General features: G+C 62.7%; 112 protein-coding genes, 1 tRNA gene, 3 pseudogenes and 2 riboswitches (2 of these 118 only partly in view). Of the genes and pseudogenes, 56 read left to right on the forward strand and 60 right to left on the reverse strand.

The window, feature by feature from the left end:
- From BC363_RS27825 to ispG, 4 genes are all read left to right on the forward strand, one after another.
- On the forward strand, positions 1 to 322 hold the 3' end of the coding sequence (locus tag BC363_RS27825) for a DeoR/GlpR family DNA-binding transcription regulator (protein WP_065784509.1). 461 nt of this gene lie to the left of the window's left edge; only the last 322 of its 783 coding nucleotides appear in the window; the start codon falls outside the window, past its left edge; the stop codon is at positions 320 to 322.
- Positions 319 to 705, forward strand: a complete 387-nt coding sequence (locus tag BC363_RS27830) for a VOC family protein (protein ID WP_065784501.1) — start codon at positions 319 to 321, stop codon at positions 703 to 705. The genes BC363_RS27825 and BC363_RS27830 overlap by 4 nt, the downstream gene beginning before the upstream one ends.
- 30 nt (positions 706 to 735) lie before the next feature.
- Positions 736 to 1,920 carry an MFS transporter gene (locus BC363_RS27835; RefSeq protein WP_065784500.1) on the forward strand — a complete coding sequence of 395 codons (1,185 nt, stop codon included), beginning with the start codon at positions 736 to 738 and terminating at the stop codon, positions 1,918 to 1,920.
- 190 nt (positions 1,921 to 2,110) lie between these two features.
- Positions 2,111 to 3,364 (forward strand): flavodoxin-dependent (E)-4-hydroxy-3-methylbut-2-enyl-diphosphate synthase, encoded by a 1,254-nt coding sequence (gene ispG / locus BC363_RS27840; protein ID WP_065784498.1) that lies wholly within the window; start codon positions 2,111 to 2,113, stop codon positions 3,362 to 3,364.
- A gap of 193 nt (positions 3,365 to 3,557) precedes the next feature.
- Here ispG and BC363_RS36405 read toward each other — a convergent pair.
- From BC363_RS36405 to BC363_RS27850, 3 genes and pseudogenes are all read right to left on the reverse strand, one after another.
- Positions 3,558 to 3,671, reverse strand: a pseudogene (locus tag BC363_RS36405) (LysE family translocator); the annotation flags it as partial.
- A gap of 187 nt (positions 3,672 to 3,858) precedes the next feature.
- Positions 3,859 to 4,914, reverse strand: coding sequence for a histidinol-phosphate transaminase (hisC, locus tag BC363_RS27845; protein ID WP_065780380.1), 1,056 nt, complete (start codon positions 4,912 to 4,914; stop codon positions 3,859 to 3,861).
- 3 nt (positions 4,915 to 4,917) lie between these two features.
- The gene (locus BC363_RS27850) at positions 4,918 to 5,832 is read right to left on the reverse strand and encodes a polyprenyl synthetase family protein (protein WP_065780804.1); all 915 of its coding nucleotides are present in this window, start codon (positions 5,830 to 5,832) and stop codon (positions 4,918 to 4,920) included.
- Between the two features lie 209 nt (positions 5,833 to 6,041).
- Here BC363_RS27850 and mtgA point away from each other — a divergent pair, with 209 nt between their 5' ends.
- From mtgA to BC363_RS27870, 4 genes are all read left to right on the forward strand, one after another.
- Entirely contained in the window at positions 6,042 to 6,752 is a 711-nt protein-coding gene (gene mtgA, locus BC363_RS27855) for a monofunctional biosynthetic peptidoglycan transglycosylase (protein ID WP_244519970.1), read from the forward strand.
- A gap of 75 nt (positions 6,753 to 6,827) precedes the next feature.
- Positions 6,828 to 7,475: a glutathione S-transferase family protein gene (locus BC363_RS27860; protein ID WP_065780382.1), complete on the forward strand. Its 648-nt coding sequence runs from the start codon at positions 6,828 to 6,830 to the stop codon at positions 7,473 to 7,475.
- 159 nt (positions 7,476 to 7,634) lie between these two features.
- Positions 7,635 to 7,820: a 50S ribosomal protein L32 gene (rpmF, locus tag BC363_RS27865; protein WP_025425225.1), complete on the forward strand. Its 186-nt coding sequence runs from the start codon at positions 7,635 to 7,637 to the stop codon at positions 7,818 to 7,820.
- Between the two features lie 286 nt (positions 7,821 to 8,106).
- Entirely contained in the window at positions 8,107 to 8,508 is a 402-nt protein-coding gene (locus BC363_RS27870) for a hypothetical protein (protein WP_025425224.1), read from the forward strand.
- Positions 8,509 to 8,571: 63 nt separating this feature from the next.
- Here the strand turns inward: BC363_RS27870 and phaR are convergent, their stop codons facing one another.
- On the reverse strand, positions 8,572 to 9,150 hold the full coding sequence (gene phaR / locus BC363_RS27875) for a polyhydroxyalkanoate synthesis repressor PhaR (protein WP_053251673.1): 579 nt from the start codon (positions 9,148 to 9,150) through the stop codon (positions 8,572 to 8,574).
- 222 nt (positions 9,151 to 9,372) lie between these two features.
- Here phaR and BC363_RS27880 point away from each other — a divergent pair, with 222 nt between their 5' ends.
- The 9 genes from BC363_RS27880 to BC363_RS27915 all read left to right on the forward strand — a co-directional run bounded on the left by BC363_RS27880 (position 9,373) and on the right by BC363_RS27915 (position 18,534).
- Positions 9,373 to 10,554: an acetyl-CoA C-acetyltransferase gene (locus tag BC363_RS27880; protein WP_065780384.1), complete on the forward strand. Its 1,182-nt coding sequence runs from the start codon at positions 9,373 to 9,375 to the stop codon at positions 10,552 to 10,554.
- A 121-nt stretch (positions 10,555 to 10,675) separates the two neighbouring features.
- Positions 10,676 to 10,927: a hypothetical protein gene (locus BC363_RS27885; RefSeq protein ID WP_141690459.1), complete on the forward strand. Its 252-nt coding sequence runs from the start codon at positions 10,676 to 10,678 to the stop codon at positions 10,925 to 10,927.
- 17 nt (positions 10,928 to 10,944) lie between these two features.
- Positions 10,945 to 11,670 (forward strand): beta-ketoacyl-ACP reductase, encoded by a 726-nt coding sequence (locus BC363_RS27890; protein WP_065780387.1) that lies wholly within the window; start codon positions 10,945 to 10,947, stop codon positions 11,668 to 11,670.
- Positions 11,671 to 11,717: 47 nt separating this feature from the next.
- Positions 11,718 to 11,939: a hypothetical protein gene (locus BC363_RS34855; RefSeq protein ID WP_141690460.1), complete on the forward strand. Its 222-nt coding sequence runs from the start codon at positions 11,718 to 11,720 to the stop codon at positions 11,937 to 11,939.
- A gap of 434 nt (positions 11,940 to 12,373) precedes the next feature.
- Positions 12,374 to 15,364: a DEAD/DEAH box helicase gene (locus BC363_RS27895; RefSeq protein WP_065780390.1), complete on the forward strand. Its 2,991-nt coding sequence runs from the start codon at positions 12,374 to 12,376 to the stop codon at positions 15,362 to 15,364.
- 7 nt (positions 15,365 to 15,371) lie between these two features.
- A complete protein-coding gene (locus BC363_RS27900) occupies positions 15,372 to 15,785 on the forward strand; it encodes an RNA-binding S4 domain-containing protein (RefSeq protein ID WP_065780393.1) in 414 nt (137 codons plus the stop codon).
- A gap of 201 nt (positions 15,786 to 15,986) precedes the next feature.
- Positions 15,987 to 16,325 (forward strand): ferredoxin FdxA, encoded by a 339-nt coding sequence (gene fdxA, locus BC363_RS27905; protein ID WP_025425217.1) that lies wholly within the window; start codon positions 15,987 to 15,989, stop codon positions 16,323 to 16,325.
- Between the two features lie 412 nt (positions 16,326 to 16,737).
- Positions 16,738 to 17,307 (forward strand): CarD family transcriptional regulator, encoded by a 570-nt coding sequence (locus tag BC363_RS27910; protein ID WP_025425216.1) that lies wholly within the window; start codon positions 16,738 to 16,740, stop codon positions 17,305 to 17,307.
- 360 nt (positions 17,308 to 17,667) lie between these two features.
- Positions 17,668 to 18,534, forward strand: coding sequence for an RNA polymerase factor sigma-32 (locus BC363_RS27915; RefSeq protein ID WP_053251667.1), 867 nt, complete (start codon positions 17,668 to 17,670; stop codon positions 18,532 to 18,534).
- A gap of 292 nt (positions 18,535 to 18,826) precedes the next feature.
- Here BC363_RS27915 and BC363_RS27920 read toward each other — a convergent pair whose 3' ends face one another.
- The 4 genes from BC363_RS27920 to thiB form a co-directional block, all read right to left on the reverse strand.
- A complete protein-coding gene (locus tag BC363_RS27920; RefSeq protein WP_065780396.1) occupies positions 18,827 to 20,338 on the reverse strand; it encodes a M48 family metalloprotease in 1,512 nt (503 codons plus the stop codon).
- A 295-nt stretch (positions 20,339 to 20,633) separates the two neighbouring features.
- Entirely contained in the window at positions 20,634 to 21,350 is a 717-nt protein-coding gene (locus BC363_RS27925; protein ID WP_065780400.1) for an ATP-binding cassette domain-containing protein, read from the reverse strand.
- Positions 21,347 to 22,951 carry a thiamine/thiamine pyrophosphate ABC transporter permease ThiP gene (gene thiP / locus BC363_RS27930; protein WP_065780806.1) on the reverse strand — a complete coding sequence of 535 codons (1,605 nt, stop codon included), beginning with the start codon at positions 22,949 to 22,951 and terminating at the stop codon, positions 21,347 to 21,349. The genes BC363_RS27925 and thiP overlap by 4 nt, the downstream gene beginning before the upstream one ends.
- Before the next feature lie 31 nt (positions 22,952 to 22,982).
- Entirely contained in the window at positions 22,983 to 24,011 is a 1,029-nt protein-coding gene (thiB, locus tag BC363_RS27935) for a thiamine ABC transporter substrate binding subunit (RefSeq protein WP_065780403.1), read from the reverse strand.
- A 49-nt stretch (positions 24,012 to 24,060) separates the two neighbouring features.
- Positions 24,061 to 24,178, reverse strand: a riboswitch (TPP riboswitch).
- A 141-nt stretch (positions 24,179 to 24,319) separates the two neighbouring features.
- On the opposite strand from thiB, the pseudogene BC363_RS27940 reads away from it, so the two are divergent.
- From BC363_RS27940 to BC363_RS27960, 6 genes and pseudogenes are all read left to right on the forward strand, one after another.
- A pseudogene (locus BC363_RS27940) lies at positions 24,320 to 24,682 on the forward strand (GNAT family N-acetyltransferase); the annotation flags it as partial.
- 77 nt (positions 24,683 to 24,759) lie between these two features.
- A pseudogene (locus tag BC363_RS36130) lies at positions 24,760 to 24,909 on the forward strand (GNAT family N-acetyltransferase); the annotation flags it as partial.
- A gap of 106 nt (positions 24,910 to 25,015) precedes the next feature.
- Positions 25,016 to 25,666, forward strand: coding sequence for a thiamine diphosphokinase (locus tag BC363_RS27945; RefSeq protein WP_065780807.1), 651 nt, complete (start codon positions 25,016 to 25,018; stop codon positions 25,664 to 25,666).
- A gap of 3 nt (positions 25,667 to 25,669) precedes the next feature.
- Positions 25,670 to 27,496, forward strand: coding sequence for an ABC-F family ATP-binding cassette domain-containing protein (locus BC363_RS27950; protein WP_065780406.1), 1,827 nt, complete (start codon positions 25,670 to 25,672; stop codon positions 27,494 to 27,496).
- A gap of 78 nt (positions 27,497 to 27,574) precedes the next feature.
- Positions 27,575 to 28,054, forward strand: a complete 480-nt coding sequence (locus BC363_RS27955; RefSeq protein WP_065780409.1) for a MarR family transcriptional regulator — start codon at positions 27,575 to 27,577, stop codon at positions 28,052 to 28,054.
- Positions 28,051 to 29,289 (forward strand): multidrug effflux MFS transporter, encoded by a 1,239-nt coding sequence (locus BC363_RS27960; protein WP_065780411.1) that lies wholly within the window; start codon positions 28,051 to 28,053, stop codon positions 29,287 to 29,289. Before BC363_RS27955 ends, BC363_RS27960 begins: the two co-directional genes overlap by 4 nt.
- Positions 29,290 to 29,351: 62 nt before the next feature.
- Here BC363_RS27960 and BC363_RS27965 read toward each other — a convergent pair whose 3' ends face one another.
- Positions 29,352 to 30,569 (reverse strand): argininosuccinate synthase, encoded by a 1,218-nt coding sequence (locus BC363_RS27965; RefSeq protein ID WP_065780415.1) that lies wholly within the window; start codon positions 30,567 to 30,569, stop codon positions 29,352 to 29,354.
- Between the two features lie 171 nt (positions 30,570 to 30,740).
- On the opposite strand from BC363_RS27965, the gene BC363_RS27970 reads away from it, so the two are divergent.
- Positions 30,741 to 31,382 carry a LysE family translocator gene (locus BC363_RS27970; protein ID WP_065780420.1) on the forward strand — a complete coding sequence of 214 codons (642 nt, stop codon included), beginning with the start codon at positions 30,741 to 30,743 and terminating at the stop codon, positions 31,380 to 31,382.
- Between the two features lie 229 nt (positions 31,383 to 31,611).
- Here the strand turns inward: BC363_RS27970 and BC363_RS27975 are convergent, their stop codons facing one another.
- The 7 genes from BC363_RS27975 to BC363_RS28005 form a co-directional block, all read right to left on the reverse strand.
- Positions 31,612 to 32,406, reverse strand: a complete 795-nt coding sequence (locus BC363_RS27975; RefSeq protein ID WP_065780424.1) for an ABC transporter ATP-binding protein — start codon at positions 32,404 to 32,406, stop codon at positions 31,612 to 31,614.
- The gene (locus BC363_RS27980) at positions 32,403 to 33,281 is read right to left on the reverse strand and encodes an ABC transporter permease (RefSeq protein WP_065780428.1); all 879 of its coding nucleotides are present in this window, start codon (positions 33,279 to 33,281) and stop codon (positions 32,403 to 32,405) included. Before BC363_RS27980 ends, BC363_RS27975 begins: the two co-directional genes overlap by 4 nt.
- A 226-nt stretch (positions 33,282 to 33,507) precedes the next feature.
- On the reverse strand, positions 33,508 to 34,461 hold the full coding sequence (locus BC363_RS27985; RefSeq protein ID WP_065780437.1) for an ABC transporter substrate-binding protein: 954 nt from the start codon (positions 34,459 to 34,461) through the stop codon (positions 33,508 to 33,510).
- A 218-nt stretch (positions 34,462 to 34,679) separates the two neighbouring features.
- Positions 34,680 to 35,915 (reverse strand): 23S rRNA (adenine(2503)-C(2))-methyltransferase RlmN, encoded by a 1,236-nt coding sequence (rlmN, locus tag BC363_RS27990; RefSeq protein WP_065780808.1) that lies wholly within the window; start codon positions 35,913 to 35,915, stop codon positions 34,680 to 34,682.
- Positions 35,916 to 36,148: 233 nt separating this feature from the next.
- Complete coding sequence (locus tag BC363_RS27995; RefSeq protein WP_065780809.1) at positions 36,149 to 36,652, reverse strand: invasion associated locus B family protein; 504 nt, start codon at positions 36,650 to 36,652, stop codon at positions 36,149 to 36,151.
- Between the two features lie 405 nt (positions 36,653 to 37,057).
- Complete coding sequence (locus BC363_RS28000) at positions 37,058 to 37,435, reverse strand: YkvA family protein (RefSeq protein WP_065780441.1); 378 nt, start codon at positions 37,433 to 37,435, stop codon at positions 37,058 to 37,060.
- Positions 37,436 to 37,483: 48 nt separating this feature from the next.
- Positions 37,484 to 37,801: a 4a-hydroxytetrahydrobiopterin dehydratase gene (locus tag BC363_RS28005; protein ID WP_065780444.1), complete on the reverse strand. Its 318-nt coding sequence runs from the start codon at positions 37,799 to 37,801 to the stop codon at positions 37,484 to 37,486.
- A gap of 85 nt (positions 37,802 to 37,886) precedes the next feature.
- Here BC363_RS28005 and BC363_RS28010 point away from each other — a divergent pair, with 85 nt between their 5' ends.
- Positions 37,887 to 38,363: a low molecular weight protein-tyrosine-phosphatase gene (locus tag BC363_RS28010; RefSeq protein ID WP_065780449.1), complete on the forward strand. Its 477-nt coding sequence runs from the start codon at positions 37,887 to 37,889 to the stop codon at positions 38,361 to 38,363.
- On the opposite strand, the gene thpR is transcribed toward BC363_RS28010, so the two are convergent.
- Complete coding sequence (gene thpR / locus BC363_RS28015; RefSeq protein WP_065780452.1) at positions 38,300 to 38,890, reverse strand: RNA 2',3'-cyclic phosphodiesterase; 591 nt, start codon at positions 38,888 to 38,890, stop codon at positions 38,300 to 38,302. The two genes, BC363_RS28010 and thpR, sit on opposite strands and share 64 nt — an antisense overlap.
- A gap of 114 nt (positions 38,891 to 39,004) precedes the next feature.
- The gene (locus BC363_RS28020) at positions 39,005 to 39,646 is read right to left on the reverse strand and encodes an arylesterase (protein ID WP_065780454.1); all 642 of its coding nucleotides are present in this window, start codon (positions 39,644 to 39,646) and stop codon (positions 39,005 to 39,007) included.
- Positions 39,647 to 39,713: 67 nt separating this feature from the next.
- Here BC363_RS28020 and BC363_RS28025 point away from each other — a divergent pair, with 67 nt between their 5' ends.
- From BC363_RS28025 to BC363_RS28040, 4 genes are all read left to right on the forward strand, one after another.
- Positions 39,714 to 40,439 (forward strand): ABC transporter ATP-binding protein, encoded by a 726-nt coding sequence (locus BC363_RS28025; RefSeq protein ID WP_065780458.1) that lies wholly within the window; start codon positions 39,714 to 39,716, stop codon positions 40,437 to 40,439.
- Positions 40,436 to 42,988 carry an ABC transporter permease gene (locus BC363_RS28030; RefSeq protein WP_065780463.1) on the forward strand — a complete coding sequence of 851 codons (2,553 nt, stop codon included), beginning with the start codon at positions 40,436 to 40,438 and terminating at the stop codon, positions 42,986 to 42,988. Before BC363_RS28025 ends, BC363_RS28030 begins: the two co-directional genes overlap by 4 nt.
- 221 nt (positions 42,989 to 43,209) lie before the next feature.
- Complete coding sequence (locus tag BC363_RS28035; RefSeq protein ID WP_065780467.1) at positions 43,210 to 43,947, forward strand: Bax inhibitor-1/YccA family protein; 738 nt, start codon at positions 43,210 to 43,212, stop codon at positions 43,945 to 43,947.
- A gap of 123 nt (positions 43,948 to 44,070) precedes the next feature.
- On the forward strand, positions 44,071 to 44,628 hold the full coding sequence (locus BC363_RS28040; RefSeq protein WP_065780810.1) for a GNAT family N-acetyltransferase: 558 nt from the start codon (positions 44,071 to 44,073) through the stop codon (positions 44,626 to 44,628).
- A 72-nt stretch (positions 44,629 to 44,700) separates the two neighbouring features.
- Here BC363_RS28040 and BC363_RS28045 read toward each other — a convergent pair whose 3' ends face one another.
- The 3 genes from BC363_RS28045 to acnA all read right to left on the reverse strand — a co-directional run bounded on the left by BC363_RS28045 (position 44,701) and on the right by acnA (position 49,184).
- Positions 44,701 to 45,105, reverse strand: coding sequence for a DUF2794 domain-containing protein (locus tag BC363_RS28045; RefSeq protein WP_065780811.1), 405 nt, complete (start codon positions 45,103 to 45,105; stop codon positions 44,701 to 44,703).
- 430 nt (positions 45,106 to 45,535) lie between these two features.
- A complete protein-coding gene (locus BC363_RS28050) occupies positions 45,536 to 46,309 on the reverse strand; it encodes a thioredoxin family protein (protein WP_065780475.1) in 774 nt (257 codons plus the stop codon).
- Positions 46,310 to 46,493: 184 nt separating this feature from the next.
- Complete coding sequence (acnA, locus tag BC363_RS28055) at positions 46,494 to 49,184, reverse strand: aconitate hydratase AcnA (RefSeq protein WP_065780478.1); 2,691 nt, start codon at positions 49,182 to 49,184, stop codon at positions 46,494 to 46,496.
- Between the two features lie 270 nt (positions 49,185 to 49,454).
- On the opposite strand from acnA, the gene ccmA reads away from it, so the two are divergent.
- The 5 genes from ccmA to BC363_RS28080 all read left to right on the forward strand — a co-directional run bounded on the left by ccmA (position 49,455) and on the right by BC363_RS28080 (position 52,529).
- Positions 49,455 to 50,105: a heme ABC exporter ATP-binding protein CcmA gene (gene ccmA, locus BC363_RS28060; protein ID WP_065780480.1), complete on the forward strand. Its 651-nt coding sequence runs from the start codon at positions 49,455 to 49,457 to the stop codon at positions 50,103 to 50,105.
- Positions 50,106 to 50,144: 39 nt separating this feature from the next.
- Positions 50,145 to 50,804 carry a heme exporter protein CcmB gene (ccmB, locus tag BC363_RS28065; protein ID WP_065780482.1) on the forward strand — a complete coding sequence of 220 codons (660 nt, stop codon included), beginning with the start codon at positions 50,145 to 50,147 and terminating at the stop codon, positions 50,802 to 50,804.
- A 177-nt stretch (positions 50,805 to 50,981) separates the two neighbouring features.
- The gene (locus BC363_RS28070; protein WP_065780486.1) at positions 50,982 to 51,743 is read left to right on the forward strand and encodes a heme ABC transporter permease; all 762 of its coding nucleotides are present in this window, start codon (positions 50,982 to 50,984) and stop codon (positions 51,741 to 51,743) included.
- A gap of 4 nt (positions 51,744 to 51,747) precedes the next feature.
- Positions 51,748 to 51,924 carry a heme exporter protein CcmD gene (gene ccmD, locus BC363_RS28075; protein WP_202618630.1) on the forward strand — a complete coding sequence of 59 codons (177 nt, stop codon included), beginning with the start codon at positions 51,748 to 51,750 and terminating at the stop codon, positions 51,922 to 51,924.
- Positions 51,921 to 52,529: a DsbE family thiol:disulfide interchange protein gene (locus tag BC363_RS28080; RefSeq protein WP_065780488.1), complete on the forward strand. Its 609-nt coding sequence runs from the start codon at positions 51,921 to 51,923 to the stop codon at positions 52,527 to 52,529. Before ccmD ends, BC363_RS28080 begins: the two co-directional genes overlap by 4 nt.
- A gap of 154 nt (positions 52,530 to 52,683) precedes the next feature.
- Here the strand turns inward: BC363_RS28080 and BC363_RS28085 are convergent, their stop codons facing one another.
- The 6 genes from BC363_RS28085 to BC363_RS28110 form a co-directional block, all read right to left on the reverse strand.
- Entirely contained in the window at positions 52,684 to 53,277 is a 594-nt protein-coding gene (locus BC363_RS28085; protein ID WP_065780490.1) for a DUF2585 domain-containing protein, read from the reverse strand.
- Complete coding sequence (locus BC363_RS28090) at positions 53,274 to 53,906, reverse strand: septation protein A (RefSeq protein WP_139109943.1); 633 nt, start codon at positions 53,904 to 53,906, stop codon at positions 53,274 to 53,276. The genes BC363_RS28085 and BC363_RS28090 overlap by 4 nt, the downstream gene beginning before the upstream one ends.
- A 197-nt stretch (positions 53,907 to 54,103) precedes the next feature.
- The gene (gene ftsY / locus BC363_RS28095; protein ID WP_065780493.1) at positions 54,104 to 55,765 is read right to left on the reverse strand and encodes a signal recognition particle-docking protein FtsY; all 1,662 of its coding nucleotides are present in this window, start codon (positions 55,763 to 55,765) and stop codon (positions 54,104 to 54,106) included.
- Positions 55,766 to 55,783: 18 nt separating this feature from the next.
- Positions 55,784 to 57,058: a tRNA (N(6)-L-threonylcarbamoyladenosine(37)-C(2))-methylthiotransferase MtaB gene (mtaB, locus tag BC363_RS28100; RefSeq protein WP_065780496.1), complete on the reverse strand. Its 1,275-nt coding sequence runs from the start codon at positions 57,056 to 57,058 to the stop codon at positions 55,784 to 55,786.
- Entirely contained in the window at positions 57,055 to 57,960 is a 906-nt protein-coding gene (dapF, locus tag BC363_RS28105) for a diaminopimelate epimerase (RefSeq protein WP_202618631.1), read from the reverse strand. The genes mtaB and dapF overlap by 4 nt, the downstream gene beginning before the upstream one ends.
- Positions 57,961 to 58,052: 92 nt before the next feature.
- The gene (locus BC363_RS28110; protein WP_065780498.1) at positions 58,053 to 59,066 is read right to left on the reverse strand and encodes an MBL fold metallo-hydrolase; all 1,014 of its coding nucleotides are present in this window, start codon (positions 59,064 to 59,066) and stop codon (positions 58,053 to 58,055) included.
- A gap of 114 nt (positions 59,067 to 59,180) precedes the next feature.
- Between BC363_RS28110 and BC363_RS28115 the strand changes: the two genes are divergently transcribed.
- From BC363_RS28115 to trmD, 6 genes are all read left to right on the forward strand, one after another.
- Entirely contained in the window at positions 59,181 to 59,678 is a 498-nt protein-coding gene (locus tag BC363_RS28115) for a MarR family transcriptional regulator (RefSeq protein ID WP_244519968.1), read from the forward strand.
- A 313-nt stretch (positions 59,679 to 59,991) separates the two neighbouring features.
- Entirely contained in the window at positions 59,992 to 61,557 is a 1,566-nt protein-coding gene (ffh, locus tag BC363_RS28120; protein WP_065780502.1) for a signal recognition particle protein, read from the forward strand.
- A 13-nt stretch (positions 61,558 to 61,570) separates the two neighbouring features.
- Positions 61,571 to 61,906, forward strand: coding sequence for a chorismate mutase (locus BC363_RS28125; RefSeq protein ID WP_065780504.1), 336 nt, complete (start codon positions 61,571 to 61,573; stop codon positions 61,904 to 61,906).
- Between the two features lie 37 nt (positions 61,907 to 61,943).
- Positions 61,944 to 62,318, forward strand: coding sequence for a 30S ribosomal protein S16 (gene rpsP / locus BC363_RS28130; RefSeq protein WP_065780506.1), 375 nt, complete (start codon positions 61,944 to 61,946; stop codon positions 62,316 to 62,318).
- A gap of 92 nt (positions 62,319 to 62,410) precedes the next feature.
- The gene (gene rimM / locus BC363_RS28135) at positions 62,411 to 62,971 is read left to right on the forward strand and encodes a ribosome maturation factor RimM (protein WP_065780815.1); all 561 of its coding nucleotides are present in this window, start codon (positions 62,411 to 62,413) and stop codon (positions 62,969 to 62,971) included.
- Between the two features lie 11 nt (positions 62,972 to 62,982).
- Positions 62,983 to 63,675: a tRNA (guanosine(37)-N1)-methyltransferase TrmD gene (trmD, locus tag BC363_RS28140; protein WP_065780508.1), complete on the forward strand. Its 693-nt coding sequence runs from the start codon at positions 62,983 to 62,985 to the stop codon at positions 63,673 to 63,675.
- Here trmD and BC363_RS28145 read toward each other — a convergent pair.
- Positions 63,657 to 64,403 (reverse strand): sulfite exporter TauE/SafE family protein, encoded by a 747-nt coding sequence (locus BC363_RS28145; protein WP_065780511.1) that lies wholly within the window; start codon positions 64,401 to 64,403, stop codon positions 63,657 to 63,659. The two genes, trmD and BC363_RS28145, sit on opposite strands and share 19 nt — an antisense overlap.
- Before the next feature lie 338 nt (positions 64,404 to 64,741).
- Here BC363_RS28145 and rplS point away from each other — a divergent pair, with 338 nt between their 5' ends.
- The 5 genes from rplS (at position 64,742) to BC363_RS28170 (ending at position 69,483) form a co-directional block, all read left to right on the forward strand.
- Entirely contained in the window at positions 64,742 to 65,260 is a 519-nt protein-coding gene (gene rplS, locus BC363_RS28150; protein ID WP_065780514.1) for a 50S ribosomal protein L19, read from the forward strand.
- Positions 65,261 to 65,387: 127 nt separating this feature from the next.
- Entirely contained in the window at positions 65,388 to 66,197 is an 810-nt protein-coding gene (locus BC363_RS28155; RefSeq protein WP_065780517.1) for a basic amino acid ABC transporter substrate-binding protein, read from the forward strand.
- Positions 66,198 to 66,206: 9 nt separating this feature from the next.
- Complete coding sequence (locus tag BC363_RS28160) at positions 66,207 to 67,028, forward strand: amino acid ABC transporter permease (RefSeq protein WP_065780519.1); 822 nt, start codon at positions 66,207 to 66,209, stop codon at positions 67,026 to 67,028.
- Between the two features lie 241 nt (positions 67,029 to 67,269).
- Positions 67,270 to 68,679, forward strand: a complete 1,410-nt coding sequence (gene leuC, locus BC363_RS28165) for a 3-isopropylmalate dehydratase large subunit (protein ID WP_065780521.1) — start codon at positions 67,270 to 67,272, stop codon at positions 68,677 to 68,679.
- A 267-nt stretch (positions 68,680 to 68,946) separates the two neighbouring features.
- Positions 68,947 to 69,483 carry a histidine phosphatase family protein gene (locus BC363_RS28170; RefSeq protein ID WP_065793347.1) on the forward strand — a complete coding sequence of 179 codons (537 nt, stop codon included), beginning with the start codon at positions 68,947 to 68,949 and terminating at the stop codon, positions 69,481 to 69,483.
- A 5-nt stretch (positions 69,484 to 69,488) separates the two neighbouring features.
- Here BC363_RS28170 and BC363_RS28175 read toward each other — a convergent pair whose 3' ends face one another.
- From BC363_RS28175 to BC363_RS28185, 3 genes are all read right to left on the reverse strand, one after another.
- The gene (locus tag BC363_RS28175; RefSeq protein WP_065780525.1) at positions 69,489 to 70,676 is read right to left on the reverse strand and encodes a GNAT family N-acetyltransferase; all 1,188 of its coding nucleotides are present in this window, start codon (positions 70,674 to 70,676) and stop codon (positions 69,489 to 69,491) included.
- 3 nt (positions 70,677 to 70,679) lie between these two features.
- A complete protein-coding gene (locus tag BC363_RS28180) occupies positions 70,680 to 71,330 on the reverse strand; it encodes a DUF6875 domain-containing protein (RefSeq protein WP_065780527.1) in 651 nt (216 codons plus the stop codon).
- Between the two features lie 163 nt (positions 71,331 to 71,493).
- A complete protein-coding gene (locus BC363_RS28185) occupies positions 71,494 to 72,042 on the reverse strand; it encodes a L,D-transpeptidase family protein (protein ID WP_065780530.1) in 549 nt (182 codons plus the stop codon).
- 143 nt (positions 72,043 to 72,185) lie between these two features.
- Between BC363_RS28185 and BC363_RS28190 the strand changes: the two genes are divergently transcribed.
- Positions 72,186 to 72,869 (forward strand): response regulator transcription factor, encoded by a 684-nt coding sequence (locus tag BC363_RS28190; protein ID WP_053249170.1) that lies wholly within the window; start codon positions 72,186 to 72,188, stop codon positions 72,867 to 72,869.
- Positions 72,870 to 72,983: 114 nt separating this feature from the next.
- Positions 72,984 to 73,439, forward strand: coding sequence for a cyclic nucleotide-binding domain-containing protein (locus BC363_RS28195; protein WP_053249171.1), 456 nt, complete (start codon positions 72,984 to 72,986; stop codon positions 73,437 to 73,439).
- Positions 73,440 to 73,623: 184 nt separating this feature from the next.
- On the opposite strand, the gene BC363_RS28200 is transcribed toward BC363_RS28195, so the two are convergent.
- The 6 genes from BC363_RS28200 to tesB form a co-directional block, all read right to left on the reverse strand.
- A complete protein-coding gene (locus tag BC363_RS28200; RefSeq protein ID WP_065780531.1) occupies positions 73,624 to 74,430 on the reverse strand; it encodes an exodeoxyribonuclease III in 807 nt (268 codons plus the stop codon).
- Positions 74,431 to 74,670: 240 nt separating this feature from the next.
- Positions 74,671 to 75,330, reverse strand: a complete 660-nt coding sequence (locus BC363_RS28205; RefSeq protein WP_065780816.1) for an outer membrane lipoprotein carrier protein LolA — start codon at positions 75,328 to 75,330, stop codon at positions 74,671 to 74,673.
- A 136-nt stretch (positions 75,331 to 75,466) separates the two neighbouring features.
- Positions 75,467 to 78,142, reverse strand: coding sequence for a DNA translocase FtsK (locus BC363_RS28210; protein WP_065780533.1), 2,676 nt, complete (start codon positions 78,140 to 78,142; stop codon positions 75,467 to 75,469).
- Positions 78,143 to 78,385: 243 nt separating this feature from the next.
- Positions 78,386 to 79,750: an ammonium transporter gene (locus tag BC363_RS28215; RefSeq protein WP_065780536.1), complete on the reverse strand. Its 1,365-nt coding sequence runs from the start codon at positions 79,748 to 79,750 to the stop codon at positions 78,386 to 78,388.
- Between the two features lie 27 nt (positions 79,751 to 79,777).
- A complete protein-coding gene (locus tag BC363_RS28220; protein WP_065780538.1) occupies positions 79,778 to 80,116 on the reverse strand; it encodes a P-II family nitrogen regulator in 339 nt (112 codons plus the stop codon).
- A gap of 230 nt (positions 80,117 to 80,346) precedes the next feature.
- Entirely contained in the window at positions 80,347 to 81,237 is an 891-nt protein-coding gene (gene tesB / locus BC363_RS28225; protein ID WP_065780541.1) for an acyl-CoA thioesterase II, read from the reverse strand.
- Between the two features lie 85 nt (positions 81,238 to 81,322).
- Here tesB and BC363_RS28230 point away from each other — a divergent pair, with 85 nt between their 5' ends.
- Positions 81,323 to 82,537 (forward strand): ubiquinone biosynthesis hydroxylase, encoded by a 1,215-nt coding sequence (locus BC363_RS28230; protein WP_065780543.1) that lies wholly within the window; start codon positions 81,323 to 81,325, stop codon positions 82,535 to 82,537.
- Positions 82,538 to 82,727: 190 nt separating this feature from the next.
- Here the strand turns inward: BC363_RS28230 and BC363_RS28235 are convergent, their stop codons facing one another.
- The 4 genes from BC363_RS28235 to BC363_RS28250 all read right to left on the reverse strand — a co-directional run bounded on the left by BC363_RS28235 (position 82,728) and on the right by BC363_RS28250 (position 85,277).
- Positions 82,728 to 82,916 carry a Trm112 family protein gene (locus BC363_RS28235; protein ID WP_053249178.1) on the reverse strand — a complete coding sequence of 63 codons (189 nt, stop codon included), beginning with the start codon at positions 82,914 to 82,916 and terminating at the stop codon, positions 82,728 to 82,730.
- Between the two features lie 10 nt (positions 82,917 to 82,926).
- Entirely contained in the window at positions 82,927 to 83,607 is a 681-nt protein-coding gene (locus tag BC363_RS28240; RefSeq protein WP_065780545.1) for an LON peptidase substrate-binding domain-containing protein, read from the reverse strand.
- A 124-nt stretch (positions 83,608 to 83,731) separates the two neighbouring features.
- Entirely contained in the window at positions 83,732 to 84,709 is a 978-nt protein-coding gene (gene trxA, locus BC363_RS28245) for a thioredoxin (protein ID WP_065780548.1), read from the reverse strand.
- A 58-nt stretch (positions 84,710 to 84,767) separates the two neighbouring features.
- Positions 84,768 to 85,277 (reverse strand): prolyl-tRNA synthetase associated domain-containing protein, encoded by a 510-nt coding sequence (locus tag BC363_RS28250; protein ID WP_065780551.1) that lies wholly within the window; start codon positions 85,275 to 85,277, stop codon positions 84,768 to 84,770.
- A 254-nt stretch (positions 85,278 to 85,531) separates the two neighbouring features.
- Between BC363_RS28250 and BC363_RS28255 the strand changes: the two genes are divergently transcribed.
- A tRNA-Gly gene (locus BC363_RS28255) sits at positions 85,532 to 85,606 on the forward strand.
- Positions 85,607 to 85,719: 113 nt separating this feature from the next.
- Here the strand turns inward: BC363_RS28255 and BC363_RS28260 are convergent.
- The 9 genes from BC363_RS28260 to BC363_RS28300 form a co-directional block, all read right to left on the reverse strand.
- Entirely contained in the window at positions 85,720 to 86,742 is a 1,023-nt protein-coding gene (locus BC363_RS28260) for an aldose epimerase family protein (protein WP_065780554.1), read from the reverse strand.
- Between the two features lie 187 nt (positions 86,743 to 86,929).
- Positions 86,930 to 88,114 carry a VWA domain-containing protein gene (locus tag BC363_RS28265; protein WP_065780557.1) on the reverse strand — a complete coding sequence of 395 codons (1,185 nt, stop codon included), beginning with the start codon at positions 88,112 to 88,114 and terminating at the stop codon, positions 86,930 to 86,932.
- A 15-nt stretch (positions 88,115 to 88,129) separates the two neighbouring features.
- Entirely contained in the window at positions 88,130 to 89,056 is a 927-nt protein-coding gene (gene metA / locus BC363_RS28270; protein ID WP_065780559.1) for a homoserine O-succinyltransferase, read from the reverse strand.
- Positions 89,057 to 89,119: 63 nt separating this feature from the next.
- Positions 89,120 to 89,197: riboswitch (SAM riboswitch) on the reverse strand.
- A 155-nt stretch (positions 89,198 to 89,352) separates the two neighbouring features.
- Positions 89,353 to 89,826 (reverse strand): NUDIX domain-containing protein, encoded by a 474-nt coding sequence (locus tag BC363_RS28275; protein WP_065780562.1) that lies wholly within the window; start codon positions 89,824 to 89,826, stop codon positions 89,353 to 89,355.
- Entirely contained in the window at positions 89,823 to 90,662 is an 840-nt protein-coding gene (locus tag BC363_RS28280; RefSeq protein WP_065780564.1) for a MoxR family ATPase, read from the reverse strand. The genes BC363_RS28275 and BC363_RS28280 overlap by 4 nt, the downstream gene beginning before the upstream one ends.
- A gap of 121 nt (positions 90,663 to 90,783) precedes the next feature.
- Positions 90,784 to 91,164: a RidA family protein gene (locus BC363_RS28285; protein WP_065780565.1), complete on the reverse strand. Its 381-nt coding sequence runs from the start codon at positions 91,162 to 91,164 to the stop codon at positions 90,784 to 90,786.
- 8 nt (positions 91,165 to 91,172) lie between these two features.
- Positions 91,173 to 91,778 (reverse strand): 3-isopropylmalate dehydratase small subunit, encoded by a 606-nt coding sequence (gene leuD, locus BC363_RS28290; RefSeq protein WP_065780567.1) that lies wholly within the window; start codon positions 91,776 to 91,778, stop codon positions 91,173 to 91,175.
- A 215-nt stretch (positions 91,779 to 91,993) separates the two neighbouring features.
- Positions 91,994 to 92,425, reverse strand: coding sequence for a glyoxalase/bleomycin resistance/extradiol dioxygenase family protein (locus tag BC363_RS28295; RefSeq protein ID WP_065780569.1), 432 nt, complete (start codon positions 92,423 to 92,425; stop codon positions 91,994 to 91,996).
- A gap of 130 nt (positions 92,426 to 92,555) precedes the next feature.
- A complete protein-coding gene (locus BC363_RS28300) occupies positions 92,556 to 92,801 on the reverse strand; it encodes a hypothetical protein (protein WP_065780817.1) in 246 nt (81 codons plus the stop codon).
- A gap of 110 nt (positions 92,802 to 92,911) precedes the next feature.
- Here BC363_RS28300 and BC363_RS28305 point away from each other — a divergent pair, with 110 nt between their 5' ends.
- The gene (locus tag BC363_RS28305) at positions 92,912 to 93,817 is read left to right on the forward strand and encodes a CoA ester lyase (RefSeq protein ID WP_065780572.1); all 906 of its coding nucleotides are present in this window, start codon (positions 92,912 to 92,914) and stop codon (positions 93,815 to 93,817) included.
- Positions 93,814 to 94,020 (forward strand): DUF1737 domain-containing protein, encoded by a 207-nt coding sequence (locus tag BC363_RS28310; RefSeq protein WP_025425138.1) that lies wholly within the window; start codon positions 93,814 to 93,816, stop codon positions 94,018 to 94,020. The genes BC363_RS28305 and BC363_RS28310 overlap by 4 nt, the downstream gene beginning before the upstream one ends.
- 220 nt (positions 94,021 to 94,240) lie before the next feature.
- On the opposite strand, the gene BC363_RS28315 is transcribed toward BC363_RS28310, so the two are convergent.
- Positions 94,241 to 94,675, reverse strand: coding sequence for a metallopeptidase family protein (locus BC363_RS28315; RefSeq protein WP_065780575.1), 435 nt, complete (start codon positions 94,673 to 94,675; stop codon positions 94,241 to 94,243).
- A gap of 154 nt (positions 94,676 to 94,829) precedes the next feature.
- Between BC363_RS28315 and BC363_RS36135 the strand changes: the two genes are divergently transcribed.
- From BC363_RS36135 to bfr, 5 genes are all read left to right on the forward strand, one after another.
- Positions 94,830 to 95,804: a hypothetical protein gene (locus BC363_RS36135; protein ID WP_244512677.1), complete on the forward strand. Its 975-nt coding sequence runs from the start codon at positions 94,830 to 94,832 to the stop codon at positions 95,802 to 95,804.
- Positions 95,755 to 97,272 (forward strand): DNA polymerase Y family protein, encoded by a 1,518-nt coding sequence (locus tag BC363_RS28325; protein WP_244519971.1) that lies wholly within the window; start codon positions 95,755 to 95,757, stop codon positions 97,270 to 97,272. The genes BC363_RS36135 and BC363_RS28325 overlap by 50 nt, the downstream gene beginning before the upstream one ends.
- Entirely contained in the window at positions 97,269 to 100,625 is a 3,357-nt protein-coding gene (locus BC363_RS28330) for an error-prone DNA polymerase (RefSeq protein ID WP_065780580.1), read from the forward strand. The genes BC363_RS28325 and BC363_RS28330 overlap by 4 nt, the downstream gene beginning before the upstream one ends.
- Before the next feature lie 371 nt (positions 100,626 to 100,996).
- Positions 100,997 to 101,308, forward strand: a complete 312-nt coding sequence (locus BC363_RS28335) for a (2Fe-2S)-binding protein (RefSeq protein WP_053249341.1) — start codon at positions 100,997 to 100,999, stop codon at positions 101,306 to 101,308.
- Positions 101,274 to 101,765 carry a bacterioferritin gene (gene bfr / locus BC363_RS28340; protein WP_065780584.1) on the forward strand — a complete coding sequence of 164 codons (492 nt, stop codon included), beginning with the start codon at positions 101,274 to 101,276 and terminating at the stop codon, positions 101,763 to 101,765. The genes BC363_RS28335 and bfr overlap by 35 nt, the downstream gene beginning before the upstream one ends.
- Before the next feature lie 324 nt (positions 101,766 to 102,089).
- On the opposite strand, the gene BC363_RS28345 is transcribed toward bfr, so the two are convergent.
- The 9 genes from BC363_RS28345 to proB all read right to left on the reverse strand — a co-directional run.
- Positions 102,090 to 102,617: an RNA pyrophosphohydrolase gene (locus BC363_RS28345; protein ID WP_065780588.1), complete on the reverse strand. Its 528-nt coding sequence runs from the start codon at positions 102,615 to 102,617 to the stop codon at positions 102,090 to 102,092.
- A 168-nt stretch (positions 102,618 to 102,785) separates the two neighbouring features.
- Complete coding sequence (locus BC363_RS28350; RefSeq protein ID WP_065780591.1) at positions 102,786 to 104,003, reverse strand: divergent polysaccharide deacetylase family protein; 1,218 nt, start codon at positions 104,001 to 104,003, stop codon at positions 102,786 to 102,788.
- A 137-nt stretch (positions 104,004 to 104,140) separates the two neighbouring features.
- Complete coding sequence (locus tag BC363_RS28355) at positions 104,141 to 105,463, reverse strand: S41 family peptidase (RefSeq protein WP_065780593.1); 1,323 nt, start codon at positions 105,461 to 105,463, stop codon at positions 104,141 to 104,143.
- Positions 105,453 to 106,868, reverse strand: a complete 1,416-nt coding sequence (locus BC363_RS28360) for a murein hydrolase activator EnvC (RefSeq protein WP_141690465.1) — start codon at positions 106,866 to 106,868, stop codon at positions 105,453 to 105,455. The genes BC363_RS28355 and BC363_RS28360 overlap by 11 nt, the downstream gene beginning before the upstream one ends.
- A gap of 228 nt (positions 106,869 to 107,096) precedes the next feature.
- On the reverse strand, positions 107,097 to 107,579 hold the full coding sequence (gene rlmH / locus BC363_RS28365) for a 23S rRNA (pseudouridine(1915)-N(3))-methyltransferase RlmH (RefSeq protein WP_065780595.1): 483 nt from the start codon (positions 107,577 to 107,579) through the stop codon (positions 107,097 to 107,099).
- 268 nt (positions 107,580 to 107,847) lie between these two features.
- Positions 107,848 to 108,339, reverse strand: coding sequence for a ribosome silencing factor (rsfS, locus tag BC363_RS28370; RefSeq protein WP_083222446.1), 492 nt, complete (start codon positions 108,337 to 108,339; stop codon positions 107,848 to 107,850).
- 44 nt (positions 108,340 to 108,383) lie between these two features.
- On the reverse strand, positions 108,384 to 108,992 hold the full coding sequence (locus BC363_RS28375; RefSeq protein WP_139109920.1) for a nicotinate-nucleotide adenylyltransferase: 609 nt from the start codon (positions 108,990 to 108,992) through the stop codon (positions 108,384 to 108,386).
- A 16-nt stretch (positions 108,993 to 109,008) separates the two neighbouring features.
- Positions 109,009 to 110,289: a glutamate-5-semialdehyde dehydrogenase gene (locus BC363_RS28380; RefSeq protein WP_065780597.1), complete on the reverse strand. Its 1,281-nt coding sequence runs from the start codon at positions 110,287 to 110,289 to the stop codon at positions 109,009 to 109,011.
- Positions 110,282 to 111,052, reverse strand: partial view of a glutamate 5-kinase gene (proB, locus tag BC363_RS28385; protein WP_065780605.1) — the 3' portion only. The gene runs 399 nt beyond the window's last position; only the last 771 of its 1,170 coding nucleotides appear in the window; its start codon lies beyond the right edge, outside the window — the gene reads right to left on this strand; it ends in the stop codon at positions 110,282 to 110,284. Before proB ends, BC363_RS28380 begins: the two co-directional genes overlap by 8 nt.

Consider the following 111,052-nt stretch of genomic DNA (forward strand, 5'->3'; position numbering starts at 1 on the left):
AGTCGGCGCGCGGGCGCAGCGGGATATCGAGCAACTGCGCCCCGACCTCTGCATCCTCGGCACCTGTGGTGCCGATGCCGATGCCGGCCTGACGGCGATCTATTTCGAGGACGCCGAGTTCAAGCGGCTGATTGCCTCGCGCAGCCGCGCCCTGCTTGTCGCTGTCACCAACGACAAGCTCGGCACGGCCGCATCCCATGCGATCGTCGGCATCGACGAGGTGACGACGCTGGTGCTGGAGGCCGACGCGCCGGCGCATCACGTCGCCGCCTTCGAGGCGTCGGGGACGACCGTCGTCATGGCTGGAGGAAGCGAGCGATGAGCATCGCGCATGTGGCCCTTTGGACCAGGGATCTGGAGGCGGTTGCATCCTTCTGGTCGAATTTTTTCGGCGCCAGCATCGGCGACGTCTATGAGAGCCGGCGCCGTCGGGGGTTTCGCTCCCGCTTTCTGACCCTTGGCGACGGGCCGGCCATCGAAATCATGGAGGGGCCTTGGGTGGCTCCGGCCGACCCGGAAGGCGTCGAGCGCACGGGCCTGGCGCATGTCGCCCTGTCGCTCGGCAGCGAAGCGGCGGTCGACGCCATGGCGGCCCGGGCCGAGGCGGAGGGCATTCTGGTATCGCCAGCGCGGTGGACGGGCGACGGCTTCTATGAGGCGGTGCTTCGCGACCCCGACGGCAATCTGATCGAAATCACAATTTGAGCCGGCGGCTTCCGGCATAGAGGCAAAATCATGGATCAACGTTCCGCTCCCACCGCCGTCCGGCAGGGTTACATGACCCGCAACCGGCTCGCCGTGTCGCTGCTGTTCCTGATGAACGGTTTCGTCACCGGAAGCTGGGCGCCGAAGATCCCCGAATTCAAGGATCGGCTGGGCATCAGCGAAAGCGTGCTCGGCCTGCTCATCCTGATGTTCGGCATCGGCTCGCTGGTGCTGATGCCGATCGCCGGTGGCTTCATTGCCCGGGTCGGCTCGCAGAAGGTCGTCAAGGTTACGGCCATCCTGCTGTCGCCGCTGCTTTTGCTCTTGACGCTGCTGCCGAACGTCTGGGCTGCCGCCGTCGGCATGTTCCTGCTCGGCGGCTTCGTCGGCGCCATGGACGTGGCGATGAACGCCAATGCGGTCGAGGTCGAAAAATCGATGCGCCGTGCCATCATGTCGTCCTGCCATGCCTATTGGAGCCTCGGTGGCCTGATCGGTGCCGGCATCGGCGGTTTCCTGATGGCGCGCTTCGGCGTCCTGCCGCATGTCATGGTCGTGACGCTGCTCAGCCTCACCGTCATCGCCATCGCCTGGCCGATGATCCTGGCCGACAAGCCGCATCCCACCGCCACCAAGGAGAAGCTCCGCCTGCCGATGACGCCGCTTCCCTGGCTGATCGGCATCATGGCGTTGTTTTCGATGGTGCCGGAGGGAACCGTGCTCGACTGGGGTGCGCTTTACCTGCGCAACGAACTCGGCGCCACCGTCGAACTATCGGGTTTCGGCTTTGCCGCCTTCTCGGCGACCATGGCGACGATGCGCTTTGCCGGCGACCATGTCCGCGATCGCTTCGGCGGCAAGCGGACGCTGCGCATCTGCACGGTGACGGCGCTTGTCGGCATGGTCCTGGCTGGACTCGCGCCGAACGCCTATCTCGCCATCCTCGGTTTCGCGATTGCCGGCATCGGCATTTCCAACATGGTGCCGATCGCGTTTTCGGCCGCCGGCAACATGCCAGGCCTGCAGCCGGGCATCGGGCTCTCGGTCGCAACGTTCATGGGCTATTCCGGCATGCTGTTCGCACCGTCGCTGATCGGCTTTGTTGCCGAGCACACCGGCTTTGCGATCATCTTCGCCTCGGTGCCGGTGCTGTTCATCGTGGTGCTCCTGCTGTCCCATCATGCGGTGCATGCGGACCACGCAAAAGGGCATTGAGGCCGGGCGCCTGCCATCAAATCGCCGTCAGGGCATGATGTCGCCGTTGACAATGATGCTTTCCTCATCCACCTGATGGACGAAAAGCAAGAGCGGGGCGGGCAAAAGCTTATACGGTTTTCCGTCCGCATCCCGCTCAGAAACGATGAGACCAGGTCACAGGCGTGACCTGGGGGACCAAGAGGCCTTCATGTCTGCCGCCTTCGATTTTGATCCGCAGCCCCGCCGTGCGTCCGTCGCCGTCGATGTCGGCGGTGTCATAGTCGGCGGCGGTGCGCCGGTGGTCGTCCAGTCGATGACCAATACCGACACCGCCGATATCGACGGAACGGTGGCGCAGGTGGCGGCCCTTCACAAGGCCGGCTCGGAGTTGGTGCGCATCACCGTCGACCGCGACGAGAGTGCGGCTGCCGTGCCGAAGATCCGCGAACGTCTGCTGCGCCTCGGCCTCGACGTCCCGCTCGTCGGCGATTTCCATTATATCGGCCACAAGCTGCTTGCCGACCATCCGGCCTGCGCCGAGGCGCTGGCGAAGTACCGCATCAATCCGGGCAATGTCGGCTTCAAGGACAAGAAGGACAAACAGTTCGCCGAGATCGTCGAGATGGCGATCCGCTACGACAAGCCGGTGCGCATCGGCGTCAACTGGGGCTCGCTCGACCAGGAGCTGTTGACGCGGCTGATGGACGAGAACCAGGCGAATGGTTTTCCGCTGACCGCCCAGCAGGTGACACGCGAGACCATCGTGCAGTCGGCCCTTCTTTCGGCCGAGCTTGCCGAAGACATCGGCCTGCCGCGCAACCGCATCATTCTTTCGGCCAAGGTTTCGGGCGTCCAGGACCTGATCGCCGTCTATGCCATGCTGTCGACGCGCTCCGATCATGCGCTGCATCTGGGTCTCACCGAAGCCGGCATGGGCACCAAGGGCATCGTCGCTTCCTCCGCCTCGCTCGGCATTCTCATGCAGCAGGGTATCGGCGACACGATCCGCATCTCGCTGACGCCGGAGCCGGGCGGCGACCGCACCCGCGAGGTGCAGGTGGCGCAGGAGCTGCTGCAGGTCATGGGCTTCCGCCAGTTCATTCCGGTCGTTGCCGCTTGTCCGGGATGCGGGCGTACGACGTCGACGGTGTTTCAGGAGCTCGCCCAGAAGATCCAGGACGACATCCGCCGCAACATGCCGGTCTGGCGTGAGAAATATCCGGGTGTCGAAGGCCTCAAGGTCGCGGTCATGGGCTGCATCGTCAACGGTCCCGGCGAAAGCAAGCATGCCGATATCGGTATCTCGCTGCCGGGCACCGGCGAAACGCCGGCAGCACCCGTCTTCATCGACGGCCAGAAGGCAATGACCCTGCGCGGCCCTGATATCGCCGGCGATTTCGAGACGCTCGTTTCCGACTATATCGAGAAGCGTTACGGCCAGGGCCAGGCTGCGGCCGAATAAAGCACTTCCAGCAAAAGTGCGAAGCGGTTTTCCGCCAGGAAGTGCGCAAAAACAAAGAGATAGAGCGATTCTGCTTGAGCCGGAAGCGTTCTAGATCAGAGCCGCGTCGTCAGCAATTTCAATCCTGCGAAAGCGAAGAAGCCCGCCATCAGGCTCTCGATGAGGCAAACGCCAGGCCCGCCTTGCGCCCCTAGCTGATCGAGGTGGTGATGATCGCAAGCACGGCCGGGCCCGGCGATGCGGTCGCAATCAGATAGGCGGTCCAGGCGACCGCGAGTTGCGAGAGGTAAGGCGAAAGGTCGAACATGGATAGAGCTCCGGCATGGATCGCTGGATCCTTACAGCGCCGCGCGTCTATTTAGACGCGCAAAGGTCGCTGTAACACTTTGAGTTGCTGCATAATTTTGTCCTTAAATCGATTCCGATTTAAGGAATTATGCAGTAGCGAATGGGCCTTTCGCCGCCAAGTGGTCGGTCCAGGGCTTGATCAAACCTTAGAGAATGTCGTCGAGGGCCTCGATCAGCCGTGCGCATTCGGCATCGGTGCCGATGGTGATGCGCAGGAAATCGGAGATCCGCGGCTTGGCGAAATGGCGCACGAGCACGGCGCGGTCGCGCAGCGCCTGCATCAGTGCCTCGCCGGATTGGCCGGGATGGCGGGCGAAGACGAAATTCGCCTCAGACGGAAGGACCTCGAAGCCGCGCTCGATGAGCTGACCGGTGAGGCGCTCACGCGATGCGATGATCTTCTTGCGCGTCGTTTCGAACCAGGCTTCGTCCTCGATGGCAGCGGTCGCTCCGGCCTGCGCCGTGCGGCCGAGCGGGTAGGAGTTGAAACTGTCCTTCACCCGTTCCAGCGCCTCGATCAGCGGCCGCTGGCCGATGGCGAAACCGACGCGCAGGCCGGCGAGCGCGCGCGACTTAGAGAAGGTCTGGACGACCAGCAGGTTCTCGTACTTCGGCACCAGCGCGATCGCCGACTGGCCGCCGAAGTCGATATAGGCCTCGTCGATGACGACCGGCTGCTCCGGATGGGCGGCAACCAGGTGCTCGATTTCGGCGAGCGGCAGGCCGATGCCGGTCGGTGCATTCGGATTGGGCAGGATGATGGCACCGCACGCCCTGTCGTAATCGGCAAGGTCGATGCGGAATTGCGCGTCGAGCGGCACTTCGACGGCGTCGATCGCAAACAGCCGGGCGTAAGTCGAGTAGAAGCTGTAGGAAATGTCGGGGTAGAGCAGCGGAGCGTCGTGCTTCAAGAGCCCGGCAAAGATGTGGGCGAGAACCTCGTCCGAACCATTGCCGACGAAGACCTCGCCGGCGGTGACCCCGTGACGGGCGGCGATCGTTTCACGCAGGCGAAGCGCTAAGGGGTCGGGGTAGAGCCTGAGATCGCCGTTGGCCGCCGCGGTGATCGCGCTCAGAACCTTGTCCGACGGGCCGTACGGGCTCTCGTTGGTGTTGAGCTTGACGAGGTTGGCGATGCGCGGCTGCTCGCCCGGCACATAGGGCTTGAGCGTCGAAACGATGGGCGACCAGTATTTGCTCACGGTTCAATTCCTGCGATTGGCGATGAAGCGGGCGGTTTCGGCAAGGATAGACGAACGTTCGCCGTAGGGTTCGAGCAGAGATTCGGCCTCTGCCACCAACTGTTCCAGCCGGCTTTCGGCCCAGGCCTGTCCGTGGAGGGCGACGAGCGTGCCCTTGCCGCGCGCGGCATCCTTGCCGGTTGCCTTGCCCATGGTCTCGGCATCGGCCGTGAGGTCGAGCAGGTCGTCGGCGAGTTGGAAGGCCAGGCCGATCTTTTCGCCGAAGCTGCGCAGACGCTGGCGGTCGATCGCGCCGGCGCCGGCAACGATGGCGCCCGCCTCGCAGGCAAAGCGCAGAAGCGCGCCGGTCTTCATCGCCTGCAGAGTGACGATGCCGGCTTCATCAGGAGTGGATTTTTCTGCCGCAAGGTCGAGCGCCTGTCCGCCTGCCATGCCGCCGTGGCCGGCAGCGCGCGCCAGCGCAAGCACGAGTGCGGTCTTCTGTGCGTCGGCAAGCGGCGTTTCCGGCGATGCGATGATGTCGAAGGCGAAGGTCAGCAGGCTGTCGCCGGCGAGAATGGCCGTGGCCTCATCGAAGGCCTTATGCACGGTCGGCTGGCCGCGCCGGATGTCGTCGTCGTCCATCGCCGGCAGGTCGTCATGGACGAGTGAGTAGCAGTGGACGCATTCGAGCGCAGCACCAACACGAAGTGCTGCATCGAAGCTTCCGCCAAGCAGGCTGGCGCATTCGATCACCAGAAACGGGCGCAGCCGCTTGCCGCCGTTGAGCACGCCGTGGCGCATCGCGCCGAGCAGGTTTTCCGGTCGCCCGATCTCGTCGGGCTCGATGCTCAAACCCAGCAGACGTCCGAGCAGCGTCTCGATCGCATGCGCGTTGCGTTTCAATTGGGTCTCGAAGGTCGGTGCTTCCTGTCTCATGCAGCGCTCTTTGACATGCGCGAAAGGCGCTTTCAACGGGCTTTCGTGTCGCGGCGGTGCGCTTTGTCGAGGACAGACCTGTGAGTGCCTTGCCTTTTGCCAGAAAGCCCGTTCAACTTTGCCAGCCCATGCACTAAGAGAAACGGATGGACAGAGAGGTGGACAGTCAGGCCGTGGACATCGTTCCCGAGGCGCGTGAGGAGGGCGATATGTCCGCCAGTCGCTGGTCGTCCCTCCGTCGGACGTGGCGCTTGCATCGCCGTCGCATCGTTCTTGCCGTTGTCGGCCTGTTGCTTCTGCCCTATGCGCTGATCGCGCTCTATCTCATCGACTTCATTCGCCCGGTTTCGACGCTGATGCTGCGCGACCTCGTCCTTTTGCGCGGCTATAACAGGCAGTGGGTCGAATTCGACCAAATAGCCCCGGCGCTGGTGCAATCCGTGATGATGTCGGAGGATGGCCAGTTCTGCATCCACGACGGCGTCGACTGGGGGCAGATGCGCGGCGTGGTGGAGGATGCGCTCGAGGGGGAATCGACGCGCGGCGCCAGCACCATCCCGATGCAGACGGTGAAGAACCTCTTTCTCTGGAACGGCCGCTCCTTCGTGCGCAAGGCGATGGAACTGCCGCTCGCCATCGTCGCCGACTTCGTCTGGAGCAAACGGCGGATGATGGAAATCTACCTGAACGTCGCCGAATGGGGCGATGGCATCTACGGCATCGAGGCTGCCGCCCGCCACCATTTCGGCGTTTCCGCCGCCAAGCTTTCCAGGCGGCAGGCCGCCTTGCTCGCGGTTTCGCTGCCCAATCCGAAAGAGCGCAACGCCGGAAAACCGGGGCGCGGACTGAAGCGCCTGGCATCGCTGATCGAGCGCCGGGCCAGCCGGTCGGGCGGATACATCACCTGCCTTTATGATTGAGATGACGTCTATTCATTGGTCCTGATGCTCGCCGTGGCCTAAGGGTTACGGCAGGATGCATAGGGAGATCCAATCGTGAGCAAGCTCGTCCTTTACGTCGGTAACAAGAACTACTCGTCCTGGTCGCTGCGGCCCTGGTTGGCGCTCGAAGCCTCAGGCATTGCCTTTGAGGACATCGTCATTCCCTTCGATTTTGCAGCCGGGAACCCCAAGCTCCGGGAAATCTCGCCAACCGGACGGGTGCCGCTTCTCGTGCACGGTGACGTCAAGATCTGGGAGTCGCTGGCGATCATCGAATATGTCGCCGAGCTGTTTCCGGCGGCTGGCCTGTGGCCGGAAGAGCAACAGGACCGGGCGCGTGCGCGCAGCTATGCCTGCGAGATGCTGTCCGGCTTTCGCGCCTTGCGCAGTGCCTGCCCGATGAACATCCGCCGGCAGAAACAGGCGCTTGAGGTTTCCGACGACGTGCGCGCCGATGTCGCCCGCATCGAGACGGTCTGGGCGGAGGCGCTTGCGCGCTCCGGCGGTCCGTTCCTCTTCGGACCGTTTACCGCGGCGGACGCGATGTACGCGCCTGTGGTTAACCGCTTCGACGTCTACAATCTCGTTAGCGACCCGGTGACTTTGCGGTATATGGAGCGGGTAAAGGCGCATCCGGCGTCCCGCAAATGGGAAGCGGCCGCACGAGCGGAGCCGTGGATCGTTGCCGAGGACGAAGTTTGACTTGATCTCTTCGCGAGGGCGAGTCGAAAAATTGCGCTCGGGGACTGGTCAAGCGGCAGTTCGCCATGTATAAGCGCGCCAAATTTCCGTGATTAACATCTGTTTTATCCGGCCATTTCGGCTGCTGAACAGTGTTTTGCCCGATAAGTGGAGAATGAAATGGCTGTACCTAAAAGAAAAACGAGCCCGTCCAAGCGTGGCATGCGCCGTTCTGCCGACGCCCTCAAGACGCCGACCTACATCGAAGACAAGAACTCCGGTGAACTGCGTCGCCCGCACCACATCGACCTGAAGACCGGCATGTACCGTGGTCGCCAGGTTCTGACCCCGAAGGAAAGCGCATAAGCGCTGACATTGGCGGACCGAGTTAAGGGCTGGCTTTGCCAGCCCTTTTCTTTTGCATGCCTGACATCTTCTCGACGGAGAGGACGGCTAGTACCAACCCAGGTTGGCATTACAGCGCCGCGCCTGTTCAGGCGCGCAAGGGTCGCTGTAACACTTTGATCTGCTGCACAATTTTGTCCCTAAATCGAATCTGATCTAGGGAATTGTGCGGTAAATAAGCGTGGTGATCTCTGGCGTCACGTGGCGCATGCGGCGATCACCCATCGAAGAGGGAGCGCATTTGTTCATGCTTGCCGCCATTCCATTGCTGATCCTGCCCTTTGCCATCTACAACCTTGCCATGCTCGGTCTCTTCGGCGGCACGGCCGGGCTGGGTGCCGGCGTGATGTCGCTGTCCATGCTTTCCGGCGCGACATGGGCGATGAGCTTCGGCGACCTCCTGATCGTCGTGGCCCTGCTTCTGCTGTTCGTGGAAATTCTCAAGGCGACCCGGACCGGCACGCGGGCGCTGATGGACCATCTGTTGTCGATGGTGCTGTTCATCGCGTTCCTGGTCGAGTTCCTGCTGGTCGCCCCGGCGGCGACGCAGATCTTCTTCATCCTGATGACGATCAGCTTCATCGACGTCATCGCCGGCTTCTCCGTGTCGATGCGATCGGCCGGCCGGGATGTATCAATCGGTCTTTGAAGAAGACTGAAGAAATCTCACAACGCCGCGTTCGATGAGGGCCGCGGCGTTGTCGCGAAACGCTCAACCGAGGTTGTCGAGCTTGGTCTGAAGGGCCCGCAATTGCTCCTTCAACTCGTCGATATCCTTGGCTTCCGCCTTCTTGGTTTCCTTGACAGGAGGCGAGGCGATGAACGGCGAAAACATCTGCATCGCCTGATGGAACATTTCGGTGTTGCGGCGAACCTGCTCCTCGACCAGTTGCAGCGGCGCCTGCAGGTTCTTGCCGAGCGGCGTGTCGCCGAAGGCCTTGTTGATCTGCTCGCGCATCTGCACCTGCTGCTCGGTAAAGGCCTGCATCGAGTGCTCGAGATAGCTCGGCACGACCATCTGCATCTGGTCGCCGTAGAATGAAATCAGCTGGCGCAAGAACGAAATCGGCAGCAGCGTGTTGCCGGTCTTGGATTCCTGCTCGAAGATGATCTGCGTCAGAACCGAATGGGTAATGTCTTCGCCGGACTTGGCATCCTGCACGGTAAAGTCTTCGCCCTTCTTCACCATCACGGCCAGGTCGTCGAGCGTGACGTAGGTGCTGGTCCCGGTATTGTAGAGCCGCCGGTTCGCATATTTCTTGATTACGATCTGGCCGTCGTTCTTCGCCATCAGGGTCTCCTCATTACCCGCGGTCCGTCTTTTTCTACTTTTCAGAGTATCCGCAAACGAATGCCGCTGACAATGTCTTTGTGCGATGCGGCGACGCAAGTGCGAAATCTCGCAGTCGGTGTTGGATGACGGTTTTGCGGCAGTGCATCAAGGTGTTTGACTTGCGCCCCGCGCTTTGCCAGTCTGCTGCCGTACCGCAAGAAAATCTGAGGAAACGTCCCCATGAGCAATCCCTCCATCGTGATCGCCAGCGCGGCCCGTACCGCCGTCGGATCCTTCAACGGTGCCTTCGGCAACACACCGGCCCATGAGCTTGGCGCCGCCGTCATCAAGGCGGTGCTCGAACGCGCCGGCGTCGAGGCGAGCGAGGTCGATGAGGTGATCCTCGGGCAGGTGCTGCAGGCAGGCGAAGGCCAGAACCCGGCGCGCCAGGCCGCGATGAAGGCGGGCATTCCGCCGGAAAAAACCGCCTGGGGCATGAACCAGCTCTGCGGCTCCGGCCTGCGCGCCGTCGCGCTCGGCATGCAGCAGATCGCCAGCGGCGATGCCGACATCATCATTGCCGGCGGCATGGAGTCGATGTCGATGGCGCCGCACTGCTCGCACCTGCGTGGCGGTGTGAAGATGGGCGACTTCAAGATGATCGACACGATGATCAAGGATGGCCTGACGGACGCCTTCTACGGCTACCACATGGGCATCACCGCGGAGAATGTCGCGCGCCAGTGGCAGCTGACCCGTGAAGAGCAGGACCAGTTCGCGCTCGCCTCGCAGAACAAGGCCGAGGCCGCGCAGAAGGCTGGCCGCTTCGCCGACGAGATCGTTCCGTTCGTGGTCAAGGGCCGCAAGGGCGACGTCATCGTCGACCAGGATGAATATATCCGTCACGGCGCCACGCTCGACCAGATGACCAAGCTGCGTCCGGCCTTCGACAAGGAAGGAACAGTGACTGCCGGCAACGCATCGGGCCTCAATGATGGCGCCGCCGCCACCCTGCTGATGACCGAGGCAGAGGCCTCCAAGCGCGGCATTCAGCCGCTCGCGCGCATCGTCTCCTGGGCAACGGCCGGTGTCGATCCGCAGGTGATGGGCACGGGCCCGATCCCGGCATCGCGCAAGGCGCTGGAGAAGGCCGGCTGGGCCATCGGCGACGTCGAACTGGTGGAAGCCAACGAAGCCTTCGCGGCGCAGGCCTGCGCGGTCAACAAGGACCTCGGCTGGGACCCGTCGATCGTCAACGTCAACGGCGGTGCGATTGCGATCGGTCACCCGATCGGCGCGTCGGGCGCCCGTGTTCTCAACACGCTGTTGTTCGAAATGAAGCGGCGCGGTGTTTCCAAGGGCCTTGCGACGCTGTGCATCGGCGGCGGCATGGGTGTCGCCATGTGCGTCGAGCGTCTCTAACCGGCCCGGCCGCATGCGTCATGTCAGCGGATTGATCCTTTCAGTCCTGTTCGTCGCGTCGTCGGCGGCTCAAGCGCATGCGAGTCCCCCGCCGTTCGAACAGGCGAAGGTGGTTCAGTGCATGCTGGACCACACGACGTCCGATGACGAAACGATCTTCAAGAATCTGATCGTCGCTGCGCTCAACGACGAGAGCGACAACGTCAAATCGCATCTCATTCAGGTGAGCAGCCTGATGATGAACCTCGCGCTGATGAAGTGCGAGGTTGGAATGCCCATGCTTGCCGATCCGCAGTTTCAGGCCGCGGCCAAGACCTACGGGCAGCATCTGGGCGAAAAACTGATCAAGAAGGCCTTTGATAAACTGAATTAATCAAGTGGGAGGCGAGCATGAGCAGGGTAGCATTGGTTACGGGCGGATCACGCGGCATTGGCGCTGCGATTTCCATCGCGCTGAAGAATGCAGGATACAGGGTTGCTGCCAACTATGCCGGCAATGACGAGAAGGCTCAGGCCTTCAGGCAAGAAACCGGCATCCCGGTCTACAAGTGGGATGTCTCCAGCTATCAGTCCTGCGTCGAGGGCATTGCCAAGGTCGAAGCCGACCTCGGGCCGGTCGAAGTGCTCGTCAACAACGCCGGCATCACCCGCGATGCCATGTTCCACAAGATGACGCCGGAGCAATGGGGCGAGGTGGTCAACACCAACCTGACCGGCCTGTTCAACATGACCCATCCGGTCTGGACGGGCATGCGCGACCGCAGCTTCGGGCGCGTGATCAACATTTCGTCGATCAACGGCCAGAAGGGCCAGATGGGGCAGGCGAATTATTCGGCCGCCAAGGCCGGTGACCTTGGCTTCACCAAGGCGCTCTCGCAGGAAGGGGCTGCCAAGGGCATCACCGTCAATGCGATCTGCCCGGGTTACATCGGCACTGAAATGGTGCGGGCGATACCGGAAAAGGTTCTCAACGAGCGGATCATTCCGCAGATCCCGGTCGGCCGCCTGGGCGAGCCGGAGGAGATTGCGCGCTGCGTGGTTTTCCTCGCATCCGACGATGCCGGCTTCATCACGGGCTCGACGATCTCTGCCAATGGCGGGCAGTTTTTCGTCTGATCCGTCAGCCTTCGGCGAATTCGACGGCGCTCCCTTGGGGGGCGCCGTTGGCGTTTGCATCGCCCGCCTGGCGCGGCCGCAAGTGGTTAACGACGCCGGTCGGGCTTGCCGAAAAATGGCAGAAAGCCATTGCCGGATCTGTTGTTCGTCTCGTGCCAAGACACTATATGTTGTGGAGAACGAAAATGGAACGTGATGATGTCTGCGATTCGTCGTCGATTCGTTCCGGCTTTGATCGTTGTGTTAACGTGGCGATTCTCATTCCTTGATTTCGCTGAATCCGCCGGAATCTTCGGTTAAAATTTCCTAAACTTTCCAGAGTCTTGGATTCCGAATCCTTTGTCACTTTTAACGCTTCGGCAACCTGGGTTAACGCCCGTGGTACGCCCAGCACTCGGTACCGGCGGCGTGATTCAGCATGTGGTGCAACATTGGCAGTTGAAATCTATATGTAGCCGTGAACATACAGTGAATCGAGTGGAGTCAGCGATTCGTCGCCGATTCGTTCCATGGCTGTTCCGAGTCTTAATTTCGCGCATCCAGATATGGTGGTGCGGACCGCCTCAGGTTTGCCGGGAAATGGTTTTAGTTGCCGGCGCCCCTTGCGTTTGCTGCGGTGCGTGGGCATGTGTTTGCCGCCGGCGCGTAAAGGCGCCTCTTATGTTTCTGAATGCCCGGGATCGATGACGTGTCCGTTCACCCCATGATCCTGAGCGGCCGCGGCGTAACCGCGGTGCTCGGGCCAACCAATACCGGCAAGACGCATTATGCGATCGAGCGTATGGTCGCGCACGACAGCGGCGTCATCGGGCTGCCGCTGCGCCTTTTGGCGCGCGAGGTCTATACCCGTGTCGTCGAAAAGGTCGGCCACCACAATGTCGCGCTGATCACCGGCGAGGAAAAGATCACCCCACACCGCGCCCGCTATTCGGTCTGCACGGTCGAAGCGATGCCGCGCGAGACGACGGCATCCTTCGTGGCGATCGACGAGGTGCAGCTCGCCGGCGATCTCGAGCGTGGGCACATTTTCACCGACAGGCTGCTCTACCTGCGCGGACGCGGGGAGACGTTGTTGCTCGGGGCCGCGACGATGCGGCCGCTCCTTGAACAGTTGCTGCCGGGCATCACCGTCGTCGAACGGCCGCGCATGTCGCAGCTGCTCTATGCCGGGTCGAAGAAGATCACCCGCCTGCCGCATCGTTCGGCCATCGTCGCCTTCTCGGCCGACGAGGTCTATGCGATTGCCGAGTTGATCCGCCGCCAGCGCGGCGGCGCCGCCGTCGTTCTCGGGGCGCTGTCGCCGCGCACCCGCAACGCGCAGGTCGCGCTCTATCAGGAAGGCGATGTCGAATATCTGGTTGCGACCGATGCGATCGGCATGGGGCTGAACCTCGATGTCGACCATGTTGCCTTTGCCCAGGATCGCAAGTTCGACGGCTACCAGTTCCGCAATCTCAATCCGGCCGAACTGGCGCAGATCGCGGGGCGTGCCGGGCGCCATGTGCGGGACGGTACGTTCGGCGTCACCGGCCGGGTCGATCCGTTCGACAACGAACTCGTGCACCGCATCGAGTCGCATGAATTCGATCCGCTCAAGGTGCTGCAGTGGCGCTCGAAGGCGTTCGATTACGCCTCGCTGGTCGCTCTGAAGCGGAGCCTCGATGCTGCGCCGACAATTCCGGGGCTTGCGCGCGCACTACCTGCGGTGGATCAGCAGGCGCTCGAACATTTGTCTCGTTATCCCGAAGTGGCCGATCTGGCGACCGCGCCCGACCGGGTCGAGAAATTGTGGGAAGCCTGTGCATTGCCGGATTATCGCCGCATTACACCGGCTCAACACGCCGATCTGATCTCCACGATCTATGCCGACCTCGTCCGTCGCGGTACCGTGAACGAGGATTTCATGGCCGAACAGGTCCGGCGGGCGGATTTTACCGATGGCGAGATCGACACACTTTCGGCGCGAATCGCGCAGATCAGAACCTGGACTTATGTGTCGAACCGGCCCGGATGGCTTGCCGATCCGACACACTGGCAAGAAAAGACGCGGGAAATTGAAGATCGATTGTCCGACGCACTACATGAACGGTTGACGAAACGCTTTGTTGATCGCAGGACATCTGTGCTCATGAAGCGCCTGAGAGAGAATGCTATGCTGGAAGCTGAAATCAGTGTGAATGGTGACGTCTTCGTTGAAGGCCATCACGTAGGACAACTAACCGGTTTCCGGTTTACGCTGGCGACCGGCGGAGACGGACCGGACGCCAAGGCCGTGCAGGGTGCTGCGCAGAAAGCGCTGGCGCTTGAGTTCGAAGCGCGTGCGGCGCGGCTGCACGCCTCCGGCAATGGCGACCTTGCGCTGTCGTCTGACGGCCTGGTGCGTTGGCTCGGCGATCCGGTGGCCCGGCTTGCGGCCAGCGACCATGTCATGCGTCCGCGCGTCATCCTGCTTGCCGACGAGCAGCTGCAGGCCAATGCGCGCGAGCATGTCGTCGCCCGCATCGAGCGCTTCGTGAACCATCATATCGGCACCGTCTTGAAGCCGCTCGACGATATCTCGCGCGCCGAGGATCTCGAAGGCCTCGCCAAGGGCCTGGCGTTCCAGCTCGTCGAAAATCTCGGCGTGTTGTTCCGCCGCGACGTCGCCGAAGAGGTGAAGTCACTGGACCAGGACGGTCGCGCCTCGATCCGCAAGTATGGCGTCCGCTTCGGCGCCTACCATATCTTCCTGCCCGCGCTGTTGAAGCCGGCCCCGGCCGAGCTCATCACGCTGCTCTGGGCGTTGAAGAACGACGGTCTCGACAAGCCCGGCTATGGCGATCTCATTCCGATGCTGGCCGCCGGCCGCACCTCTGTTGTCACCGATCCCTCGTTCGAGCGGACCTTCTACAAGCTGGCGGGCTTCCGTTTCCTCGGCAAGCGTGCCGTTCGCATCGACATCCTCGAGCGTCTGGCGGATCTCATCCGTCCGTTGCTGCAGTGGAAGCCGGGCGCGCTGCCGCGTCCGGAAGGCGCCTATGACGGCCGTCGATTCACCGCAACGACCTCCATGCTTTCCATTCTCGGTGCGACGCCGGATGACATGGAAGAGATCCTCAAGGGTCTTGGCTACCGCGCCGACAGCGTGAAGGCCGAGGATGCCGCCGCGTTCCTGGCAAGCCAGGGCGGTGGTGCGCCGGAAGCCCCGAGCGAAGCCTCAGCCGAAGCTGCTGCCGATCACGACGACGCCGATGCAGGCGGCGACGGCGAGCCGGCGGCTGAAGCCGAGGCATCTGCCTCCGTCGAGCCGGCGAGTGCCGATGGCGAAGCTGCCGCTTCCCAAGTGACCGCGGACGAGGGAGCCGAGGCTGCCGAAGCCAAGCCGATTCTCCTCTGGCGTCCGGGCACCCGCCAGGACAATCAGCGCCAGGGTGGTCGTCATCAGGGCGATCAGCGCCGTGGTGGCCAGCGTCACGGCCAGGGTCAGGGCGAAGGACGCGAAGGCGGCCGCAAGGGCGGCGCACCGGCGCGTGGCAAGCGGCAAGAGGGCAAACCCGAGGGTGGCCAGCGGCAGGACCGTCATGATCGTCACGATCGCGGCGGCAAGCCCAACGCAGCCAAGTTCGAGGCGCGTCCGCCCCGCAAGGAAAAGCCGATCGATCCGGATTCGCCCTTTGCCAAGCTTGCTGCTCTCAAGGAGCAGATGAAGAAGTAGAAACGCCATGGAGAAACAGTCAGCGTCCAACCCGGCATCGCGCCAGCGTCTCGACAAATGGCTGTTCTTCACGCGCCTGTTGAAGTCCCGCTCGCTCGCCCAAAAGGCGATCGAGGCGGGCCACGCCACTGTTAATGACGAACGGGTGAAGCAATCCTCCTTCCAGGTGAAGGTTGGCGATGTGCTTACCTTGTCGCTCGAGCGGCGCGACCTGATCGTGCGGGTGCTTTTGCCCGGCGAGCGGCGCGGTCCTTACGAGGAGGCGCGGCTGCTCTACGAGGACCTGACGCCGACGGAGCCGCGGGAAAAACTGTCGGCCTTCGACCTGGCGACGCGCGAGCCCGGAGCCGGGCGCCCCACCAAGAAAGAGCGGCGCGAAACCGACCGGCTGAAGCCCGGTTTCAATCCGCTCGACGATTAGAAAACTCTGCCTTCAGCGCGGCGTTTCGCGCATTGAATATTCTTGCAAAGGGTCCATAAAGCCTTTACCTGACAACCCACGTTGGGTGCATCGGTCTTGCTTCGGCAGCTATGCGCGCCGGACATTCCTAGCATGCGCGGACATGAGCATCACCATTGATTGCCGTCCGCCATCAAACGTGAGCCTTGGCTGGAGTACCTCATGACGTATGTCGTGACCGACAATTGCATTCGCTGCAAGTACATGGATTGCGTTGAAGTCTGCCCGGTGGACTGCTTCTACGAAGGCGAGAATTTTCTCGTCATTCATCCCGACGAATGCATCGATTGCGGCGTCTGCGAGCCGGAATGTCCTGCCGAGGCGATCAAGCCCGATACCGAGCCGGGCCTTGATATGTGGTTGAAAGTGAACGCTGATTTTGCCACCAAGTGGCCGAATGTCACCATCAAGCGCGACGCGATGCCGGAAGCCAAGGAAATGGACGGGGTCGAAGGCAAGTACGAGAAGTACTTCTCTGCCGAACCTGGTCAGGGCGACTGAGGCGTTCGGTTCCGGTCCGTTCGCCGAGGCTGACGAAACGATAGTGACCCCAGCGTCAAATCTGGGGAAAATCAGGCTCCGCCCTCGCAACTGCGAGAATGGCGGCTTGATGGCTGCCATGCAGCAAATTATTGATTTCCGCAGTTTTTTGTGATAGGGTCCTTCTACTGATCCACAGAGGGTGTTTTTGCGCGCCCGAAAACCTCACGAAAGCAAACGATCTCCACAGCGCGGCTTTTCCAGATACGCACCGTTGCGTTTCTCTATTGTGACCGCGTTTGATGGGACCGTTTGCGTTCCTTTGGACGGACCAGGATGGACCCACCCGGCGGTATCCCCGTCTATCCCGGGCCTCACTGACCCGGCCCCGGCCAAGAATGGCCGGGTGCGAAACAGGGAGTTTTTGAAACGAATGACGACCCAGCAGAAAAAATCTTCGACACGCCACGGCTTCAAGACCGGTGAATCGATTGTCTATCCGGCCCATGGCGTCGGACAGATCGTTGCTATCGAGGAGCAGGAAGTTGCCGGCATGAAGCTTGAGCTTTTTGTCATCGATTTCGAAAAGGACAAGATGCGCCTGAAGGTGCCGGTCGCCAAGGCCGTCAGCATCGGCATGCGCAAGCTCTCGGAGACCGATTTCGTCGATCGCGCGTTGAAGGTTGTGCAGGGCAAGGCTCGCGTAAAGCGGACCATGTGGTCGCGCCGCGCACAGGAATACGATGCCAAGATCAATTCCGGCGATCTGATCTCGATCGCAGAAGTGGTGCGCGACCTCTACCGCGCAGAAAACCAGCCGGAACAGTCCTATTCCGAACGCCAGCTCTATGAAGCTGCCCTCGACCGCATGGCGCGCGAAATCGCGGCCGTGAACAAGATGTCCGAGACCGAGGCCGTTCGCCTGGTCGAAGCCAATCTCAACAAGGGCCCGAAGCGCGGGAAGGCAATCGAAGAAGACGACGCCCAGGACGAGGCAGCTTAAAGAGCGCCAGTCCTTCCCCATCACGACAAGACCAAGCCCGGCCATCGCGCCGGGCTTTTTCGTTTTGAGCGTGCTTGTTTTGAGCTTTCTCGTGAGCTTTCTCGTCCGGGCGAGGGAACTTTTTGCGCGGAAGCGCATTTATCAAGGCCGGCAGGGATGCGCCGCTTTCCTGCCGGGGCGATCTGGGTCCTGTGATCTTCTGTCAGAATTCAGCTTCGTAGTTTGGAAGTAGGGCGCCGCACCGTTTCTTCAAGCTTCGGTGTCGTCGCACCAGCTGCCGCCGGCGCCGGTCGGGTTCCTCCGTCCGGCCCTTGGACTTCACCCGTTAGCGGCGTCCAGGCGCCCGCCATGGAGCGATCGATGAGGACTCTCACAGCAGACAGGCGCATGATCAAGATTGCGATGGAGGCGCCTTATCTCGAGCGTGAAGAAGAGCATGCATTGGCAAAGGCCTGGCGAAACGATCACGATCAGGATGCCCGCAACAAGATCGCCATGTCGCATATGCGGCTGGTCATTTCCATGGCGGCAAAGTTCCGCAATTTCGGCCTGCCGATGGGCGATCTCGTCCAGGAGGGGCATATAGGCCTGCTTGAGGCCGCCGCACGCTTCGAGCCCAGCCGTGAGGTGCGCTTCTCGACCTACGCGACATGGTGGATCCGCGCCTCGATGCAGGACTATGTGCTGCGCAACTGGTCGATCGTTCGCGGCGGCACCAGCTCGGCCCAGAAGGCGCTGTTCTTCAATCTTCGCCGACTGCGCGCGCGGCTTGCACAAGGCGACCGCCAACTGACATCGCAGGCTATGCATGAGGAAATTGCGGCTGCCCTCGGGGTCAGCATTGCCGACGTCCAGACCATGGATGCGCGCCTGTCGGGCAGCGACACCTCGCTGCAGGCACCGGTGGGCGGCGCGGATTCCGATGGTGGAGAGCGGCTCGACTTCCTCGCAAGCGATGCGCCGCTCCCTGACGAACAGGTGAGCGACATGATCGACGGCGAGCGTGCCCGCATCTGGCTCCGTGACGCCATGGGTGCACTGACCGAGCGCGAGATGAGGATTATCCGCGCGCGACGTCTGTCGGAGGAAGGTGCAACGCTGGAGGAGCTGGGGCTCGATCTCGGCATCTCCAAGGAGCGGGTCCGCCAGATCGAGACGCGCGCGCTCGAAAAGCTGCGGGCTGCACTCGCCACCAAGGCCCCGGCACTGACATCCATGGCGCACTGAGGCATTTCCAGGAGAAGTGCAAAGCGATCTTCCGTCAACGGACGGGGAGCAAGCGTCGGCGTGGTTGCGCAAGCGGGCCGAGGACGGAACGCGTCAACGTGCTCAATGGACGGCAAACGCATTCGCATCTTCGATGCAAAGACATAATATCAGCGCAGGTTGGTGCAAGACGGCATCGGACTACTGCATGTTTCCTTAAGTCCTACCCGATTTATGGACAAAAACATGCAGCAATTCAAAGTGCTACAGCGACCTTTGCGCGTCTGATAAGACGCGCGGCGCCGTTGGGCGTTTACTCGGAAATGATCTTGACCCGGTCGCCCGGCTTGATGGTTGAGGTGACCTGCATGGCGTTGATCAGCCGGAACAGATCGAGCTTGCGGTCGGTACCCATCATCCGGGCCGACAGCGTGGCAATCGTCTCTCCGGGCTTGACGACGGCGACGCGGATGCGCAGCGGCTTCAGCGACTGTGCTTCGACTGGTGTCATCTTGCGGAACGACGCGCGCAGCTGGTTGGCCGTCGGCTCCAGCGTGCGCGATCCCTTTGGAACGGCGGTCAGGAATCGGTAGATGCGGTTGTCGATGCGCACGACGGTGACGTCGAAATCCCAGCGATCGGCGGAGGCGCGTGCGGTCGCGGCCTCAAGGCCGTTGACGCTGGTCGGGCGGATGGTGTCGGGCTGCAGGCCGGTCACCCAGCCGCTGGCGATGTAATCCGTCAGGCTCTTGCGGGCCGTATCGGCGATGCCGTCGAAGCGGATCGCCACGTCGCCGGGCCCCGTTGCCAGAACCGCTTCCGCCTTGTTGTCGATCTGGAAGCCGGTCGGCACGTCGAACCGGATGCCGAGCTGGCCGTGCATGAAGGTCTGGCCGCGGACATAGCCTTCCTGTGGGCTGTCGCCATAGAGCAGCCCATCGATGCCGGCGAGATAATAGTCGCGACCGCGGTCGCCGCTGGTGCCTTCGGCGCCGAACGCACGCGCGTGCCGGCGCGCGAGATCGACGCGTTGCGGGGCGTTCGGGTGGCTCGACAGGAAGTCGAGGCTCTGGTCGGCTTCCGGATCAACCGCCGAGAAGCGGCTATAGGCGGCCATGGAATCGAGGAAGCGCGCCGCTGCATAGGGGTCGTAGCCGGCTTCGCCGAGCATGCGCACGCCGATGACGTCGGCCTGGAGCTCCTGGTTGCGGGAGAAGGCGGCCAGACGCAGCTTGCCGCGCGCCAGTGCCTGCTTGCCGGCGAGATCCGAGGAAAGCACCTCGGAGACGACACGGCTGGCGATGACTTCCGCTTCCTCGCGTTGCTGGCGCTCGATGCCATGGTTGGCGGTGACGTGCGCCATTTCGTGCGACAGCACGGCCGCCACCTCGGACGCGTCGTTGGCAAGCGCCAGCAGGCCGCGGGTGACGTAGAGATAGCCGCCGGGCAGCGCAAAGGCGTTGATCGCCGGGGAATTGAGGATGGTGATGCGGTAGGACTGCTGCGGGTTCTCCGAGACGGCCGTCAGCGCACCGGCGATGCGCGCCACCAGCCGCTCCGTCTTTGCGTCCTTGTACTCCCCACCGTAGCTGGCGACGATGCGCGGGTGTTCGCGCGCGCCGAGCTGGGCACGGGGGTCGTTCTTCTGGACTTCATCGACGATCTGCGGATTGGAGGACGGTGATACGGTCGGCTCGTAGGTCTGCTCGATCACGGACTGGCAGGCGGAAAGCAGCGCCGTCGCAAGCAATGCAACCACTGCACGTGTCCGGATGCGTCCGCGTTTGGGCGGGAACCGGTCGTTTCTGACTGTATGACTTTCCATGCCTCAGCCCGTTTCCCGTCCAACGCCGGCCAGCCATAGGCGCTGCGGCGGCGTTGAAAGTCTTACTTTTTCAGCCGGATACGTCCGATCCGGCGTGAGTATTCCAGCCCGAGTCTTGCTGTATCTGATTTCAGCGCCACCTGCCTAGTTTACCCCGGTAGAAATAGTTGCCCCGTGGTATCACAGCAACGGATGCGCGAATATTCGCGTTGCGCCGGCCGGATAATCCGCGCGTCGCATGGCGCGGCGGTCAAATTGTGGCGAAGTGCTGCAGGTGGTAAGATTCCACGCCGCATCACTCGTTGCCGAGAAAGCGGTTGATGGCCGCCACGTCGCGTCGTTCGAGAAAGCGCTCGACCGGGGCATGGGCGATGATACGCCCCTGGTCCAGAAAAAGCACGCTATCGGCCAGTGCTCTCACGTCATCGGGATGGTGCGTGATCATCAGGATCGTGTTGTTCTCCTCATCATGCAGGTCTTGCAGCAATGCGCGCATGCCGGCCCTCATGCCGGGATCGAGGGCGGCAAAAGGTTCATCCAGCAGCAGCAGTGGGCGGTGCCGCACGAGGGCGCGCGCCAGTGCCACACGCTGGCGTTCGCCGCCGGACAACGTCGGTGGCAGGCGCGTGCCGAAACCGTCGAGCCCTACGCGGTCAAGGGCGTCGTCTATTCGTGCGCGATCAGCGACCGACAGGCGAAGCGAGGAGCTGATGCCGAAGCCGACATTGGTGGCGACGTCGAGATGCGCAAACAGGTTGTTGTCCTGAAAGACCACGGAAACGGGCCGTTCTGCCGGCGCCCGGCCTGCCATCGTCTTGCCGAGAATGCGAACCTCTCCCCGGTCCGGCTCCTCGAAGCCGGCGATGACGTGAAACAGCGTCGACTTTCCGGATCCGGACGCGCCGGCAACCGCGACGATGCCGCCTGGCTCGATGGTGCAATCGAAATGAAGCGCCGTGGTGTCGTAACGGATATCGACGCCAACGAGCTCCACGGCCGCCTGGGAATTCATGTCTTTCGTCCTTCCGGCAAGCGCCTGTCGCCGGCCGTGCCGAGCATGGTGAAGATCAGGCAGAGCAGGCCCAAGAAGAGCGCCAGTCCGGCTGCATCCGTGGTGCGATAACTGCCCATCCGGCTGTAGAGCAGCCACGGAAGCGTGACCATGTCTTGCGAACCGAACAGCGCCACGGCACCAAGGTCGCCGAGCGACAGCGCCATGGCGAAGGAGAACGCCATCAGCAAGGGTTTCCTGAGCGGCGGCAGGTCGATCCATCGCAGGCGATGCAAGCCATGGATGCCAAGGCTCGCGGTCAGCCGGTCGGTGCGGGCGGCATGCGTTGCCATCGCCGGGGCCAGGATCCGGTGCACGAAGGGCAGCGCCATCAGCGCGTTGATGGCGACGACGATGGCCGGGGCGAAACGCGCGACATCGCCAAAGGGGCGCAGAAGCAGGAACCATCCCGCCCCAAGCACGACCGGCGGCACCAGCAGCACCAGCGAGGTGCTGGCGGTGACAGTGCTGGCAAAAGCCCTGGCCAAGGTCGGGGCGTGGCGACGCGCCACAACAGTACCTGCGGCGCGGATCATCGCGGCGGCAACGCCGACGCAAAGGAATGCCGAGAGGACGGCGATGACGATGCTGGTGATGAGGGCACGATGCACGCTCGGGTCGCCCGCAAGCTTCACCAGGTCCGCACGCAGGCCCGAGCCGAGGACGGCCATCAGCGGCGCCCCGATAAAGAGCAGCGAGAACAGGATCCAGCCGGCATCGGATGCACGGGAGAGGCCGGTTCGTGCATCGTAGCGTCTGGAGGCACGGCCTGTGGTCGCGCTTTGCGCGGGTTCGGTCGCGACACGGGCCAGTGCCAGGAGCAGGGCTCCGGTCATGACGATCTGTAGGGCGGACAGAGCGATCGCCCGGGGTGGATCGAAATCGAAGCGCAGCGCCTGGTAGATCGCGACCTCGATGGTGCTGGCGGCAGGCCCGCCGCCGAGCGTCAGCACGAGGGTGAAGCTGGTGGCGCAGAGCATGAAGACGAGCCCGGCTGCCCCCGGCAACAATCCACGAAGGACCGGCCATTCGACAAAGCGGAAGAGTGCGGCCGGCGGCATGCCCAGATTGGCGGCGGTTCTCCAATATTCCGAGGGTATCCGCTCAAGGCCGGCGAGGAAAAGGCGCGCGACAAGCGGCATGTTGAAGAAGACATGGGCAAGCAGGATGCCGAAGAGGCCATAGATGCTCACGGGCTGCTGCAGCCCGAGCTCTGCAAGGGCGGTGTTGAGCACGCCCTGCCGGCCCCAGATCTCGATCAGCCCGAGTGCGCCGACCAGCACCGGCAGACCGAGCGGCAGGGCCATGATCCGCAGCACCCAGACGCGGCCGGGAAAGGCGGTCCGGCGCGCGAGTGCCCGCGCGACCGGAATGGCCAGAGCAACCGAAAGCAGCGTCGAAAGGCTCGCCTGCAGCAAGGTGAAGCGCGTTACCCGCCAGATATAGGCATCGAACAGGACGCCGTTGCCAAAATCCCCGCTCTGGAGCAGAAGCGCTGCAATTGCGAGGCCGACAAAAAGCAGGATGCCGCCGAGGCCCACGGCCCCGGCGGTAATCGTGATCCTGTTTTCGGCAGGCGCGAACAAGCGCGCCTCAGTTCTTGCTCATGGCGGCGAGCCATTCGTCGATCCAGGCCTTGCGGTTTGCCGCGACCTCTTCCGACGGCAGCAGGAAGGTCTTTTCCGGATTGACCAGCTTGCCGAAAGCGTCGGGCAGGGGTTCCTTGGTCGCTGCGACCGGCATCATCCAGTTGGTGGTCGGAATGATTGACTGGAACTCCGGACCGGTCATGAAGGCGAGAAATTGCTTGGCAAGCTCCGGCTCCTTGGCGCTCTTGGTCATGCCGGCGACTTCGATCTGGATGTAGTGGCCTTCCGAAAAGGCGGCCGCCTGATAGCGATCGGTGTTTTCCGCCACCATGTGGTAGGCGGGCGACGTCGTGTAGGACAGCACCATCGGCGCCTCGCCCTTGGTGAACAGGCCATAGGCTTCCGACCAGCCCGGCGTCACGGTCAGCACACGGCCCTTGAGCTTGGCCCAGGCGGCACCCGCCTCGTCGCCATAGACGGCCTTGACCCACAGAAGCAGACCGAGACCCGGCGTCGAGGTGCGCGGATCCTCGATGACGATCTTTTGCGACGGGTCGCCCTCGACCAGCTCCTTGAGGCTCTTCGGCGGCGTCGTCAAAGCCTGGGTGTCATAGACGACGGCGAAATGGCCGTAGTCATAGGGGAGGAAGGTGTCGTCGGAGAAGTTGCCGGGCACCTTGATGCCCACTGCTTCGATGCCGTGCGGCGCGAAGAAGCCGGTGGCCTTGGCCTCGGCGACGAGATTGGTGTCGAGGCCGAGCACGATGTCGGCCTTGGAGGCCGCGCCTTCGAGCTTGAGGCGCGTCAGCAACTCGACGCCATCGGCGACGCCGACATAGGTGACCTTGCATTCGCAGGTCTTTTCAAAGGCTTCGGCGACCTTGGCACCCGGGCCCCATTCGGTGATGAAGCTTTCATAGGTGTAGACGGTCAGCGTCTTTTCCGCAGCGACGGCATTGGCCGCGAAGACAAGGCTCGCAGTCGCGGCAAGCGCTAGCCGGCTAAGGAACTTCAGTTGCGATGAATTGGACATGGCAGGCACCTCTCCCTAGTAATGATGTTGCATGGGAAAAGGGCGTATCGATCCGATCGCGTCTAATCCCTCCGCCGGTATGAGCCGGATCAGGTTCCGCGGGTTGGCGTTCAACGCCTCTCAGCCTTCGGCCGCCATGCGGTCGGAAGGCACCCCGTTAGAGCGGGTAGAGATTTACCGCCGAGCCGGTTTGATGGCAAGCGAAGTTTGGGGACGGAGAAAGCATGCGCCCCGCGTTTTCGCGCCGGCGGCGCATGGGGTAAATTTGTCCGTAGAGACATGAGACCCGGACGCGGAAGGAGTCTGCGATGACAGACATGCTCGTTCGCCTTTATGCCCTGCCGGCACAGCCCAGATCGCCGCTTGCGGACGGCATCGGCATTCACCGCGCGATGGCGCCCGAACGCAGGCTCGTCGTTCCCTGGATCGAGCAGACGTTCGGCTCCGGCTGGGCGGGCGAGGCGGAGGCCGCCTTCGCCTCGATGCCGACACGCATGCACATCGCGGTGTTTCAGGATCGCATCGTCGGCTTTGCCTGCCACGATGTCACCGCGCTCGGCTTCTTCGGGCCGACCGGTGTCGATGAGGCCATGCGCGGGCGCGGGATCGGCGAGGCGCTCTTGCGCGAGAGCCTGACGGCGATGCGCAATGCGGGCTACTGCATAATTCCTTAAATCGGAGTCGATTTAAGGAGAAAATTATGCAGCAGGTATAAAGCGTTACAGCGTCCTTTGCGCGTCATATTTGACGCGCGGCGCTGTATGGTCACGCGATCATCGGCGGCGTCGGCCCTGCCGAATTCTACCGGCGCGCGGTGGGCGCCATAGAGATCCCCGATTCCATGCCCGGCATCTATGCGGAGATGCTGTTTCCCGATCCCTTGCCCGACGAACACTGAAGATCACTGAAGATCACGGGCGACGGCGGCGCAAAATCGCCGGATCGCCCCTTCGTTCGGTTTTCTTGCTTTTCCTTGCCCGTGCCTTTGCGCTATGGGCTTTGCCATGGCCCGATCCACCTTCACCATTCTGCTCGGCGGTGCGCTGACCCTCACCGAGCGCGTTGCGCGCCAGCTCGCAGGCAGCCGCTTTGTTGCCGCCGATGGCGGCATGCGGCATGCGCGGACCCTGTCCGTGATCCCCGACGTCTGGGTGGGCGATTTCGATTCGACCGAGGAGACGCTGCTCACGGAGTTTGCCAGCGTCCCGCGTGAGCCCTATCCTGCCGCCAAGGCCGCGACCGACGGCGAAATCGCCGTCGAGGCGGCACTTTCGCGTGGCGCGGAAGCGCTGATCTTTGCCGGGGCACTTGGCGGCACACGCAGCGACCATGCATTCCTGCACCTGCTTCAGGCCGTTTCGCTGGCCGAGCGTGGGTTGCCGGTGTTCATGACCTCGGGCGAGGAGGAGGCCTATCCGCTGCTGGCAGGCGAGATCGAAATCGATCTGCCGAAGGGCAGCCTGTTCTCGATCCTCGGGTTGACCGATCTCTTCGGCCTTTCGATCGTCGGTGCGCGTTATCCGCTTACCAATTTCACGGTGCCGTTCGGGTCTTCCCGCACCGTATCCAATGTCGCGGAGGGTCCCCTTCGCATTTCCCTCGACACCGGCCGGGCGATCGTTCTCGCCCGCCCCTACGACCTTTCCGGAGCCTGAGCCTTGGCGCCTCCCATTCTGAAACTCGACGATATCTTCCTGACCTTCGGTGGCACGCCGCTTCTGGCCGGCGCCAACCTGCAGGTGGAGCCGGGGGATCGCATCTGCCTTGTCGGGCGCAACGGTTCCGGCAAATCGACGCTGATGAAGATCGCCGCCGGTCTTGCCGAAGCGCAATCCGGCGAAATATTCCGCCACCCTTCGGCGACGGTTCGTTACCTGCCCCAGGCGCCGGATTTCGACGGCTACGACACAGTGCAGGCCTATGCCGAGGCGGGCCTTGGCCCGAGCGACGACCCTTACCGGGTCGCCTATCTGCTGCAGCATCTGGGCCTGACCGGCGAAGAAGACCCGGCGCGCCTGTCTGGCGGCGAGGCGCGCCGTGCAGCACTTGCCCGGGTGATGGCGCCGGAGCCGGATATCCTCCTGCTCGACGAGCCGACCAACCATCTCGACCTGCCGACGATCGAATGGCTCGAAGACGAGCTGACCAGGAGCCGCTCCGCCCTGGTGCTGATCTCGCACGACCGACGCTTCCTCGAAAAGGTATCGACCGCGACCGTCTGGCTCGATCGTGGCCAGTCGCGCCGGCTCGACCGCGGCTTCGGCCATTTCGAGGCTTGGCGCGACGAGGTGCTGGAGGCGGAGGAACTGGAACAGCACAAGCTCGGCAAGGCGATCGAGCGCGAGGAACACTGGCTGCGCTACGGCGTCACCGCCAGGCGCAAGCGCAACATGCGCCGTCTCGGCGAATTGCAGGACATGCGCTCGCGTCATCGCGGCCACAAGGGGCCGCAGGGCTCTGTTCAGGCGACGGCTTCCGACGCCAAGGAATCGGGCAAGCTGGTCATCGAGGCGGAGAAGATCACCAAGGCCTACGGCGAGCGGACGATCGTCGCGCCGTTCTCCATTCGCGTGCACCGCGGCGACCGGCTCGGCCTTGTCGGCCCGAACGGTGCCGGCAAGACCACGCTGTTGAAGATGCTGACCGGGCAGATCGAGCCGGATACGGGCACGGTGAAGCTCGGCACCAATCTTGAGATGGCGACGCTCGACCAGAAGCGCGAGGATCTCAATCTCGAGGATACGCTGGCCCACTACCTGACCGATGGAAGGGGCGAGAGCCTGATCGTCAACGGCGAGCAGCGTCATGTCACCGGCTACATGAAGGACTTCCTGTTCCAGCCGGAGCAGGCCCGCACGCCCATCCGTGAGCTGTCTGGCGGTGAGCGTGCCCGGCTGATGCTGGCGCGCATTCTTGCCCGCGCCACCAATCTCCTGATCCTCGACGAGCCGACCAACGATCTCGATATCGAGACGCTGGACTTGCTTCAGGAGGTCGTCGCCGGCTTTGCCGGAACCGTCATCCTTGTCAGCCACGACCGCGACTTCCTCGACCGCACGGTGAGCTCGACCATCGCGCCTGCCAATCCGGAGGCGCCTGACGGCCGCTGGATCGAGTATGCCGGCGGCTACACCGACATGATGGCGCAGCGCAAGGGCGCCATTGAAGAGCGGCGCAAGTCGGAGAAGGCGGAAAAGGCGAGGGTTGCTGACGTCGCAGCCCCTGCAGCCGAGACGCCGAAGGCCAAGGGCAAGCTGTCCTACAAGCAGAAGTTCGCGCTCGAGAATCTGCCGAAGGAGATCGCCAAGGCTGAGGCGGAAGCTGCCATGCGCGAGGAGAGGATGGCCGATCCCAACCTCTTTGCGAAGGATCCGAACACGTTTGCGAAACTGGCGCAGGAGCTGGAGAAGCTTCGCGGCGATCTCGCACGCATGGAAGAGGAATGGCTGGAACTGGAGATGCTGCGCGAGGAGCTCGAGGGCTGAGCCTAGGCGGCTCCCGCGTTGAAAGTCACCAAGGAGTATGATAAGGAAAGCTTATTATATCTCTTGTGAACGATCCTGATGCCGACAAAACTCGAATCCGAAACCATCGGCATGTTGCTGACCGATGTCTCCCGCCTGCTGCGCGGCGCCTTCGACCGCAAGGTCAACGCGATGGATCTCGGCATCACGCCGGGCGAGGCCCGTACGCTCATCCAGGTGGCGCTGACGGAAGGCATCAAACAGGCGGAAATCGCCACGCGCATGGGCGTCGAGCCGATGACGCTGTCGGCCTATCTCGACCGGCTGGAGGCGATGGAGCTGGTTGCCCGTTTGCCTGATCCGGCCGATCGCCGCGCCAAGAACGTCGTCATCACCGACAAGGCCGACCCTCTGCTGGCCGAGCTGATGGCGGGGCTGCGCGAGATGATGAATGCCTATACGGAAGGGCTCGACGAGGCGACGCGCGAGATGCTCTGCGCCAACCTGCGCATCCTGCGCGAGAACCTGCGGCGCCTCGACCCCTGCGTGGCCGGCAAGGAGAAGGGTACAAAACAATGACGCGCCGCATGAGCGAACGGCGCACCAGTATCATCGGCGCCTTCCTGGTGGCGCTCGGCCCCGTTTCCATGGCGCTCTACACGCCGGCAATGCCGGAACTTGTCCGCGCCTTTTCCTCCAGCGAGGCGGCAATCAAGATGACGCTGTCGCTCTATTTCGCCGGCTTCGCCTTCGCGCAGCTGGTTTCTGGTACATTGTCCGATGTCATCGGCCGCAGGCGTACGACGCTGATCTTCATGGCCATCTATCTCGCCGGCAGCCTGATGGCCGCCTTTGCCCCTTCGGTCGCGGTTCTGCTTGCCGGCCGCCTGGTGCAGGGCATCGGCGCCTCCGTCGGCATGACGGTTGCGCGCGCCATCGTGCGCGACCAGTTCACCGGTCTTCAGGCGGCGCGCATCATGAACATGATCGGCATGATGCTGGCCATCGGGCCGGCGGTGTCGCCGACGCTCGGCGGCCTGGCGCTTGGCCTCTTCGGCTGGCAATCGATCTTCTTCCTGATGGTCGGCTTTGCGCTGATGGCCTGTGTCAGCGTGCAGTTCTTTATGGCCGAAACCGCGACGCCCGATCCGGCCAAGGGCCACCTGCGCCCGATCCTCGCCGCCTATCGCGAGCTTCTCACCGACAGCCGCTTCGTCTCGTCGACCATCGTGATTGCCGGCGCCGTCGGCGCGCTCTACGCCCAGGCGACGATGCTGCCCTTCGTTCTGATCGGTACGGTCGGGCTGACGCCGACCGAGTTCGGAGTCGGCATGCTGATGCAATCCGGCTTCTTCTTCTCGGGCACGGTCACGGTGCGGCTCCTGATGCGGCGGTTCACGCCGCAGGCGCTGGTGCCGGCCGGTCTCTGTTTCATCGCCATCGGCAGCGTGGCGCTCGCCTACACCATGCACGCGCTCGAGCCGAGCTTCCTGTCGGTGATGGCACCGGTCGGCGTCTATGCCTTCGGCATCGCCTTTGTCATGCCCTACATGATGACGGCGGCAATGGCGCCTTTCCCGCACATCGCCGGCACGGCGTCGGCGATGATGGGTTTCATCCAGATGGGCGCCGGTCTTCTCGGCGGCGCATTGGCGGCCGTCGTCGGCGTGCCGGTGCTGGCGCTCGGCACGATCATTCCGAGCTTCGGCCTTCTCTGCGTGCTCAGCTACCTCTGGTACCGCCGCACCGTCCGGCTGAAGCCGCTGACCGCTCCGGCCGAGGTCAAGCAGGTCTTGCCGGAAGCGGCTGAATAAGGCGCATGAAAAAGCCTCCGCGACGGGGTCGCGGAGGCTTTGTCCTGTCAGGCGCCTGTCGTTTAACGGTTGCGCGCAGCCAGCGTGCGCAGGCGCAGTGCGTTGAGCTTGATGAAGCCGGCTGCATCCTTCTGGTCGTAGGCGCCCTGGTCGTCCTCGAAGGTGACCAGCTTGTCGGAATAGAGCGACTTCGGGCTTTCGCGGCCGGTGACCATGACGTTGCCCTTGTAGAGCTTCAACGTCACTTCGCCTTCGACATGCTCCTGGCTCTTGTCGATTGCTGCCTGCAGCATCTCGCGCTCCGGCGAGAACCAGAAGCCGTAATAGATCAGCTCGGCGTAGCGCGGCATCAACTCGTCCTTGAGGTGGGCGGCGCCGCGGTCGAGCGTAATCGATTCGATCGCGCGGTGGGCGGAGAGCAGGATCGTGCCGCCGGGGGTCTCGTAGACGCCGCGCGACTTCATGCCGACGAAGCGGTTTTCGACGAGGTCGAGCCGGCCGATGCCGTTGTCGCGGCCATAGTCGTTGAGCTGGGCGAGCAGCGTTGCCGGCGAAAGGCGCACGCCGTTGATCGAGACGGCATCGCCGCGCTCGAAACCGATCTTGATGACGGTCGCCTTGTCGGGAGCCGCTTCCGGCGAGATCGTGCGCATGTGCACGTATTCCGGTGCTTCCTGCGCCGGATCTTCCAGAACCTTGCCCTCGGACGAGGAGTGCAGCAGGTTGGCGTCGACGGAGAAGGGAGCCTCACCCTTCTTGTCCTTGGCGACCGGGATCTGGTGCTTCTCGGCGAATTCGAGCAGGTCGGTGCGGCTCTTGAACGACCAGTCGCGCCATGGCGCGATGATCTTGATGTCGGGGTTGAGCGCGTAAGCCGACAGCTCGAAGCGAACCTGGTCGTTGCCCTTGCCGGTGGCGCCGTGCGCGATCGCGTCAGCGCCGGTCTTCTTGGCGATGTCGATCAGGTGCTTGGAAATCAGCGGCCGGGCGATGGAGGTGCCGAGCAGATAGACGCCCTCATAGACGGCGTTGGCGCGGAACATCGGGAAGACGAAATCCCTGACGAACTCTTCGCGCACATCCTCGATGTAGATTTCCTTGATGCCGAGCATCTCGGCCTTCTTGCGCGCCGGCTCGAGTTCTTCGCCCTGGCCAAGGTCGGCCGTAAACGTCACCACTTCGGCGCCGAGTTCGGTCTGCAGCCACTTCAGGATGATCGAGGTGTCGAGACCGCCCGAATAGGCGAGAACGACCTTTTTCACGTCTTTATGCGATGCCATGGTTTCCGTCCGTCTGGTCTTGGGGCGGCGTGCCGCCTTGGAAATTCTGCGGCACTTTATCCAGAACACGCTTGGATACAAGCGGAAGAACGCTGCAACGGCCGAATCCGCTAGCAAAAGCCGATCCACCGGAATAGAGGGGGGCGACCGAGTGTCCCAGGGATCGCGCATATGGACTTCCTTCCCGGCCTGCCAACGCTGTTCGGCTTTGCTGCCGCCACGCTTCTGCTTGCGGCAACGCCGGGGCCTGACATGACGCTTTCGATCAGCCGTGCGCTGTCGCAAGGCAAGACGGCCGCCCTCTTCGTGGTACTCGGGACGAGCTTCGGCATCGTCGTTCACACCCTGTTGGTCGCCTTCGGCATCTCGGCACTGATCACGGCTTCGCCGACGGCGTTCATGGTGCTGAAGACCGGTGGGGCGGCCTATCTGCTCTGGCTTGCCGTCCAGGCCATCCGGCACGGATCGACGCTCTCGGTCAAGAAGGTCGACGGCGCCGGCGGCACGGCTCTTTCCAACGTCTCGTCGGGCTTCTGGGTGAACCTGCTCAACCCCAAGGTCATCATCTTCTTCATGACCTTCCTGCCGCAGTTCGTCAGCGCCAACGATGCGTCGGTGACGGGCAAGCTTCTCTTCCTCGGCGCGCTGTTCATCGTCATCGGCATGCCGGTGAACATGCTGGTGGTGTTTACCGCCGACTGGCTGTCCTCCTGGCTGCAGCGCAACAAGGGTTTCATGCGGGCGCTCGACTACAGCTTTGCAGGCGTCTTCTCTGTCTTTGCGGTGAAGATCTTCATGACGACGGCTCGGTAAGCCATCTTCGGAGGGTTTAGCCCCTCATCTGCCTGCCGGCATCTTCTCCCCGCTTGCGGGGAGAAGAACGCTTGCCGCACCGTTGGGCGACAACGGCGAGCTCCTGAACGAGATGATGGTTTGTCAGAGACCGAGCGGTGCCGTTTCGTCTCTTCTCCCCGTTTCAACGGGGAGAAGATGCCGGCAGGCAGATGAGGGGCAAGCTCGGATAGGCCCGCAAGCGACAGTATCAACCGATCAGCAATGCATCGTCGTCGAGCGTCTGGCCGCGGATGCGGCGGAACATGGCGATGAGGTCCTCGACCTGCAATTCCTTGCGGCTGTCGCCGGCAACGTCGAGCACGATCTCGCCGCCATGCAGCATGACCGTGCGGTGGCCGTAGTCGAGCGCCTGGCGCATCGAGTGGGTGACCATCATCGTCGTCAGCTTGCGCTCGGAAACGATCTTCTGCGTCAGGTTCATGACGAACTCGGCCATCCCCGGGTCGAGGGCGGCGGTATGTTCGTCGAGCAGCAGCACTTCGGAGCCGGCAAGCGTCGCCATCACCAGCGAAACAGCCTGACGCTGGCCGCCCGAAAGCAGGTCCATGCGGTCGCCCATGCGGTTTTCGAGGCCGAGATTGAGTTCGGCGATGCGCTCGCGGAAATGCTCGCGGCGCTTCGGGCCAAGCGCTGCCATCAGCCCACGCTTCTCGCCGCGCTTGGCGGCGAGGGCCAGGTTTTCTTCGATCGAAAGGGCGCCGCAGCTCCCGGTCAGCGGGTCCTGAAAGACGCGGGCAACAAGGCCGGCGCGGGCGGCCGTGCCCTTGCGCGTCACATCGGTCTTGCCGATGGTCACCTGGCCGGCACTCGGCAGCACGTCGCCGGCGAGAACGCCGAGCAGCGTCGACTTGCCGGCGCCGTTGGAGCCGATGACGGTGACGAAGGAACCCTGTTCGATCGTCAGGTCGACGCCGTTCAGCGCCTGCTTCTGCAGCGGCGTTCCCTTGCCGAAGATAACCTGGATGTTCTTGACGCTGATCATGCCGCACCTCCGCGACGAAGACGGGGAAGGATGAGGGCAAAGGTGACAAGCACGGCGGTGACGAAATTGAGGTCGGAGGCCTGCAGCCCGAGCATGTCGGTCGACAGTGCCAGCTGGATGGCGATGCGATAGAGGATCGAGCCGAGCACGCAGCCGATCAGTGCGATCAGGATGCCGCGGGCGCCGAGCAGCGTCTCACCGATAATGACGGCCGCAAGACCGACGACGATGGTGCCGACGCCCGAGGTGACGTCGGCAAAGCCGTTGGTCTGGGCAAAGAGGGCGCCGCCGAAGGCGACCAGCGCGTTGGAGATCGCCATGCCGAGATAGATCTGCCGGTTGGTGTCGACCCCTTGCGCCCGGGCCATGCGCGCATTGGCGCCGGTTGCCCGCATCGCAAGGCCCGCGTCGCTTTCGAGGAAGCGCCAGACGGCGATGACGGCGACGAGCACGAGGATGCCGATGAACAACGGACGGACGTAGAACTCGCGCAATCCAAGGCCGAAGAACGGCGAGAGCATGGTGTCGGCATTGATCAGCGCGACGTTGGGCTTGCCCATGACGCGCAGATTGACCGAGAACAGCGCGATCATCGTCAGGATCGAGGCCAAAAGGTTGAGGATCTTGAAGCGCACATTGAGCATCGCCGTGACGATGCCGGCGGCAGCACCGGCCACCATCGCGACACAGGCTGCGAGCCAGGGGTTGACGCCGGCGATGATCAGTACCGCGGTCACCGCGGCGCCCAGCGGGAACGAACCGTCGACCGTCAGGTCAGGAAAATCGAGAACCCGGAATGCGAGAAAGACGCCGACGGCGACAAAGGCGTAGACCAGCCCGAGCTCGACGGCTCCCCAGAAAGCGATTTGACTCAAACCCCCGACCCTCTTTTTGTCCTGCCGCGCGCCTTAAGCTTTTTATATCCGCGCGGCATCCCCGGTTGGCGCATGACGCCTGAGATCCGGCGTCGGCGCAGCTTCAAACTGTCAGAGCGGGCCTGCGGCTCCCAAGGGAAACGCGACGCTCCAATAACGAACCGCCCTCGTATGGAACGAGGGCGGCAAAAACGCAATAAACCTGAACCTGAAAAGGCTCAAAGCCTTATTCGACAACGCGTGTGGCGCGCTTGACGACACTTTCCGGAAGGGTGACGCCCATCTTTTCAGCGGCCTTCTTGTTGATTACCAGATCCGAGCCGGCGGCAACCTTGACGGCGATATCACCCGGGTTTTCGCCCTTGAGGATGCGAACGACGACTTCGCCGGTCTGCTTGCCGACGTCGTAGTAGTTGAAGCCGAGGGCAGCGAGCGAACCGCGCGCAACCGAATCCGTGTCGGCGGTGAACAGCGGCAGCTTGGCTTCCTCAGCCACGGCAACGGCACCTTCGAGCGCGGAAATGATCGTGTTGTCGGTCGGAACGTAGATCGCATCGGCACGGCCGACGAGCGCGCGGGCAGCACCCTGAACTTCGGCCGACTTCGTTGCCGCGGATTCAACCACCGTCAGGCCGGCCTTTTCGGCTTCCGCCTTCAGCACGGCCAAAAGCGATACGGAGTTGGCTTCGCCGGAGTTGTAGAGGTAGCCGATCGACTTGGCGTTTGGCAGGATTTCCTTGATCAGCGCGACGTGTTCGGCCACCGGAGACATGTCGGAAAGGCCGGTGACGTTGCCGCCCGGCTTGTCCATGTCCTTGACCAGCTGTGCGCCGACCGGGTCGGAAACGGCGGTGAAGACTACCGGAATGTCGCGCGTCGAGGAAACGACGGCCTGGGCCGACGGGGTGGAGATCGGAACGATGACGTTTGGCGCTTCGCCGGCGAACTGGCGGGCGATCTGTGCGGCGGTTGCCGGGTTGCCCTGGGCCGATTCATAGAGGAACTTGAGGTTTTCGCCTTCCTTGTAGCCGGCCGCTTTCAGCGCGTCCTTCACGCCGTCGCGCGCAGCATCGAGAGCCGGGTGTTCGACGATCGCGGTTACGGCGACGGTCACCTCATCGGCGCGTGCAGGCAGGGTAAATGCCACCGTGGCGGCAAGGGCGATGAGAAGTGAGCGCATGGGTGTCCTCCTGGATTGATTGCCCGCTTTCTTAGGAAACCGGGACAATGAAATCAATCGATAGGAACTGCATCACCCATCAATGTTCTTCATCGATCACGACATGACCGCGGTTGAAGCGCTGCGGATCGACACAATCCGAGGCCGTCATGATCGCCTTTTGATGCATGAAGCTTGAGACGCGAGCGGGAAGCCGCGTCGCGTTTCTTGCCGCCGCCTCAGTCCTCGCCGTGATTGGCAATCATCATCGCTTCGAAGGCAAGCCGGTCGACCTTGCGCATGCGCTCGGATTCGGACTTCAGCTGGCCGCAGGCGGCAAGGATGTCGCGGCCGCGCGGCGTGCGGATCGGCGAGGCGTAGCCGGCCTGGTTGATGAAGTCGGCAAACTTCTCGATCTGCTCCCAATCGGAACACTGGTAGTTGGTGCCCGGCCAGGGATTGAACGGGATGAGGTTGATCTTCGCCGGCACGCCCTTCAGGAGCTTCACCAGTTCCTTGGCGTCCTCGAGACTGTCGTTGACGTCCTTCAGCATGACGTATTCGAAGGTGATGCGGCGCGCATTGGACAGGCCCGGATAGGCGCGGCAGGCGTCCATCAGCTCCTTCAGCGGGTACTTCTTGTTGATCGGCACCAGCATGTCGCGCAGATCGTCGCGCACGGCATGCAGCGAGATTGCCAGCATGACGCCGATCTCGTCGCCGGTTCGATAGATCTCAGGCACGATGCCGGAGGTTGAAAGCGTGATGCGGCGCTTGGAGAGCGACAGGCCCTCGCCGTCGGAGGCGATCAAAAGGGCGGTCTTGACCCCATCGAAATTGTAGAGCGGCTCGCCCATGCCCATCATGACGATGTTGGTGATCTTGCGGCCTTCCGCTGGCACGATCGCGCCCTGGGGCGTGTCGCGCTCCGGGAAATCGCCGAGCCGGTCACGCGCGAGCAGCAGCTGCGCCAGGATTTCCTCGGCCGTCAGGTTGCGCACCAGCTTCTGCGTGCCGGTGTGGCAGAAGGAACAGGTCAGGGTGCAGCCGACCTGGCTGGAAATGCACAGCGTGCCGCGGCCTTCCTCGGGAATGTAGACCGTTTCGATCTCGACCGGGCGGCCAGCGCCGCGGGCGGGAAAGCGCAGCAGCCACTTGCGGGTGCCGTCGCCCGAGGTCTGTTCCTCGACGATCTCAGGCCGAGCGATGGTGAAATGCTGCTTCAGCATCTCGCGCATGTCCTTGGAGACGTTCAGCATCTCGTCGAAGTCTGAAACGCCGCGCACATAGAGCCAGTGCCAGAGCTGGCTGACGCGCATCTTTACCTGACGCTCGGGGACGCCGTTTTCGACCAGGGCCTTGGCCATGTCCTCGCGTAGCAGCCCGATCAGCGAAGGCTTCTCGGCCTGCGGTGCGACGCGCGCCTGCGGTGCCTTGACGGTATCCACCCGGTTCAAGATTTCAGTGGCTGCCATGCTCTGGTGTCCTGTCGTACAGAAAACGCCCGTCCGGAGAAGGGGTCCGGAGATTGTCCTGATGCTCGAATTGAAATCGGTCGAGCCTTCAAGCGCGGCCATTGGGGCGCGGGGCTCTTAATTTGCCGGGGCTTTAGCATTGTTTTGGCTGGGAGTCACGCGCAGGCGTCAATCCTGAATGCAAAAAGGCCGGCGTCAGGCGCCGGCCTTCACTTTGCCACAGAGGCGAAAGCTTACTTGCAGGCTTCGATCTGCTTCAGTGCCGCCGAAATGCCGGACAGCGAATAGGCGTAGGTTGTCGTGGTACCCTTGCGGGACTTGGCGTTGACCGACATTGCCTTGCCGTTTTTCATCGCCGCAACGAGCGCAGGCTCTTCGGCTGCGTTCTCGACCCAGGCGGAGTTGCCCTTGGTGAACATCACGAAGGTGCGGCCGTCGATGACGACGTTGACCTTCGAGTTTTCCTGCAGCGGATAGCCCATCATCGCCTGCGGCTCGTAGCTGATGTTCTGGCCGGGGCGCTGGGAAACGAGGAAGAAGATGTCGCCGTGGTCGACGCCGGCCGGGCTCTTTTCCTTCGGGACCGACAGGACATAGCATACCTTGCCGCCGCCGGAATTGTAGGAATAGGCGCCCCAGGCGTTGAACTGCTGGATGCGCGTCGGAGACTGGGCGGCAGCCATGCTGGCGGTTGCCAGAACGAGTGCGATTGCGGTTGCGATCTTTCTTACAAACATGAGGTCCTGCCGCTTTTCTTGCTTTTCGATCACCCGAAACAGGTCAGACGGGCGACGCGTAGTCATGATTTCATTTGTTGTGACTTAATTCAGGTTACCAAACCGTCAACGAGGGCCAAAATCCGCTGGTTTCACCCCCGAAACGAAGCATTTGTGGCCTTCGCGCCGGCATCAGTAGATCTTCCGTCCGCGCCGTTTCGAGCGCTTTTCCGGCGTCGAATGTACGGCGCCTCGGACCGTTGTTCCGGATCGTTTTCTGCCCAAGCCATTCCTAACGACACCCACCTCGACAAAGCCGATTCGATGCGTGTCATTCCGAAATGTCTATGCCACAAAGATTCGGGCAAGAGTTTGACTTTTGGGCAGGAATAGGGCGGACATGCGGACGGGCCGCATTTACCGCAGTCATTCCTCGGCATTATCGGCGAGTGTCTCGTCGGCCTTGAGGTAGTGGGCTTCCTTGATTTGCCCGCTGATGGCGGCAAAAGCGGCGGTCAGAACCGCAACGTCATCGGAAAAACCGACGACGGCGAGAAAATCGGGAAGGAAGTCGATCGGCAGCACGAAATAGGCAAGTGCCGCCAGCAGGATGCCGCGCGTGCGCGTCGGCGTCTTCGGGTCGATGGCGCAATAGTAGGCGGCCACGAGTTCCCGGCTGAACGGTATCTGGCGGGCGGCGCGGCGAAAGGTCGGCCAGAAGCGCCGCTTGACGCGCTTTTCCCTGCGCTCCTGTTCGGATTCTTCACCGGGCAGGAGAATTTCACCAATCTTTACGTCGTCCATCGCCTCGTTTCCGATGTTGCAACGCTCACAATATGGGAAGTGCCTGGTCTATTTCAAATGGTCCGGCATGCGGCCGGCCGCTGCCTTGTCCATTCTGGCCGCCAGCTTGAAGTCCAGTTCCGTGAGGCCGCTGGCGTCGTGCGTTGTCAGCGTTACGTCGACGCGGTTGTAGACGTTGAACCATTCCGGATGATGATCGAGCTTTTCGGCGACGATCGCCATCTCGGTCATGAAGCCGAAAGCCTCGACGAAATTCTTGAAACGAAAGGCCTTCCAGATCGAGGCGCCGTCTTCGGCGCGGACCCACCCTTCCATCTTGTGCAGATGCTCGGCGATTGTCGCCTCGTCTAGTTTCTCCGGCCTCATCTGTTCCTCCCAACCCGATCCCTGTTCCCAGGCCGCATGGCCGCGTATATGTCGGCCTGCCTTTTATCTCCTTGAAATGGATAGCATGAAACCGGCCCGAATTCTTTTTGTTTGTCTCGGCAACATCTGCCGATCACCGCTTGCCGAAGGCGTGTTGCGCGAGCTTGCGGCCCGAAGAGGGTTGGCGTCGGTGATCACAGTCGATTCGGCCGGCACGGGTGCATGGCACATCGGCGATCCTCCCGATCTGCGGTCGATCGAGGTGGCGCGCCGGCATGGCATCGACATTTCAGCGCTCCGAGGGCGCAAGGTCGGCAAGCCTGACTTCGAGGCCTTCGACCTGATCCTCGGCATGGACGGGGAGAACGTCAGGACCCTTCGCCAGCTCGCGCCGACCGGTTTTGAAGGCAGGATAGGTCTGTTCCTGCGCTACGCCTCGGGTCGGGACCAGGATGTGCCTGATCCCTATTATGACGGACCCGAAGCGTTCGAGCGCCTCTACCAGATGTTGGAAGCCGGATGTTCGTCGTTGCTCGAAAGACTCGACGAGCGGGCTTCGTGAAGCGGGAATACCTCTTCGGTGAGGTAAGGACCACCGCCGACGGAATCGCGCGACGACAGCAACACGAAGCGTGACACCGTGAAGAGCGATGCCATGAAGTTGCCGCGACCGGAGAGATATTCGACGACATCCTCGACGCGGCTGGAGCGCAATCTTGCAAGCGTGACATGGGGCGTAAACTTGCGTGGATCCGCCGGCAGCCCCAGCCTCTGGCAGATACGCTCGATTTCGGCCTGCAGCGCGTACATTTCCGGATGGTTGCTGACCCCGGCCCAGACCGAATGCGGTTTCTTCGAGCCGAAGGCACCGGTGCCGGTCAGCTGTAGCTGGAACTCCGGTCTTTCGATCCGGTCAAGCTTGTCGATGATCTCGTCTGCGGTGCGCCAGTCGACGTCACCAATGAAGCGCAAGGTGATGTGGTAGTTCTCCACATCGATCCAGCGAGCTCCGGGAAGACCTCCGCGCAGCAATGAAAGACTCATCGCAACATTGCGCGGAATTTCGAGGGCGGTGAATAGTCTCGGCATGGCGAGCTCCCCGAATCTCTTGCAGATGTCTCAGCGAATCACGCATCGAGTCTGCAGGCAACTACTATTTGACGCTTGCGAATATTAACACTCTCTTAACTGTGGATGATTTGTTCACTCCGCCTTTGCCAATGTTGCAATGAAACGTTCGACGACCGGCAGCGCCTTTTCGACCATTGTGCCGACGCCGTTGCCGTTCGGGTGCATGCCGTCCTCGAGCTTCAGCGCCGCGTCGGTGACCACGCCGTCGAGGAAGAAGGGGTAGAGCTCCAGCCCATATTTCTGGGCGAGCTCCGGATAGATCGGATTGAACCGGGCCGCATAGTCGGCGCCCATGTTCGGCGGCGCCATCATGCCGGCGAGCAGCACGGCGATGCCGCGCTCCTTGAGGCGCGCAATCATCGCTTCGATGTTCTTGCGGGTTTCTTCCGGCGGAATGCCGCGCAGCGCATCGTTGGCGCCGAGCTCGAGGATAACGCCCTTGGTGCCGTCGGGTATCGACCAGTCGATGCGCGCGAGCCCTCCGGAGCTGGTGTCGCCGGAAACGCCGGCGTTCGCCACCGCGACGTCGAGACCCTTTTCCTTCAGCGCCTTTTCAAGCCGAGCCGGGAAGGCATCCTCGGGCGGCAGCTGATAACCCGCCATCAGGCTGTCGCCGAAGCCGACGAGACTGATCGTTTCGGCTCGTGCCATCGCCGATAACGCAATTGTCATTGCGAGCCCCAAGAAAAACCGTTGAAAACCTTTTAATGCCATAGGTCTGTTCCTAAATCGCGGGAGCCGTTTTCTTTTTCTCTTTCCGTTTCATATAGGGTTATTTCGCTTGGCCAGTACCATCATCGAGCTCAAAAATGCTGACCTCACCCTCGGCGAAGCTGCGGCCTCGGTGCATGTGCTGAAAGGCATGAGCCTGACAATCGACGCCGGCGAGTCCGTCGGCATCGTCGGGCCCTCCGGTTCGGGCAAGTCGACATTGCTGATGGTGCTCGCCGGTCTCGAACGGCTCGATCGCGGCGAAATCGTCATCGACGGCACGCCGCTGCATCGGCTGAGCGAGGACCGCGTGGCCGATTTTCGTGGCCGCAACATCGGCATCGTCTTCCAATCCTTCCACCTCATCCCCAACATGACGGCGCTTGAAAATGTCGCCGTGCCGCTCGAACTCGCCAATGTCCGCGACGCCTTCGAGATCGCGCGCAAAGAGCTCGTGGCTGTCGGCCTCGGCGAGCGGCTCAGCCACTATCCGGGCCAGCTTTCCGGCGGCGAGCAGCAGCGCGTGGCGATCGCGCGTGCGCTCGCGCCGTCGCCAAAATTGCTGATCGCCGACGAACCGACCGGCAATCTCGACGCCGAGACGGGACGACAGATTGCCGATCTGCTTTTCGCCGAACAGCGTGACCGGGGCATGACACTCGTGCTGGTGACCCACGACGCGGCGCTGGCGGCGCGCTGCTCGCGGCAGGTGCGGGTGCGCTCCGGCGAGATCATCTCCAGCGGCGCGCTCGAACCGACCGTCGAAACGCAGCGCCAGGAAGCGGCATCGGCATGAGCGAGGTCCTCTCGATCCGTCTGCGTCCTCTGCTCGCCCTGCGGCTGGCGCTGCGCGAAATGCGCGGCGGCCTCAAGGGGTTCTACATCTTCCTCGCCTGCATTGCGCTTGGCACGGCGGCGATCGCCGGCGTCAACTCGCTGTCGCAATCCATCACCGCGACGATCGCGTCCCAGGGGCGCGATCTGCTTGCCGGCGACATCCGCTTCGAGCTCAACAATCGGGTGGCGACGACAGAGGAGCGTGCGTTCCTCGACGGGCTTGGGTCCGTCTCGGTTTCGGCGGGCCTTCGGTCGATGGCGCGTTTGCCCGATGGCTCGAACCAGGCGCTCGTCGAGTTGAAGGCCGTCGATGCGGCCTATCCGCTCTATGGCCGGCTGGAAAGCCAACCGGATCAGCCGCTTGGCAGTCTGCTGGCGCAGCAGGGCGACGTGTTCGGTGCGGTGGCCGCACCGCTGCTGCTCGACCGCCTCGGCATTTCCGTCGGCGACGAAATCCTGCTCGGCAATGCCCGCATCAGGATTTCAGGCACGATCGTGCGCGAACCGGATGCGCTCTCCGACGGTTTTGGCTTCGCGCCGCGCCTGATGGTTTCCGCCGAAGCGCTCGCCGCGTCGGGGCTCGTGCAGACGGGAAGTCTTGTCGAGCACGGCTACAAGGTGAAGCTGAGCGATCCGACCCGGGTCACCGCTGCCCGCAGCGACGCCGAGACGCGCTTTCCTTCGGCCGGCTGGTCGATCCGCACCAGTTCCAACGCCGCTCCGTCGTTGACGGCCAACATCACCCGCTTCTCGCAGTTCCTGACGCTCGTCGGGCTCACGGCCCTGATCGTCGGCGGCGTCGGCGTCGCCAATGCCGTGCGCGCCTATCTCGACCAGAAGCGCAGCGTGATTGCCACCTTCAAGTGCCTGGGCGCGCCCGCCTCGCTGGTGGCGATGATCTATCTCTCGCAGATCCTGCTGATCGCGCTGATCGGCATCGGCATCGGGCTTGTTCTCGGTGCGCTCATCCCCTTCGTCGCCGCGCAGTTTCTCGCCGACCTGCTGCCCATTTCAACCGAGTTCCGGCTCTATCCGGGTGCGCTCGGCATCGCGGCACTGTTCGGCGTGCTGACGGCGCTGGCCTTTGCCATCCTTCCGCTCGGCCGGGCCCGCGGCATTCCGGCGACGGCGCTCTTTCGCCAGCAGGGGTTCGACCCGACCGGTTTTCCGGCATGGCCCTATCTGGTCGGCGCGCTTGCCTGCCTGATCGCGCTTGCCGGGCTTGCGATCTGGACCGCCTACGACCGCTACATCTCGCTGGTCTTCCTGGGGGCGATCGCCTTTGCCTTCATCGTTCTGCGCCTCGTTTCTCTGCTGATCTCGTGGCTGGCGCGCCGCAGTCCGCGCGTCAACTCGCCGGCGCTGCGACTGGCGATCGGCAACATCCATCGGCCAGGGGCGCTGACGCCTTCGGTGGTGCTGTCGCTCGGCCTCGGCCTTGCTCTACTCGTCACGCTCGCGCTGATCGATGGCAATCTGCGGCGCGAACTGACCGGCGATATGGCCGAGCGGGCACCCAATTTCTTCTTCGTCGATATCCAGGGAAGTGAAATCGCAGGGTTCCGCACGCTCCTCAACGAATCGATGCCGAACGGCAAGGTCATCGAGGTGCCGATGCTGCGCGGCCGCATCATCGCCTTCAACGGCGAGGATGTGAACAGCCGCAACGTGCCGCCGAGCGGTCAATGGGTGCTGCGCGGCGACCGCGGCATCACCTATGCCAAGAACAAGCCTGAGAATTCGACGCTTGCCGAGGGCAGTTGGTGGGCGCCTGACCATAGCGGCGAGCCGCTGGTGTCGTTCTCCGCGGAAGAGGCGCGCGAACTCGGATTGAAGATCGGCGACATGGTGACCGTCAACGTGCTTGGCCGCAACATCACCGCCAAGATCGCCAATTTCCGCAATGTCGAATGGGAATCGCTGTCGATCAACTTCGTGATGGTGTTCTCGCCCAACACCTTTGCTGGCGCGCCGCATGCGTGGCTGGCAACGGTGATCGATCCCGGTGCGACGCCCGACGAGGAGGCGACGGTGCTGAAGGCCGTTACCAACGCCTATCCGACGATCACGAGCGTGCGGGTAAAGGATGCTCTCGACATTGTGAACGGGCTTCTCGGACAACTGGCAACGGCGATCCGTGCCGCTGCCGCCGTCGCGCTTGTCGCCTCCGTCCTGGTGCTGGCCGGCGCGCTTGCCGCGGGCAATCGGGCGCGCATCCACGATGCGGTGGTGCTGAAGACGCTGGGTGCCACACGCGCGACGCTGATCCGTGCCTTCAGCTACGAATACATCATCCTTGGCCTTGCAACCGCTGTCTTTGCGCTGTTTGCGGGCGGTGTTTCCGCTTGGTTCGTCGTTAGCCGGATCATGAAGCTGCCGTCGAATTTCCTGCCGGATGTGGCCGTCGCCACGGTCGTCATTGCACTGGTGATGACGGTCGGCATCGGGCTTGCAGGCACCTGGCGTGTGCTGGGTCAGAAGGCGGCGCCGGTTCTGCGGGAGCTTTGAGCTGACGGAGTTAACCGTAAATCCCTGTGATGCAAGGCCATAAACGCTCAGGCTGTGCCGAATCAGGGGTCTAAAGGTCTTGTACGCAAGGGCTTTCGGCATCATATTTATCCACAGGCATGCTGGAGCCCCGCAGCGGCGCCTGGGCATGGGATGATGGCCGATCGGTCAGGTCATCCGCCCGACACCGTAAGTTCAACCGGGGCTTAAATGAGGAAACAATGGCTGATCTGAGAAACTACCAAACCCGAATGTCGCCCGCCGGCGCTCAGGCGGGTGCCGTGATCGACGAAGGCCTTCGCACGTATATGCTGAAGGTCTACAACTTGATGGCCCTCGGCCTGGCGATTACCGGTGTGGCAGCTTACGGAACATTCGCGCTTGCCGTCTCCAATCCGGCATTCGCCCAACTTCTCTATGCGTCGCCCCTGAAATGGGTCGTCATGCTCGCTCCGCTGGGTCTCGTGTTCTTCATGAGCTTCCGCATCAATAACATGAGCGTTTCTGCTGCGCAGATGACGTTCTGGGTCTATGCGGCTCTGATGGGCGTTTCGCTGTCGTCGATCTTCATGGTCTTCACCGGCCAGAGCATCGTGCAGACGTTCTTCGTCACCGCCGCCTCCTTCGGCGCGCTGTCGCTCTACGGCTACACCACGAAGAAGGACCTGTCCGGCATGGGCTCGTTCCTGATCATGGGTCTGTTCGGCGTCATCATCGCGTCGATCGTCAACATCTTCCTCGCCTCTTCGGCGCTTAGCTTCGCGATCTCGGTAATCGGCGTGCTGATCTTCGCAGGCCTTACCGCCTACGACACGCAGAAGATCAAGGAAATGTACTACGATGCCGATGACAGCACCGTGGCCGGCCGCAAGGCGATCATGGGTGCCCTGACGCTCTACCTCGACTTCATCAACCTGTTCATGTTCATGCTGCAGTTCCTGGGCAACCGGAACAACTAAGCCTGAAGAGATTGACGGAAAAGGCGGCTTCGGCCGCCTTTTTTGTTACCAGGAAAAGGCTTGATCGATCGGTGCGATCCGTGTGACTGAATGGGGAAATCGAAGAACCTTCAAGATCCGTCCATGCCACTGACCTTACGCGACGCCACCGTCTCCGATCTGCCCGCCATCGCCGAAATCTACCGCGAATCCGTTCTGAACGGCGTCGCGACCTACGAGATCGTGCCTCCGTCGGAGGCGGAGATGGCAACACGCTTCTCCACCATCATAGGCCATGGCTATCCCTATATCGTCGCCCTCGACGAGGCGGGCACGATCGTCGGCTACGCCTATGCCTCCGCCTTTCGCACGCGCACGGCCTACCGCTTCCTGGTCGAGGATTCGATCTACCTCGCGCCATCGGCGCGTGGGAAGGGGGCAGGAAAGATGTTGCTGGTCGAACTGGTCGAGCGCTGCACCGCGCTTGGATTTCGCCAGATGGTGGCGGTTATCGGCGGGGCCCATCCTGCATCGATCGCCGTCCACCGCTCGGCCGGCTTCGAACATCAGGGGCTGATGAAGGCGACCGGCTTCAAGCATGGCCGGTGGCTCGATACCGCGATCATGCAGCTTGCGCTTGGCGATGGATTGACGAGCGATCCGCCGGAGGGCGTTTACCCAGATACACTTTATCAAGCCTGAGGGCCGGTGTTATCACAGCCATCCGGTCCATGAGCCCGGGCTCGGACCTCCGATCGGCCTCGAACCGGTCTCTCAGGTTTTGACCAGCTTGAGCGCCTTGTCGAAGACCTTCAGCACCGGCCCGAGCTCGTGTCCGCGTTTCAGGATCGTGCCGTGAATGTTGAGCACGCTGTAGGCGCCCTGCTTGGCCGCCAGTTTCGGATTTTTCTCGATGCGGTAGAGAGGCATCTCGCCCGATCGCTTGAAAACGGAGAAGACGGCCCGGTCGCTCATGTGGTCGATGGCGTAGTCTCGCCATTCGCCTTCGCCGACCATGCGGCCGTAGATCCACAGGATCTGGTCGAGTTCGCGACGGTGAAAGGTGATGGGAGGGGCATTCCGGGCGTTCTTGTATTCGTGAAGATCGACGACCACTTCGGAAGTGGTCGGGCGCTGATGTCGCGCCTGGCCTCGCGGCAAATCCGGCTCATCGGTCATCGGCAATCCGGCCTTCTGTTGTGACAGAACGATAACAGTTTGCCTGACACGAGCCGAAAAGCAAGCCGGAACCAGCCGGAAGCCGTTGGGTACAGACGGCATTTCTTGCCTCTGCCCCATTTCAGTCAAATCGCCGCCCCAATTCACCGCAAAACTCGCAGGCGCTGACGGACAGAGTCGTTGCCACCGTATGTCCGGTCAGATCGTCATGCTGCGTGACCTTCAACGAACGCAGTCATGGCCGGTTCGGTCCGGTAACTTCGAACCCTCAGCCCCAGCCCCTCGATGCTGCCGGGCCGAACCACCCCTCCTGCATAATTCCTTAAATCGGAATCGATTTAAGGACAAAATTATGCAGCAACTCAAAGTGTTACAGCGACCTTTGTGCGTCTAAATAGACGCGCGGCGCTGTGAGGAATTCTGCAGCCGCTCACAGTTTGCCCTGTGGGCCAGCGAGCACGGCCGTCGCGCCGATGATCGCCCCCGGGGTTTCGGCATCCTTCATCGACTGCAACAGCACCGCGCAGCCGCTTTTGCCACGCTGCTCCGTCAGGACCGTTGCAGGAAGGGTAAAGGTTGCCGGCTTGCCATCCCACATACCGATGGTCTGGATATCACGCACGGCGTGCCAGTAGGCGATCTCCTTGCCGCTGTTTTCGCCTTTCTCGACATTGACGATCTTCGCCCGATCGAAATAGACGACGACGACATTGGCCTTGCCATCACCCGCGCCGACCTTGATCGAGATCTCGTCGCCGTTGATCTTCGCCTCGACCGGAACGGCAAGCCCCTTGCCGGCGGCCTTCATGATGTCGAGCCGGGATTTGATCGCCTGCAGATTGGCGCCGTTGACATGATCGCGGCCGTTGAGGATCGCCTGCGGCGTATAAACGCCGTTGCGACCGAGCATCCGCGCATAGGCATATTGCCGGTCGGTGTTCTCGCTTGAGGCGAGTGTGTCCTTCCAGCCGAGATAATTCCAGTAATCGACATGATAGGACAGCGCCACCACGTCGCCGTCATCCACCAGCTTCTTCAATGCGGCATCGGCCGGCGGGCAGGAGGAACAGCCCTGGCTGGTGAAGAGTTCGACGACGCCCTTGATAACCTTGCCGTCCTCCGCCATGGCCGGAACCGACGCTGCCGCAAAAAGCCCGAAAGCCATTGCAACAGGGCAAAGGAAAAATCTGTCTGCGAATGTCATGGCGTCACTTCATTGCCGGCCGACAGGCCTACTTCACGGGGAAGCCCATTACATACGACGCCGATGCTTCAACGGGAAGTCACGTTGGAGTGAGGATATGGGCAGGCAACCCCAAAGGGAATGTGAAAGGGCCGGGACACCTTGCGGTATCCCGGCCCTTCAATGTTTCAGACAACCAGAGCGATCAGGCGGCGAGGTCGCGCAGAACCGTCTGCAGGATGCCGCCGTTGTTGACGTAGGTGACTTCGTCGAGCGTATCGATGCGGCAGACGAGCGGAACGTCCTTCACGCTGCCGTCGCCGTAGATGATCCTGGCGACGCGCTTTTCGCGCGGCTGGACATTGGCGAGGTTGCCGATGGTGACGATCTCATCGCCCTTCAAAGCCAGCGATTCCCAGGTCGTGCCCTGTTCGAAGACGAACGGGATGACGCCCATGCCGACCAGGTTCGAGCGGTGGATGCGCTCGAAGGACTGGGCGATCACGGCCTTGACGCCGAGAAGGTTCGTGCCCTTCGCAGCCCAGTCGCGCGACGAGCCGTTGCCGTATTCGACGCCGGCGAAGATGACGAGCGGAACGCCCTCTTCCTTGTACTGCATGGCGGCGTCGTAGATCGACATCTCTTCCTTCGACGGATAGTGGATGGTGTAACCACCTTCCTTGCCGTTCGGGCCGAGCATGTGGTTGCGGATGCGGATGTTGGCAAAGGTGCCGCGCATCATCACCTCATGGTTGCCACGACGCGTACCGTACTGGTTGAAGTCGGCGACGCCGACGCCATTGCCTATGAGGTAAGCACCCGCCGGCGAGGCAGCCTTGATCGAACCGGCCGGCGAGATGTGGTCGGTGGTGATCTTGTCGCCGAACAGGCCAAGGACGCGCGCACCGTTGATGTCGGAGATGCCCGAGCCGGACTTGCCCATGCCCACGAAGTAAGGCGGGTTCTGCACGTAGGTCGAACCGTCGTCCCAGGCGTAGGTCTGGCCCGGAGGAACCTGAACGGCTTGCCAGTTCTCGTCGCCCTTGAACACGTCGGCATACTTGGTCGCGTAGAGTTCGCGGGTGACGTACTTGAAGATGAACTCCTGGATTTCCTTGGAGGTCGGCCAGATGTCCTTGAGGAAGACCGGGTTGCCGTTCTGGTCTTCGCCGAGCGGCTCGTTGGTCAGATCCTTCTGGACCGTGCCGGCAAGCGCGTAGGCGACGACGAGCGGCGGCGAGGCGAGGTAGTTCGCCTGAACGTCCGGTGAGATACGGCCTTCGAAGTTGCGGTTGCCCGACAGAACGCCAGCGGCGATCAGGCCCTTGTCGTTGATCGTCTTCGAGATCGGGCCCGGCAGCGGGCCGGAGTTGCCGATGCAGGTGGTGCAGCCGAAGCCGACGAGGTTGAAGCCGAGCGCGTCGAGGTCCTTCTGCAGGCCCGACTTGGCGAGGTATTCGCCGACGACCTGCGATCCCGGTGCCAGCGAGGTCTTGACCCACGGCTTGGACTTCAGGCCCTTGGCAACAGCGTTGCGGGCGAGAAGGCCGGCGGCGATCAGGACCGACGGGTTGGAGGTGTTGGTGCACGATGTGATCGCCGCGATGGCAACGTCGCCATGGCCGAGATCGAAGTCGGTGCCTTCGACGGCGTAACGGTTCGAAAGCTGGCCGGGCTTCTTGTAGTCGCCTTCGAGCGCGGTTGTGAAACCGGACGCGATGCTTTCCAGTGGAATGCGGCCTTCCGGACGCTTCGGACCAGCCATAGCGGGGACAACGTCGCCGAGGTCGAGTTCCAGCGTGTCGGTGAAGACCAGCTCGGAGCCGTCACCCTCGCGCCACATGCCTTGAGCCTTGGAGTAGGCTTCGACCAGCGCGATGCGCTGCTCTTCGCGGCCGGACATGGTGAGGTAGTTGATGGTTTCGCTGTCGACCGGGAAGAAGCCGCAGGTGGCGCCGTATTCCGGACCCATGTTGCCGATGGTGGCGCGGTCGGCGAGCGTCATGTTGTCGAGGCCGGGGCCGAAGAATTCGACGAACTTCGAAACCACGCCCTTCTTGCGCAGCATCTGCACGACCATCAGCACGAGGTCGGTGGCGGTGACGCCTTCCTTGAGCTTGCCGGTCAGCTTGAAGCCGATGACCTCGGGCAGCAGCATGGAAACCGGCTGGCCGAGCATGGCGGCTTCAGCCTCGATGCCGCCGACGCCCCAGCCGAGAACGCCAAGGCCGTTGATCATCGTGGTGTGGCTGTCGGTGCCGACGCAGGTGTCCGGGTAGGCGGTGATTTCGCCGTCTTCGTCACGGGTCCAGACGGTCTGGCCCAGATATTCCAGATTGACCTGGTGACAGATGCCGGTGCCGGGCGGCACGACGCGGAAGTTCTTGAACGCCTGCTGGCCCCACTTCAGGAAGCGGTAGCGCTCGCCGTTGCGCTGATATTCCAGCTCGACGTTGCGGGCAAAAGCGTTCGGGGTGCCGAATTCGTCGACGATGACCGAGTGGTCGATGACAAGGTCGACGGGCACGAGCGGGTTGATCTTTTCCGGATCGCCGCCGAGCGAGACCATCGCGTCACGCATGGCTGCGAGGTCGACGACGGCAGGAACGCCGGTGAAGTCCTGCATCAGGACGCGGGCCGGGCGGTAGGCGATTTCGTTTTCGGCGGTGCCCTTGTCGGTCAGCCAAGCCGCAACGTTCTCGATGTCCTTCTTGGTGACGGAGCGACCGTCTTCGTTACGCAGCAGGTTTTCGAGCAGCACCTTCATCGAGTAGGGGAGCTTCGAAACGCCGACGAGACCGCTCGCCTCAGCCTTGGGCAGGCTGTAATAGACGTAGTCGACACCGTTGACGGTGAGCGTGGAGCGACAATTGAAACTGTCTAGGGACTTGGACACTGGATAATACCCCGTTCCGTCTGATCGCCAAAAACTGACGTACGAACGCCCGAGCGCAATGAAGCGCGAATTGGGATGCGGGTGCGGCCATTTCCGCTGTCCGTACGTGGAAATTCATTCCATGTTCGGCGCTAGGATGAAATTCACGCCGACCGCTGGCGTGTTGGCCGCCTTATAGATAATTTCTCCAAATCGTGCCAGACCAACCAAGGTCCAATCGGGACTTTTTTTTGCCCTGCGGCAAAGAGTGTAAAGGGAAGCTGAAAATTCATGCGCCTGCTGGCTGAAGGTCTGAGTGCGAGGCGAGGCGAGGATCTGATTTTTAACGATATTTCCTTTGCTCTTAGTGCCGGCGAAGCCCTTGTGGTGACGGGTCCGAACGGCTCGGGAAAGTCGACTTTGCTGCGTGTTCTGGCCGGTCTTCTCATGGCTGAATCCGGGAGCCTGAAACTTGAGAGCGGCCCTCCTGAAATGCGCCATCCATCGGAGATCAGCCACTATCTCGGTCATCGGAACGCGATGAAGCGCGAACTGACCGTCGCGGAAAATCTTTCCTTCTGGAAGGATTTCATGGGTGATTCGCAGGGCGGCTCGGGCAAGGGCCTTGTCGAAGCGGTGGAGGCCGTCGGCCTTCCCGGCATCGCGCATCTGCCCTTCGGCTATCTGTCGGCCGGCCAGCAGCGCCGCATGGCGATGGCCAAGCTGCTTGTCGCCTACCGTCCAATCTGGATCCTCGACGAGCCGACGGCCGCGCTCGACGCCGGCGCCGACAAGCTGTTTGCCGGATTGGTCAATGCGCATCTCGATCGCGGCGGCATCGTCGTCGCGGCGACGCACCAGCCGCTCGGGCTCGAGCGCATCAAGGAATTGCGGATGACCGGCTTTTCCGGCGTCGGCGGAGGCATGTGGCATGGCGCGTGATAAGGCGGCCAGCGGCAAAGAGATGAAGGGACGCCGCAAGTGATCGCGCTCTTCTTCCGCGACCTGAAACTTTCCATCCGCGCCGGCGGCGGCGCGATGATCGGCGTCTTGTTCTTCATGACGGTCGTTGCCGTCATTCCCTTCGGCGTCGGTCCCGACCTCAACCTGCTGGCGCGGATCGGCCCGGCGATCCTTTGGATCGGGGCCCTGCTCGCATCGCTGCTCGGCCTCGACCGGCTGTTTCAGGCGGAGCGTGAAGACGGATCGCTCGATCTGATGCTGATGCAGGAAACGCCGCTGCTCGTCACCGTTTTCGTCAAATGTGCGGCCCATTGGGCTGCCACCGGCCTGCCGCTGGTGATCGCCGCGCCGCTGCTCGGCCTGTTCATGAACATGGACGAGCTTGCAATCGGCGCCACCATGCTGACGCTTCTCGTCGGAACCCCGGCCATCACCTTCATCGGTGCGGTCGGTGCTGCCGTCGCGGTGTCGTTGCCGCGCGGCGGTCTGCTGGTCTCGATCCTGGTGCTGCCGCTTGCCATTCCGGTGCTGATCTTCGGTGTCAGCGCCGTTTACGCTGCGATCGAGGATCCCGCCCCGTTTCTGCCGCCCTTGATGATCCTGATGGCGATCACCCTGTTTTTTGCCGTCATCGGGCCTGTTGCCGCCGCCGCGGCGCTTCGTCATGCGTCCGACTGACGCGGATGGAGCAGGATATGGAGAAAGTGTTTGCGGTTTTCCGCCTCTATCCGGCTCTAACCTGTTAAAATCGATCACGTTTGTGACCGTTAGGTTGGTTCTGCTCAAAAATCATCGTGATCGTGTGATTGACGGGGATCAATTGCAGCAAAGGGCCTTAAGCGTTAAAGAGCCATCATGAGCGAAAACAGCCTGGCCATCCGCAAATTCAGCGATCTCGCCAACCCGACGCGGTTTCTGGCGCTGGCCGATCGCGTTCTGCCGTGGTTTGCGGCGCTGACGGCGCTTTTCTTCGTCGTCGGTGTCTGGCTGTCGTTCACGACGGAAGGCGATTACCAGCAGGGCGAGACGGTGCGCATCATGTATGTGCACGTGCCGGCGGCCTGGCTGTCGATGATGTGTTACTCGGTCATGGCGCTGGCTGCGCTTGGCACGCTCGTCTGGCGGCATCCGCTTGCCGACGTGTCGTCGCGGGCCGCAGCGCCGATCGGCGCCTGTTTTACCTTTCTGGCGCTCGTCACCGGCTCGCTCTGGGGCAAGCCGATGTGGGGCGCCTGGTGGGTGTGGGACGCGCGGCTGACATCGGTCTTCGTGCTGTTTTTGATGTATCTCGGGCTGATGGCGCTCAACCGCGCCATGGACGACCCGGCGCGTTCGTCGCGCGTCTCGGCCGTGCTGGTGCTGGTCGGCTTCGTCAACATTCCGATCATCAAATTTTCGGTCGAATGGTGGAACACGCTGCACCAGCCGGCCAGTGTGCTCAGGCTCGACGGCCCGACGATCGACCCGGAGTTCCTCCGCCCGCTCGTCGTCATGGCCATCGCCTTTACGCTTCTGTTCTTCACGCTGCATATCGCTGCCATGCGCAACGAGATCTGGCGCCGGCGCGTGACGTCGCTTCGCCGGCTCGCAGCCCGCAGTGCCGGTCGGGAGGCCTGATCCCATGATGAGCCATGCAGCTTATGTTTTTGCCAGCTACGGGATCGCGACGCTGACTGCCGTCGGCCTCTGTCTCTGGGTGATCGCCGACGGACGGGCGCGCCAGCGTGAGCTGCGCGAACTCGAAGCGTCAGGCGTGCGCCGGCGCTCGGCGGAAGCATCAACCGGAGAGCCCAGATGACCAGCAGCCCCGCACCCGGTAGCGAGGAGCGCAAGCCGGGAGCCCTGCGCGTCGGTCTTGCGCTTCTGCCGCTCGCGATCTTCGCGGCGCTGGCCGCCATCTTCTGGAGCCAGCTCAATTCCGGCAAGGATGTGAGCGAGATCCCCTCGGCGCTGATCGGCACCAAGGCGCCGACGCTCGACATGCCGCCGCTCGAAGGTGCGACCCGAAACGGTCAGCCGATGCCGGCGCTGACCGACGTCGCGATCAAGGGCAAGCTGACGCTGGTCAATGTCTGGGCGTCCTGGTGCGTGCCGTGCCGGCAGGAGCATCCGTTCATTCTCGAACTGTCGAAGGACGAGCGGCTGACGGTCGTCGGTATCAACTACAAGGACCAGAACGAAAACGCGCTGCGGTTCTTGGGCGAACTTGGCAATCCCTTTGCCGCCGTCGGCATCGACCCGCGCGGCAAGGCGGCGATCGATTGGGGTGTCTACGGTATTCCCGAATCCTATCTCGTCGGTGCCGACGGCACGATCCTTTACAAGCGCGTCGGACCGTTCGACGAGAAGAGCGTTAGGGAAGGGCTGATGCCGGCCATCGAGAAGGCTGCCGCCGGATCTTGAGCGCCTTCAGCGCTTTTATCAGCAATGCGCCCCTTATTCGGCCGGCCGGCCACCTACCCCAATCCATCCGCATTGCCTCGACGACATGCACGACTACCGTTACTCCGCAGGGCAGCGACGGAGGGGACGAGGGGAACGGCGAAGACCGGCTCGACTAAATCCCCGCCTGCCATTCGCGGATCGCATCCAGCGGCCAGGCCAGCATCAGCACGTTGAGGGTCAGGTTGTCGCGGATCAGCCAGCCGGTGAAGAGTTCGAAGCCGATGGCAATTGCCACCGTCAGCCAGACGGGCATGCGGGCGGCGAACATGAAGCCTGCGACCATGGCCAGCGTGTCCATCGTCGAATTGAGGATACTGTCGCCGAAATAGTCGAGCGAGATCGTCGCCGAGCGATAGCGGTTGATCACCATTGGGGTGTTTTCGGCAATCTCCCAGGCGGATTCGATGACCATCGCCAGGAACAGCTTGGCGGTCAGCGGCTTGCCGCGCAGGAGCAGATGGCTAAGGCCATAAAACAGGAAGCCGTGGATGATGTGCGACGGCGTATACCAGTCGGCGATGTGCTGGGAGTTGCCGCTCGATTTGACCACGCCCTCGAACAGCTTGACGTAGCCGCATTCGCAGATCCAGATACGGCCCATCAGATGCTGGGTGATGACCTGTATGGCGAGAACGCCGACACAGGCTGCAAACCAGATGAGCGCGCGCCGGTTCTGGCTGTCGTTGCCGTCGATGGCGGTGCTCACTCGGCGCTATCCTGTTCCAGCGAATGCTTCATGATCAACGGCATTTGCGCCAGTGTAAACAGGATGGTGATGGGCATCGTGCCCCAGACCTTGAACGCTACCCAGAAATCGGTGGAGAACGAGCGCCAGACGACCTCGTTGAGGGCGGCGAGAACGAGGAAGAACACGCCCCAACGCACCGTGAGCTTGCGCCAGCCGTCCTCGTCGAGCTTGAAGGCGGAGTGGAAGACGTAGCCGAGCAGCGACTTGCCGAAGAGAAGCCCGCCGAGCAGGATCGTACCGAACAGCGTGTTGACGATCGTCGGCTTCATCTTGATGAAGGTGTCATTCTGCAGCCAGAGCGTCAGCGCGCCGAAGACGAAGACGACGATGCCGGAGATCAGCGGCATCATCGGCAACGTGCGGGTGAGCATCCAGGAAACGGCGAGCGCGATTGCGGTCGCGGCCATGAACAGGCCCGTCGCCACGAAGATCGGGCCGCCGAGTTCGGCCAGCGTCGGGAAATGCCCTGCCAGCCACTCGCCGCGGGAATTGGCGAAGAAGAAGACCATCAATGGTCCCAGTTCCAGCACCAGCTTCAACAGCGGGCTGACTTCCTTCTGCGGCTTGGTAGCCTCGATCGTCGACATTTCGGGATCCTGTTTTCGCATGTGCCTGCCGCTCATAACACCAGCTTTGCGGCAAAACCATATCAAGGCAGCCGGCTTGCGCAAACGCCACTGCATAATTCCCTTAATCGGAATCGATCTAGGCACAAAATTGTGCAGCAGATCAAAGTGTTACGGCGACCTTTGCGCGCCGGTTCAGGCGCGGCGGAACGCGGCCATCAGGCGGCGACGCCCGCAATCGCCTCGGCGAAATCCCTGGCCTCGAACGGTTCGAGATCGTCGATGCCTTCGCCGACGCCGATGAAATAGACCGGCAACTTGTGCTTGGCCGAGATGGCCACGAGAATGCCGCCGCGGGCCGTGCCGTCGAGCTTGGTCATGATCAGCCCGCTGACACCGGCGACATTGCGGAAGATCTCCACCTGCTGCAGCGCGTTCTGGCCGGTGGTGGCGTCGAGCGTCTGCAGCACCGTGTGCGGCGCATCCGGGTCGAGCTTGCCGAGCACGCGCACGATCTTTTCCAGCTCCGCCATCAGCTCGGCCTTGTTCTGCAGCCGGCCGGCGGTGTCGATGATCAGCACGTCGGCCTTTTTTTCGCGCGCCTGCTGGAACGCCTCGTAGGCGAGGCCGGCTGCATCGGCGCCGAGCTTGGAGGAGACGATATCGGACTTGGTGCGCTCGGCCCAGATCTTCAGCTGCTCGATGGCGGCGGCGCGGAAGGTGTCGCCGGCGGCGAGCATCACCTTGAGGCCGGCGCCTGACAGCTTGGCCGCAAGCTTGCCGATCGTCGTGGTCTTGCCGGTGCCGTTGACGCCGACCACCAGGATGACGTGCGGCTTGTGGCTGAGATCGAGTTCCAGCGGCTTGGCGACGGGCGACAGCACCTTGGTGATCTCGCCGGCCATGATGCGCGACACGTCCTCGCCGGAAACATCCTTGCCGTAGCGCTCGGAGGCGAGCGTGTCGGTGATGCGCATCGCTGTCTCGACGCCGAGATCGGCCTGGATCAGCAGATCCTCCAGATCCTGCAGCGTCGCTTCGTCGAGCTTGCGCTTGGTAAAGAGGCTGGCGATCTGGCCGGTCAGTTGCGACGAGGTGCGGGCGAGCCCGCGGCGCAGGCGCTGATACCAGCTGAGCTTGGGCTGCGGCGCGGCAACGGGCTCTTCCATTGCGCGCTCGGCAGCACTGGCAAACCCCTTCGGCAGGCTGGCCGCGACAGGCGTTTCGGCGACGGGGGCGTCGAAGACGGGCGCTTCGATGACTGGCGCCTCGGGGACACTGTCGCTTTCTTCGATGATTTCCGCGGCAGGTTCCGAATCGGCAGTCGCGTCGTGGCTTGCATCCCCGCCGATCGGTCGATCTTCAACGGCGGCGAGTTCTTCCTGCTCGGCCAGATCCTCCGGCTCGACAGGCGGTTCTTCCGGTACGGTTTCCTGAAGTGCTGCGTAGGCCTCAAGCGCCTCTTGCGCTGCCGGGGACAGCTCTTCCTGTTCTGCCGCGGGTTCAACAGACGCGACAGCTTCGTTGCCGACGACAACGTCCTCGTCGCCGCGGGCCTCGTCCGGTGCCGGTCCGCCTGCGGTCTCGATCTCGGCCGGCAGGATCGGGTCCTCGACGGAAAGCGGCAGGGCTTCGAGGTCCGACAGCGGCTCAAGCAGCTCTTCGGAGGTTTCTTCGGCCGCGGGCTGCTCGGCAACGAGCTCGTCGACGAGCACGTCGACCGGGGCAATCTCCTCGGGGACAGCCGGCTTCGGCGCCGGTTGCGCTTCAGCCGGAGCCGCGGCTGCGGCGTCCGCTTCCGGCGCGGCATCCTGTGGCTTGGTTTCCTCGACAGTGCCCTTGCCGAAGGAGAAGATCTTCTTGATGAAACCGATTGCCATTCAGGGATTCCGCATAAGTCAGGCCGCAGCCATCTGTTTTACCTGCATCGTCAGATGCTTGCCATTGTGGCCGGTGATCGTGACCGGCACAAGCGCGCGGGGTTTGAGGCCGGCGGCATCGACGAGCGTGAAGTTTTCCGTGTGCGCGAGGCCGTTGTTTTCGACCAACAATGTCTGCTCGCTGCCGACCATGCCTTCGAGGTGGCGCGCATAGAGTGCCGCACCCGTCGCACGAAGGCGCGCGGCGCGATCCTTGACCGCCGCCCGGTCGAGCTGCGGCATGCGCGCTGCCGGCGTGCCGGGGCGGGGGCTATAGGGAAAGACATGCAGATGGGCGATGCCGCAATCCTCGGCAAGCCGCACGGCGTTTTCGAACATCTCTTCGGTTTCCGTCGGGAAGCCGGCGATCATGTCGGCGCCGAGGCTGATCTCGGGGCGCAAGCGCCGGACCTGATCGGCGAAGGCGCGGGCGTCAGCACTCGAATGGCGACGCTTCATGCGTTTCAGGATCATGTCGTCGCCATGCTGCAGCGACAGATGCAGATGCGGCATGAAGCGGGTCTCGTCGGCGATCAGGTCGAACAGATGGCTGTCGGCCTCGATGCCGTCGATCGACGAGAGGCGCAGGCGGCGGATATCCGGCACCTGTTTCAGGAGAGTTTTCGCCAGCAGTCCGAGCGTCGGCGTTCCCGGCAGGTCGGCGCCGTAGCTCGTGGCATCGACGCCGGTCAGGACGATCTCGCTATAGCCGCCATCGGCGAGCCTGCGCGCCTGGTCGACCACCGCGCCCATCGGCACGGAGCGCGAATTGCCGCGGCCGTAAGGGATGATGCAGAAGGTGCAGCGGTGATCGCAACCGTTCTGCACCTGGATGAAGGCGCGCACGTGACCGTCGATATGTTTGACCATCTGCGGCGCGGTGGCGCGCACGCTCATGATGTCGTTGACGCGGAGCTTTTCTTCCGCCGAGACGCCGAAATCGGGCAGGGAACGATAGGAGGCGCTTTTCAGCTTCTCTTCGTTGCCGAGCACGGCGTCGACCTCGGCCATGCCGGCGAAGGTTTCCTTCTCCGTCTGGGCAGCGCAGCCGGTGACGATGATGCGGGCATGCGGGTTGTCGCGGCGGGCGCGGCGGATCGCCTGACACGCCTGGCGTACGGCCTCGCCGGTCACCGCGCAGGTGTTGACGAGGATGGCATTGTTCAGCCCCGCCTTTTCGGCTTCCGCCCGCATCACTTCGGATTCGTAGGTATTGAGACGGCAGCCGAAGGTTATGACCTCGACGCCGCTCAAAGCGCCCGGGCCCCCGCGGTTCCCGGTTGGGCTTCATCTCGCTGCCAGGCGCCGGTGGCGGGATCGACGGTCCCCGACCATTCCCATTCGGCCGGGCCGGTCATGACGACGTGGTCGTCTGCTTCACGCCATTCGATCGACAACGGGCCGCCGGGTACGTTGACGATCACCTTGCGGTCGGTGCGGTCTGTCCGGGCGGCGCTGACGGCCGCGGCGCAGGCGGCAGAACCGCAGGCGAGCGTCAGGCCGGCGCCGCGTTCCCAGGTTCGCAGATCCATCTCGCCGCGCGACAGCACGCGCGCGATCGAGATGTTGGCCCGCTCGGGGAACATCGGGTGGTTTTCGAGCAAGGGTCCGAAGCGTTCGAGGTCGTAGGACCAGACGTCGTTGTCGACCCAGAAGATCGCGTGCGGATTGCCCATGGAGGCAACCGAGGGCGAATGCAGCACGGGATTGTCGATCGGACCGATCTGCAGCTCGATCCGGCGCGTGTCGTGAAACTCTTCCGACAGCGGGATCTCGTTCCAGCCGAAGCGCGGGCTTCCCATGTCGACGGAGATCGTCCCGTCGTCGTGCTCCCTGGCCTCGAGCAGGCCGGCAACCGTATGGAAGAGAAAGGCCTTCTTGCCGGTTTCGGCGGCGAGCGCCTGGACGACGCAGCGGGTGCCGTTGCCGCAGGCCTGCGCCATCGAGCCGTCGGAATTGACGATGTCAATCCAGGCGTCGGTGCCGGCGGCCTTCGGATCGTGGATCGCCATGATCTGGTCGAAGGCGGTTGCCGGATCGGCGTTGAGCGTTATGGCTGCCTGCGGCGTCACGCGGTCGCGGCGGCCGCGCATGTCGACGACCAGGATCTTGTTTCCAAGCCCGTTCATTCTGGCAAATTGCACGTTGTCGGCCATGTCGCGATTGTCCAAACCGGCCTCGTCAAGCGGAGGCACCCTTCATTCGGGCTGTATATGGCGGAAAAGCCCGGAAATTACCAGTGCCGGCTTCATTGGTCCGTCGGTGCCGAGGGCGGCACGTCGAAGATTTCGCCCGGGCGCATGGCCCTGAAGCGGGTGCGTGCGATTTCCGCCTCGTCCAGTGCCTGTTCGAGCGCCTTAACCGGAGCATCGACGCCTTCATCGGTCAGCCGGAAGGTTCCCCAGTGGTGCCCGGCCACGTGGTCGGCGGCGCAGTCGATCATGCCCTGGACCGCCTCCTCCGGGTTCTGGTGATGATCCTGCATGAACCAGCGCGGCTCGTAGGCGCCGAAGGGCAGGTTGGCGAGGCGGAAGCCGCCATGCTTTTCGCGGGCTGCGCGATAATTGATGCCGCCGTGAAAGCCGGTGTCGCCGACATGATAGATCTTGCCGACCGGGGTTTCGATGACGAAGGCGGCCCAGAGCGCCATGCGGCGGTCGCCAGAGCCGCGCGCCGACCAGTGATGGGAGGGCTCGGCATGGATCACCAGCTCGTCTTCGAGGTCCAGCCGGTCGCCCCAGTCGAGAACGGATATGGTCGCGTCCGGCACGGTGCGGCGGATGATCGTATCGTTGCCGAGCGGCGTGACGATCAGCGGGCTGTGCTCCTCGTTGAGGGCTGCCAGCGTGTCGAGATCGAGGTGGTCGTAATGGTTGTGGGTGACGAGCACGAGGTCGATCGGCGGCAGATCGTCCATCTCGATGCCGGGCGCATTGCGCCGCGACGGGCCGACAAGGGCAAAGGGGCTCGCCCTGTGGGCCCAGACCGGGTCGGTCAGGATGTTGAAGCCATGCACCTGTATGAGCAGGGTCGCGTGGCCGACCATCGTCACCCGTAGGCGATCGGCCTCGATGCTCAGCTCCGGCTTTGCCTGCTGAAACGGGCTCGGATAATGCGCTGGCCACTTCACCTTGCCGTGACCGAGCTGCCAGCGCAGAAGGTCGATCATGCCTCGCGGCTGCCGGCCGTTGGGGTTGAAGAACCGCGTACCGTCGAAGTGGTCGGAGGCAGGCCCCCGGTAATAAGGATTCACCTTCGGCATCGTCGTCTTCCGGCGATTGTTCGGTGGCTGTGTCTAAAAAACATAGGCGCTTCCGATGCGTCGTTACAGGGTGAAAGGGCAAGGTTTAAGAAAATCTTGAATGTAGCAACTCGATTGCTATTGTACCTTATGCTGGTTCGCTTCGACAAACAGGAACGTCTCTACAAGGCCATCAAGCTGGTCCGGCCGATCCATCTCAATGTGCATCGCTCGATTGAGCACATGCTGGAGGGCTCGGGCATTTCGGTCGCCGAAAGGGCGGTGCTGGAGCTACTCTGCGCCGAACCGTTGACAGTGCCTGAGGCGGCGCGGCGATTGTCGATGAAACGGCAGTTCGTGCTGCGCATCGTCGTCGGGCTGCTGGAAAAGGGTTTTTTGGAAAAGCGACCCAACCCGGAACATCGGCGCGCCTATTTCTGTGTGCCGAGCCCTGCCGGTCGCGACCTGTTCGAGGCACTCCACCGGCGCGAACTCGAATTGCTGCACGCGGTTCTGGGCGATATCAACCAGACCGAAGTGGTTGCGGCACTCAGGGTCATGACGCGCGTCGCGACCGCGTTCGAGGACCTGGCGCGCGAACTCGGGGCGCAAGACAGCAAGGAAGGCCCATGATGGCAGTTCTCTACGGACTTGGCGCCGTGATCATCGCGGCAGCAGCCAATGTCTGAAATCCCTGCCGCCGGATTTGCCTGTCGTTCTTGACTTTTCGGCCGCTTTCCTGTTTATCGCGGCAAATTCCTTCGCAAGTTGATGACTTCGAAGCCACCGACCGGGCCCCGCAAAGGTATAAAGAGAGCCCGGAGGTCAACATCCGACAGCGCGTTGCGCCCTCGGGTGGTTTTTGGCTTTGCGCCTTGTTTTTCAGGCGAAGGAACCCACGTTTCCGGCTAGTCTCCATGCCACCGGAAACCAGAAGGAAGTGAGAATGTTCGAGAGCCTCCAGGACCGCCTTGGTTCCATATTGAATGGACTGACCGGCCGCGGCGCATTGTCGGAAGCAGATGTTTCCGCGGCGCTTCGCGAGGTTCGCCGTGCGTTGCTCGAAGCCGACGTCGCCCTCGACGTTGTGCGCGCCTTCACCGAAAAGGTTCGCGAGAAGGCAGTTGGCGCCGAGATCCTGAAATCGATCAAGCCCGGGCAGATGGTCGTCAAGATCGTCCATGACGAGTTGGTCGAGATGCTCGGCTCCGAGGGCGTCACCATCGACCTCAATGCGCCGGCTCCGGTCGTCATCATGATGGTCGGTCTGCAGGGCTCGGGCAAGACGACGACCACCGGCAAGATCGCCAGCCGGATGAAGACGCGGGACAAGAAAAAGGTCCTGATGGCTTCGCTCGACACGCGTCGCCCGGCCGCCCAGGAACAGCTTCGCCAGCTCGGCGTCCAGACCGGTGTCGATACGCTGCCTGTTATCGCCGGCCAGTCGCCGACCGATATCGCTGCGCGCGCCGTGCAGGCCGCCAAGCTCGGCGGACACGACATCGTCATCCTCGACACTGCCGGCCGCACGCATATCGACGAGCCGCTGATGATCGAAATGGCGGAAATCAAGCGGAAGTCCAATCCGCATGAGATCCTGCTGGTTGCCGATGCGCTGACCGGTCAGGATGCCGTCAATCTCGCGCGCAACTTCGACGAACGCGTCGGCATCACCGGCCTGGTGCTCACCCGTATGGACGGTGATGGCCGCGGCGGTGCCGCCCTTTCGATGCGCGCCGTCACCGGCAAGCCGATCAAGCTCATCGGCGTCGGCGAAAAGATGGGCGAACTCGAAGAGTTCCATCCCCGTCGCGTCGCCGACCGCATTCTCGGCATGGGCGACATCATCTCGCTCGTCGAAAAGGCTGCCGAGAACATCGACGCCGAAAAGGCGGCCGCGATGGCCGCCAAGATGGCGAAGGGCAAGTTCGACCTGAACGACCTCGCCGACCAGCTGCGCCAGATGCAGAAGATGGGCGGCATGGGCGGTATCATGGGCCTGATGCCCGGCATGGCCGGTATGAAGGACAAGATGGCCTCGGCCGGTCTCGACGACAAGCTGTTCGGACGCCAGATCGCCATCATCTCGTCGATGACCAAGGCCGAGCGCGCCAACCCGGATATGCTCAAGCATTCCCGCAAGAAGCGCATCGCCGCCGGTTCCGGCACGGATGCTGCCGACATCAACAAGCTTCTGAAGATGCACCGCCAGATGGCGGACATGATGAAGATGATGGGCGGCAAGGGCAAAGGCGGCATGATGAAGCAGATGATGGGCGGCCTCGCCAGCAAGATGGGCCTCGGTGGCCTTGGCGGCGGCGGCATGCCCGACCTGTCGAATATCGACCCCAAGCAGCTCGAAGCGCTGCAGAAGCAGGCCGAAGCTGCCGGCCTCGGCAAGCCCGGTGGCATGCCGAGCCTTGGCGGCGGTGGCCTTCCCGGTCTCGGTGGTGCCAAGCTTCCGGGCCTTGGTGGTCTCCCCGGCCTTCCCGGCCTGCCCAAGAAGAAGTGAGGATCGGTGAGAGATGATTGATCCCGAGATCAAAAAGGAATTGGCGGGTTACCGGCAGTCGATCGACAACATCGATGCCGCGCTCGTTCACATGCTGGCCGAACGGTTCCGCTGCACCCAGGCGGTCGGCGTTCTCAAGGCCAAGCACAATCTGCCGCCGGCCGATCCGGCGCGCGAAGAATACCAGATCGAACGTCTTCGCCATCTGGCGAAGGATGCCAATCTGGATCCGGATTTCGCCGAGAAGTTCCTGAACTTCATCATCAAGGAAGTCATCCGGCATCATGAAGCCATCGCCGCCGATCGCACGCATTCCGCGGGCAACGTCGGCACCACCCATTCCGCTTGAACGAAGCGGTCAAGAAAGCCTGCAAGGAGTTACTCAAATGGCACTGAAAATTCGTCTCGCCCGTGGCGGTTCCAAGAAGCGTCCTTACTACCAGATCGTCGTTGCCGACGCCCGCAGCCCGCGTGACGGCCGCTTCCTCGAGAAGATCGGTTCCTGGAACCCGATGCTCGGCAAGGACGACGAAAAGCGCGTCGAGCTGAACGCCGAGCGCATCAGCCACTGGATCGCCCAGGGCGCCCAGCCGACCGACCGCGTCATGCGCTTCCTCGACCAGGCCGGTATCGCTCAGCGTCCGGCTCGCAGCAACCCGACCAAGGGTCTGCCGGGCAAGAAGGCTCAGGAGCGCGCTGCTGAAGCCAAGCAGAAGGCAGAAGACGCCGCTGCTGCCGCTGCCGAAGGTGCCGCGGAATAATATCCGGCAAACGGATGAAGGAAACGGGCGGCATTCCCATGCCGCCCGTTTTCCGTTATGTGCACGCTGAAATCCCGAAACGGATGCGGATGATGAGCAAACTCGAAAACCCGGTTCTGATGGCGACTGTCGGCGCGGCCCAAGGCCTGCGCGGCGAGGTCAGGGTCAAATCCTTCACCGAGGATCCGACCGCGCTCGGCGATTACGGCCATCTTCATAGCACCGACGGGCGCGTGTTCGAGGTGCTGGAGATCCGTGAGGCCAAGAACGTGGTCGTCGTGCGCTTTCGCGGTGTCAACGACCGCACGGCCGCAGAGGCGCTCAACGGTCTCGAACTGTTCGTCGATCGGGACAATTTGCCCGACGACGATCTCGACGAAGACGAATTCTTTTATGCCGACCTCGAGGGCCTCGAGGCCATCGACGGCAGCGGCAAGAGCTATGGAACCGTGACCGGCGTGTTCGATTTCGGTGCCGGCGACCTGCTTGAGCTCAAGGGACCGGGCAAGCGCCCGGTGCTCATCCCGTTCACCGAATGGTCCGTTCTTGAAATCGATCTCGAAGGCGGCAAGCTGCTGGTCGATCCGCTGGCTGCCGGCCTCATCGACGACAAGGACGAGCCCGGCAGCCCGTTTTCGGCCAAGCGCAAGTGAGCGGTAAGGCAATGCCCTTCCGCGCAACGGTGCTCACGCTCTATCCCGAAATGTTCCCCGGCCATCTCGGCGCCTCGCTTTCGGGCCGGGCGCTGGAGCGTGGCCAGTGGTCGATCGATGCCGTGCAGATCCGTGATTTTGCCGAGGACAAGCACCGCACCGTCGACGATACGCCGGCCGGCGGTGGCGCCGGCATGGTGTTGAAGCCCGACGTTCTTGCCCGTGCCATCGACGAAGTGTCTCAGGACGATCATCGCCCGCGGCTGCTGATGAGCCCGCGCGGTCGGCCGTTGACGCAGAAACGCGTGCGGGAACTTGCCGACGGCCCCGGCGTGGTGATCGTCTGCGGCCGGTTCGAAGGCGTCGACCAGCGGGTCATCGATGCTCGCGACCTCGAGGAAGTGTCGATCGGCGACTATATTCTGTCCGGCGGCGAGCCGGCGGCACTGACGCTGCTCGACGCCGTCGTGCGCATTCTGCCCGGGGTGATGGGCAACGAGCTGTCGGGCGTTCATGAAAGCTTCGAAGGCGGGTTGCTGGAGCATCCGCACTATACGCGCCCGCAGGTCTTCGAGGGCAGGGAGATCCCGCCGGTGCTGACCTCCGGCAATCACGGCGCCATTGCCAAATGGCGCGAAGCCGAAGCCCGTCGGCTGACCGAGGAGCGTCGGCCCGATCTCATCGCTCAACCCGTGAAAAAGTAATAGGCGGCGAGCAACAGCCCGACTGCCACGACCAGGGCGCGGATTACCGCCTGCGGCACGCGCCGGGCCGCCCAGACGCCGAGATAACCGCCGAGCGCTGCACCTGGAACCATGATCGCCGCATGCAGCCACGACACGACGCCGCCGGCGGCGAAGATGACGATGGCGATGGTGGCGATGACGATCGAGATGAAATTCTTGAGCGCGTTCAGGCGGTGATAGCCGCCACCGGTCGCAAGCCCCAGCACGGCCAGCATCATGATGCCCATGCCGGCACCGAAGAAGCCGCCGTAGATCGAGGTTGCGAACTGGCTGACGATGCCGGCCGGGCTGATCGCATGCTCGTCGATGCGGGCCTTGGGCTTCAGGAGCGGCCCGGCGGCGAAGATCGCCGTCGCGACGATCAGCAGCCAGGGCACCAGCGCGCGAAACGAAGCGTTCGACAGGGAGATCAGCAACACCGCGCCGACAAGCCCGCCGACCGCCGAGATGACACCGAGCAGGATCGCCTGGCGGCGGTCTGCGCGAATCTCCTTGGCATAGGCAAGCGCCGAGGTGATATAGCCGGGAAGCTGGATGATCGACGACGTCGCATTGGCGACAATGGGCGACAACCCGCCAAGGGTCATGGCGCCGAAGGTGAGGAAGGTTCCGCCACCGGCAATCGCATTGACCATGCCCGACAGGAGACCGGCGACGAAAAGCAGAAGTATTTCGAAGAAATGCATGGTCTCCCCCCGCTACCCAGCCCGGCATAGCCCGCAGCGGTTGCGGCCGCAAGCCCGCGCTCGCATGCATTTCCCCGATGCATTTCCATGCGCGTTATTTCGAAATCTCTGATAGAATTCGCGCCGAACGCCTCCATGGCCCGGAAAATGCGGCTTGCGGGGATGACAAGCGGGGTTTCTTCGTGTAAGTGCCGCCCCGGTTCGGGTTTTTTGCCCGTCGACCACCAACAAAGAATGGTGAATCCGCTCCTGCCGGGTCCGGCAACATCTGAAGGCAAGTCCGACAGGTCGATCGAGAGCGCTCTGGCTGTTTCAGAAGAACTTGAAAGGTTAACCCGATGAACATCATCCAGCAGCTGGAAGCCGAACAGGCCGCCAAGATTGCGGCCAAGCGCACGCTCCCCGATTTCTCCGCAGGCGACACGCTGCGCGTCAACGTCCGCGTTGTCGAAGGCTCGCGTACCCGCGTTCAGGCCTATGAAGGCGTTTGCATCGCTCGCTCCGGCGGCGGCATCAACGAAAGCTTCACCGTTCGCAAGATCTCCTACGGCGAAGGCGTCGAGCGCGTATTCCCGGTTTACTCTCCGCTCGTCGAGAGCGTCGAAGTGGTTCGCCGCGGTAAGGTCCGTCGCGCCAAGCTCTACTACCTGCGCGATCGTCGCGGCAAGTCGGCTCGTATCGTTGAAAACACCGGTACGCGCGCCCGCAAGCTGAACGAAGCCGAGCGTCAGGCCGTTGCCGAGGAAAAGGCACGCATCGAAGCTGAAAAGGTTGCAGCAGCTCAGGCTCTCGCAGCCGAAAAGGCAGCAGCTGAAGCCGCCGAAGCCAAGGCAGCAGCGGAAGCCGCAGCGGAATAAGATTTCAATCCTTCTGGATTGTAGGAAAGGCGGCCTCGGGCCGCCTTTCTTTTTTGGTACTATGCGCTTGTCTTTTCTCCACAATCCGTGACATTTTCCGCTGCCACAATTTTCGGGAGCTCCTCCAATGACAATCCGTCGCCATGTGCTTGCGGGCATCGCAGCCGCACTTGCCGTTCCATTTGCTTTTTCTGCACCGGCTTTCGCCAGCGACCTGCCGGATCTCGGCGGCAAGACGGTTGTCGTCGTCACGGAAAATGCCTACCCGCCGCTGCAGTTCGTCGATCCGAAGACGGGTGAGGCGATCGGCTGGGAATATGACGCGATGAACGAGATCGCCAAGCGTCTGAACTTCAAGGTCGAGTACCAGAACACCAGCTGGGACGCGATGATCCAGGCGGTGCATGACGGCCAGTACCAGATCGGCATGACCGGCATCACCATCAAGGACGACCGCAAGGAAAAGGTCGATTTCTCCGACCCGTACATGCGTTCGCAGCAGTTCATGCTGGTGCGCGGCGACGAGAACCGCTTCAATGACGGCAAGAGCTTCGGCGCCTTTGCCGACGGCCTGGTCGGTGCGCAGCCGGGCACGTCGCCGTTCTACACCGCCGTCTATGAAATGCTCGACGGCAACGAGCAGAACCCGCGCATCAAGCTGTTCGAGACCTTCGGCGCCACCGTGCAGGCGCTCAAGGCCGGCGACGTCGACGTCGTCCTGACCGACAGCGTCGCCGCCAAGGGTTATGTCGATTCCTCGGAAGGCAAGCTGAAGGTCGTAGGCGGCCCGCTCGGCACCGAGGATTTCGGCTTCATCTTCCCCAAGGGCTCCGACCTGGTCGCTCCGGTGAACGCCGCGATCAAGGCGCTGAAAGAGGATGGAACCTTCGACGCCTTGGACAAGAAGTGGTTCCTCGACTACAAGATGGGCGGCTGATCGCTGGCGATGGCCTCCCCACAATCTTCTGATATGTCCGCAAAGGGCGACTATCCCTGGTGGCTGGTCGCCCTTCTGGTGATTGCCGTGGCGCTCGCCGCGGTCATCGTCGCCAATGACATCTACACCGAAGTCTTCAACGTCGTTCTCAAGGGCATCGGCGTCACCATCTTCGTGACCCTGATGGGCTTCGTGCTGGCGACGACGCTCGGTCTCGGTATCGCGCTGATGGCGCTGTCGGAGCATGCGGCACTTCGCCAGATCGCACGCTTCTACACCGAGGTCATACGCGGTGTGCCGATCCTCGTGCTCCTGTTCTACATCGCCTTCGTCGGGGCGCCGGCGCTTGTCACCGTCGCCAACTTCATCACCGCGCCGCTGATTTCGGCAGGCTGGATGGAGCCGGTGGTGGTGCGCGACATCTCGCTGATGTGGCGGGCGATCATGGCGCTGATGATCGGCTATTCCGCCTTCATCGCCGAAGTGTTCCGGGCCGGCATCCTCTCGGTCGACAAGGGGCAGGTCGAGGCGGCGAAAGCGCTGGGCCTGACGCGTTACCAGCGGTTTCGCCTGGTGATCTTCCCGCAGGCGATCCGCGTCATCCTGCCGCCGCTCGGCAACGACTTCGTCGCCATGGTCAAGGACTCCTCGCTGGTCTCGGTGCTCGGCGTTGCCGACATCACCCAGATGGGCAAGGTCTATGCCTCCGGCTCCTTTCGCTTCTTCGAGACCTATTCGATCGTCGCCTATGTCTATCTCGTCCTGACCATCGGCCTGTCGCTGGGCTTGCGCGGGCTCGAGCGGCGCTTGCGGCGCGCCGAGCAGCGTTGAGGCCGCTTCCACCGATTGCCGAAGTGTCAAAAAATTGGTATGTACGGCGCCATGGAATCCAAGTTCGGATGTCGAGAGCAGAAAATCGTCGTGCTGCAGGACCACAAGCGTCTGCCGGCACGCTTTTTCGCGCGCGTATCCGGGGCGCTGACAAGCCTCCTATCCTGATCCTTTGATCAGTTTCCGGCCGCCTGGCTGCCGGCTTTTCCCTTACTTCTGAAAATTCGATGGATATATCGCCATGAGCGCACCGCGTACTCTCTATGACAAGATCTGGGACGATCATCTGGTCAACAGCCAGGACGATGGCACCTGTCTTCTCTACATCGATCGTCATCTCGTTCACGAGGTGACGAGCCCGCAAGCTTTCGAAGGCCTGCGTATGGCTGGCCGCAAGGTCCGCGCTCCAGAAAAGACGCTTGCCGTCGTCGACCATAATGTGCCGACCTCACCGGATCGCCACCTCGGCATAAAGAACGAGGAAAGCCGTATCCAAGTCGAGGCGCTCGCCACGAACGCGGCCGAGTTCGGCGTCGAATACTACTCCGAAAACGACAAGCGCCAGGGCATCGTGCACATCGTCGGCCCGGAGCAGGGCTTCACCCTGCCGGGCATGACCATCGTTTGCGGCGACAGCCACACGTCGACGCATGGCGCCTTCGGCGCGCTGGCGCATGGCATCGGCACCTCGGAAGTCGAGCACGTGCTTGCGACCCAGACGCTGATCCAGCAGAAGGCCAAGAACATGCTGGTGCGCGTCGACGGCCAGCTGCCGCCGGGCGTCACCGCCAAGGACATCATCCTTGCCATCATCGGCGAGATCGGCACCGCCGGCGGCACCGGCCACGTCATCGAGTTCGCCGGCGAAGCGATCCGCGCGCTGTCGATGGAAGGCCGCATGACCATCTGCAACATGACGATCGAGGGCGGCGCCCGCGCCGGCCTGATCGCGCCCGACGAAACGACCTTCGATTACATCAAGGACAAGCCGCGCGCGCCGAAGGGCAAGGCCCTGGAGATGGCGCTCGACTATTGGAAGACGCTGCACACGGACGAAGGCGCGCACTACGATCGTGTCGTCGTGCTCGACGCAGCCAATCTGCCGCCGATCGTGTCCTGGGGTTCGTCGCCCGAGGACGTCATCTCGGTTCAGGGCATCGTCCCGAACCCGGACGAGATCCCGGAAGAGACCAAGCGCACCTCCAAGTGGCGCGCGCTCGATTACATGGGCCTGAAGCCCGGCACCAAGATCACCGACATATCAGTCGACCGCGTCTTCATCGGCTCGTGCACCAACGGCCGCATCGAGGATCTGCGCGCCGTTGCCGCTGTCGTCGAGGGCCGCAAGGTCGCGTCGACCGTGTCGGCGATGATCGTGCCGGGCTCCGGCCTCGTCAAGGAACAGGCGGAAGCCGAGGGCCTCGACAAGATCTTCCGGGAAGCGGGCTTCGACTGGCGCGAGCCGGGCTGCTCGATGTGCCTGGCGATGAACGATGACCGGCTGAAGCCGGGCGAGCGCTGCGCCTCGACCTCCAACCGTAACTTCGAAGGCCGCCAGGGCTTCAAAGGACGTACGCACCTGGTGTCGCCGGCAATGGCGGCAGCCGCAGCCGTCGCCGGACATTTCGTCGACATTCGCGAGTGGAAATAGGCTGGCGTGAGTGGAAATAAGCCGGTTCTTGAGCTTTTCCGGCGTTGATGGCCGCCCTTCGGGGCGGCCTTTTTTTGTCGCATCCCAGCAGGACAAAATGCGGCTGCAGTGCAAGAATGGAGCTACTGCATAATTCCTTAAATCGGAATCGATTTAAGGAGAAAATTATGCAGCAGGTTTAAAGCGTTACAGCGTCCTTTGCGCGTCATATTTGACGCGCGGCGCTGTAGCGTGCGGAACGGCTTGCTATAGCAAAAGGAGGCGGTCATGGCCGAGGATCACAGGGCGAAAACATACCGCCTGATGTTGCTGCGCCACGCCAAATCCGCCTGGCCGGAAGGCGTTCCAGACCATGATCGGCCGCTCGGCGACCGGGGCCGCAAGGCGGCGCCGCTGATCGGCGCCTATATGGAGCGCAAGGGGTTGATCCCTGGGCTCGCCCTCGTTTCCACGGCGCGGCGGGCGCGGGAAACCTGGGCGCTGGTTAGGGATAACTTGCCGCCGCCAATCCCCGCTCGCGAGACGCGCGACATCTACGAAGTGGCAGCACCTGCCATTTTGACCACCATTCGCGCGGTCGACCCGGCTATCCGCAACCTGGTTGTTGTCGGTCACAATCCCGGTATGGAGGATCTGGCGCATCTCATTGCCGGATCGGGCAAGGACGAGGCACTCGTGCGCATGCGGGAGAAGTTTCCAACGGCGGCGCTTGCCGTATTCGAGTTCGACGGTTCCAGCTGGGAGGACCTTGCATCCGGCGGGTGTCGTCTCGTCGATTTCGTGACGGCTCGCCAGCTCGCCTGATCGGTTCAGATTGCGCGCGTTACCAGCCTGCGCAGCAGGTCGGCCGGAAGGCGCCTTGCCCAGGTCTTGGCCATCGGTTGTAGCCGCGCCATCACAAGCTCGCGTATCAGCCGCCCGCGCCAGGAGAATGCGAAGGCATAGTCCCTGACGGCAACAAGCCCGTCGGCATGCTGCATCTTGTAGCCGTCCGCCGGTGCCAGCAGGTCGAAGACCCGGTTGCTGCGGTGGGCAGCGGCCGCAAATGTTCGATGGATGAGCAGCCGCCCTAGGCCCTCGCGATCGTAGCCGGGGTCGGTTGCCAGCACGTGTCCGAACGTGTGGCCCTTGCAATCGAAGGACAGATCGACGCCGATCGGCCGCCCTTCGCAGGCGATCGTCGAGACATGCAGGCCGGCGCCGGGGTCGCCGGCCAGATCTTCGAAGAACGCCTGGAAGCGGCTGTCCATGACGGTCGGTGACAGGATCGCGTTTTCGAGCAGCCAGCTTTTCTTGATGGTGATGGCGGCCACTGCGGCCGCCACGGCTGTAGAACCCGGGTCCGGCTCGGTGAAGGTGATGTCGCCGCGCTCGCGCAGCCTTCGCAGCCGACGCCGGTAGTTCGATCGCTCGCGTGCGGAATAGGCGATACCAGGGCCATCGACAGCCACCCGCCGCCACAGGCTTGCAAAGGGCGCCTGCACGCCGCCAGGCAAGCAGGCGCCGCCCGGGATAGCCGATCCGCACAGGGCTGCGTCCGCTCTTACCCGCCGGGCCTCGAAAATGTCGGCGCCGAGCGATGCGATGGCATTCCAGCCGGCTTCGAGCAAGGCGTGTCGGTCGCCAGCGGCCTCGACAAGCACGTCGCCGAACTGGGCCACCGGCGCTCCCATGAAGCCGAGCACATCGAGGCCGAGTTTGCGGCGGCGCGTCAGTGGCCAGAGGGCGACGAGGCGCCCGTCCACGCGCCCGGTGACGATGCAGAGCTGTGTCCCTGCGTCGAGATAGTGCCGCGCCCAGTGGCGCAGGAAGATGTGGCGCTGGAAGACCTGCTGAGGCCCGGCTGCCCGCTCGAACAGATCGTCCCACTCTTCTCGCAGGGCCTCGAAACCGTCGAGGTTTGTGACGACGCTGATTTGAAGATCTTCGCCCAAAACGCGGGAGCTCGGAATTCTTTCGACCGCGTCGGCGATCGGCGACGTTGCTCGGCCGGGCATGGCTCAGCCGCTACGGAAATGATTGACAAGCCGCCGCGTCCCCTTGATGGGAAAGCGGGCGAGGTAGGCAACCATGAGAGCCGGATGGAGGGCGGCAAACGGGGCATCGTTCTCGACCAGATGCCTGATCGCCAGAACGGGCATCGGGGAGCGAAGCGGGCGAAACTCCGGGTTCCAGAGGCCGCGATCCTCGGAGCCCGCATGCATCATGCCGATCATCCGGGCGCGGGCGAGCGAGTAGAACCGGTGCCGCCGCTGGATGCGCTTCAACATTGCTATCCCTTCGGCGCTGTCGCAATCGGGAAAACCGACGATCACGGTGCGGAAATGCCGCATCGCCGGCTTGCATGGGATCGCTTCAAGTTCGGTAAAGGCGCCGCGGATCAGCGCAAAGGTCGTGTCTTCGTCTTCGGGACGCGCGTGAGAAATAGCCAGCCGAACGGTGTCGATCCTGGCGGCCTGGCGGGTAAAGGGGCAGACGGCGCCGGTTCGTCCGAGATCGGGATGGCCGTTCATCAGATAGGATTCGACCCAGTCGAGCAGCCGTGCAATGTCAGAATCTTGCGAGATGCCATTCGCGATGTCGCGAACCTCTTTCATCCCGAAGAACCGTCCGTCGGTTGCCGGCATCGCTTTGGCCGTCATGGTCAGCATCGGCTGCACTCGCCCTGCAATTCTCGCTTGAGGCTACATAGACACCAGAGCTTGCGGAAGTGTTGATGGTTGTGCACGCTGGGATTTCTCGCCAGGCTTATGCTTTCCGAATTCTTTAATCGATCTTCAGCTTGGCCTATGTTGAAGCGTCGATGCCCCGCTATCAGAGAACCTTGACGACCGTGCCACGACGCAGGTGCGGGATCAGCCGGCGCATGGCAGCAAGGCTTACGGCGACGCAGCCCTGGGTCGGTTCGTATCCGGGACGGATGAGGTGAAAGAAGATCGCCGAACCGGAATTGCGGCGCCGGCTGGTAAGGTTCCAATCCATCACCAGGCAGATGTCGTAGAGCCCGTCCGTGCGCATCATTTCCTCGTGGCTTGGGGCGAAGGGCGCACTGGCCGGGCGGTTATAGCGGGCGTGGCCAGGAGCGTCGCACCAGAGCATGCCCTTGCGCGTGGTCCGTGTCGGCAACGGCGTCGGCGGCAGCAGGATCCGGTCGCGTCTGACGTAGCCACCAATGAGCTTCATCGCGGCGCGCGGCGTGGCACCGTCACCCTCGCGCTTGCGGCTGGTGATGCCGCTGCGGCCGATGGCCGCTTGCTCCGTGCGGCCATCGAAGGTAACCAGTGCACGCCTGCGATCAAGCGGGGCCGGCCGGACGGTGATGACGGATTTGATTGGCCTTCTTCCCGACGTTTTCTTGCGCATCTCTCTCACAGATTTTTGAATTGTCCGTGATTTGGCGGGCACCATAAGCACGGTTGCATATATAACGCGGTTCCAAAACCGGTTCGCTTGCCAACACGGGCATTTGAGCTAGTTTGAAACCGGAAGCAAACAGGAATTGTCCCATGGCGACCCGTACCATTCTTCTTGTCGACGACGACAATGACCTGCGCGAAACGTTGGTCGAGCAGCTTTCGCTTTACGAGGAATTCGATCTTCTCCAGGAGGCGACGGCCGGCAAGGGGATACAGGCGGCGCGCGCCCAGCAGGTCGACCTACTGATCATGGATGTCGGCCTGCCTGACATGGACGGGCGCGAGGCGGTCAAGCTCCTGCGCAAGGGCGGCTTCAAGGCACCGATCATCATGCTCACCGGTCACGATACCGATTCGGACACCATCCTTGGGCTGGAGGCCGGTGCCAACGACTACGTCACCAAGCCGTTCCGCTTCGCCGTCCTGCTTGCCCGCATCCGCGCGCAGCTGCGCCAGCACGAGCAGAGCGAAGACGCGACCTTCAGCGTCGGCCCCTATACGTTCAAGCCAAGCCAGAAGCTGCTGACGCTCGAAAACGGCCAGAAGATCCGGCTGACCGAAAAGGAAGCGGCAATCATCCGCTATCTCTACCGCGCCGACCAGAGGGTGGTGACGCGCGACGTACTGCTCGAAGAGGTCTGGGGCTATAATTCCGGCGTGACGACGCACACGCTCGAAACGCATGTCTACCGGCTTCGCCAGAAAATCGAGCGTGACCCTTCCAATGCCGAGATTTTGGTGACAGAGAACGGTGGCTACAAGATCGTTCCGTGAGGCGGCGACGCGGAGTGAATTTTCCCCAGGTCAGCCGCTCCGGACTATTCGAATCGATTGCGATGCTCCTGGGTTTCGAACCAGAAAGCATCGTGATTCAGGGAGGTTAGCCGCTTGGCGCTCAACGACGACATCGTTCTTCTGTCCAATGTGCCGCTTTTTGCCGATATCAGCGAGGACAAGCTGAGGCTGATCGCCTTTGGCGCGGAACGTCGGCGCGTGTTCAAGGGGCAGGAGCTGTTTCGCGAGGGCGCGCCGGCCGACTGCGCCTATGCCATTGCCAGCGGCAGCCTCTCGCTTTCGAAAGCCGATGCCGACGGTGCGATGGCGGAGATCACCACCGTCGGCCGTGGTGCGCTCCTGTCGGAGCTGGCGCTGATCTCGATGGTGGAGCGCAAGTTCACCGCGACCGCAGACGAAGACAGCGAGGTGATCCGCATCAATCGCCCGCTCTTCCGGCGCATGCTGGAGGAGTACCCGGAAGTTGCCGCCCTCGTCGAGGCGCGTATCCGCGAGAACCTGCAGGCGATGATCCGCCGCGCCGGCGCTCTGGCCGGCCGTTTCGCCTGATGCCCACCCGGCCGACGGCCGGACGCCAGACGTCTTCACCTGCCATTTGGACTTGAGCGAGCCGCCTGTCGGCCACCGGCAGCGTCGCAATCGACCGATGCCAAGGCATCATTTGACGGTATGCTTCTTGCCGGATGACCGCACACGATCCCACGCAATCGGTCAATATCAGCGCAGGCTGGTGTCAGATATCGAAATGCGCGATCACCGGCACATGATCCGACGGTCGCTCCCAGCCGCGTGCTTCTCGCAGGATATCCACCTGCGTGAGCTTCGGCGCGAGGTCGGCTGAAGACCAGATATGATCGAGGCGCCGGCCGCGGTCGGCGGCTTCCCAATCCTTGGCGCGGTAACTCCACCAGGTGTAGAGCTTGGTCGGAGCCGGCGTATGCTGACGCATCAGGTCGACCCAGGCGCCGCCGGTCATCACCGAAGTCAGGCCGTCGGTTTCGATCGGCGTATGGCTGACGATCTTCAGCAGCTGCTTGTGCGACCAGACGTCGTCCTCAAGCGGAGCAATGTTGAGGTCGCCGACGAGGATCGACGAGATGCCTGCTTCGGCTTCGGCGTGCAGCAGCTTCATCTCATCGACGAAATCGAGCTTGTGGCCGAACTTCGGATTGATCGAGCGGTCCGGTTCGTCGCCGCCGGCCGGAACGTAGAAATTGTGCAGGCGGATCTTCTTGCCGCCCGCCTCGAACACCACCGAAAGATGGCGCGCATCGCCGACGCCGCAGTAATCGCGGCGGTCGCTGAGCTCGTGCAAGGGCAGGCGCGAAATCGTCGCCACGCCGTGGTAGCCCTTCTGGCCATGCATCTCGATGTGGTTGTAACCCAGAGCCTTCAGCGGCTTCGACGGAAACTGATCGTTCGGGCACTTGGTTTCCTGCAGGCAGAGAATGTCGGGCTGCCAGGTCTTCAGCAGATGCTCGACCAGCGGCATGCGCAGGCGAACGGAGTTGATATTCCAGGTGGCGACGGAAAGGGCCATTCCTCATTCCTCTATCTGGATGAGGCCGGACAATCGAAGGTGAGGGGGCCCGGCTCGGGACGGATGTGGTTTGATGTCCGAGTGGTTTAAGCAGGTCTGGCGGCTGGCGACAAGGAAGGCATGCAAAAGGCCGCCGGGAGGCGGCCGATGTCCACAAGCACGGCTGGATGAAACGCTCTATCTCATTTTCTTCAAGTTTTTCCTGACGGAAAACCGCTCCGCACTTGTCCTGGAAATACCTTAGCGGCCCTTGTTGCGCACTTCGTCGTAGGGGATCTTGAACACCTTGTCGTCCAACGCCATGCCGGTCTGGACGTTGAAAATCATCACCGACGTGTCCTTCTTCTGCGCATCGGTGATCGTCCACTGGCGCAGGTCGTAGGTCTTCGGATCGAACATCATGGTAATGGTCGAATCGCCGAAGATCGAGCGATCGCCGAGCACGATGGTGATGAGATCGGATTCTTCCTTGACGCCACGCACCATCTTGCCGGTCAGGTCGATCTTTTCGCTCAACAGCAGGTTCAGCGGCGTCTTGGAGAGCGGGTAGATGTCCCAGGTCTTCAGCTTCATATTGCCGATGACCACCGACTTGCCGTCGGCAATCACCCGCATCGGCGAAGGCGCTTCATAGTTGAAGCGGATGCGGCCGGGGCGGCGGATATAGAATTTGCCGCCGGTCTGCTCGCCGCGCGGGCCGAACTGCACGAATTCGCCGGCCATGGTCTTCACCGACGAAAAGTGGTCGGCGATCTTCTGGGCGGAGCCCGGCGCCTGGGCGAAGGCCTTCGTGACGTCAAGACCGGCGCCACCCATGCCCGCGAGCGCCGCGAGGCCGCAAACGAATACACGGCGCGACATCGCCGGATTGTTGCCTTGGGTGGTTTTCGTCTCAGTCATCGCAGTCTCCTTCATTTCCTTGATCATCTGGAGCGCAAGTGCGGCGCCTTCAAGGCGGTTTTCATGACCTACCAGCGCCTGCGCTCTCACATGACCGTTACCGGGCCCGGATTGGCGCCCGGGACAACAGCCGGGTTTACCGGCCGGTGATTTCCGCTTCGGTCGGCACGAGGATTTCCCGCTTTCCGGCGTGGTTGGCCGGGCCGATGATGCCCTCCTGTTCCATGCGCTCGATCAGCGATGCGGCCCTATTATAGCCGATCCCGAGGCGACGTTGCACATAGGACGTGGAGGCCTTGCCGTCGCGCAGGACGATTGCCACCGCCTGGTCGTACGGGTCGTCGGAATCGGCAAGGTTGGACGTGCCGGCCGGGCCGCCGCCGTCATTGTCCTCGTCGTCGTCTTCGGTGATCGCGTCGAGATACTGCGGCGTGCCCTGGGTCTTGAGATAGGCGACGACTTCCTCGACTTCGGTATCAGAGACGAAGGGGCCGTGGACGCGCTGGATGCGTCCGCCGCCGGCCATATAGAGCATGTCGCCCATGCCGAGCAGCTGTTCGGCGCCCTGTTCGCCGAGGATGGTGCGGCTGTCGATCTTCGAGGTCACCTGGAACGAGATGCGGGTCGGGAAGTTGGCCTTGATCGTGCCGGTGATGACGTCGACCGAGGGGCGCTGCGTCGCCATGATGACATGGATGCCTGCGGCACGTGCCATTTGCGCCAACCGCTGCACCGCGCCTTCGATGTCCTTGCCGGCGACCATCATCAGGTCGGCCATTTCGTCGATGATGACGACGATATAGGGCATCGGCGACAGGTCGAATTCCTCGGTCTCGTAGATCGCTTCGCCCGTCTGGCGGTCGAAGCCGGTCTGCACCGTGCGGGTGATCGCATCGCCCTTGGCCAGCGCCTGCTCGACGCGGGTGTTGAAGCCGTCGATGTTGCGCACACCGATCTTCGACATCTTCTTGTAGCGCTCTTCCATCTCGCGCACCGTCCACTTGAGCGCGACGACCGCCTTCTTCGGGTCGGTCACCACGGGCGAAAGCAGATGCGGGATGCCGTCATAGACCGAGAGTTCGAGCATCTTCGGGTCGATCATGATCAACCGGCACTGGTCGGGACGCAGGCGGTAGAGCAGCGACAGGATCATGGTGTTGATTGCCACCGACTTGCCCGAGCCGGTGGTGCCGGCGACAAGCAGATGCGGCATCTTGGCGAGATCGGCGACAACCGGTTCGCCGCCGATGGTCTTGCCGAGCGCCATGGCCAGACGCGCCTTGCTCGTCTCGAAGTCGCGCGAGCCGATCAGTTCGCGCAGGTAGACGGTTTCGCGGCGCTGGTTCGGCAGCTCGATGCCGATGGCGTTGCGGCCTGGCACGACGGCGACGCGGGCAGCAATCGCGCTCATCGAGCGGGCGATGTCGTCGGCAAGGCCGATGACGCGCGACGATTTGATGCCCGGCGCCGGCTCCAGTTCATAGAGGGTGACGACCGGACCGGGGCGGACGTGGATGATTTCACCCTTGACGCCGAAGTCTTCAAGCACGCCTTCGAGCATGCGGGCGTTCTGTTCCAGCGCATCGGCGGAGAGCGAGGCGTCGCGGGTGACGTTCTTCGGCTCGGCGAGAAAATGCATCGGCGGCAGCGCGAAATCGCCGTCGTCATCCTCGACGAAGGAGCGCTGCGCTTCGCGCTCGAGCCGCTGGCTCGTCTTCGGGCGGGGGGGCGGTGTGGCAACACGCGAACCGGACTTCGGCAGGCCCTGCTTCGGCGGTGCGGCCCTTGGCGCCCAGTCGGCTGCCACGTCGAGATCGTCGTCTTCGTCATCGGGCAGAATGCCGGCGGGGCGGCGGTCGTCCATGTCGAAGGGCAGGTCGTCATCGTCGTCGGCCATGATCGGCGGCGGCGTGACGACGCGGCGTTCGGAGCGGTCGAGCGAAGGTTCGATGCGGTCGCCGGCAGCCATCGGCTTCGGCCGGACCGGCTCGTTCAGCGTGCCGAATTCGTCATTGTTGAAATCGTAGGGCTCGTCGTACTGGCGCTTCGTCGGGGTGCGGGTTCCGCTCATGCCGAAGACGCGGCGGACACGTGCCTGCAGGGTGTAGCGCATGTGGGCAAACGAGCCCATCAGCAAGGTGAAGGGGCCTTCGCTGTCGTCTTCGTCCAGTTCGTCGCGCACGGTGCGGGCCTTGCTCGGCGTCGGCTCTTCGATCTCGTCTTCGTCCTCCTCCTCGCCGACACCGATCAGGCCGGCGCTGTAGATCAGGCACCAGGCGGCAGGGGCGGCGAAGATGCAGGCAAGCACGGTGGCGAAGGTGCCGGTCGGGAAGGCGCCGGTGAACAGCGCGGGAAAACGCAGGATCATGTCGCCGAAGACGCCGCCGAGGCCGTTGGGCAGCGGCCAGGTGATCGGCGCCGGAACACAGCTCAAGGCCGCTCCGGCAAGCACCGATCCGACGAACCAGAGGCCGAGGCGCTTGAAGATCTTGTCGAAGCGCCTGCCGCCGATCAGCGCCAGTGCCCAGGCAACGGCCGGAAGCAGCGCGACGACGCTTGCGAGCCCGAAAAACTGCATGAAGATGTCGGCAAAGGCAGCGCCGGCATAACCGAGCACGTTGGTCGGCTCGTCCGAGGTGGCATAGGAAAAGCTCGGATCGGCAACGTTCCATGTCGATAGCGCCGCGATGGCCAGCGCCAGCGCGCCGAACAGCGCGAAGCCCGCCAGCGACGCGATCTGTCGCCAAACGAAAGTGGTTAGCACGAACCGGTTGGAACGGCTGTCAAGCGTTGCCGGATTGCTTCTGCTCATGTTGCCTGCTGCCCGTCTCGATCTTCAATGCACATTGCGCGCCATGGAATCAACCTAAGCGGAGTACGGTTAATGCGACATTAACCATGCGTATATGCCGCTAAAATACCGGTTGGCGACGGTGCGCAATCGGCGTGATTGGGCAAAAAAGCCCGGATCTTTCGATCCGGGCCAAAGGCGATCCGCATCAGACGGACCGCGACGGGACGTTGAGCGGCGCCTGTTGACGGCGCCGCGATAGGCTTAGCCGTGGTAGGCGGCTTCGCCGTGGGACGAGAGGTCGAGACCTTCGCGCTCGGCTTCGACCGAGACCCTCAGCCCGACGATCGCGTCGACCACCTTGTAGAGGATGGCCGAGACGACGCCGCACCAGACGATGGTGATGGCAACGGCGGTAAGCTGGGTCATGAACTGGCCGCCCATCGTGACGCCGTCGGCATAGCCGATGCCGCCGAGCGAGGACGATGCGAAGATGCCGGTTGCCAGCGCGCCGAAGAAGCCGCCGACGCCGTGGACGCCGAAGACGTCAGCGGTGTCGTCGTAGCCGAACTTGTTCTTCACCACCGAGACGAAGAAGTAGCACAGCGGCGAAACGATCAGGCCCATGACGATCGCGCCCATGGGGCCGGCAATGCCGGCGGCAGGGGTGATGGCGACGAGGCCGGCGATCATGCCCGAGGCCGCACCGAGCATCGAAGCCTTGCCGCGGGAGAAGGTTTCGACGACCGACCAGGAGAGGATAGCGGCTGCCGTTGCGAGGAAGGTGTTGACGGTTGCGAGCATCGCGCCGCCGGATGCTTCGAGATTGGAGCCGGCATTGAAGCCGAACCAGCCGAACCACAGCATCGCCGCACCGACGAGCGTCAGCGTCATCGAATGCGGAGCCATCATGTCCTTGCCGAAGCCGGTGCGCCTGCCGACCATGATCGCGCCGATCAGGCCTGCGACGCCGGCATTGATGTGCACGACGGTGCCGCCGGCGAAATCGAGCGCGCCCATGCCGAAGAGCAGACCATTGCCGTCCCAGACCATGTGGGCGATCGGGAAGTAGACGAAGGTTGCCCAGAGGATGGAGAAGAGCACGGCAGCCGAAAACTTGATGCGCTCGGCGAAGGCGCCGATGATGAGCGCCGGCGTCAGCGCCGCGAACGTCATCTGGAACAGCATGAAGATGTATTCCGGAATGACCACGCCTTCGGAGAAGGTGGCTGATGTGCTTTCAAGCGAGACGCCTGCGAGGAACATCTTGGCGAAGCCGCCGAAATAGGGGCTGGTGGAGCCGCCGAAGGCGAAGGAATAGCCGTAGACGACCCAGACGATCATCATCGCTGCACCGATGACGGTGCATTGCATCAGCACCGACAGCATGTTCTTGGCGCGGACGAGGCCGCCGTAGAAGAGCGCGAGGCCCGGGATCAGCATGAAGAAGACGAGCAGCGTGGAGAAGAACATGAAGGCCGTGTCGGCCTTGTCGGGAACGGGGGCTGCGGCAGTGGCAGCGGCTGCTGCCGGTGCGGCTTCCTGGGCAAAGGCGACGACCGGCGCAAGAAGGGCGGCAGAGGCTGCGCCGATCCTTGCCAGAGAGATGGAAAGTTTGCTTGACGACATCGAATAGTGCTCCCTGAACGGCGTGGCTTACAACGCTTCTGAATCGGTTTCGCCGGTGCGGATGCGCACGGCATGGTCAATCGAGTAGACAAAGATCTTGCCGTCGCCGATCTGGCCGGTCTTGGCGGCAGCGGCGATCGCTTCCACCGCCTTGTCGACGACCTCGGAGGGGACCGCGATCTCGATCTTCAGCTTCGGCAGGAAGCTCACGGCGTATTCGGTGCCGCGATAGATTTCGGTATGTCCCTTCTGGCGGCCGTAGCCTTTAACTTCGGTTACGGTCAGGCCCTGGATGCCAACAGCAGTGAGGGCTTCGCGAACCTCATCGAGCTTGAACGGCTTGATAATGGCCATCACAATTTTCATCGGTTTCCCATCCTTGTTCGCCTCCGGCCGGAGGCCATCTCTCCTTGCTGCGAACGCTGAAAGCGCCTTGCAACCGGACAGCTACATTCAAGGGGCGTGCCAGATTCGTTGTTGCGAGCTAAACCTATGAAAAGGCATGGGAAAATTATCGCATGCAGCGTGAGTGCCGCGACGCGCTAAAAAAACGTCACTTTAGAAGATTAAAAAGTAGGCAGAAAAAAATAAGTGCCTTATTTCTGTTCAGCTGCCTTTTTCCGGATCAGACCTTCCTGTGCAACAGAGGCAATCAGCACGCCGGAACGATCAAAAAGGCTGCCGCGGGTCATGCCGCGGGCACCATGGGCACTGGGGCTGTCCTGGGTGTAGAGCAGCCAGTCGTCCATCTTGCAGGGGCGATGGAACCACATGGCGTGATCAAGGCTTGCAACCTGCAGGTTGCGATCGAACACGGACGTTCCATGCGCATAGAGCGAGGTGTCGAGCAGCGTCATGTCGGAGAGATAGGCAAGCACTGCCGCCTGCAGGTGGCGCTCGTCGGGCACGTGGCCGACGGCCTTGACCCAGACGTCCTGGGTCGGCTTGCCGTCGTTGCGGGCGAAATAGTGGGCGAGCGAGACCGGTCGGATCTCGATCGGTCGCGGCCGCTCCCAGTAACGACGGATCGCTTCGGGCGCGTGCGCCAGGAACTTGTCCTTCAACTCCTGTTCGCCCGGCAGGGTCTCCGGCATCGCCACGTCGGGGATCTCGATCTGATGCTCGAAGCCGTCTTCGTCATACTGGAACGACGCCGACATCGAGAAGATCGCCTTGCCGTGCTGGATGGCAACCACCCGGCGTGTTGCAAAGCTGGAGCCGTCGCGGATGCGATCGACTTCGTAGATGATCGGCACCGACGGGTCGCCGGGGCGCATGAAATAGGCGTGCAGCGAATGCACATAGCGGCCTTCGTCGACGGTGCGCTGGGCTGCGACCAGTGCCTGGCCGATCACCTGGCCGCCGAACACGCGTTGCCAGCCGACCTGGGGACTGCGGCCACGGAACAGGTTCTCCTCGAGCTTTTCGAGGTCGAGTGTGGCAAGCAGCGCATCCATGGGCGTTGCGGTCTCAGTGGGGCGCGACATTTCGGCTGTCTCCGATGGTAGGAACGGCGATGGCATTGATCTATATAGGCATGAAACGATGCTCAAGTGCGACGGGAGAAAGCGGATGATCGATGTGTTGATTGCCGGCGGCGGCTATGTCGGCCTTTCGCTCGCGGTATCGCTGAAGAAGGCGGCGCCGCATCTTGCCGTTTCTGTCTTAGACGGCGCGCCGGAAGGCGCCTGGAAGCGCGACGAGCGCGCTTCTGCCGTCGCCTCGGCGGCCGAGCGCATGCTCGATGTTCTCGGCGTCTGGCAGACGATTGCGCCGGAGGCCGAGCCGATCCGGCGCATGGTCATCACCGATTCGAAGACGTCGGACCCGGTGCGCCCGGTTTTCCTGACCTTCGACGGCGAGGGCGAAGAGGGGCGGCCCTTTGCCCATATGGTGCCCAACACCGCCTTGGTCGGCGCGCTGCGCGCCGCCTGCGACCAATTCGGCGTGACCGTGCGGCAATCGACGATGGTCCAAACTTTCGAGAGCGGCGATCACGCGGTTGCCGTGACGCTTGCCGGCGGCGAGCAGTTGGAGGCCCGCCTGCTGGTTGCCTGCGACGGCGTGCGCTCGAAGCTGCGCGATGCGGCCGGCATCAAGACGGTGGAGTTCGACTATGGCCAGTCGGGCATCGTCACCACCGTCGAGCATGAACGCCCGCATAACGGCACGGCCGAGGAGCATTTCCTGCCGGCCGGGCCCTTCGCCACGCTGCCGCTCAAGAACAACCGTTCGTCGCTGGTGTGGACCGAGCGTACCGAGGACGCCGAGCGCCTGGTCAAGGGCGACGACTTCCTCTTCGAAGAAGAACTGGAGCGCCGCTTCGGTCACAGGCTCGGACATCTCAAGGTCGTCGGCGGCCGTCGCGCCTTTCCGCTCGGCCTGACGCTTGCCCGCGATTTCGTGAAGCCGCGGTTTGCGCTGGCGGGCGATGCCGCGCACGGCATCCACCCGATCTCCGGCCAGGGGCTCAATCTCGGCTTCAAGGACGTGGCGGCGTTGGCAGAGACGATCGTCGAGGCGGATCGCCTCGGGCTTGATATCGGTTCGCTTGCCATTCTCGAGCGCTACCAGATCTGGCGACGGTTCGACACCTTCCGCATGGGGGTGACCACGGATGTGCTCAACCGGCTGTTTTCGAACGACATCACGCCGGTCAGGATCGCCCGGGACTTCGGTCTTGGCCTCGTCGATCGTCTGCCGTCGCTGAAAAGCTTCTTCATCCGCCAGGCGGCCGGCACTGCCGGCGACGCCGACCCGCGATTGCTTTCCGGCCAGCCGATCTGAGGCGCAAAAGCCTCTGATGCCTGAGCCTTGCCCCTCACCCTAGCCCTCTCGCCGCATGCGGGGAGAGGGGACCATTGCGCCGAGCGTGCCGCACCTGTCCTTCTCCCCGCTTGCGGGGAGAAGGTGGCCGACAGGCCGGATGAGGGGCAGATGAGACGCATGCGGATCGTGGTCAGTACGATCGCCGGCGTCAGTCCTCGATTTTTCGCGCTTCGGAGATCAGCATGATCGGAACACCATCGCGGATGGGATAGGCGAGCCGCGCCTTTTCCGAGACGAGTTCGCCCGCTTCGGCGCGATAGCTGAGCCGGCCCTTGGTCAGCGGGCAGACGAGCAGTTCGAGCAGTTTCGGATCGACCTTGCTGGCGTTGACGTCCATGGCCCCTCACTCACTGCAGGATGTTGTCGACGTCGCCGAAATTGCGCGCAAGCACGATCTCGGTAATGGCGATCAGCGTTTCGGCGCGGGTCTTCAGGTCGGGGGCCTCGAGCAGCGCCTGTTTCTCCGCCGGCCCATAGGGAGACATCATCGCCATGGAATTGACCAGCGTGCGGTTGCTGGCGCGTTCGACGCTCTCCCAGTCGGCCTTCAGCTTGTTGGCCTCCAGATAGGCCCTGAAGGCCGCCAGCAGCGCCGAACGATCGACCAGGCTTTCATCGTCGCGATTTTCGAGATCGGCCGTGAAGGGGCCGATGCGGAAGCGGCGGTAGCCGCGCGTGCCGACCACCTCGTTAAACAGCCGGTAGCGGCACACGCCGGTCAGCGAGGCGATGTAGCGGCCGTCGCCGGTTTCGGCAAAGGAGGTGATGCGGCCGATGCAGCCGACCTGACACAGCGCGGGCACCGGCCCGACGCCGATATCGTCGCGGCCTTCGCAGAAGGAGGGCTGGACGATCCCGATCAGCCGATTGCCGGAAAGGGCATCGTCGAGCATCGCCAGGTAGCGCGGCTCGAAGACGTTGAGCGGCAATTGGGCGCCGGGGAGCAGCAGCGCACCGGTCAGCGGAAACACCGGAATGATCTCCGGTAAGTCCTGCGGACCGAGATAACGTGCATTTCCGACATGCATTCCGATTGACCTTGCAGATATCCTGCCTTGCCTCGCCACGCCAAGCAGCGTGGCCAACCAGATCATGAAATGGTGCGTCCCTTGAAAATCTCAAGGGAAAAACGCACCGATCTCGGCGCTCTGCTCAGGAAAAGAGAATCGACGACAGCTTGCGGCGGGCGGCGACCGTCGCCGGGTCTTTCGGACCCCAGACTTCGAAGAAGGAGACGAGCTCGCGCCGTGCGCCATCATCGTCGAAAGCCCGGTCGCGCTTCATGATCGTCAGCAGGTGGTCGGCCGCCCCATTGCGGTCGCCTTCCACGTTGCGGATCTTGGCGAGCATCATGCGCGCCTCATGGTCATCCGGGTTCGCCGCCAGGCGCTGTTCCAGGGCTGTCGGGTCGCCGAGCTTGCGGGCTTCCTCGATCTGGTCGAGCTTCTTGCCGATCGCACTGATGCCGGCATCCTTGGCAAGATCCTCCGGCAGGCTCGAAAGCGCTTCGCGCGCTTCGGCGATCTGGCCGAGCGTGATCATGCAATCGACCATGCCGGCAATCGCCACCGCATTCTCCGGGTCTGCCTGCAGCACGGCGCCGAAGAGGCCGGCGGCGTTTTCGGCATCGCCCGTCTCGATCAGCGCCTTGGCATCGGCAAGCACGGCCTCGATTTCGGCCTTGCTGTCGTCGACGGCAGGACCGGCGATCTTTTCGATGAATTGCTTGATCTGGCTTTCAGGCACGGCACCCATGAAGCCGTCGACCGGCCGTCCGCCGACAAAGGCGATGACGGCGGGGATCGACTGGATGCCGAGCTGGCCGGCGATCGATGGATGGTCGTCGATGTTCATCTTGACGAGCTTCACGCGGCCGGCAGCTTCCGTCACGACCTTTTCGATCACGGGGGTCAGTTGCTTGCACGGTCCGCACCAGGGCGCCCAGAAGTCGACGAGAACAGGCTGCTGGCGCGAGGCGTCCAGCACGTCCTTGCTGAAGTTGGCGGTCGTCGTTTCCTTGATCAGGTCGCCGCCCGGTGCGGCGGCCGCGGCCGGCTGGCCGCCGAAGGAAGCCGAAGCGGTCATCTGGTTGCCGAAGGACCCTGCATAGGGATTGTCGTTGCCCGTCATTCTTCTCTCCTCGCCGGCTCGTGATCCGGCTTCCTGCATCCGCGCCAAAGATCGTATGTCAGGCCGTCACTTTCAAGACAAGCGGTTCATGTCCCGTGGCTTCCATGAAACGCAACAGGTCCTTCGAGGCGATCGAGGTCGTCGCGTCGTTGGAAAGCGGATGGCAGTTGATCACATCGAACGTCATCAATTCCTCGTCGATGATCACCTTGACGTTGCCGCCGATGTCGTTGATGGCGCCAAGCGCGGTCACCGCTCCCGGGATGACGCCGAGATACTCCATCAGCTTCTCCGGCTTGCCGAAGGAAACCTTGCTTGCCGCGCCGATGACCTGGTGCACCGTCTTCAGATCCACGGTTGCGTGTTCTTCGACGGTCAGCAGGAAGTAGTTGTCCTTCTTGTCCTTCACGAACAGGTTCTTGGTATGGCCGCCGGGGATCTCGTCACGCAGTGCCACCGATTCGGCTACGGTGAACACCGGCTCGTGTTTTTTGGTGCTGTGTTCGATGCCGAGATCGTCGAGAAAGCGGAAAAGCTCGTCCGCGGTCTTCGGTTGCGCTTCGTTCATCGGGGTGATTCTCCTGCCGGTCGGTTTTTTCCAGTCTGCTTTAGGGGAGAACGGCCGCGCCGTGCAATCTCAGAGACGGCGGAGCGGTGCGAAAACGCGGCATTTGCGGGCTTCCCAGGGAGGCTCCCAAAAAATATTCGATTTCTCGTCATTTCCCTGTTGCATTCCAAAATCGCTTAGGCCATATACCGCCCGTCGCCGCAAGACAGCGCGGCACCCACGGTCCACCGACTACCCCCGGACCGAGGTAATGAGCGGGTGTAGCTCAGGGGTAGAGCACAACCTTGCCAAGGTTGGGGTCGGGCGTTCGAATCGCCTCACCCGCTCCAATTTTCCCAACCACTTCATTTGTAAATGCTTTTGGCTTCGGCCAATGCATTCGCCCCGGGCGAAGAGCATCAGCCGTCGCGTGTCTGCGGGCGAGCGCCGATGCACTCGGCTCTCAGCTTTTCATGAAGACATAGTCCGTTTCCTGGCGACGGATTTCGCCGGGGCGCAGAACCGCGTTCGGAAAGCCTTCGTGATTGACGGCATCCGGCCACACCTGGGTTTCCAGGCAGAAACCGGCAAAGGCGCCGTAGCGACGTCCTTCGAGGCCGGGCACCGGCACGTCGAGCTTGAAGCCGGTATAGAGCTGGACGCCGGGCTCGGTCGTCAGCACTTCCATCGTCACGCCGGAATTGAGGCTGCGCGCAAAGGCGGCCGAGTGTTTTGCCATGCGCTCCGGCGAGAGGCAGAAATTATGGTCGTAGGCGATGCGTTCGCCCTCGGTCTGGCGCTTGAGCGACGTCATTTCCCTGAGATCGAAGGCGGTGCCTTCGACCGGTCGGACTTCTCCTGTCGGGACCTGGCGCTCGTCGGTCGGCAAATAGTGGTCGGCGGCGATCATGATGTCATGGCCGAGCGCATCCGCGCTGCCATCGAGATTGAAATAGCTGTGTTGGCAGACATTGGCGAGCGTCGGCCGGTCCGTCTCCGCCTCGTAGACGACGCTGAGCACGCCGCCGGGCTTCAGCTGGTAGGTACAGCGGACCTGGCAGTTGCCGGGATAGCCGGCGCGGCCGTCCGGGTCGGTGATGACAAGCGTCACGCTGTCCTGCGTCTGGTCCATGATCGTCCAGTTGCGCTTGCCGATATTGTCGCTGCCGCCATGCAGATGCGTCACGCCCTTCTCGTTGCATTCGAGCTGATAGGTCGTGCCGTCGAGCGTGAAGCGACCGTCGCCGATGCGGTTGGCGCAGCGGCCGGGCGTTGCGCCAAAATAGGGGGAATGGGCGAGATAGCTTTCGAGATCGGTAAAGCCGAGCACCAGCGGCGGTTCATGGCCGTCCAGCCGCAGGTCCTGGATCACGGTTCCCCAGGTGAGGATATGAGCGGTCAGGCCGCCGCCGGAAAGCACGACACGATGAACCGGCTCACCCGATGGCAGGTGTCCGAAGATTTCCGTGTCCGCATGCTTGTCCATTGCCTGGCCCCCCCTACAGCGCCGCGCGTCCTAGCAGACGCGCAAAGGTCGCTGTAACACTTTGAGTTGCTGCATGTTTTATCCTTAAATCGGCTAGGATTTATGGAAACATGCAGTCCTCGCGGCAAGCAACCTGCGTCATTTCAGGTGGATCGGCAACCGGAAATCGAGATTTTCTGCGGTAGATTCAGCGCGATAGTTGTTTTGTCGCGTCCTGCAGTCCGGCGAGCGTCAAGGGAAACATCCACCCGCCGAGAAGGCTCCTGATCATGCCGATCGACTGGGTATGGCCCCAGTGCTGCTCGGGGACCGGATTGAGCCAGATGGATCGGGGAAAGTGGGCGGCGATACGCGAGAGCCAAAGCCCGCCGGCTTCGTCGTTCCAATGTTCGACCGAGCCGCCGGGGTGGCTGATCTCATAGGGGCTCATCGATGCGTCGCCGACGAAGATCGCGCGGTAGTCGCTGCCGAAGGTGCGCAGCAGCTCCGTCGTGCGGGTGATGTCGGCGCGGCGGCGACGATTGTCCTTCCACAGGCCCTCGTAGACGCAATTGTGGAAGTAGAAGTGCTCCATGTGGCGGAATTCGCCGCGTGCCGCCGAAAACAGCTCCTCGACGATGCGGATATGGTCGTCCATCGAACCGCCGACATCGAAGAACATCAGGAGCTTGACGGCGTTGCGCCGTTCCGGCCGGGTCACGACATCGAGATAACCGTGCTCGGCGGTGGCGCGGATCGTACCGGAAAGGTCGAGTTCGTCGGCAGCACCCTGGCGCACCCAGCGCCGCAGGCGTTTGAGCGCCACCTTGATGTTGCGCGTGCCGAGCTCGATCGTGTCGTCGTAATCCCTGAATTCGCGCCGGTCCCAGACCTTGACCGCGCGGCGGTGCCGCGAGCCGTCCTGGCCGATCCTGACACCTTCGGGATTGTAGCCATAGGCGCCGAAGGGGGAGGTGCCGGCAGTACCGATCCATTTGGAGCCGCCCTGGTGGCGCCCCTCTTGTTCGCGCAGCCGCTGGCGCAAGGTCTCCATCAGGGTCTCGAAGCCGCCAAGGGATTCGACCAGGCGTTTCTCTTCCTCGGTCAGATATTTCTCGGCAAGCTTGCGCAGCCATTCCTCGGGAATGGCCGCCTGCTCGAACTCGTCCGAGGGATTGATGGCCTCAAGGCCGGAAAAGCAATGCCGGAAGACGCCGTCGAAGCGGTCGATGTGGCGCTCGTCCTTCACCAGCGCCGTGCGCGCGAGGAAATAGAACGCCTCGATATCGAAGCTGGCGATGCCCGCCTCCATGCCCTCGATCAACGACAGGAATTCCCGGAGCGTGACCGGGATCTTCGCAGCCTTCAATTCGAGGAAGAAGGGGATGAACATTGGAGCCTCCGAGCCCTAGCGTTCTCCCCTGCCGATCATGTCCAGCTCGTAGGGCGTCGTCTGGTACATCTCGTTGATCCAGTTGCCGAAGAACAGATGCGCGTGGCTGCGCCAGCGGTTCTGCGGCGGCAGGGTCGAATCATTGTGCGGGAAGTAGTCGTGCGGCAGCTTGATCGGCGCGCCCGCATCCACATCCCGGAAATACTCGTCCGACAGCGATGTGGAATCATACTCCACGTGATTGAACATGTAGAGGCGCTTGCCCTTCTTCTCGTGCACGAGGCAGACGCCCATCTCTTTCGATTCCATCAGGATTTCCAGGTCGGCCACCCGGTCGATGTCGGCGCGGCGCACTTCGGTCCAGCGCGACACCGGCACGGCGAAATCGTCGGAAAAGCCGTTGAGATAGACGGAGGAGGGCTGCAGGTTCTGGTGGCGGTAGACGCCGAAGGCTTTCTCCTTCAGCGGATATTTCGGCACGCCGTGGAAATGATAGATCGCCGCCATCGCGCCCCAGCAGACGTTCAGCGTCGAATGCACATTGGTCGTCGTCCAGTCGAGGATGCGCTTCAACTCGTCCCAGTAGGTGACGTCCTCGTATTCCAGCGTTTCGACCGGGGCGCCGGTGATGATGAAGCCGTCGAACTTGCGGGCCTTCACCTCTTCCCAGGTCTCGTAGAAGGCGAGCAGGTGTTCCTCGGAGGTGTTTTTTGCCCGGTGCGCGCCGATGCGGATCAGCGACAACTCGACCTGCAGCGGCGAGGCGCCGATGAGGCGCGCCATCTGGATCTCGGTCTTGATCTTGTTCGGCATGAGGTTCAGGAGCCCGATCTGGAGCGGGCGGATATCCTGACGGATCGCCACGGTCTCGGTCATCACCCGCACGCCCTCGGTCGCGAGGGTTTCGAAGGCGGGCAGCGTATCGGGTATCTTGATGGGCATGGGGCTTCCACTCGATCAATACAAAAAAACCGGCGGCGATTGATCGCGACCGGTCCTCGGAAAATCCACGTTTCCTCGGCCCTTTAGCGATTTGTTTAACGTGGCTGCAAGCCGGCCGGCCAAATCACCACGGTTCATTTGATAGCGCGGCAAGGCCGCGGGGGTCAATGAAAAACGATTCGCCGGCTAAAAGGCCCCTCATCCCGCTGCCGCGACCGCTTTATTCCCCTTCACGCTTGCAGCAGATGACAAAGGTTGCAGCCGCCGCTCCCCTCTCCCCGCGTGCGGGGAGAGGGTTAGGGTGAGGGGCGAGCGACCGCCGAGCGGCGACGGGCAACTTGGGTTTGCAGCAAGTCCAGACCGTCCTGCATCCCGTATCCAAGCCGGTTGCGAGCCTCGCTCTGGCTGAGCCAGAAGAAGCGAAAGCGGATCGGCGGGCCACCGCTGAACGGCGTCATCTCCAGATGCAGCCAGGTTTCCCGTTGTTCGCCGGCAAGCTTCACATGGAAATAGTGCCGGCGATGGCAGATTTGCCGGCCGTTCTTGGTGAAGCGGTAGTCCTGCGTTGCAAGCGGCAAGACGATCGTCGGTGGCGCCAGCCCGGTTTCCTCGGCGAATTCGCGCAGGGCGGCGGCCTCGGGGCTTTCGCCCGGTTCCATCGTTCCACCGGGAACCTGCAGGTCGATATCCGGAAAGTCCGGCTCGTCGAAGACGAGCAGATGCTCCCGCCAGGTGGCGTAGATCAGAACCTTGTGGGCGTTTGGCCTCATCCGTCGCGGCGTGCCATGAAGGCCAGGCGCTCGAAGAGGTGGACGTCCTGCTCGTTCTTGAGAAGCGCGCCGTGCAGCTTCGGCAGCATGGTTTTGGGATCGGCGCGCAGGTCGACCGGGTCGATCTCGTCGGCGACGAGCAGGCGGATCCAGTCGAGCGCTTCGGAGGTCGAAGGCTTCTTCTTCAGCCCTGGCACCTGACGGATATCGTAGAAAGCGGCAAGGGCTGCCGAAAGCAGCGTCTTGCGGATGCCGGGATAGTGCACCTCGACGATGCGCGCGAGCGTGTCGGCGTCGGGAAAGCGGATATAGTGGAAGAAGCAGCGGCGCAGGAAGGCGTCCGGCAGTTCCTTCTCGTTGTTGGAGGTGATGACGACGATCGGCCGCTGGCGGGCGTGGATCGTTTCGTTGGTCTCATAGACGTGGAATTCCATCCGATCGAGCTCCTGTAGCAGATCGTTCGGAAACTCGATGTCGGCTTTGTCGATCTCGTCGATCAGCAACACCACCCGCCGCCCGGCCTCGAACGCCTGCCAGAGCTTGCCCTTGCGGATGTAGTTCTTGACGTCGTTGACACGCTCGTCGCCGAACTGGCTGTCGCGCAGGCGCGAGACGGCGTCATATTCGTAAAGCCCCTGCTGGGCCTTGGTCGTCGACTTGACGTTCCATTCGATGAGGTCGAGCCCGAGGGCTGCCGCAACCTGCCGGGCAAGCTCGGTCTTGCCGGTGCCCGGCTCGCCCTTGACGAGCAGCGGCCGTTCCAGCCGGATCGCAGCGTTGACGGCGATCATCAGGTCCTTGTCGGCGATATAGTCGGCGGTGCCTTCGAATTGCATGGGCTTCTTCCGGTCGTGGCGATGCGGACAACGGCTCTGCGAAGAACCCGACGTCGTGCCTCTGCAGTAGCGCATAAGCGGGGCAGGTGCCAATGCCGCGCCGGCAGCAGTCCGTCAGACGTCAGCCGCGGAAGGCGGTGACTTCGATCTCGATCAGCATTTCCGGCCGGATGAGATCGCAGACGACCATGGTGGCGGCCGGGCGGATATCGCCGAACATTTCGCCGAAGATCGGAAAAACCCGGTCGGCGAAGCTGGCATCGGTGACGTAATAGTGATTGCGCACCACATCCGAGAGCGAGAAGCCCGCCTCTTTCAGCGCGCCCTCGATCGTCTTCAGGCAATTGCGTGCCTGTTCTTCCACCGTTTCCGGCATGGTCATGGTGGCGTAATCGTAGCCGGTGGTGCCGGAAACGAAGCACCAGTCGCCCTTGGCGACGGCACGCGAATAGCCTGCCGTCTTCTCGAAGGGCGAACCGGAGGAGATGAGCTTGCGCGTCATCCCTTAGCTCACGCCCAGGGGCGCGAGGCGGCGGTCGACTTTTCGAAGCTGTCGATGGCCGTTGCCTTCTCCAGCGTCAGGCCGATGTCGTCGAGGCCGTTCAGCAGGCAGTGGCGTTTGAAGGCATCGATCTCGAACTTGACCGAGCCGCCGTCCGGGCCGGTGATTTCCTGGGTTTCCAGGTCGATCGACAGGATGGCGTTGGAGCCGCGCGAAGCGTCGTCCATCAGCTTGTCCAGGTTCTCCTGGCTGACGACGATCGGCAGGATGCCGTTCTTGAAACAGTTGTTGTAGAAGATGTCGGCGAACGAGGTCGAGATCACACAGCGGATGCCGAAGTCGAGAAGCGCCCACGGCGCGTGCTCGCGCGAGGAGCCGCAGCCGAAGTTGTCGCCGGCGACCAGGATCTTGGCGTTCTGGTAGGCGGGCTTGTTGAGCACGAAATCCGGGTTGACCGAGCCGTCCTCGTTGTAGCGCGCTTCGGCGAAAAGTCCCGTGCCGAGGCCGGTGCGCTTGATCGTCTTCAGGTAATCCTTCGGGATGATCATGTCCGTGTCGACGTTGACGACGGGGAGGGGCGCGGCGACGCCGGTGAGCTTGACGAACTTTTCCATAACTTCAGGCCTTCGATTTCAGCGAAATGTTGCGTAAGCGTTTAGATCAGTTTTGCGCCGAAATGAAGGAAAATCTGTCCCGAAGACACTTGCCGGGCGGGTGAAATTGCCTGCCCGGCAGCTGTCGTAGCGGTTGTTTTATCAGTTGGAGCGCCTTGCCCATGGGCTTTGCGGACATCGGCGGGTGTCTGGCGCCGGTGTCAGCCTGCCTTGACCTAGCCTGCCTTGACCGGGGCGTTCAACGCCCAGAGCACGCCGAAGGGGTCGCGCAGCTGTCCGTAGCGATCGCCCCAGAACATCACCTCGATGGGCATGACGATTTCGGCGCCGGCAGCCACCGCTTGGCTCCACCACGCGTCGATGTCGTCGACCGGCAGCATCAGGCTGTAGGCCTGCGGCTTTTCCAGGGGATGGCCATATTCCGGATAGGCGTCGCCAAGCATCAGCGAGCTGCCGTTGATGTGGAGATGGATGTGCATCGTCCGGCCCTGGTCGTCGACCGGTTGCCGATAAGCTTCCTTTGCGCCGAAGGCGTGCTTGTAGAATTCCGCAGCCTTGGCCGCGCCGTCGACCTGGAGATAAGGCACCAGACCGTTCAGGGCCGGTGGCAGCTGGTTTGCGTCCGTTTTCTGCGTATTGCTGTCCATGTCGTGCTCCTATCCTTCGTCACGAGGGCATGGCCTTTGCTGGCCTGGTCCAAGGACGAACGGAAACGGGTCCGCCCGACATGGGTGTCGCAAAATTTTATCTCGGCTTTGGAGACCGGTGCCGCGTGGCCTAGAGATCGATGATCGTGCCGCGACCGTCGTTCCAGATGCGCATTTCGCGCGGGGCGGCGCCGGAGGTCGGGCGGGCCGTGGCGCGGGCCGGCTTCAGATTCAGCCGGGCGGCAATGGCGCTGCCGATCGCGACAACGGCAGCGATGCCGGTCAGCGCGAGCGCAAGCGACGCGGTGAAGACGAAGGCCGCCAGCGTAATGGTAATGGCCACAGCCGTAAAAAGAACAGAGCGTATGCTTTGCATGATCGTCACCTTTCTGCCTCCGATGTGGGTGTTGCCGCCGCCGCTTGCAAGAGGGGGCGGCCGTTCGCCTCGTCTTGCGGAAAAAATGAAAGGCGGGCACAACTGGCCGCATGACAAAATCGATTGAACATCATCCCGTTCGCTTGCGCCGTTCGGTGCTTTCCGTGCCGGCCGACAATGTCCGCGCACTGGCCAAGGTTTCGGAACTTGCCGCCGATGCCGCGATCTTCGACCTCGAGGATGCGGTGGCGCCCGAGCGCAAGGCCGAGGCGCGTGACGGGCTCGTTCGCCACCTCATCGAAAACAGGCCGGATTGCGAGATCATCATCCGCATCAATGCGCTCGGATCGGGCTTCGGCCAGCAGGATCTGGCGGCAGCCGTTTCGGCAAAGCCCGACGCGATCCTTGTGCCGAAGGTCGAAAGCCCGGCCGATATCCAGATCGCCGCCGACTGGCTGGCCGATAACGATGCGCCGGAAGGCTTACGTCTCTGGGCGATGATCGAGACGCCACGCGGTGTCGTCAATGCGCCGGCGATCGCCGAGACCGGCCGCACCTTCGGCGGCAGGCTCGATTGCTTCGTCGTCGGCCTCAACGACCTGCGCAAGGAAACCGGCGTTCCCGACCGTCCCGGCCGACCTTACCTCATCCCCTGGCTGATGCAGATCCTGCTGGCCGCACGCGGAAGCGGTCTCGACGCCATCGATGCGGTGTTCAACGATTTCCGTGATGCCGACGGTTTCGATGAGGAGTGCCGGCAGGGGCGCGACATGGGGTATGACGGCAAGATGCTGATCCACCCGCTGCAGATCGGCCCGGCCAACGAACGCTTCGGCGTCGAGCAGGCCGCCGTCGACGAGGCGCGCGCGATCATCGCCGCCTTCGCGCTGCCGGATAATGCCGGCAAGGGCGTTATCAATCTTCATGGCCGAATGATCGAGCGGCTGCATCTCGACCAGGCCTTGAAGCTCGCCGCCAAGGCGGACACGATTGAAAAACGAAAGGCAAGATTTTGAAACTTTACCGCTTCCTCACCGGCCCCGACGATGCGTCCTTCTGCCATAAGGTGACGGCAGCGCTGAACCAGGGCTGGTCCCTGCACGGCTCGCCGACCTACGCCTTCAATGCGGATACGCAGCACATGCAATGCGGACAGGCCGTATTCAAGGAAGTCGAAGGCAAGGATTATCATCCCGACATCAAGCTGTCGGAGCAGTAAAAAAACAGGGACGCTCCAGTTTTGCGGCCGGAGTGTTCCTCTGTTTTCCGATTGTTTTTCCGAAGGGGCTGGCCTCAGAGCAGGATGCTCCTGACCAGCGCGAGAGGTTTTCCGGGGCTTAGAGCGTTTCCGGCTTAGACGGAGTCGCAGAAACGCCCTATCTCTTTGTTTTTACGCATTTCCTGACGGGAAACCGCTTCGCATTTTTCCTGGAAATGCTCTAGTTGCCCACGTGTTCCACGCTCGCCTCGATCCGTTCCATGTCGTCGTCGGAGAGGCCGAAATGGTGGCCGATCTCGTGGATCAGCACATGGGTGATGATGTCGCCCAGCGTTTCCTCGTTTTCCGCCCAATAGTCGATGATCGGGCGGCGATAAAGGGTGATCCGGTTCGGAAACTCGCCCGTCTCCATGGTGAAACGTTCGCTGATGCCGCGGCCTTCGAACAGGCCGAGCAGGTCGAACGGCGTCTCCAGCGCCATGTCCTCGAAGACATCGTCGCTTGGAAAATCGGCAACCTCGATGATGAGGTCGGTCGTCAGCCGGCGGAACTCCTGCGGCAGGTGGCCGTAGGCTTCCACTGCGAGTTGTTCGAATGTCGTGAGTGTCGGTGCGTGGCGTTCCCGCCAATCATCGGTCTGGTCAATGCGGGCCATAGGCACTCCTTGTTGCCCTCCATATAGCGATTTTGCCTTTGTTTTTCGAGTGTTGAATTCCTGACGCAACGGGTGAGGAATAAATTCTCAAATTTGGTTGTTGACTCCTCAGGGCAGCTCTGGAATCTATAAGAACATAACAGGAACATCTTAAATGGAGTTGACCGTCATGGCCGAGAACGCCGTGCAGCGGGAGGCCGTTCTTTCGCTTCGCGAAACCATAGCCAGGATCGAGAACCGCAGGCTTCCGGGGGTCGTGAAGGCAGTCAAGGCGGCCGATCCCGCGGGCTTCCGGCGCAAGGAAGAGGGCAGCCAGGCATCCGGCCGCAAGGTTCTGCCGCTCGGTATTCCCGAACTCGACGATATCCTCGAGGGCGGGCTGCCGCTCGAGGGCATGACGGAGATCCGCAATTCCGAGACGCGCGATGCCGGCGCTGCCGCCGGTTTTGCAACCGCGCTCAGTGCCCTCTGTCAGCAGGCGCGCCGGCAAAAGGGCGATGTCGGGGCCCCGGTTCTGTGGATCAGCCAGTCGCTCGCCTCGACCGAGGCCGGCCTGCCCTATGGCCTTGGTCTCAAGGCCTACGGGCTCGACATTCGAAGCCTGATCCTCAGCCTGCCGCGCACGGTGAAAGATGCGCTCTGGATCGCCGAGACGGCGCTTTCCGTCCCGGCCTTCTGTGCCGTCATTCTCGAAATTCGCGGCAATCCGGCATCGCTGGCCTTGAGTGAAAGCCGGCGCCTGCATGTTCGCGCGCGCGCCGGGCGCATCCCTCTTCTGCTTCTGCGCCAGTCCGGCCACGAGGAGGCGAGCAGCGCCTTCTTCCGGCTTCATATCGAACCGGCGCCCGCCCGCGAGCGCCCCCTCCCTGACGGTTCGATGCTTTGCGGCAGCATCGGTCATCCCGTCTTTCACGTCATTGCCGAAAAAAGCAGGTCTCCTGCTCCTGTCGGCCTCTTCCTGGAGTGGAACCCCCATGACCGCCGCTTTTACCCCGTCGAGCCCCTACCAGCCGCTGCTGCGGCAGACCCAGAGCCAGCGCATTCTATCGCTCGACTTTCCGCATCTTCCGGCCGACCGGGTGGCGCGGATACGCTGGGGCACCTCGTGGCTTTCCCGCGGGCGTCCTGATCATCCGCCTGTCGTCTTTGCCGACCGGGTCAGAAATGCGATGCGCCTCGTTGCGCTCGATGGCCTTGCCGAAAAGTCCGGATTCCAGTTGGGCCAGGGCGTTGCCGAAGCGCGGGCCATGTGTCCCGAGGTCGATGTGCTGCCCGCCGACCGGGCGGCGGATCGCGCCCTTCTGGAAGGGCTTGCGGACTGGTGCAGCCGCTATACGCCGCTGGTGGCGCTCGACGGCGAAAGTGGTCTTTATCTCGACATTACCGGCTGTGCCCATCTTCTCGGCGGAGAGAAATCGCTTCTCGACGACCTCTTGGCTCGGCTCTTTCATCTCGGCATCGAGGCGCGTGCGGCGATCTCGTCTTCGGCCGGGCTCTCCTGGGCGGTGGCGCGCTTCGGCTCGCAAAGCGTGATCGCTCCTGAGGAGGCCGCGCGCGTGCTTGCGCCGCTACCGATGGCGGCCCTCAGGCTTGCGACCGAGACGATCGAGACGCTTGGCCGGGTCGGCCTCAAGCAGGTCGGCGACATCATCGAGGCGCCGCGCGCGCCGCTTGCCCGCCGCTTCGGATCCACCCTGCTCTTGCGTCTCGATCAGGCGATGGGACTGGAGGACGAGCCGCTTTCGCCGCGGCTTGCCGTTGCCAGCCTCTCGGCCGAGCGGCGGCTTTCCGAGCCGGTCCAGGGCGAGGACGATATTCTCGGCCTGACGCAGGAGCTCGCAGCAAGGCTGAAGCCGGAGCTGGAAAAGCGCGGCGAGGGGGGACGGCTGTTCGAACTCTTGCTGTTTCGTGTCGACGGCAGGGTCTTTCGCATCGCTGCCGGAACGTCCTCGCCGTTGATTGAACCGGGCCGCGTTGCCGGCCTTTTCCGCGAGCGGCTGCAGGCTGTTCATGACGATCTTGATGCCGGTTTCGGCTTCGAGATCCTGCGGCTCTCGGTTCCCAAAAGCGAAAAATACGAGGTGATGCAGGAGGATTTTTCCGGCACACCGGATCGGCAGCGACCGCTTGCGGCCTTTGCCGACAGGGTCATGGCGCGGCTGGGCGCGGAAAGCCTGTTTCTGCCCGTCCTGTCGGAGAGCCACGTGCCGGAGCGTGCCGCCGTCTTTCAGCCGCTTGCGGATGTGGAGATGCTGAAGACGGTCGAGGAAGCCGCCCCCAATGTTCCGGCCAGTCTTCTGGTGGCCTCCGTTCGGCCGCAGCGGCTGTTTCAAAGCCCGGAGCCGGTGGAGGCGGTAGCCGAGGTGCCGGAAGGGCCGCCGAGAAGCTTTCGCTGGCGCCGGAGCCTTCATCGCATCGCGCGCGCCGAAGGTCCGGAACGGATCGCGGCCGAATGGTGGGTCGATGGCGAGACGGCGGCCGAGCGGGATTATTTCCGGGTGGAGGATGAAAGAGGCCGGCGGTTCTGGCTGTTTCGAGAAGGGCATTATGGCGGGCCGACGCAGCCACGCTGGTTCATGCATGGGGTCTTCGCATGAGCACGCCCTATTTCGAGATCGGCGCCTGGTCGAATTTCTCCTTCCTCGAAGGAGCGTCGCATCCAGGCGAAATGATCGTTGCCGCCAGCCGCCTTGGCATTTCCGGTCTCGGGGTTGCCGATCGCAATACGGTGGCCGGCGTGGTTCGCGCCCATGCGCAGGCGAAGGTGGAGGGGTTTTCCTTTCAGCCCGGCGCCCGGCTTTCCTTTGCCGAAGGCATCCCGGATGTGCTGGCCTATCCGTGCAACCGCCGGGGTTGGGGCAATCTCTGCCGCATGCTGAGTGCCGGAAACCTGCGGGCGAAGAAAGGCACCTGCACGCTCTACGAGACGGATCTTGTCGAATGGGGCGAGGATATCCTGATTGCCGTTCTGCCCGATCCGGTGATCGGTGCGCCGGAGGCCAACAACCTTGCGGCGTTTCTCAAGCGGCTGAAGCCGCATTTTGCCGACCGGCTCTATCTTGCGCTCGTGCCGCGGTATGACGGTTTCGACCAGCTTGTCTTTGCCGGGCTGGCAGCCATCGCCCGCAACACGGGAACGAGGCTGATCGCCACCAACAGCCCGTTGTTTCACGAGCCGGCGCGCCGGCCGCTGGCCGATATCGTCACCGCCATACGCGAGCATGTGACGGTCGCACAGGCGGGGTTCCGGCTTCAGGCCAATGCCGAACGGCATCTGAAGCCACCGGAGGAAATGGCGCGCATCTTTCGCGACTACCCCGAGGCGATCGCCAGCACCGGGCATTTTTTCCGCCGGCTGAATTTCACTTTGGCGGAACTCGAATACCAATATCCCGACGAGAGTTTTGCAGGCGAGACGACGACGCAGACCCTGCGGCGGCTGACGATGGAAGGCGCCTATCGGCGCTATCCCGGCGGCATTCCCGGGAAGGTCTCGACCCAGATCGAATACGAGCTCGATCTGATCGCCAGCAAGCGCTACGAGCCCTATTTCCTCACCGTGCGCAACATCATGGAATATGCGCGAAGCGTCGACATTCTTTGTCAGGGCCGCGGGTCGGCGGCGAATTCGACCGTCTGTTACTGCCTTGCCATCACCGAGGTCGATCCGCTTTCGACGACCCTGCTTTTCGACCGCTTCATCTCGACCGAGCGTGACGAGCCGCCGGATATCGACGTCGACTTCGAACACGAGAAGCGGGAAGAGGTCATCCAGCATATCTATAGGACTTACGGCAAGGAGCATGCGGGGCTTACGGCCGCCGTCATCAGCTACCGGGCGCGTTCGGCCGGCCGCGAAACGGCGAAAGCCTTCGGTTTTTCGGAGGACGTACAGTCGGCACTTGCCGGTTCGGTCTGGGGCTGGTCGGCGGCCGATCTGTCAGAGCGGGAGGCCAAAGCCGCCGGCCTCGACGTCAAGGATCCGACGACAGTGCGGGTGCTGGACTACGCCACCGAGCTGATGAGCTTTCCCCGTCATCTCTCCCAGCATGTCGGCGGCTTCGTCATCACCCGCGATCGGCTCGACGAGGTGGTGCCGATCATGAACACGGCGATGCCCGACCGCTACATGATCGAATGGGACAAGGACGATCTCGATACGCTGAAGATCCTGAAGATCGACGTTCTGGCGCTCGGCATGCTGACCTGCATCGCCAGGGCTTTCGAACTCCTGGACCTGCACTACGGTCGAAGAGAAACCCTCGCCCGCCTCTTCAAGGATGACCAGAAAGCCGTCTACGACATGATCTGCCGGGCCGATACGATCGGCGTCTTCCAGATCGAAAGCCGGGCGCAGATGAGCATGCTGCCGCGCCTCAGGCCGCGCATCTTCTACGACCTCGTCATCGAGGTGGCGATCGTGCGTCCGGGGCCGATCCAGGGCAATATGGTTCATCCCTATCTGAAGCGACGGGAGCAGCGCGATCTCAACATACCCATCGAGTATCCGAGCAAGGAGCTGGAAGTGGTTCTGGAGCGCACCCTGGGCGTGCCGCTGTTCCAGGAACAGGCGATGCAGATCGCCATCACCGCGGCAAATTTTACGCCCGGCGAGGCCGATCAGCTCAGGCGGGCGATGGCGACCTTCAAGCGAACCGGAACCATCCATACGTTCAAGCAGAAAATGATCGACGGGATGGTTCGGAATAAGTATCCGCTCGAGTTTGCGGAGCGCTGCTTCAGGCAGATCGAAGGGTTCGGCGAATACGGCTTTCCGGAAAGCCATGCGGCCTCCTTCGCGCTGCTCGTCTATGTCTCCTCCTGGCTGAAGACCTATTATCCCGACGTCTTCTGCGCGGCACTTTTGAACTCGCAGCCGATGGGTTTCTACGCTCCCGCCCAATTGGTGCGGGACGCGCGCGAACATGGCGTGCGGGTGCTGCCGGTCGATATCAACCATTCGGATTGGGATGCGGACCTTGAGCAGGGCCTTCTCGACCGCAAGGCAATCGAGCCGCGGCATCGAGAAATGTCGGATGTGATTCTGACGAAAAAGGCCATTCGACTCGGCTTCAGCCTGGTCAAGGGTCTCAAGGAGAAGGAGATCACCGACAAGCTCGTCACCAATCGCGGCCGTGGTTACATCTCGGTTCGCGATCTCTGGCTGCGTTCGGGACTGCCGCGGTCGGTGCTGGAGAAACTCGCCGATGCGGATGCGTTCCGCTCGATCGGGCTCGATCGCCGCAACGCGCTTTGGGCGGTAAAGGCGCTGGACGAGAAAAGCGCTGCCGAGCGGCTGCCGCTCTTCGACCGGGCGACGCAGGACGAATTCCAGCTGGAGCCGGCGGTTTCGCTGCCGGTGATGCTGGAGGGCGAGCAGGTCATCAACGATTACCGCTATCTCACCTTCTCGCTGAAGGCCCACCCGGTCTCCTTCCTGCGGGCCGAGCTTTCCGGGCAGGGGCTGGTCGAAAGTCGCGCTCTCGCCACGGCACCCGTCGGCCGCAGAGTGACGGTCGCCGGCCTGGTGCTCGTTCGCCAGCGTCCAGGCTCGGCCAAGGGTGTGATCTTCATGACGATCGAGGACGAGACCGGCGTCGCCAACGCCATCGTCTGGCCAAAAGTCTTCGAAAAATACCGGCCGGTGATCATGGGTGCGCGTCTCGTCAAGATCCGCGGCCGGCTCCAGCGCGAAAGCGATGTCATCCATGTGGTGGCGGAATATATCGAGGACATGACCCCGATGCTCGGGCTGTTGCACAAGGAGGTGCGCCACTTCGGCGCCAACGATCGTGCCGACGAGGTGTTGCGACCAACGGCCGACGCACGCGAGAAGAAGGTGCTGAAGGAGCTGCGCCTGGCGGCTGCCCGCCGGGCCGCCGGTGCCGATCACCAGACTGTTGCGACCGAAGTTGCCGACGTGATGCCGAAAGGCCGCAACTTTCATTGACGGGCAGGCACGGTGGGGTCGGCATGGCTTCGAAGACCGGCCTCCCATGCCCTTTTCGGAGATCGCGCTTTCGAGACCCGCATTGCCGGGGCGGATTTCGGCCGCTCGCTTTCAGCTTCCTTCGATAGGCTGAACCTGGCCGTGACCCTGTGTAAAAATGTCGCAGTATCCTGCGGCAGTTGCGGCGAAATCCACAGGAGGAAAGGTCATCAATGCTGAGCTAATATTATGAAAATGCGATGTTTTTTGTCATGTTTAGATTCGTTCTAATCAGCGTGCAACTTCCGCTCGCGGAGTTTTTTGTTGACAATAAATATCCTCTTTTGCTTTATGAGCGAATTCAGGGCGTTGCGTTTCACAGGCAAGACGACATGCTGGTTTGCAGCTGCAATTTCATCACGGAAAAAGAGATCGAGGATACGATCGTAAGCCTCCTCGATGAGGACTGTTGGCAGCTGATCGTGCCGGCGAAAGTCTATCACGCGATGGAAAAACGCGGTCGCTGCTGCGGTTGCTTCCCCAACGTCGTCGACATCATCATCCGTACCACCGAGCAATATCACGGCCGTCGCGACTCGACGGATGTCGAGATATTTGATTTCATGGCCCGCCTCAAACAATTCCATGAAGACAACCGGAGGGCGGATCTTGAAAGGCGACAAAAAGGTCATCGAGCAGCTTAACGAAGCGCTCTATCTCGAACTCGGTGCCGTCAACCAGTACTGGCTGCATTTCCGCCTGCTTGAGGATTGGGGCTACACGCTCCTTGCCAAGAAGGAACGTGCCGAGTCGATCGAGGAAATGCACCATGCCGACAAGCTCGTCGCGCGCATCATCTTCCTCGAAGGTCATCCGAACCTGCAGACGGTCGGTCCGCTGCGCATCGGCCAGAATGTCAAGGAAGTGCTGACGGCAGATCTTGCCGGCGAATACGACGCCCGCACGGCCTACAAGAAATCACGCGACATCTGTCACGATGCCGGAGACTATGTCTCCATGAAGCTGTTCGAAGAGCTGCTTGCCGACGAGGAAGGCCACATCGATTTCCTCGAAACCCAGCTCGAACTTCTCGATAAGATCGGCGAAACGAAATACGGCCAGCTCAACGCAGCGCCGGCCAACGAGGCCGAAGCCGACTGAGCGTCTTGTTCCATTCGCACGAAAAAGCCGCCGATCATTTCGGCGGCTTTTTGGTTTCTGGCATAGGCCATGGAGATCCAAGGCCCGGTCGTCGCCTGGTGGCGCTTAAAGGATAGGCGCGGAGGCTGCCGGCTGCCGCCGGCATGGCGGATCCTCGCCGGCCGGATTGAAACTCTGCTTGGACGCCGATGCCGATCTGCCCACGAACGCGCCGCGACCCTGTGCCCAACTGGTTTCGGGCCTCGCGCCGGACAACGCCGGTGTCATAGCAACCTGCGTTGATATTACTCGGTGCGGCCCAGCCCCTGTTCCTGCAAGACGCCGTTATGGAACCAGATGGGCGAAGGCGGCGACGACGTCCTCGTAGACCTTGCGCTTGAAGGGCACGATCATCTGCGGCAGGTCGCGCATCGGCTTCCAGTCCCAGGCGTCGAATTCCGGCTCGTGGCCGCCTGGAGGCGGGTTGATGGCGATTTCGTTCTCGTCGCCCTCGAAGCGGAAGGCGTACCAGCGCTGCGTCTGGCCGCGAAATTTGCCCTTGAGGCCGATGCCGATCAGGTGCGAGGGCAGATCGTAGTTGATCCAACCCGGTGCTTCGGCCAGGAGCGAGACGGTGCGCATGCCCGTCTCTTCATAAAGCTCGCGATAGGCGGCTTTCAGCGGGTCTTCGCCCTTGTCGATGCCGCCTTGCGGCATCTGCCATTGCTGCGGCGAGCCGTCATATTCTGAGTTACCGACGGCAACCCGGTGACCGGCCCAGACGAGGCCGGCATGGTTCAGCACCATGACCCCGACACAGGGGCGATAGGGCAGGTCTTCCGGCCGCAGGTTCTTGTCGTTGTGTTTGCTCATCCGCTGTCCTCTCCTGGCTCAAGGCGCCGAACGATCACGGCCGAGCGCTGCCCTAATGTTCGAACCGTCGAGATGTCTCATCGCACCCCTGTTCCGGGTCCGCAATGGTTTCGTGCGGGCGGCGCTCTCGCGCTTGGCGTAAAGCACGACGCCGCAGAAGCGCTCGGTCTATCTTTGCTCCGGATCCTTCACGAGCGCCGAGACGCCGACAATCTCGATGCCGCGCCCCTGCGCCTCGCCGGCCCATTGCGTGATGGCGGCGACGCTCTCGTCGAAGGCGGAGGCAACGCCGATGGCCGTGCCGTTGCGCCGGGCGATGCGCTCCAGTTCATCGAGCTTTTTCAGAATGGCGCTGCGGCTGAGCTCGCTGTCAACGGTCATGTCGGCAAAGCCATGCGGAACGTCGAAGGCATCGGCGAGCTTTCCGGACAGCGATTGCGCCGAGGTGCCGTCGTCGAGGAAAAGCACTCCGCGCTTGTCGAGATCGCGCATCACCGGTTCGAGAGCATCGGCATCGGAGAGAAAGCGCCCGCCGAGATAGTTCATGATGCCGGTATAGTTGGTGATCTGCGCCATGCTTTTGTGCAGCTCGGCCAGGTTCTTCGTCGCGCCGAGCGACAGGCGGAGCGCGTGCGGTCCCGGATCGTTGTCCGGGTAATCGAACGGTTCCATCGGGATCTGCAGCAGGATCTCGTGGCCGCTGCGTCTTGCCTCCTGCATCCAGCGTTGCAGGCTGTTGCCGGCGGCGGCAAAGGCGAGTGTGACGTCTGGCGGCAGGTCGCGGATGGCCTTCTGCGTGCCGGTCTGGCTGAGGCCAAGGCCGCCGACCACAAGGGCGATGCGGGTGCCGCGCGCGCCGGACCAGGGGCGGGCATATTGATCCATCGGCCGCAAGCCATCCGCTCCGGTGATCGGCAATCGGCCCTGGGCGCTTTCCTCCAACAGATCGTCATTCGGAAGAGCGGCCATGCGCGGGTCCTGGCCGCGTATCGGTCCGACATTGATCAGCGCGGGACCGCTACCGTCGCGCTGGCGCGGCGAGAACTTGGTGACGGTCGTGCCGTCGTTCGTCAGGGTTTCCTCGACATGAGCCCCAGAAAAGGCGTTGCCCGGCTTAAGCGCCCCGCCGCTGGTGTTCGATGATTGCCCGCTTGTCGGGTTGGGTGTCTTTTCCGCCATCTGGGCCGTTTCCGGCGAAGCCTCGCCCTGTGTCGAAGGCTGTCTGCGCAACCCATCCGGAGCGATGGCGTTCCAGACGGAAAGGCCGATCACGGAAACAGTAAAGATGCCGACAACGGAATAGCTGAGCAGGCGGCGACGGTTGCGCTTTGGCGCGGTCTTTTCCCGGCGGTTCTGGCCAAGGGGGGCATTGAGATCTGTTCCCAAACGGAGCCTCGGTCGACCTGAAGGAGAGTTGCCGGTGAGGGATGCGCCGTCTTTATGAGAATCAGCGGTTTCCGGCAGCACCTGCTGCCCACATAGTATAAAGGCGCCGGGTTGACCAGCCCGGCGCCTTTAAAGGCTTACTTCTTGAGTTCGGCCTGTTCCGGGCTTGCCGGGAAGGCCGGATCGGTCTTCTTGCCGCGCAAGAGGTCAAGCGCGTAGTTGAGCTGCAGGTCGTCCTTCGGCTCCGGCGGCACATAGGCGACCGAGCCGGAACCTTCGTCGGTTTCGCTCTGTCCCTGGATGTGGCCGCGCAGATCGGATTCGCCCTGGGCCTCGACCCTGCCGAGCAGTTCCGGCGGCAGCGGCTGTTCGACCTTGATGTCGGGCGTAATGCCCGTCCCCTGGATCGATTTGCCCGACGGCGTGTAGTAGAGCGCCGTCGTCAGGCGCAGAGCGCCTGCTTCGCCGAGCGGAATGATCGTCTGGACCGAGCCCTTGCCGAAGGAACGCGTGCCGAGCACGGTCGCGCGTTTCAGGTCCTGCAGGGCGCCGGCAACGATTTCCGACGCGGAGGCCGAGCCGCCATTGACGAGAACGACCACCGGCTTGCCGTCGCTCAGATCACCTGGCGTCGCGTTGAAGCGGCGGGTCTCGTCCGGATTGCGGCCACGGGTCGAAACGACCTCGCCGCGCTCCAGGAAGGCATCCGAAACGTTGATCGCCTGGTCGAGCAGACCGCCCGGGTTGAGGCGCAGGTCGAGAACATAGCCCTTCAGCTTGTCGGCCGGCACTTCCGCCTTGATCTTCTCGATGCCCTTCTTCAGGTCGTCGTAAGTCTTCTCGGTGAAGGAGATCACACGGAGATAGCCGACGTCGCCCTCGGTGCGGAACTTGACGGCGCGAACGGCGATCACGTCACGCACGATCGACAGTTCGATCGGCTTGTCTGCGCCCTTGCGCAGGATCGTCAGCTTGATCGGGGTGCCGACGGCGCCACGCATCTTCTCGACCGCATCCTCGAGCTTCAGGCCACGAACATCCTGGCCATCGATCTTGGAAATGAAGTCACCGGCGAGAACGCCGGCGCGGGCCGCTGGCGTGTCGTCGATCGGGCTCGTCACCTTGACGAGGTCGTCTTCCATCGTCACTTCGATGCCGAGGCCGCCGAATTCGCCACGGGTCTGGGTGCGCATGTCCTCGGCATCGGTCGAGTTCATGTAGCTCGAATGCGGATCAAGCGAAGAGAGCATGCCGTTGATGGCATTCTCGATCAGCTTGTCATCCTGCGGAGGGGTGACGTACTGCGCGCGCACGCGCTCGAAAACGTCACCGAAAATCGCCAGCTCGCGATAGGTCGAGGTATTGGCCGCGACGGCTGGAACGACAGCCGAATAAATGACGCCCATAGCGGTCGCACCCATCAGCGCCCCGACCAGAACAAGTGAAGCCCTACGTATCATTTCGCGCCTTTCCAACCTCTGCTGCGGTCCACCACGGTCGGGAATCAACCGGTTTTCCGTCTTTTCGGAATTCAATGTAAAGCGTCGGCCGGTCGGTTTCCAGCGCCAAGGCCGCAGCGCTTGCGACTCTTTTTGCACCCATCGTCGCAAGCGGTTCACCCGCCACGACAAATTGTCCGGTCTGTACGCTCACCTTCTCCATGCCCGACAGCACCACATGGTAGCCGTCGCCCGGATTGAGAATGATCATCTGCCCATAACTGCGGAAATTGCCTGCATAGACGATCCAGCCATCTGACGGCGCAGTCACCAGCGCACCGGGATTGGTTTCCAACATGATCCCTTGCAGGGAGTGCCCCGTACCATCGGCATCGCCGAACTTTCGCAAAAGCGATCCCGCGGCCGGATAGGCAAGCTTACTCCTCAGCTCCGAAAACACGTATGCTGGCGCAATGCGGTTTTTGTCGGGCACGGCGCTGCGGGCAAGCTCGCGCGCGGCTTCGCGCTCGGCCTCGCTCATGCGCAAGCGCTCTTCCTCCTGGGCGCGGGCGGCGGCGGCGGCGTCGCGCACCGAGGCGATTTCGTTTTCCAGCGAACCGATGAGGCCTTCGAGATTGGTCGCCTGGGAGGCGAGTTCCTGCGCCTTGCGCTGCTCGGCGGCGAGCTCGGCCGCACTTTTCTGGCGCAGCTTTTCCTTCTCGGCCACGAGCATCGACATGCGGCGCTCTTCCTCGGCATTGGCCGTCATCGCCGCGGTCAGCTCCTCGCGCTGCTTGCCGATGCCGGCGCGGATATCGGCGAGCGCCTTGAGGTCGGCGACGAGGTTATCCGTTTCCTCGCGAATTCCGGGGACGACAGCACCGAGCAGAATGGCGCTGCGAACGGAGCCGAGCGCATCCTCGGGCGTCACCAGGATCGCCGGCGGCGGGTTGCGGCCCATGCGCTGCAGGGCTGCCAGTACCTCCGCCAGCACGCCGCGGCGGGCGCGCAGGGATCGGCGTACCGTATCCTCCTTGGTGCGCAACTCGCTCAGCTTCTTCTCGCCGTCGACGATCTGCTGCTCCAGATCCTGCCGTTTCTTGGCGGAATCGACAATGGCGACGCGCAGCGCCTCGTTGCTCTTGTCGATCTCGGCAATGGTCGCTGCCAGCTCGTCGGCGCGCTCCTGCGACAGCGTAATGGTTTTCGACAGCGCATCGAGTTCGCTGCGGGTGCTATCGCGACGAAGCGTCAGGTTTGCGGCCGGATCGGGCGGCCCCTGTTGCTGATCCGCGCCCGATGCAGCAGGCGTTGCCGGGGCATCCTGGGCCGCAGCGGGAAGCGCGACGGCAAGCCCAAGCGCCAGCAGCGCCGCACTGCGGCTGGGCCGCCATGCATCGCCACCGATCTTTTCGAAAGCGCTCATCATGCTTCGGCGCGTCATTCGTCCTTAGGCGTCCAACTGGAAATACCGGCGCATATGTTCGCCAACCGGAAACGATTTCCGGAAAGCGTCATGCGCAGTTTCAACGTTTGTGAGTGTTCGCTGCGCTTCCTTGCCGGGCGCGCGACGCTCTCTTCAACAAAAAAGCCTAATCTGATTTGGGGGATGCGACCAACACATATTCTCGTTATCGCCGGTGCGTCGTGCGTCTCAGACACGGTGGTAGGGATGTCCGGAGAGGATGGTCACGGCGCGATAGAGCTGTTCGGCGATCAGAATCCGCACCAGCTGATGCGGCCAGGTCATCTTGCCGAGATTGAGCACGGCGTCGGCGCGGGCATGAAGGTTCGGGTCGAGCCCGTCGGCGCCGCCGATCGCGATCATCAGATCGCGTTTGCCGCCGTCGCGAAAGGTGCCGAGCAGCGATGCGAAGCCCTCGGAATCAAGCGCCTTGCCACGTTCGTCGAGCAGCACCAGCAGGCTGCCTTCGGCGAGCGCCTTTTCGAGCTGCGATGCCTCGTCGCGCTTGCGGGTGTCGGAATTGGACGCGCGGCTTTCGTTGACTTCGACCACGCGGGAAAGTTCAAGACCGATTGCCGGACCGGCCTTGGCAAAACGATCGAGATAGCGGGCCGCAAGGTCTTTTTCCGGCCCCGCCTTCAGGCGGCCGACTGCGAAAAGTCCGATACGCATGACACATCCGTCTCCGCCTGCGCTGGACCGCGCACCTGCATAACTCCTGAAACCGGGATCGATTCAAGGAGAAGATCCTGCAGCGCGCTAAAGCCCAACAGCGACCTTTACGCGTCATACCAGACGCGACAGCGCTGCAAGCTACGGTCAGTCGCAACAATCATCTTCGCTGTGATACGCCGCTTCGGCGATGACAGCCACATTCCCAACATGCATGACCGCAACTCGGCTCGCGTGACGGCTCAGACGTCCGACGAACCCGGCGGTCTCAATGCAGCGTGCCGTCCTCGATTTCCGGTGTCGCCCACATCTTTTCGATGTTGTAGAACTCCCGGATTTCCGGCCTGAAGATGTGAATGATCACATCGCCGGTATCGATCAGCACCCAGTCACCTGTTTCCAGACCTTCGACGCGGGCGTTGCCGAAACCCTCGTCCTTCAGATCCGTGGTCAGATGGTCGGCAATTGCCGCCACATGCCTGCTCGATCGCCCGGAGACAACGACCATGAAGTCTCCCAGCGCCGACTTGCCGGCAATGTTGATGGTGACGATATCTTCTGCCTTCGAGTCCTCTAGGCTCTCGAGGACCAGTTGAAGCGCACGGACAGCGGCTTCGTCGCTAGATCCCGTGCTGCGTGGGAACGCGGAGGCCGCATATCCCTTGGCGTGTGCTGTTGTCAGGGTTTTTCCTTTCCAAGTGAACAGAACAGGCACTTCCGATTCGACCGTTTCGCCCGAACCGTCAGTAAATGTAGGCATCAAACCAGAACGGTTTCAAGACACGAGAAATGAATCATTCGATTTCACGCCGTCCTGGCGGACCGCAGCGCCGTCGAACTCATCGAGGAACGCGGCCCGTGGACGAAGGTCCAGGCGGGTGCCCGGTGAAAAGCAAGGCGCCGGGCATCGTCCTCGTCGATGCGGGCATAGTCGAAGGTCTTGGCCATGCGCGAAGAGAGATAGGCAAGCGTCGAGCCCGGCCGATCGATGACCGCGATCGGGAAGGTGCGGGCGATCTTCTGCCAGTTCTGCCAGCGGTGAAAGCTCTTCAGGTTGTCGGCGCCCATGATCCAGACGAAGCGGATATCGCGGTTGCGGGCCTTTACGATCTCCAGCGTGCGGGCGGTATAGCTCTGCCCCAGTGCCTTTTCGAAGGCGGTCACCTTGATGCGCGGATCCGGAGCGAGCTTTTCGCTGAGCGCGATGCGGTCGGCGAGCGGCGCCAGATTGTCGTGGTTCTTCAAGGGGTTTCCGGGGGTGACCATCCACCAGAGCTGGCTGAGGCCAAGGCGCTGGATCGCCGTTTCGGCGACCAGCACATGCCCCTCGTGCGGCGGGTTGAACGAGCCGCCGAACAGGCCGACCACCATGCCGCTTTCAACATGGGGCATGCGCAGATAGCGGCCGTTCACTTCGCAGGATGTCACGTCAGGGCCTGACCTGTCCGGCACCGCGCACGCGATACTTGAACGATGTCAGCTGCTCGACGCCGACAGGGCCGCGGGCGTGCATCTTGCCGGTGGCAATTCCGATCTCGCCACCCATGCCGAACTCGCCGCCATCGGCAAACTGGGTCGAGGCATTGTGCAGGAGGATGGCGGAATCGATCTCGGCGAAGAAACGCTCGACGACATCAGCATTTTCGGCGATCACGGCCTCGGTATGCGCCGACGACCAGGTGTTGATGTGCTCGATCGCGCCGGAGATGCCGTCCACCAGCCGGACCGAGATGATCGCGTCGAGATATTCCGTCGACCAATCCGCGTCGGTCGCCGGCTTCAGGCCATCGACGCTACCGGCAAGCTCCCCGGACACCCGCACTTCGCAGCCGGCCGCGAGCAGCGCCTGAAGCAGCGGCTTTGCCAGCGTGCCCGCGGCATTGCTGTCGATCAGCAGCGTTTCGGCGGCACCGCAGATGCCGGTGCGGCGCATCTTGGCGTTGACGACGATCTTTTCGGCCATGGCGAGATCGGCGGATGCGTCGACATAGATGTGGCAGAGGCCTTCGAGATGGGCGAACACCGGCACGCGCGCCTCGTTCTGGACCCGCGCGACGAGGCTTTTCCCTCCGCGCGGAACGATCACGTCGATCGTGCCGCCGAGGCCGGAGAGCATGGCACCGACGGCGGCGCGGTCGGCGACCGGCACCATCTGGATCGCATGTTCGGGCAGGCCGGCGGCTTTCAGGCCCTCGACGAGGCAGGCATGGATGGCGCGCGAGGAATGGAAGCTGTCGGAGCCGCCGCGCAGGATAACGGCATTGCCGGCCTTCAGACACAGCGCGCCGGCGTCAGCCGTCACGTTCGGGCGGCTCTCGTAGATCACGCCGATGACGCCGAGCGGCGTGCGAACGCGCTCGATATGCAGGCCATTGGGGCGATCCCACTCGGCGATGACGTCGCCGACCGGATCCCTGAATTCGGCAATCGCGCGAATGCCGTTCGCCATGTCGCGGATACGGCTTTCCGTCAGCGTCAGGCGGTCGATGAAGGAGGCGGCGACGCCAGACTGGCGGGCGTTTTCAAGATCGATCGCATTGGCGGCAAGAATCTCGTCCCGGCGATTGACGACCGTCTCGGCCATGGCGACGAGGGCTGCGTGCTTGCGCTCGGCAGTGGCAACGGCAAGCGGGCGGCTTGCGGCCTTCGCCTGGCGGCCGATCTCCAGCATGACGCTCTCGACGTCTTCCTTCTTCACTTCGTCAAGCATGGACTTCATCCCTCCGGCCGTCCTTCTCGTCGGCGCGTTTGCCGGTCATCACCAGATCGTCGCGATGCACCATGGCGGCGCGGCCGGCGTAGCCGAGGATCGCCGCGATCTCGGCGGATTTCTTGCCGGCGATCTGGCGCGCCTCGTCGGCATCATAGCCGGCAAGCCCGCGGGCGATCTCGCGGCCCGATGCGCCGAGAATGGCAATGGTGTCGCCGCGGCTGAAGGTGCCCTTCACCTCGCGCACGCCGGCGGGCAGCAGGCTCTTGCCGGAACGCAGGGCATCCTCGGCGCCGGCATCGATTGCGAGCGTGCCGGCGGGCAGCAGCTGTCCGGCAATCCAGGTCTTGCGTGCGGTCACCGGCGATCCCGAAGGCGCGAACCAAGACGAGCGAGCGCCGTCCTCGATGGCCGCCAGAGGATGGTTGGGTTTGCCCGAGGCGATGATCATGGCGCAGCCGGCGGTGGTTGCGATCTTGCCGGCGTCGATCTTGGTGCGCATGCCGCCGCGCGACAACTCGGAGGCGGCACCCCCTGCCATCGCTTCGATTTCGGGCGTGATCTCCGCGATCGCGTCGAGGAAACGGGCGTTGGGGTCGAGATGCGGCGGCGCCGTGTAGAGACCGTCGATGTCGGAAAGCAGCACCAGCAGGTCTGCTCCGATCATGGTGGCGACGCGGGCGGCCAGGCGATCGTTGTCGCCGTAGCGGATCTCGGTGGTGGCGACCGTGTCGTTCTCGTTGATGATCGGCACGGCGCCGAG

The sequence above is a fragment of the Ensifer sp. LC384 genome (genome assembly GCF_001695865.1).
Lineage (GTDB): Bacteria > Pseudomonadota > Alphaproteobacteria > Rhizobiales > Rhizobiaceae > Ensifer.

What these genes read in the sequence shown, in the direction of transcription:
- BC363_RS27830 (WP_065784501.1), top strand. Translation starts at nt 319, where the DNA reads ATGAGCATCGCGCATGTGGCCCTTTGGACCAGGGATCTGGAGGCGGTT.
- BC363_RS27835 (WP_065784500.1), top strand. Translation starts at nt 736, where the DNA reads ATGGATCAACGTTCCGCTCCCACCGCCGTCCGGCAGGGTTACATGACC.
- ispG (WP_065784498.1), top strand. Translation starts at nt 2,111, where the DNA reads ATGTCTGCCGCCTTCGATTTTGATCCGCAGCCCCGCCGTGCGTCCGTC.
- BC363_RS27850 (WP_065780804.1), bottom strand. Translation starts at nt 5,832, where the DNA reads ATGAGACAGGAAGCACCGACCTTCGAGACCCAATTGAAACGCAACGCG.
- mtgA (WP_244519970.1), top strand. Translation starts at nt 6,042, where the DNA reads ATGTCCGCCAGTCGCTGGTCGTCCCTCCGTCGGACGTGGCGCTTGCAT.
- rpmF (WP_025425225.1), top strand. Translation starts at nt 7,635, where the DNA reads ATGGCTGTACCTAAAAGAAAAACGAGCCCGTCCAAGCGTGGCATGCGC.
- BC363_RS27870 (WP_025425224.1), top strand. Translation starts at nt 8,107, where the DNA reads ATGCTTGCCGCCATTCCATTGCTGATCCTGCCCTTTGCCATCTACAAC.
- phaR (WP_053251673.1), bottom strand. Translation starts at nt 9,150, where the DNA reads ATGGCGAAGAACGACGGCCAGATCGTAATCAAGAAATATGCGAACCGG.
- BC363_RS27880 (WP_065780384.1), top strand. Translation starts at nt 9,373, where the DNA reads ATGAGCAATCCCTCCATCGTGATCGCCAGCGCGGCCCGTACCGCCGTC.
- BC363_RS27885 (WP_141690459.1), top strand. Translation starts at nt 10,676, where the DNA reads ATGCTGGACCACACGACGTCCGATGACGAAACGATCTTCAAGAATCTG.
- BC363_RS27890 (WP_065780387.1), top strand. Translation starts at nt 10,945, where the DNA reads ATGAGCAGGGTAGCATTGGTTACGGGCGGATCACGCGGCATTGGCGCT.
- BC363_RS27895 (WP_065780390.1), top strand. Translation starts at nt 12,374, where the DNA reads ATGATCCTGAGCGGCCGCGGCGTAACCGCGGTGCTCGGGCCAACCAAT.
- BC363_RS27900 (WP_065780393.1), top strand. Translation starts at nt 15,372, where the DNA reads ATGGAGAAACAGTCAGCGTCCAACCCGGCATCGCGCCAGCGTCTCGAC.
- fdxA (WP_025425217.1), top strand. Translation starts at nt 15,987, where the DNA reads ATGACGTATGTCGTGACCGACAATTGCATTCGCTGCAAGTACATGGAT.
- BC363_RS27910 (WP_025425216.1), top strand. Translation starts at nt 16,738, where the DNA reads ATGACGACCCAGCAGAAAAAATCTTCGACACGCCACGGCTTCAAGACC.
- BC363_RS27915 (WP_053251667.1), top strand. Translation starts at nt 17,668, where the DNA reads ATGAGGACTCTCACAGCAGACAGGCGCATGATCAAGATTGCGATGGAG.
- BC363_RS27920 (WP_065780396.1), bottom strand. Translation starts at nt 20,338, where the DNA reads ATGGAAAGTCATACAGTCAGAAACGACCGGTTCCCGCCCAAACGCGGA.
- BC363_RS27925 (WP_065780400.1), bottom strand. Translation starts at nt 21,350, where the DNA reads ATGAATTCCCAGGCGGCCGTGGAGCTCGTTGGCGTCGATATCCGTTAC.
- thiB (WP_065780403.1), bottom strand. Translation starts at nt 24,011, where the DNA reads ATGTCCAATTCATCGCAACTGAAGTTCCTTAGCCGGCTAGCGCTTGCC.
- BC363_RS27945 (WP_065780807.1), top strand. Translation starts at nt 25,016, where the DNA reads ATGGCCCGATCCACCTTCACCATTCTGCTCGGCGGTGCGCTGACCCTC.
- BC363_RS27955 (WP_065780409.1), top strand. Translation starts at nt 27,575, where the DNA reads ATGCCGACAAAACTCGAATCCGAAACCATCGGCATGTTGCTGACCGAT.
- BC363_RS27960 (WP_065780411.1), top strand. Translation starts at nt 28,051, where the DNA reads ATGACGCGCCGCATGAGCGAACGGCGCACCAGTATCATCGGCGCCTTC.
- BC363_RS27965 (WP_065780415.1), bottom strand. Translation starts at nt 30,569, where the DNA reads ATGGCATCGCATAAAGACGTGAAAAAGGTCGTTCTCGCCTATTCGGGC.
- BC363_RS27970 (WP_065780420.1), top strand. Translation starts at nt 30,741, where the DNA reads ATGGACTTCCTTCCCGGCCTGCCAACGCTGTTCGGCTTTGCTGCCGCC.
- BC363_RS27975 (WP_065780424.1), bottom strand. Translation starts at nt 32,406, where the DNA reads ATGATCAGCGTCAAGAACATCCAGGTTATCTTCGGCAAGGGAACGCCG.
- BC363_RS27985 (WP_065780437.1), bottom strand. Translation starts at nt 34,461, where the DNA reads ATGCGCTCACTTCTCATCGCCCTTGCCGCCACGGTGGCATTTACCCTG.
- rlmN (WP_065780808.1), bottom strand. Translation starts at nt 35,915, where the DNA reads ATGGCAGCCACTGAAATCTTGAACCGGGTGGATACCGTCAAGGCACCG.
- BC363_RS27995 (WP_065780809.1), bottom strand. Translation starts at nt 36,652, where the DNA reads ATGTTTGTAAGAAAGATCGCAACCGCAATCGCACTCGTTCTGGCAACC.
- BC363_RS28000 (WP_065780441.1), bottom strand. Translation starts at nt 37,435, where the DNA reads ATGGACGACGTAAAGATTGGTGAAATTCTCCTGCCCGGTGAAGAATCC.
- BC363_RS28005 (WP_065780444.1), bottom strand. Translation starts at nt 37,801, where the DNA reads ATGAGGCCGGAGAAACTAGACGAGGCGACAATCGCCGAGCATCTGCAC.
- BC363_RS28010 (WP_065780449.1), top strand. Translation starts at nt 37,887, where the DNA reads ATGAAACCGGCCCGAATTCTTTTTGTTTGTCTCGGCAACATCTGCCGA.
- thpR (WP_065780452.1), bottom strand. Translation starts at nt 38,890, where the DNA reads ATGCCGAGACTATTCACCGCCCTCGAAATTCCGCGCAATGTTGCGATG.
- BC363_RS28020 (WP_065780454.1), bottom strand. Translation starts at nt 39,646, where the DNA reads ATGGCATTAAAAGGTTTTCAACGGTTTTTCTTGGGGCTCGCAATGACA.
- BC363_RS28030 (WP_065780463.1), top strand. Translation starts at nt 40,436, where the DNA reads ATGAGCGAGGTCCTCTCGATCCGTCTGCGTCCTCTGCTCGCCCTGCGG.
- BC363_RS28035 (WP_065780467.1), top strand. Translation starts at nt 43,210, where the DNA reads ATGGCTGATCTGAGAAACTACCAAACCCGAATGTCGCCCGCCGGCGCT.
- BC363_RS28040 (WP_065780810.1), top strand. Translation starts at nt 44,071, where the DNA reads ATGCCACTGACCTTACGCGACGCCACCGTCTCCGATCTGCCCGCCATC.
- BC363_RS28045 (WP_065780811.1), bottom strand. Translation starts at nt 45,105, where the DNA reads ATGACCGATGAGCCGGATTTGCCGCGAGGCCAGGCGCGACATCAGCGC.
- BC363_RS28050 (WP_065780475.1), bottom strand. Translation starts at nt 46,309, where the DNA reads ATGACATTCGCAGACAGATTTTTCCTTTGCCCTGTTGCAATGGCTTTC.
- ccmA (WP_065780480.1), top strand. Translation starts at nt 49,455, where the DNA reads ATGCGCCTGCTGGCTGAAGGTCTGAGTGCGAGGCGAGGCGAGGATCTG.
- BC363_RS28070 (WP_065780486.1), top strand. Translation starts at nt 50,982, where the DNA reads ATGAGCGAAAACAGCCTGGCCATCCGCAAATTCAGCGATCTCGCCAAC.
- ccmD (WP_202618630.1), top strand. Translation starts at nt 51,748, where the DNA reads ATGATGAGCCATGCAGCTTATGTTTTTGCCAGCTACGGGATCGCGACG.
- BC363_RS28080 (WP_065780488.1), top strand. Translation starts at nt 51,921, where the DNA reads ATGACCAGCAGCCCCGCACCCGGTAGCGAGGAGCGCAAGCCGGGAGCC.
- BC363_RS28090 (WP_139109943.1), bottom strand. Translation starts at nt 53,906, where the DNA reads ATGTCGACGATCGAGGCTACCAAGCCGCAGAAGGAAGTCAGCCCGCTG.
- ftsY (WP_065780493.1), bottom strand. Translation starts at nt 55,765, where the DNA reads ATGGCAATCGGTTTCATCAAGAAGATCTTCTCCTTCGGCAAGGGCACT.
- dapF (WP_202618631.1), bottom strand. Translation starts at nt 57,960, where the DNA reads ATGGCCGACAACGTGCAATTTGCCAGAATGAACGGGCTTGGAAACAAG.
- BC363_RS28110 (WP_065780498.1), bottom strand. Translation starts at nt 59,066, where the DNA reads ATGCCGAAGGTGAATCCTTATTACCGGGGGCCTGCCTCCGACCACTTC.
- ffh (WP_065780502.1), top strand. Translation starts at nt 59,992, where the DNA reads ATGTTCGAGAGCCTCCAGGACCGCCTTGGTTCCATATTGAATGGACTG.
- BC363_RS28125 (WP_065780504.1), top strand. Translation starts at nt 61,571, where the DNA reads ATGATTGATCCCGAGATCAAAAAGGAATTGGCGGGTTACCGGCAGTCG.
- rpsP (WP_065780506.1), top strand. Translation starts at nt 61,944, where the DNA reads ATGGCACTGAAAATTCGTCTCGCCCGTGGCGGTTCCAAGAAGCGTCCT.
- rimM (WP_065780815.1), top strand. Translation starts at nt 62,411, where the DNA reads ATGAGCAAACTCGAAAACCCGGTTCTGATGGCGACTGTCGGCGCGGCC.
- trmD (WP_065780508.1), top strand. Translation starts at nt 62,983, where the DNA reads ATGCCCTTCCGCGCAACGGTGCTCACGCTCTATCCCGAAATGTTCCCC.
- BC363_RS28145 (WP_065780511.1), bottom strand. Translation starts at nt 64,403, where the DNA reads ATGCATTTCTTCGAAATACTTCTGCTTTTCGTCGCCGGTCTCCTGTCG.
- rplS (WP_065780514.1), top strand. Translation starts at nt 64,742, where the DNA reads ATGAACATCATCCAGCAGCTGGAAGCCGAACAGGCCGCCAAGATTGCG.
- BC363_RS28155 (WP_065780517.1), top strand. Translation starts at nt 65,388, where the DNA reads ATGACAATCCGTCGCCATGTGCTTGCGGGCATCGCAGCCGCACTTGCC.
- BC363_RS28160 (WP_065780519.1), top strand. Translation starts at nt 66,207, where the DNA reads ATGGCCTCCCCACAATCTTCTGATATGTCCGCAAAGGGCGACTATCCC.
- leuC (WP_065780521.1), top strand. Translation starts at nt 67,270, where the DNA reads ATGAGCGCACCGCGTACTCTCTATGACAAGATCTGGGACGATCATCTG.
- BC363_RS28170 (WP_065793347.1), top strand. Translation starts at nt 68,947, where the DNA reads ATGGCCGAGGATCACAGGGCGAAAACATACCGCCTGATGTTGCTGCGC.
- BC363_RS28175 (WP_065780525.1), bottom strand. Translation starts at nt 70,676, where the DNA reads ATGCCCGGCCGAGCAACGTCGCCGATCGCCGACGCGGTCGAAAGAATT.
- BC363_RS28180 (WP_065780527.1), bottom strand. Translation starts at nt 71,330, where the DNA reads ATGCTGACCATGACGGCCAAAGCGATGCCGGCAACCGACGGACGGTTC.
- BC363_RS28185 (WP_065780530.1), bottom strand. Translation starts at nt 72,042, where the DNA reads ATGCGCAAGAAAACGTCGGGAAGAAGGCCAATCAAATCCGTCATCACC.
- BC363_RS28190 (WP_053249170.1), top strand. Translation starts at nt 72,186, where the DNA reads ATGGCGACCCGTACCATTCTTCTTGTCGACGACGACAATGACCTGCGC.
- BC363_RS28200 (WP_065780531.1), bottom strand. Translation starts at nt 74,430, where the DNA reads ATGGCCCTTTCCGTCGCCACCTGGAATATCAACTCCGTTCGCCTGCGC.
- BC363_RS28205 (WP_065780816.1), bottom strand. Translation starts at nt 75,330, where the DNA reads ATGACTGAGACGAAAACCACCCAAGGCAACAATCCGGCGATGTCGCGC.
- BC363_RS28210 (WP_065780533.1), bottom strand. Translation starts at nt 78,142, where the DNA reads ATGAGCAGAAGCAATCCGGCAACGCTTGACAGCCGTTCCAACCGGTTC.
- BC363_RS28215 (WP_065780536.1), bottom strand. Translation starts at nt 79,750, where the DNA reads ATGTCGTCAAGCAAACTTTCCATCTCTCTGGCAAGGATCGGCGCAGCC.
- BC363_RS28220 (WP_065780538.1), bottom strand. Translation starts at nt 80,116, where the DNA reads ATGAAAATTGTGATGGCCATTATCAAGCCGTTCAAGCTCGATGAGGTT.
- tesB (WP_065780541.1), bottom strand. Translation starts at nt 81,237, where the DNA reads ATGTCGCGCCCCACTGAGACCGCAACGCCCATGGATGCGCTGCTTGCC.
- BC363_RS28230 (WP_065780543.1), top strand. Translation starts at nt 81,323, where the DNA reads ATGATCGATGTGTTGATTGCCGGCGGCGGCTATGTCGGCCTTTCGCTC.
- BC363_RS28235 (WP_053249178.1), bottom strand. Translation starts at nt 82,916, where the DNA reads ATGGACGTCAACGCCAGCAAGGTCGATCCGAAACTGCTCGAACTGCTC.
- BC363_RS28240 (WP_065780545.1), bottom strand. Translation starts at nt 83,607, where the DNA reads ATGCATGTCGGAAATGCACGTTATCTCGGTCCGCAGGACTTACCGGAG.
- trxA (WP_065780548.1), bottom strand. Translation starts at nt 84,709, where the DNA reads ATGACGGGCAACGACAATCCCTATGCAGGGTCCTTCGGCAACCAGATG.
- BC363_RS28250 (WP_065780551.1), bottom strand. Translation starts at nt 85,277, where the DNA reads ATGAACGAAGCGCAACCGAAGACCGCGGACGAGCTTTTCCGCTTTCTC.
- BC363_RS28260 (WP_065780554.1), bottom strand. Translation starts at nt 86,742, where the DNA reads ATGGACAAGCATGCGGACACGGAAATCTTCGGACACCTGCCATCGGGT.
- BC363_RS28265 (WP_065780557.1), bottom strand. Translation starts at nt 88,114, where the DNA reads ATGTTCATCCCCTTCTTCCTCGAATTGAAGGCTGCGAAGATCCCGGTC.
- metA (WP_065780559.1), bottom strand. Translation starts at nt 89,056, where the DNA reads ATGCCCATCAAGATACCCGATACGCTGCCCGCCTTCGAAACCCTCGCG.
- BC363_RS28275 (WP_065780562.1), bottom strand. Translation starts at nt 89,826, where the DNA reads ATGAGGCCAAACGCCCACAAGGTTCTGATCTACGCCACCTGGCGGGAG.
- BC363_RS28280 (WP_065780564.1), bottom strand. Translation starts at nt 90,662, where the DNA reads ATGCAATTCGAAGGCACCGCCGACTATATCGCCGACAAGGACCTGATG.
- BC363_RS28285 (WP_065780565.1), bottom strand. Translation starts at nt 91,164, where the DNA reads ATGACGCGCAAGCTCATCTCCTCCGGTTCGCCCTTCGAGAAGACGGCA.
- leuD (WP_065780567.1), bottom strand. Translation starts at nt 91,778, where the DNA reads ATGGAAAAGTTCGTCAAGCTCACCGGCGTCGCCGCGCCCCTCCCCGTC.
- BC363_RS28295 (WP_065780569.1), bottom strand. Translation starts at nt 92,425, where the DNA reads ATGGACAGCAATACGCAGAAAACGGACGCAAACCAGCTGCCACCGGCC.
- BC363_RS28300 (WP_065780817.1), bottom strand. Translation starts at nt 92,801, where the DNA reads ATGCAAAGCATACGCTCTGTTCTTTTTACGGCTGTGGCCATTACCATT.
- BC363_RS28305 (WP_065780572.1), top strand. Translation starts at nt 92,912, where the DNA reads ATGACAAAATCGATTGAACATCATCCCGTTCGCTTGCGCCGTTCGGTG.
- BC363_RS28315 (WP_065780575.1), bottom strand. Translation starts at nt 94,675, where the DNA reads ATGGCCCGCATTGACCAGACCGATGATTGGCGGGAACGCCACGCACCG.
- BC363_RS36135 (WP_244512677.1), top strand. Translation starts at nt 94,830, where the DNA reads ATGGAGTTGACCGTCATGGCCGAGAACGCCGTGCAGCGGGAGGCCGTT.
- BC363_RS28330 (WP_065780580.1), top strand. Translation starts at nt 97,269, where the DNA reads ATGAGCACGCCCTATTTCGAGATCGGCGCCTGGTCGAATTTCTCCTTC.
- BC363_RS28335 (WP_053249341.1), top strand. Translation starts at nt 100,997, where the DNA reads ATGCTGGTTTGCAGCTGCAATTTCATCACGGAAAAAGAGATCGAGGAT.
- BC363_RS28345 (WP_065780588.1), bottom strand. Translation starts at nt 102,617, where the DNA reads ATGAGCAAACACAACGACAAGAACCTGCGGCCGGAAGACCTGCCCTAT.
- BC363_RS28355 (WP_065780593.1), bottom strand. Translation starts at nt 105,463, where the DNA reads ATGATACGTAGGGCTTCACTTGTTCTGGTCGGGGCGCTGATGGGTGCG.
- BC363_RS28360 (WP_141690465.1), bottom strand. Translation starts at nt 106,868, where the DNA reads ATGAGCGCTTTCGAAAAGATCGGTGGCGATGCATGGCGGCCCAGCCGC.
- rlmH (WP_065780595.1), bottom strand. Translation starts at nt 107,579, where the DNA reads ATGCGTATCGGACTTTTCGCAGTCGGCCGCCTGAAGGCGGGGCCGGAA.
- rsfS (WP_083222446.1), bottom strand. Translation starts at nt 108,339, where the DNA reads ATGCCTACATTTACTGACGGTTCGGGCGAAACGGTCGAATCGGAAGTG.
- BC363_RS28380 (WP_065780597.1), bottom strand. Translation starts at nt 110,289, where the DNA reads ATGCTTGACGAAGTGAAGAAGGAAGACGTCGAGAGCGTCATGCTGGAG.